The organism is Streptomyces sp. NPDC085481 (assembly GCF_044541845.1).
Classification (GTDB): Bacteria; Actinomycetota; Actinomycetes; order Streptomycetales; family Streptomycetaceae; genus Streptomyces.
Map to the genome: position 1 here is coordinate 171,184 of NZ_JBITTJ010000006.1, position 113,888 is coordinate 285,071.

Genomic DNA, 113,888 nt, shown 5'->3' on the forward strand with positions numbered 1-113,888 from the left:
GAGCCGGGCCTGGGCCGCGTAACTCACCCAGCTCGGCACCGGCACGACCACGTCGCCGCCGATCGCGAGCAGCAGCGCGAACAGCAGCGGCTTGCTGCCGGGACCGGCCACCACGCGCCCGGGGTCGACGCCGATCCCGCGCCGCGCCCAGTACCCGGCGGCGGCCTCCCGCAGGGCCGGGCTGCCGGGCACGGGACCGTACGCGTTCTCGCCGGCGGCGGCCTCGAGGCGCTCCCGCAGGGCGGGCAGCACGGGCAGGCCGATCTCCCCGCTGGCCATCGACAGGACCCGCTCCCCGGCCGCTCGCCGACGGGCCAGGGCCTCGTCGGCGGCGAGGGTGGCCGACATGGTGACCGGTGCGGATGGGGGCATCTCGGGCTCCAGACTTGGGGAGTGGGAGGGTCAGGCGGTCGGCTGCGTTCCGTAGCGCTGTCGCAGCTCCACCTTCCGGACCTTGCCGGTCAGCGTCTTCGGCAGGGTCAGGAGCGGCTCCACGCGGTCCGGCAGGAAGCGCGGGTCCTGGCCGGCCGCCGTGAGGTGGGCGCGGACCTCGTCGAGGCTCGGGCCCCGGGTGCCGTCCGGGACGGCGACGACCGCGCAGATGACCGTTCCGGACGGGGCCGGCAGGCCCACGAGCGCGGCCTCGACCGCCTTCGGGTGGCTGCCGATCACCGCCTCGAGCTCCGTCATCGGTGCCACGACCCCGTCGCGGACGATGGCGTCGCGCGCCCGCCCGATGATCCGGATGCCGCCCCGGCCGTCGTCCCGTGCGAGGTCGCCGGTGTCGAACCAGCCGTCCGCGCCGAACTCCGCCGCGAACGCCTCCTCGCGCCGGTAGTAGCCGAGTGCGAGCGACGCACCGCGCACCCGCAACCGGCCCACGCCGCCGCCGAACTCCCCGCCCTCGCCGCCTGACCCGAGGCCGGACTCGGCGCCGGATTCCGGCTCCCCGCCGTCGATGCGGGTCTCCATGGCGTCGATGGCCCGGCCGTTGCTGTGCGCCGCCCAGTCCTCGGGGTCCGAGGGCCTGGTCATGGTCACCGGGCCGTTCTCCGACATGCCCCACAGCGAGTACGTACGGGCCCCGAGGGCCGCGTGCACCTCGTCCGCCAGCTGGGCCAGCACCGGCGCCGAGCCGATCACGACGTGCCGCAGCGTGCTCGTGTCCCGCTTCTCCTCGCGCTGCGAGGCGACGACGTCCGCGAGGGTGGCCGGCGGCCCGTACAGGAGCGTGGCGCGATAGCGCTCGACCAGGTCGAGCAGCGCCTCGTTCCTCCGTACGTCCTGGAAGGCGACGGTGCCGCCGAGCATGACGCCCGCGAGGACGCCCTGCGCGAAGCCGGAGTAGTGGACGAGCGGCGTCGAGACGGCGGCGACCCAGTCGTCGCCGAGCCCGAAGGCCTCGACGTAGCCGCGTACGGCCGAGTGGACCGTGTTCTGGCTGTGCAGCACGCCCTTCGACTCGCCCGTCGTGCCCGAGGTGAACAGCACCACGAACGGATCGTCGGCGGTGAGCGCCGTCCCCTCCGGCAGGCCGCCCCGCTCCTCCCACTCGACGCCGACGAAGCGCTCGTGGAAGGAGAGCGCGCCCTCGGGCGCCGGTCCGTCCACGACCACCACGTGGTCGAGGGTGGGGAGTTCGCCCTTGAGGCGGGTCACGATCTCCGCCAGGGGCGTGCCCGACCACTCCGGGAGGGTGACGCACACCCGGGCACCGGTGAGGCCGAGCCGGTGGCGCAGCTCCTCTTCCGGGCAGATCGGCGAGATCGGACAGATCACCGCGCCGACCCGCATGCAGGCGAACATCAGCGGCACCATCTCCCAGCGGTTGGGGAGCTGTACGGCGACGAAGTCGCCCCGCCGGACGCCGAGTTCAAGCAGCGCTCCCGCGAACCGGTCGGTGAGCCGGGCCAGTTCGGCGTAGTCGAGCGTGTCGGTACGCGACTCGGCGATGCGACGGCCCGCGATGGCGAGCTTGTGCGGGCGCTCGCGCGCCTGCCGGTACAGGTCGTCGAGGAAGGTCTCGTCCCGCCACCAGCCCTGTCGCCGGTACTCGGCACCGGCAGCGGCCCTCGTCGTCGTGCCGCTCATCCGAGGAGGTCCTTGCGGCGCGAGGCCAGCAGCTCCGGCAGCGGGTCGCCGGCGCGTGCGTCCGCGATCTCGAGCAGGTCGCGGGTGTTCTGCCGTACCCGGCCGCCGACCCAGTCGAAGACCCAGTCCTTGCGCGCGTCCGCCGCCAGCTCGAACGGGACGACCCGGGTGACCGCCAGGGCGGCCGAGGCCGCGCCGCCGATGTTGGCGATCACGCCCGGCACCAGCGTGCCGCCCTGCGCCGCCACCTTCTCCTTCGCCGCGGCGGTGGAGGCGAGGTTGGCGCCCTCGACGACCAGGCCCGCCTTCAGCCGGTGGGCGTTCTCCGCGGTGAGCGCGTACTTCTGCGCGGCCAGGATCAGCAGGTCCGCCTCCACGTCCAGCCAGGCGTCCGGCTCACCGGACAGGGTGACGCCCTGGGGCAGACGCGAGCGGTCGATCCGGCCGAACTCGTCGGTGACCGCGATGAGTTCGGCCACCGGGAGCCGGTCGGCGCTGATGGTGCCCTGGACGTCGGCGACGCCGACCACGATGTGACCGCGCTCCTCAAGGAAGCGCGCCACGGCCCGGCCCACCGCGCCGAAGCCCTGCACCACCACGCGGGCGGCCTCCTTGCGGCCGCGCGCCTCCAGGGCGGTGAGCGCGGCCACGCCGACGCCGTGCCCGGTGCAGTCGATCAGCGGCTCGTAGTACGTGCGCCAGTCGATCGGCATGTCGGGGGCGCCGAGCCGGAAGCGCGGGTCGTAGCCGGCCTCGTCGAAGAAGACCGCCCGGTCGGCGGGGGTGACGCCCATGTCGATGCCGAGGTGGATGCCGCCGTGCAGCAGCGGCTTCACGGTGCGGCCGAAGGTGCGGAAGGTCCGCTCGCGGTCGGCGCCCTCGGAGTTGCCGGCGTCGGCGACGATGCCGGCCTTGGCACCACCGATGCGCAGGCCCGCGAGGGTGAACTTGTCGGTCATGTCGCGGGCGAGACCGGCCACCTCCTCCTCGGTGACGCCGGTCGTCATCCGCGTACCGCCCATCGCGAGGCCGTCGACGAGCGTGTCGACGACCACCCAGCCCTTGATCTCGCCGCGGCTGCCGTTCAGGTGCACGGTGAACGCGGGCTTCTGCGGGTTCTCCACAACGCTCATTGCCAAGTCCTTCTGCAGGTGGGTGGGTCGGTCAGTTCTGGTAGAGCTGGGCGAAGCCGCGCAGGATCTCCAGGCCGTCGGCGCGGAACTCCAGGTGCGCCTGAGAGCCGAGGATCCGGCCGTCGTCGGAGCGCAGGAACTCCACGGGCGCGTGCGCGGAGCGGCCGATGGAGCGGAAGCCCGCCGGGGCCTCCTGGAGGTAGAGGGTGTGCCGGTGGAAGACGGTCACCGTCGGCTTCACGTAGGTGAACAGCGGCTCCTCCGTGTCCACCTGCACCTCGTAGCCGCCGACCCGCTGCGGCCCGTCGGCGAGCCGCCCGCCCGCCGCGACGGCGAGGATCTGCATGCCCCCGCAGATCCCGAAGACGGGCACGTCGGAGGTTCTGACCAGGTCGATCAGCGGCTGGTAGTACGCGGTGTCGTAGGCGCGTACCTTCGTGCCGCTCAGCACGATCGCCTGGTAGCGACCGCCGAGCCGGGCGGGCACGGAGGCCGCGTCCACGGTCTCGGTGAGCGAGCCGAGTTGCTCGAAGCGGGCGCGGAGCTGCTTGAGGGAGAGCGTGCCGTTGTTGACGACGAGCACGCGGGGCTGCACACGGGATTGCGGCACGGATCGGGCCACGGTTTGCGCCACGGTCGGGCTCCTCAGTTTCGGGTGATGACGGTGCCGGTGCGGCCGGCGAGCAGGTCGCTGACGGAGGCGGCGCCGAGGACGACCCGGCTCACGCCGGCGTCCAGGGCCTCGCCGGCGGCCCGCAGCTTCTTGCGCATGCCACCGGTGGCGCCCTTGTCGCGGAAGGCGGCCGCGGCCTCGGCGCCGATCCGCCGCACGGGCTCGCCGTCGACCAGGAGGTGGGCGACGTCGGTGACCAGGACCAGGTCGGTCGCGCCGGTGGCCCCGGCGAGGGCGGCGGCGGCCCGGTCGGCGTCGGTGTTGACCTCCTGGCCCGCCGCGTTCCTGGCCAGCGGGGTCACCAGGTAGGCGTGGCCGGCCGTGAGGTTCTTCAGCGGGGCCGGGTCCACCCCGGTGATGGGACCGACCAGGTTCTCCAGCTCGACCAGCTGCTTCTCCCGCCACCACCAGCGCTCGCCCTCGCCCGCGCTGACCAGGCCGTCACTGCCGAGCAGACGCTCCGCGGTGATGCCGCGCTCCGAGAGCCGGCCGAAGACCTCCTCGGCGAGTGTGCTGCTGACGGTCTTGATGTCCTCGATGACCTCGGGCGTGGTCCAGCGGCTCTGGTTGCCGTAGCGGTCGCGCAGGACGGCCGACGGCTCGCTGTAGCGGGGCCTGAGCCGCTTGAGCGGCTTGGACCAGCCGTGCACGAGGACCAGCGGGTGGTCCTTGCCGTACGCGGCCAGGTCGTCCCACCACGCGCCGGAGAGGTCGTCGAGGGTGCTGCCACCGAGCTTCACGACGGTCGGGGTACCCGAGGCGCTCATGCCGGCATCACCGGCTGCATCGTCAGACCCGACTCCTCGGGCAGCCCGAACCGCAGGTTCGCCGCCTGTACGGCCTGTCCCGCGGCGCCCTTGACGAGGTTGTCGAGGGCGGCCAGCACAACGATCCTGCCGTCCTCCTCGTCGTGGAGAACGGTCACGTCGCAGAAGTTGGAGCCGAGCACGGCCTGCGGGTCCGGCACCGGGATCAGCGTCTCGGTGTTGCGGCGCACCCGCACGAAACGGTGCTCCTTGTAGAAGCGGAGGTACGCCCGCTGCAGCTCGCGCTGGTCGACGGCCGCGTCCGTGAAGACGTAACTGCTGGTCAGCAGCCCGCGAACGGTCGAGACGCCGTACGCGGACATGCTCAGCGTGCCGATCGACCCCGGCTTGCTGCGGGACAGGAAGTCCCGTACCTCGCCGGCGTGCCGGTGCCCGGTCGGGGCGTACGGGGCGATGGCGCCGCTGCGGAAGGGGTGCAGGTCCGCCGTGCGCAGCTGCAGGCCGCCGCCGCTGGAGCCGCTCTTGCCGTCGACCACCACGGTCTTCAGGTCCAGGCCGAGGCCCAGGGTGAGAGGCGCGAGGCCGAGCGTCATGGCGGTCGCGTAGCAGCCGGGCAGTGAGATCAGGGGGGCGTCCTTGAGCTGGTCGCCGATCAGTTCCGGCACGCCGTAGACGAAGCGGTCGGCGAGCTCGGTGCGCCGCTTGACCTTCGGGTACCAGCGGTCGTGCAGCTCGGGCGTGCGGATGCGGAAGGCGCCGCTGAGGTCGACGACCGCCGGGACCCGGTCCGCTAGCAGGGCCGCGAGCTCGGCCGAGACCGGTGCCGGGGTGGCGAGGAAGACCACGTCCACCCGCTCGGCGAGGTCGTCGACGGTGTCCTCGGTGACGGGCTGCACGGTGAGACCGCCCAGGTCGAGCCTGAGCCCCGGGTGGAGTTCGGCCGGCCGGCGGCCGACGTTCGAGGAGCCGCCGAGGAAGGCCGGCTCCATGTGGGGGTGCTGGGTGATCAGTCGGATCAGTTCGCCGCCGGCGAGTCCCGAGGCGCCGACGACTCCCGCGCGGATGGTGCGCGTCATGCGAGCAACTCCTGGAGGTAGCGGCCGACGGCGGCCGGGATGTCCGCGCCGGTCGCGGAGGCCACCGCCCGGAAACCGGGTGCGTGGTTGACCTCGTTGACGACGTAGCCGTCGGGGGTGCGGAACAGGTCGACTCCGTAGATGCCGGGGCCGAGTTCGCCCACCACGCCGTCCACGATCTTCAGGACGTCGGGATCGTGGGCCACGGCGCGGCTGCTGTTGCCGAGCGCGGCGTTGTTGCGCCAGTCGGCGCCTGCGCTCTCGAACTCGGCGGCGCCGACGATCTCGTGGCCGACGACGAGGCAGCGCACGGAGGTGCCGCCGCCGATGTACGGCTCCACGAGGCAGGCCTGCTCGAAGGCGTGGCCGAGGTCCTCTACGTAGTCGTACACCGAGTGGGCGAGGTCGGCGTCCCGGATGAGCGTGACGCGCTTGCCCATGCCGCCGAACACCGGCTTGAGGACCAGCGGCGGCGCCAGCTCCTCGACGGCGCGGTCGAAGTCCTTGCGGGACAGCGCGAGGCGGAACTCGGGGACGGGCACGCCCGCCCTGCGCAGTTCGGCCCTGAGGACGGCCTTGTTCTCGCAGACGTGGATGGCACGGGCGGAGTTGAGCACCCGCGCCCCGGCGGCCTCGGCGAGGGTGGCGACGAGGCCGCCGCGGGTGTAGCTGCGGCTGCGGACGAGGAGGGCGTCGTAGCCCGCGAGGGCGGGGGCGTCCTCGGCTCCGAGGGTCAGGGACTCGTCGTTGACCCACTCGACGGTCAGGCCGAAGTCGGGTCCCGACCGGATCAGCTCGCGTTCCTCCCAGCTGATCCGGTCGGCGACGATCGCGATGCGAGAGGTCATCTCACTGGCCCCAGTCGCGCAGCTGCACCTCGACCATCTCCAGGGTGAGGGTGCCGTCCTGCACGGCCTCGACGCGCAGGGTGAGCATGCACTCGGGGCACGAGAGCGTCTCGCCCTCGCCGATCGGGGGCACGGTCAGATCGGTCTCGCACTCGGGGCAGACACCGGTGAGGGTGGCGGTGGGCATGGCGAACTCCCTTGCAGGCGTTGGGTGGGGTTGTGGGGGATGGTGATGAGGGACGGGATGGTGATGAGGGATGAGGACGGAGGGCGGGGACGGGGTCAGGCGGCCTGGAAGTCGATGGCTGCCTTGCGGATCGCGTCCCGGTCGAGCAGCGGCGCGCCGCCGTGCTCCTGGCGCTCGGTGAGCCACGGGGTGAAGGCGTCGATGTCGACCTCGACCCCCGAGCCGTCGAGCGCCCACTTCACGAGGGCCGTGCCGAGGCGGGTGCGGACCCGAAGCTCACGGGCGTTGCCCACGAGTTCGGCGGGCAGCGTCTCGTACGCCTCCGGGTGGGTGAGCTGCCCGGGGAGCTCGTAGGCGAAGGCGTGGGGGGTGGTCGGCCCCGACTGGAACGCCTCGCCGAGACCGGCGCCCTTGAGGGCGATCCGGGACAGCTCGGTGAGATGGGTCAGGTCGAAGCGCGTGTCGCCGTGGATGACGCGCAGCGAGGTGAGCAGCTCGGCCAGCGGGGCGTTGCCGCCGCGCTCGCCGATGCCGCCGACGGTCGCCGAGATCCACTGGGCGCCCGCTCGCACGGCGGCGAGGGAGTTGGCGACGGCCATCCCCAGCATGTTGTGCGAGTGGATCTCGATCTCGGATCCGTCGATGGCGGTGATGCCGCCGATCACGTCCTCCATCTGCCAGGGCGAGAGGTACGCGACGGTCTCGGCGAGCCGGAACCGGTCCGCCCCCGCCTCGAAGCCCGCCGTGACGTACGGGACGAGCCGCTCCTTCGGCGTGCGGGCACCGTCCTCGCCGCTGAAGGTGACGTGGAAGCCGCGCTCCTTGGCCTGCGTGATCGCCGAACGGGCCAGCGTGTGCAGGAACTTGGCGCTGGACGAGCCGAGCTTCAGCTCGGCGTGCTGCTCCGAGGTCGGGATCGAGTACATGATGTGGCGGACGCCGAGCCGCTCGGCCTCGTCGAGGGCCCGCGCGACCTGCCGGCGGTCCCGCACCACGACGAGCGTCATGCTGCGCTCGGGGCCGACGGCCTCGTGCGTGGCGAACACCAGGTCGGCGTCCTTGGAGTCGGGGCCGGACACCATGCCGACCTCGACCAGCTCCACGCCGGTGCGCACCAGCAGGTCCGCGATGGCGGCGGCGTCCTTGGGGCCGAACTCGACGCCCGCCATGTGCGCCGAATCCCGCAGGGTCGCATCGGATATGCGGGGCAGGCCGGGAAGTGTCTCCGGGATTTCTCCTGCAGCCATTGCCTCTCTCCTTCTTGCCTTCGTGAGGACGTTCTTGGGGACTGGCGGGCTGTGATCACCACACTCTGCGGAACGGGGGCGGGAAACAAGGGGAATCGGGTCAGGGCTCTGTGGGGGAATGTCAAGCAGTGTCAGGAACGACAGCGCGTGCAAGGCGGGCGTGAGCGGCATGTCTTTTCGTCCCTGATCCCTCTGCCGTACCTGCCGCGAGCGGCCTACTGTGCGGCCATGGACCTTTTCTCGCTGCCCCGGCTCGGCGTCGTCGTCCCGCCCGAGAACCCGACGGCGGAACCGGAGTTCAACCGGTTGCTCGGCGCCGGAATGCACGTCTACACCTCGCGTTTTCCGACCACCCCCGGAGTGGGGCTGAAGGAGATGCTGGACACCTACAACCGGGTGCTGCCCGACACCCTCGACGGCTTCGGTGCCATGCGTCTGGACGCCGCCGTGGTCGCCTGCAGCGCCTCGCACTACCTGCTCGGACCGGACGGGGACCTCGCCCTGTGCGAGGAGCTCTCGGAGCGGGGCGGCTTTCCCGTGCGGTCCTCCACGCAGGCGATCCTGGCCGCGTGCGAGGCGCTGGGGGTGCGCCGGCTGACCCTCGTCTCCCCGTACCAGCCCTGGCTCACCGAGGTCTCCCGGGCCTTCTGGGAACGCGCCGGACTCGCCGTCGACGACGTGATCCTCGTTCCGGCGGGGCGTACCACCGACGGGGCCGAGCACTTCGACCCGTACGAGGTGACCACCGACCGGATACGCGAGCGGATCGGCGCCCACCTGCGGGAACGGCCGCAGGCCGGCCCGGATTCGGCCCTGCTGTTCACGGGTACGGGCATGGGCACGCTGGCCGCCCTGACCGAGCTCGCCCGGGAGGGCACCGTCGGGTGCCCGCTGCTCTCCTCGAACCTGGCCTCGGCGTGGTGGGCCCGGCGGGCGGCGGCCGGGGCTTCGGCGGGAGACGCGCACCCACTGGTGCGGCGCCTGGACGTACGGGCGCGGCCGGCGGCTTGACGCAAGGCCGACCGCGGCGGAGCGACGTACGGCGCTGTCCCGGCGGCTCACGTACGCGCCGTGCGGCGGGGGCCCCGAGCCCCCGCCCTCGGGCTCAGCCCGCGGACGCTTCCGGCACCCGCACGGAGTGCCCCATGCGATAGCCGACCCCGCGCACCGTGATGATCCAGCGGCTGCAGCCGAGTTTCGCGCGCAGGGTGCTGACATGCGTGTCGATGGTGCGGCTTCCGGCCGCCCAGTCGCTGCCCCACACCTTCGCCATCAATTCCTTCCGCGACACCACGGTCTCGGATTGCGACGCGAGAAGATAGAGCAGCTCGAATTCCTTGGACGTCACGTCCACGAGACGGCCCCGCAACCGCACTTCCCGAGCCCGGGGATCGATGTGCAGGTGATCGAGGGAAATGGCCTCGGGCGTAGCGGAATGGGGACGGCGGACCCGTCGGAGAACCGCCTCGACACGCGCCCCGATCTCCCGGAATCCCCAGGTGCGGGCGACACAGTCGTCCGCGCCCGCTTTCAGGGCGAGAACCCGCTCCAATTCGTCGTCACGGCGGGTGTAGGCGATCAGCGCCACATCGCTTTCGGCCCGCAGGTTCCGGCACACCTCGATGCCGTCGACATCGGGGAGTTCGAGGGACAGCAGCACGAGGTCGGCCTCGCGGTAGGTGCGCAGGGCGCGCGCCCCGCTGTCCACGCTCCGGGCGGCGTAGCCCTGGCGGCGCAGATCGCGGACCAGCGACTCAGCGGAGGAGGCTTCCCGCTCCACCACGAGTACGTTTCTCATCTCCCCAGCCTCTCCGGGCCTCTTCTCCTCGGCTTCACGTCAGCTCACCGCGCCGGCCAGCGCCGGGGCCGGGACGGTGCCGCGCCGGCGCAGGTACTGATAGGCGTACGCGACGGAGGCCATGGTCATGTGGTGGTGCCAGCCGGGATAGGAACGGCCCTCGAAGTCGAGCACGCCGAACCGATCCTGCAGGGCCGTGACGGTCGACCGGACCGTGCCGCGGCTGCGCATCAGGGCCAGGTCCACGCGCCGGTCGGCGAGATTGGTGATCCAGTACCGGGCGGGCTGCAGGCCGTCGGGGTCGAGGAGCTCCAGGAGCCGGTAGCCGCGCGCCGCGCCGTCGGCGCCGACGGCGCGCAAGGGCAGCCGTACCGTGCCGGAGTAGGCGTAGAGGGACAGCGCCCGGCCGCCGGTCCGGGAGCCCCGGAAGCGCCCGTCCGGAGACTGCCGTGCCATGACATAGGGCTGACGGGCGCCGCGTTCGTCCATCAGGGCGCCGGCCGTGGTCACGGCCGGGGTGCGGTGGCCGGTCAGGACGACCTGGCCCGGGTCCACCTCGCAGAGGATCTCGGCGCGGTGCCGGGCGAGCCCGGCCAGGACGCCGGTCGATGCCTCGCACCGGGTCAGGTCGAGCACCCAGGGAAGGCGCGGCAACCGGGGCTGGGCGGCGACCTCGGCCGCGAACGCGAGAACATGGGCGCCGGCCGGCTGCACCGTCTCCTCCTCCGGTATCCGGGCCCGCTGGCGACGGGCCACGTCCCAGCCCCACGAGCCGTCGAGCACGAGACTCCAGTCCACCGGGAAGCAGTGCGCGTCCGTGACGAGGAAGAGCCCCACCGCACGCTGGCAGTTGACGGTCCGTCCGGTCGTCGTGTCCAGCCGCCGGTGCACGCCCACCGAGTGCTCGCCGCGCTTGGGGATGATGAGGTCGGTGGCGGTCCAGGCGTACGGCGCGGCGGTCGCCGCGACCCGCTGGGCCAGCCTGCGGCGCACCGGCTCCCAGTCCCACGGGCTCGTGTTGATGAACTGGTGCAGGCTGTGCGCCGCCGCGGGCGGCAACCGCTCGGTCAGCGCCATGCTCCGGGGCGTCTTCCGGCCGGAGACGTGGAGCAGGCCCCGTAAGTACGCCCTGGCCCAACGGCGTTGCTCTGCGCGGTGCAGCGGCCTGAAGATCTCCTCAAGGAACGTCTGCATGCGCGCGTTCTCGTCCGCCGCGGTTGCGCGTGGCCTGCTTGACGTGCTTGACGACATGTGACGCTACGCCCCCCTCGTACTTCCCTCGCTCGCACCGGAGTCGGTGCCTTCTGCGCTCCGTACGAAGCTCAAAAATACCGGCTCGAAGGAAAATTTCACGGGCTGGTCGCCGACTTTGCCTACTCGCCCTCTGACCTGCGGAAACAGCCTTCGGGAGCGAGCGTCGACGGCCCGTGTCCGGCGTCGCGACGAGGCGTGCCGGGAACCGGCTCGGCGGGCCTCGCCGGGCGTCCGGGCGCTGGTCACAGGGGCGGCGCGCGGCGTGCGCCGGCGCGGGCGGCGCGCGCCCCCCGACGCACGTGTCAACAGCTCGTGAACATCCGTCGGGGGGCGTCAGGAACGCGACAGGTAAAGGGGGGTCTTGACTGCTGCGGAAAAGCGAGGGTCGGGACCGTGAAAGGAATCTGGGTCGGGACTGCGGGAGGAATCCGGGGTCGGGGCTTCGGGTGGGATCGTGCTCGGGACTGCGGGTGGCATCGTGGTCGGGGCTTCGGGTGGGATCGTGGTCGGGACTGCGGGTGGAATGGGTCGGCAAGGCCGCCGAAGGCCCGGGGGATGGTCTGCCTTCGGCGGCCGCTCTAGGGGGTACGAGGCCGGTGTGCCTGGTGTGGTGCGGCGGGCCCCTACCCGGCGTCCGGGCGCTTGGCCGGGAAACCGTGGGCGCGCGCGACCACGACGACCACCAGCACCGGCAGCAGGAGCAGCAGCACCGTCCACGGGAAGGACTCGCTGCCGATCGAGTCGAGCAGGATGCCGCCGATGATGCCGCCGGCGGCCATGGCGACGTTCCACAGCGTCACGAGCATCGCCTGTGCGGAGTCGGCCTGTTCGCCGCCCGCGTCGGCGACCGCCGTCTGCAGCAGGGTCGGCACGCCGCCCCAGCCCAGACCCCACAGTGCCGCCGCGACGTACACCAGGGCCGTGCTGTCGGAGAGCACCGCGAGCAGCGCCGCCGCCACGGCGACGAGCAGGGTGCTGGCCACCGTCAGCGAGCGCAGCCGGTGGTGGATCTGCGCGCCCACGATCCAGATGCTGGCCAGCGAGGCGGCACCGAAGACCAGCAGGATCACATCGGTCCTGCCGCCGAGGCCGAGGTCGTCGAGGTACGTGGCGATGTACGCGTACAGAATGGTGTGCGCGAGCACGAACACCAGCGTCACGAACAGCACCGGGGTCACGCCCGGCACCTTCAGCGCCCGCAGCATCCTGGGCTTCTCGCCGGCCTCCTGGCCCGGGTAGTCCGGCACGATCGCGGCGATCCAGAGCAGCAGCAGGACGGTGAGGCCGGTCATCGCGAAGAACGCGACGCGCCAGCCGAGTTCGGTGCCGAGGAAAGTGCCGGCGGGCACGCCGAGCGAGAGCGCGACCGGGATGCCGGCCATGGCGATGGCGATCGCCTTGCCCTGGAGCGGGACCGGCGACATGCGGCGCGCGTAACCGGCGAGCAGCGCCCAGGCGAGACCTGCGGCCACACCGGCGACGAAGCGGGCGACCATCGTCAGGCCGTAGACGGACGAGACGGCCGTGACCGTGTTGGCGACGGCGAAGCCCGCCATGGCGGTGAGCAGCAGCCGCTTGCGCCGCCAGCGGGCGGTGGCGGCGGTCAGCGGGATGGCGGTCAGGGCGGTGCCGATCGCGTAGATGGTGACCGTCTGGCCGGTCGCCGACTCGCTGACGTGCAGGTCCTTGCTCATCGCGGGCAGCAGGCCGGCGGGCAGGGTCTCGGTGAGGCTGGTGATGAAGACGGCGGTGGCCAGGGCGAGCAGCGCGAAGAGCGGAAGCTTCTGCGGTTCGCCGCCGCCCTTGTCGGCCGCTGGTGCGGATGGCGACGCGGGAGCGGCGGCGGTGTCGGGTGAGGTGCTCATCTGGAGTGCTCCGGATGTTCTGGGGGACGGGATGGGAGTCAGGGGCTGGGGACTTGGGGGACTTGATGGACCTGTTGGCCTTGATGGACTTGATGGACTACGGGTCGGTCGCGCATCGCCCTAGGAAGGGCCGAGGCCGCCGTCGACGGGGAGCCGGGCCCCCGTCGTGAACGTCGCGTCCGTGGCCAGGAAGAGCGCGGCGCGGGCCACCTCCTCGGCCGAGCCGAGCCGGCCGAGCGGCGGCAGCGTGGTGGCGGCGTCGGGTGCCGCCTCGATACAGCCCGGGGCCACCGCGTTGACCCGGATGCCCCGCGGCGCCAGCTCCGCGGCGAGCGCGCGTACGGCGGCCGAGGTCGGGGCGGGGGCGGTGAGCACCACCGCGCCGCCGTCCCTGAGGCGGGGCAGCAGCGGGCGGGCGGTGGCGACGGCGTCGGCGAAGAGGAGGTCGGCGCCGTCGCCCTCGAGGCCTTCGGCGGTGGCGACGACGCGGGCGGCGGAGCCCAGCTCGGACCGCGCGTGGGCGCGTTCCCCGGCGGTACGGGCGGTCAGCAGGACCTGCGCGCCGCCCTCCACGAGCCGCTTGGCGATCGCCAGGCCGATCTCGGTGTCCTGGCCGACGACGACGGCCCTCCTGCCCGCGTACCTGGTCATGCCCGCCACTCCCTTCCGCCGCATGGCGAGTCGTTTCTGCCTGCCGACTCTGGGCGAGACCGCTTCGGGGACGCTTCGGAAGCGCTGATGGTGCGCTGAGGGTGCGGCCGCCGGCGACCGAGGGTGCTGCCGGTGGCGCTGTGACGAGCGGTGATCCGGTGCGCGCCGGGGTACGGTGGCCGACATGCGCTTTGGGGTACTGGGACCGCTCGTGGTGTGGGACGACGAGGGCGCGGCGGTCACGGTCCCCGAGGTCAAGGTGCGGGCCCTGCTCGCGGATCTGCTCGCCCACGACGGCGGTCCGGTCTCCACCGACCGCCTCATCCAGGACCTGTGGGGCGACGAACCGCCCGGCAAGCCCGCGGGCGCCCTCCAGGCCAAGGTCTCCCAGCTGCGCAGGGTGCTCGGCCGTGAGGCCGTGGTCCACCAGGCCCCCGGCTACCGGCTCCGGCTCGACGGCGCCGCGCCCGAAGTGGACGCCGACCGCTTCCGCGCCCTGGTGACCGAGGCCCGTACCGTCCGCGATCCGCGCACCCGGGCCGAGCTCCTCACCGACGCGCTCGCGCTGTGGCGGGGGCCCGCGTACGCCGACTTCGCCGACGAGGGCTTCGTACGGGAAGCGGCCCAGCGCCTCGCCGAACAGCGCCTGTCCGTCCAGGAGGAGCAGGCCGAGGCCCGTCTCCTCGCGGGCGATCACCTGCTGCTCGCCGGCGAACTCGCCGCCCTCGTCGACCGGCATCCGCTCCGCGAGCGCCTCCGCGCCGTCCAGATGCGTGCCCTCTACCTCGCCGGCCGGCAGAGCGACGCCCTCGCCACGTACGAGGACCTCCGCTCGCGCCTCGCCGAAGACCTCGGCGTCGACCCGGGGCCGGCCCTGACCGCCCTCCACCAGGCGGTCCTGCGCCAGGACCCGCGGCTGGGGGCGGCGGGGACGGGGCCTGCGCCGCGAGAGGAGATACCGGTCCAGGCCGAGGCCGAGGCCCAGGCCCAGGCCCAGGTCCAGGCCCAGGTCCAGGCCGAGGCCCAGGCCCGCGTCCCTCAGGACCGGACTCAGGCCGAGCACCGGGCCACTGCGGCCCCACCCACCTCTCCCGCCTACCCGCACCTCCCCGTCCCCCTGACGCACCTCATCGGCCGGGAGGAAGCCGTCACCGAGGTGACCAGGCTCCTCCAGGACTCCCGCCTCGTGACGCTCACCGGCCCCGGCGGGGTCGGCAAGACGCGCCTCGCCGTGGCGACGGCGACGGCGGCCGGGCCCGAACTGCCGGACGGGGTCTGGCTCGTGGAGTTCGCGGGGGTGCGTGGCGGGACCGCCGCCGATCTCGCCCAGGCCGTCGCCACCGCGCTCGGTATCCGGGACGACTCTCCGACCGGGCTGCCCGGTACCGGATCCGGCGCGGGCGCCGCGACCCCCGCGTACCGGCTGGCCGCGGCCCTGCGCGACCGCCGCACCCTGCTCGTCCTGGACAACTGCGAGCACGTGGTGGACGCGGCGGCGGAGCTGGCCGAGCTCCTGTTGCGCACGTCGCCCGGGCTGCGGGTGCTCGCCACCAGCCAGGAGCCGCTCGGACTGGCCGGCGAGGCGGTGTTCCTGGTGGAACCGCTGCCCACGGACGACGCCGTACGGCTGTTCAGCGAGCGCGCGGCCGCCTGCGACCCGGCGTTCCCGCGCGACCCGGCCGGAGTGGACCCGGCCGATCTCGCCGCCATCGCCGAGATCTGCCGCCGCCTGGACGGCATCCCGCTCGCCCTGGAGCTCGCCGCCACCCGCGTACGCACCCTGGGCGTACGGGAGTTGGCCGGGCGGCTCGGCGACCGCTTCCGGGTCCTCAACTCCCGTCAGCGCGGGGCGCCCGCCCGGCAGCAGACCCTGCGGGCGGTCATCGACTGGAGCTGGGAGCTGCTGAGCGCGCCCGAGCGGATCGTGCTGCGCCGCCTCGCCGTGCACAGCGACGGCTGTGACCTGGAGGCGGCGGAGGCGACCTGCGCGGGTGACGGCGTCACCCGGGACGAGGTGCTCGACCTGGTGACCCGGCTGGTGGATCGTTCCCTCGTGGTCGTCGTGGACGGGCCCGCCGGGCGGCGCTACCGGCTCCTGGAATCCGTCGCCGCGTACGCGACCGAGCGGCTGCACGAGATGGCGGACCTGGCCGGCGTACGCGACCGCCACCTCCACCACTACCTCGCCCTCGCCGAACGGGCCGAGCCCCACCTGCGCGGCACCGGCCAGCGCTCCTGGCTCACCCGCCTCGATGCCGAGGCGGGCAACCTGCGCGCCGCCCTCGACGAGGCGGTACGGCGAGCGGCGAACGGACCCGCCGGCCAGGCCGTACGCCTCGCCACCGCGCTCGCGTGGTGGTGGCTGCTGCGCGGTCGCCTCACCGAGGCGCGCCGCAGTCTGGCCGCAGTGCTGGCCGCCACCCCCCACCCCGCTCCCGAACTCGACCTGCTCCACGCCGCGTTCGCCTTGCTCACCGGTGACCACGAGGCGGCGGCGACGCCGGCGTCCGAAGCGATCGCCGACCCCGTCCGCCGTGCCCGTGCCCTGTGGCTCTGCGCCTACGGCCTGTTCAGCGCGGGCGACGTCGCCGGGAGCGAGGAGCTGAACACGCGCGCCCTCGCGCTCTTCACCGAGGCCGGCGAGCAGTGGGGCACCGCCGCCGCGCTCGGCATGCGCGCCACGCTCGCCATGGTCGGCGGCGACCTCGCCGGCCTCGGTCGGGACGGCCTGCGCAGCGCCACGCTCTTCCGTGAACTGGGTGACCGCTGGGGAGAGTTGCAGACGGTCTCGCCACTCGCCGCACTCGCCGAGATCAAGGGCGATTACGCCGACGCGGCCCGCCGTCAGCGCGAAGGACTGGCCATGGCAAGGGAGTTGGGTCTGGAGGCGGAGGTGTCGGCCCGGCTCTCCGGTCTCGGCCGGCTCGAACTCCTCGCCCACAACTGGGAGCGCGGCCGCGAACTGCACGAGCAGGCCCGCCGTATCGCCGCCGAACAGGGCTACAAATACGGGGAGATCCACTCCGAGATGGGCCTCGCACTCGGGGCACGCCGCTCCGGCGACCTGGACGCGGCGGCGGCGCACCTGGCGCATCTGCGGGACGGCTACGCCGACGTGTCCTCGGAGGCGGGCGACCATCTGCTCCTCGCGGAGCTCGGCTTCCTCGCCGAACTCCACGGCGACGCCGATGCCTGCGCCGCCCACCACCTGCGGGGCTGGGACGTCGCCCGCTCGCTCGACGAGCCCCGCGCCCTCGCCCTCTCCCTGGAGGGGCTCGCGGGCGCCGCTCTCCTCCGGCGTGACGGCCGGGAGCCCGACGCCGCCCACGCCGCTCTGCTGCTCGGCGCGGCGGACGCGGCCCGCCGTGCTGTGGGCGCCCCGCTGCCGCCCGCCGAGCGCGGTGACGTGGACCGCATCGCGGCCGCCGCCCGGGCGGCCCTGGGGGAGGACGCGTACGGGAAGGGGTTCGAGGAGGGCGTACGGCTCACCGCGCACGAGGCGGTGCGCCAGGTGCGCGAGGCCCTCGGCTGGTGAGGTGACGACGCCCGGGCCTGCGACCCGCCGCGCGTCAGCGGCGCGGGGCGGACGGACAGAGTTCGATGTCCTCCTCGGCGCACGGGATGATCGTGCGGACCACCGCGATCGTGCGTTCCGCGAGGTCCGCACGGTTGTTGAGGACCCAGGAGATGTGCTGTGCCCCGAAGAAGGCGGAGACGAGGACCGTGGCCAGCGTGGTGGCGGAGGACAGCGCCTGTCTCGCCGTCCGGTCGTCGCCGTCCGCCTCGACCGGGGCGACGTCCTTGGCGAGCCACGAGGTGATGAGGTGGGTGTAGCCCTCGTACGGCAGCGGGATCTGCGCGCCGATCAGCTGCCGCTCCAGCTGTAGCCGGGCCCCGGCCTGCAGGGCGGTCTCGTCGCGGAAGGCCACGGCCGTGCGGATGAGCAGCTCGGCGACGGCGCTGACCGGCGGGAGGCACAGCTCCTCGACGGCGTGGGCGATCTCGCCGATGCGCCGGTTGAAGAGCTCGGTGACCGCGACGGCGAGGGCGTCCTTGTTCTCGTAGTGGAAGTAGACGGCGCCTTTGGTCAGCCCGGCGGCCTGGGCCACGTCCAGGATCGTGACCGCGGGGTACCCCTTGGCGGCGAACGCCTCGGCCGCGGAGGCCAGGACCCGCTCGCGCGTGCGGATCGCCCGCTCCTGCTTCAGCTCCTTGGTGGTGGCGGGGGCCGAAACACCGAAGAGGTCACCCGAGTTGGCCATGAGCGTCCCATTTCCGCTTGTCGGAAGGGGCGATCGATGCGGTGACTGCGACATGGCCGACGATCCCCCACTTCATTCCGCCGGGACGGAATCGTACCGGGACGGTGGCCGAAAACCGAAGGGCTGGGCGCGATCAGGTGGTTGCATCCCGGACCAACCTCGCCCATATGAGGGCAAGCACTGGTCGGGGCGGGTCGGCAGGGGCGCAGCTGGTCGCCGTGCCCCCGCCTGCCGTCGTGTCACCTCGTGGGACCCGGCCTCGCCGGCGTCAGGCCGCGGCGTCGCCGGCCTCGAGCAGCTCCCAGACCTGACAGACCTGGCGGGTGCTGTCGGCCGGTGAGCCCGTCGGTGACGTGTAGAACATGCCGAACATGAGCGACAGGAACATCGAGCCGATCACCTCCGGACGGTGGGTCGAGGCCAGCTCCTCCCTGTCCTGCGCGTCCGCGACGAGCCGGGTCAGCGCGGCCTGCAGGTCCGTCACGGCCTGCGGAGCCGTACCGCTCGCGCAGGCCTTCTCGTACGCCAGCCGCAGCCCGGCCCGGAAGCGCAGGTCCGAGTGCATCCGCTGGACGAAGCCGACGGTGACGCGGTGCAGGATCGCCAGCGGCGGATCGGCGTCGCCGATCTTCCGCAGCAGCTCGCGCCACCCGGCGTCGAACGCGGAGGTGAAGACGGCGGCGAGGGCGTCCTTCGACGGGAAGTGCCCGTAGAGGGCGCCCTTGGTCATCCCCACCTGGCCGGCGATCCGTTGCAGGTTGGCCCCCACGTAGCCGTGCCGTGCGAACTCGTCGGCCGACGCGTCGAGGAACCGCTCATGGGTCCTCGTCGCTCTCTCCTGTTTCGGCACGGTTTCCCTCCGGCGTCACTTGGTCACCGAGAATAACAATCTCTGGAGAATCTTTTCTCTTGGAAGCTCCCTCTTACCGGGCTTTCGCCAGGATGGCAACTGCAGGTTCCAGTCGAGAAGGTGACGGAATATCACGTACCGACGGTTCGCCGCCTTCAGAACGGCGCGAAACACACCAGAGATGACACGACACCTCTGCGGGTGATCTTGTGTGAGGTGCCCGGGTGGAGCGCGCCGAGTCGGCTCGTGTCGCTGTTGGGCCGAACGGGTGAGGAACGGGAGGATGGGTGCATGAGTAGGTACGAGAGGTACGACGTCACCGACGAGCAGTGGGAGGGCCTGGCTCAGGTCGTGCCCCTGCGCGGGCGTGACGAATGGCCGTCCAGGGTCGACCACCGCGCATTCCCCGATCAGTACGAGACCGTCGAACAGCGCCGCATGGTCGTGCTGCGGGTCCAGGTCTTCGCGGACGCCCGCGAGGTCGCCGAGTACCTCATCGCCCAGATCCCGGTGCTCCTCGACCTGACGAGCGCGGATACCGAGGTCGCCAAGCGCATCCTCGACTTCAGCAGCGGCGTCGTCTTCGGCCTGGGCAGCGGCATGCACCGCGTCGACCGCAACGTCTTCCTGCTGGCCCCGGCCGGTACGGAGGTCGAGGGCGCCGAGGACGAGGCGCCGGAAGGGGCGGACGGGGCCGCGGTCCCCCGTTCGTAGGAAGGTCATTCAGGCGTAACGGTTCGTCATGCGGGCCGCTGCGTACGGTCCGGTCATGACCCTCACCGGCGGCACCGCGCCCGACCGCACGTCAGAAGTCCCTGCCCAGGGGCGTGCCCGCAGTCGTACCTCCGTACCGCCCCCCGCTCTTCCCTTACCGGAAGGGAGCGGCCGGGCGCCGGCGCCTGCGGCGGCCGGGCCCGCCGGGAAGCCCGCTCCGGCCCGGCCCGCCGGGAAGCCCGCTCCGGCCCGGCCCGCCGTCACCGAACTGCGGCTCTCCGCCTTCGCGGTCCATCGTGCCGCCGTCCTTCCGCTCGGGCCCGTGACGCTGCTCAGGGGCCCGAGCGGCAGCGGCAAGTCCAGCGCCCTGCGCGCATACGAGGCGCTGGCGCTGCTCGGCGCGGGCGCCGGGCTCGCCGAAGCGCTGCCCGACGCGGCCGACCTCGTGCCCGAGCGGGCCCGGCCCGACGCGCAGGGGCGGCGCGGGTTCCGGATCGGCTGCACGGTCGACGGGCCTGCCGGACCCGTCCGGCTCGACGTGGCCGTCCAGGCCGAGCCCCACCTGCGGATCGTCGGCGAACGGCTCACCTGCGGCGGCCGCACCCTGCTCGCCACCGCCCTGCGCGACCCGGGCCGCAGCACGGTGCAGGCCGAATGGCACACGGCCGGCAGCACCCCCGTCACCCGCGCGCCCTTCCCCGACGACCTGCTCGGCACGGCCCTCCTGCCCCTGCGCGTCGCCGGCAAGACCAAGGGGCAGCTGGAGGTCCTCGCCGCCGCCGAGCAGGTGGTCGTCGGCCTGCGCACGGTCTTCGCGTGCGACCCCCAGCCGCGGCGGATGCGCGCCCCGGTCCCGATCGGCGAGGGCCGGCTGCGCCGCGACTGCCGCAACCTCGCCGAGGTGCTGCACCGCACCGCCACCGAGTGCCCGCGCCGGCACGCGCGCCTCGCCGCGATCGCGGGCGCGGGCTGCGCGGGTCCGGTGACGGCCCTCGGCCTGCGGGAATCGGTGGCCGGCATGGTGCAGGCCGTCCTCGAACGGGGCCCGCGGCACGCGACACCCCTGGGACGGCTCGGCGACGGGGAGCTGCGCTACCTCGCCCTCGCGCTCGTCCTGCTCACCGGACCGGGCGTGCTCGCCGTGGACCCGGTCGCCGAGGTGCCCGAGGCCATGCGGACGCTCACCGTCCTCGCCGACGGCCTCGACCGGGGCCTCGACGGGCGGCAGCTGCGCGAGCTGCTCGCCCTGGCCGCCGCGATCTGTGCCGACGGGCACCTGCGGCTGGTCGGGACGGTGGGGCGGGGCGGGACGGTGGGGCACGACGGGCCGCCGGGGCAGGGCGGGCTCGACGAGCCGGGGTTCCGGGAGCCGGCCGGGGTGACGGTGGTAGACCTGGAGCCGTGACGGAACCTGATCTGGCCGGCCTGCAGCGCCGCCTCGCCGACTTCGCGGCCGCCCGGCAGTGGCAGCCGTACCACACGCCCAAGAACCTGGCGGCGGCGCTGAGCGTCGAGGCGGCCGAACTCCTGGAGATCTTCCAGTGGTTGACGCCGGAAGAGGCGGGCCGCGTGATGGACGACCCGGACACGGCGCACCGGGTCACCGACGAGGTCGCCGACGTCCTCGCCTATCTGCTCCAGTTCTGCGGGGTGCTCGGGATCGATCCGCTCACCGCGCTCGCGGCGAAGATCGACCGCAACGAGATCCGCTTTCCGGTACACGCACGCAAGGCCGAAAACGACCGTGATCGTCACTCTTCGGAGTGATCGGGTTTTCCCCGCCGAGCTTCCTGTCCACAGATTTCCGAATTCCCCTGGTGTTTGGGCTCAGTCGGCTTCACGCTGGGTAATGGAATGAGTGGGCAGTAAGTCATAAGAACGGGGGCGGCGTTGATGGAAGCGGAGCGACTCGTCGCGACCGGTCGGCACGCGCTGGCCGAGAGCCGCACGGCGCTGGACATCGTGGCGGAGGCCTGGCAGGCCCAGGCCCTCGCCCAGGCGATAGGAAGTCATCTCGCACTCCATGGACCACTGGAGCTGCGGAGCGAGGCACGGGGACTGAGCGAGATCGGCGGCGGGCGCGGGACGATCGACCACCCCGCGCTGCGCGGCGGCGGACCCAGGGCCGCGCAGCTCACCGAAGTGGGGGACGCGCGGGCGGCGTTGACCGCGCTCGGCGCGCTCCTCGGCGAGGTGGGCATCGCCCTGGTCGGGGTGGCCTGCGCCACGGACGAGGAGGGGCTGTACTGGCAGTGCATCGAGGCCATCGACGCCGCCGACGAGGCCGGCGACAGGGTGAGCGGGATGCTGCGCCGCCTGGCGGTCCGGGAGCGCGACCGCCCGCCCGACGCGGCCCGGGGCCGCGCGGGCCCCAGACCGGCGTGAGGCGGTGCCGCCGTCCCGGGCGCGCTCCGTCAGGCCGGGGTGCCGCCGCGGTGGTCCGGGGGCGTGGGGATGCCGGGGGTGTCGCGGCTGTCGGGGATGCTCGTCTGGCGGTCCGCGGAGGACTGGAGGTCGGCGTCGAGCTGCGACAGGTCGGCGGTCAGCGCCGCCATCAGCTCCTCCATCTGCTGCAGCAGACCCTTCGGGGCGCCGCCGCCCTGCTGCTCGGGCACGGACTGCGCGGACTGCTGCACCGGCGACACCGACGGTCGGGGCTGCTCGGGCACGGCCCGTTCCGGCGCGGCTTCCTGGGACATGGCGGCCTCCTCGGCCCGGGCCCCTCCGGCGAGGGAAGGGCCAACAAGAGAGAGCGACGCACCGGCAGCGGCCGCCGGCACGCGGGCCGGGCGGTCCGGCTCCGCCCGAGCCAACGACGGGTCCCGGGCCCCGGTCACTGGCCCGGTGGGACGGCGCCCGTCCAGGGGGCGGATATTCACCCGACCGGGCCGGTGGTGATCCTTCGCTGACGAAGAGGTTGACGCACGCTGCTGACCGGCAGGCCCTGGGGCCTGGCCGGCCCAAGGTGCAGGATGGAGGTATGGATCTTCGAATCTTCACGGAGCCCCAGCAAGGGGCCGACTACGACACCCTGCTCACGGTCGCCAGAGCCACCGAGGACCTGGGATTCGACGCCTTCTTCCGCTCCGACCACTATCTGCGCATGGGCTCGGCGGACGGGCTGCCCGGACCGACGGACGCGTGGATCACGCTGGCCGGGCTCGCCCGGGAGACCCGGCGGATCCGGCTCGGCACGCTGATGACCGCCGGCACCTTCCGGCTCCCCGGTGTGCTGGCCATCCAGGTGGCCCAGGTCGACCGGATGTCGGGCGGCCGGGTCGAACTCGGCCTGGGGGCCGGCTGGTTCGAGGAGGAGCACCGGGCGTACGGCATCCCCTTCCCGAAGGAGAGGTTCGGCCGCCTGGAGGAGCAGCTGGAGATCGTCACCGGGCTGTGGGGCACCGAGGTTGGCAAGACCTTCTCGTACGAGGGGGAGTACTACCGGCTCGACGAGTCGCCCGCTCTGCCCAAGCCGGCCCAGGCGCGGATCCCGGTGCTCGTCGGCGGGCACGGGGCGAGCCGTACACCGAGGCTCGCGGCCCGGTTCGCGGACGAGTTCAACATCCCGTTCGCCTCGCTGGAGGACACCGAGCGGCAGTTCGGCCGGGTGCGGGCGGCGGCGGAGGCGGCCGGACGACCGGCGGACGCGCTGGTGTACTCCAACGCGCTGGTCGTCTGCGTCGGCAAGGGCGACGCCGAGGTCGCCCGCCGGGCCGCCGCCATCGGCCGGGACGTGGCCGAGCTCAAGGCCGACGGCCTGGCCGGTTCGCCCGCCGAGGTGGTGGACAAGATCGGCAGGTACGGTGCACTCGGCTCCACCCGGATCTACCTCCAGGTCCTCGACCTGGACGATCTGGACCACCTGGAGCTGATCTCCGCACAGGTCCAGAGGCAGTTGGGGTGACGCCATGAAACCCGTCCGCTCGCTTGCCGCCGCCCTCGCCGAGCGGGTCCTGGTGCTCGACGGCGGGCTGTCCAACCAGCTGGAGGCGCAGGGCTGCGACCTGTCCGACGCGCTCTGGTCCGCGCGGCTGCTCGCCGACGGGCCCCAGCAGATCGAGGCGGCGCACGCGGCCTATGCACGGGCCGGCGCCCAGGTCCTGATCACCTCCAGCTACCAGGCCACCTTCGAGGGCTTCGCCCGGCGCGGCACCGGCCGGGCGGAGGCGGCGCGGCTCCTCGCGCGCAGCGTGGAACTGGCCCGGGCCGCGGGCGGACGCACGGAGCGGGAGATCTGGGTGGCCGCCTCCGTCGGCCCGTACGGAGCGATGCTCGCGGACGGCAGCGAGTACCGGGGCCGGTACGGGCTGACGGTGGGCGAGCTGGCGCGCTTCCACCGGCCGCGCGTCGAGGCCCTCGCCGAGGCCGGGCCCGATGTGCTCGCCCTGGAGACGGTGCCGGACGCCGACGAGGCGGAGGCGCTGCTGCGGGCGGTCGACGGGTGCGGGGTGCCGGTCTGGCTGTCGTACACGGTCGAGGGCCGGCGCACCCGGGCCGGTCAGCCCCTGGCGGAGGCCTTCGCCCTCGCCGCCGGGCTCGACCAGGTCGTCGCGGTCGGGGTGAACTGCTGCGACCCCGAGGACGCCGGGCCCGCCGTGGAGATCGCCGCCGCGGTCACCGGCAAGCCGGTCGTCGTCTACCCCAACAGCGGGGAGCGATGGGACGCGCGGGCTCGCGGCTGGCTCGGAGGCGCCACCTTCGACCCGTCCCGCACCGCCCGCTGGCGCGCGGACGGCGCCCGCCTGATCGGCGGCTGCTGCCGGGTCGGCCCGGACCGGATCGCCGCGCTCGCGGCGACCCTGGAGGAATAGCGAGGACACCCCCCTTCGGGCCGGGAAAATGCCTGGTCGGGGAGGGAGCACGCGACCATACTCGGACGGGTGTTCCTGACAATCAGTACGACCGGTACCCATGAGCGTCCCGCGACCGATCTCGGCTTCCTGCTGCACAAGCATCCCGAGAAGGCGCAGACGTTCTCGACCTCCCACGGCACCGCGCACGTCCTCTACCCCGAGGCGAGCGCGGAGCGGTGCACGGCCGCGCTGCTGCTCGAAGTGGACCCCGTGGCGCTCGTCCGGCGCGGCAAGGGCAAGGGCCGGGGCGGCGCCCCGGACTCCGCCCTCGCCCAGTACGTGAACGACCGGCCCTACGCCGCCTCGTCCCTGCTGGCCGTCGCGCTCGCCAAGGTCTTCAAGAGCGCGCTGCACGGCAGCTGCGCCGCCCTGCCCGAGCGGGCCGCCGCGCCCCTGCCGCTGCGCATCGAGATCCCCGCGCTGCCCGCGCGCGGCGGCGGTGCCGAACTGGTCTCGCGGCTGTTCGGACCGCTGGGCTGGGCATCCGTCGAGGCGGAGCCGGTCGTGCTGGACCCCGAGTTCCCCGAGTGGGGCGACTCGCGCTACGTGCGGCTCGTCCTGGAGGGCGAGCTGCGGCTCGCCGACGCGCTCAACCAGCTCTACGTCCTGCTGCCGGTGCTCGACGACGCCAAGCACTACTGGGTCGCGCCGGACGAGGTCGACAAGCTGCTGCGCGCCGGCGACGGCTGGCTCGCCGACCACCCCGAGCAGAAGCTGATCACCAGCCGCTATCTCTCCCGCCGCTGGGGCCTGACCCGGGAGGCGACCGAGCGCCTTGAGCTGGTGCGGCTCGCCGAGGCGGACGACCTGGACGTCGAGGACGTCGACAACGCGGTCGACGAGACCACCGACACCGAGGAGCGGCCCGTGCCGCTCGCCGAGCAGCGCCGCGACGCCATCCTCGGCGCGCTGCGCGCCGCCGACGCGTCCCGGGTGCTCGATCTCGGCTGCGGCCAGGGCCAGTTGGTGCAGGCCCTGCTCAAGGACGTCCGGTTCACCGACATCGTCGGGGTGGACGTGTCGGCGCGTGCGCTGTCCGTGGCCGCCCGCCGGCTCCGCCTGGAGCGGATGGGCGAGCGGCAGGCCGGCCGGGTGACCCTGCTCCAGGGCTCCCTCACGTACACCGACAAGCGGCTCGCCGGCTATGACGCGGCCGTCCTGAGCGAGGTAGTCGAGCACCTCGACCTGCCCCGGCTGCCCGCGCTCGAGTACGCGGTGTTCGGCTCGGCCCGGCCCCGTACGGTCGTGGTGACCACGCCGAACGTCGAGTACAACGTGCGCTGGGAGTCGCTGCCGGCCGGGCACGTCCGGCACGGCGACCACCGCTTCGAGTGGACCCGCGAGGAGTTCCGGCAGTGGGCGGAGGCCGTCGCCGGGCGGTACGGGTACGGGGTCGCCCACGCCCCCGTCGGCCCGGACGACCCCGAGGTCGGCCCGCCGACCCAGATGGCCGTCTTCACCCGTACCGACGAGACCCCGAAGGAGGACGCGGCATGACCGACACCACCGACACCACCGGCGCCACCGGCGCCACCGACACCAACGACACCACCGGCGCCACCAGCACCACCGGCGCCACCGGGACGGGCCTCCGCAGGCTGCCCGTCACCGATCTCTCCCTCGTGGTCCTGATCGGTGCGACCGGCTCCGGCAAGTCGACCTTCGCCCGGCGCCACTTCAAGCCGACCGAGATCGTCTCCTCCGACTTCTGCCGCGGCCTCGTCGCCGACGACGAGAACGACCAGAGCGCGAGCAAGGACGCCTTCGACGTCCTGCACTACATCGCGGGCAAGCGGCTCGCCGCCGGCCGGCTGACCGTCGTCGACGCCACCAACGTGCAGCGCGAGGCCCGGCGCCAGCTCGTCCAGCTCGCCCGCGAGCACGACGTGCTGCCCATCGCGATCGTCCTCGACCTGCCCGAGGAGGTGTGCGCCGCGCGCAACGCGGCCCGCGCCGACCGGGCCCACCTGCCCCGCCACGTCATCCAGCGGCACCGCCGCGAACTGCGCCGCTCGCTGCGCGGACTCGAGCGCGAGGGCTTCCGCAAGGTGCACGTGCTGCGCACGGCGGAGGAGGTCGAGGCCGCCGAGGTCGTCCTGGAGAAGCGGTACAACGACCTGCGTCACCTCACCGGTCCCTTCGACGTCATCGGCGACATCCACGGCTGCAACTCCGAGCTGGAGACCCTGCTCGCCAAGCTCGGCTACCAGGACGGCGCCCACCCCGACGGCCGGACCGCCGTCTTCGTCGGCGACCTCGTCGACCGCGGCCCCGACAGCCCCGGCGTGCTGCGCCGCGTCATGAGCATGGTGGCCACCGGGAACGCGCTCTGCGTGCCCGGAAACCACGAGAACAAGCTGGGCCGCTGGCTGCACGGCAGGAAGGTGCAGCAGACCCACGGCCTCGCCGAGACGATCGAGCAGCTGGAGCGCGAGCCGGAGGAGTTCCGCGCCCAGGTGTCCGCGTTCATCGACGGGCTCGTCAGCCACTACGTCCTCGACGGGGGCAAGCTGGTGGTCTGCCACGCCGGTCTGCCGGAGAAGTACCACGGCCGCACCTCGGGCCGGGTCCGCTCGCACGCGCTGTACGGCGACACCACCGGTGAGACCGACGAGTTCGGGCTGCCGGTGCGCTACCCCTGGGCCGAGGACTACCGGGGCCGGGCGACCGTCGTGTACGGACACACACCCGTGCCGACCACGTCCTGGATCAACAACACCATCTGCCTCGACACCGGCGCCGTCTTCGGCGGGCGGATGACCGCGCTGCGCTGGCCGGAGCGCGAGCTCGTCGACGTACCCGCCGAGCGCGTCTGGTACGAGCCGGCCCGCCCCCTCGCGCCCGAGGCGCCGGGTGGTCACCAGGGCCGGCCGCTCGACCTGGCCGACGTGCACGGTCGCCGGGTCGTCGAGACCCGGCAGATGGGCAACGTCGCCGTCCACGAGGACAACGCGGCCGCCGCGCTCGAGGTCATGAGCCGGTTCGCCATCGACCCGCGGCTGCTCGCCTACCTGCCTCCGACGATGGCGCCGACGGCGACGTCGAAGCTGGGTACCCGCGGCGGAGCCGCTGACGAGCACTACCTGGAGCACCCGGCCGAGGCGTTCGCGCAGTACGAGGCCGATGGCGTGGGCAAGGTCGTGTGCGAGGAGAAGCACATGGGCTCGCGGGCCGTCGCCCTCGTCTGCCGGAACGCGGAGGTGGCGGCCGAGCGCTTCGGCGTGGCCGCGCGCGACGGGGTGACCGGCGCGCTGCACACCCGTACCGGCCGCCCGTTCTTCGCCGACCGGGACACCACCGAGCAGGTCCTCGCGCGGCTGCGGGCGGCGATCGACGCCGCCGGTCTGTGGGACGAGCTCGACACGGACTGGCTGCTCCTGGACGGCGAGCTGATGCCCTGGTCGCTGAAGTCGGCCGGGCTGCTCCGCTCCCAGTACGCGGCGGTCGGTGCCGCCTCCCGGGCGGTGTTCCCCGGCGCGGTGGGGGCGCTCGAACAGGCGGTCGCGCGCGGCGTGACCGGTGTCGACGAGCTCCTCGGCCGGCAGCGGGAACGGGCGGCGGACGCGGCGGCCTTCACCGAGGCGTACCGGCGCTACTGCTGGCCGACCGAGGGCCTCGAGGGTGTGCGGTTCGCGCCGTTCCAGGTGCTCGCGGCGCGCGGGCGCTCGCTGGCAGGCGTCCCGCACGACGAGCAGCTGGCCTGGCTCGACCGGCTGGTCGAGCACGACCCGACGGGTCTGCTCCAGGTCACCCGGCGGCTCGTGGTCGACCCGGCCGACGAGGCGTCCGTTCAGGCCGGGACCGACTGGTGGCTGGAGCTGACCGCCGCGGGCGGCGAGGGCATGGTCGTCAAGCCGCTCGCGGCCCTCGTCCGCGGTGCCGACGGGCGCCTCGCGCAGCCCGGCATCAAGGTACGCGGCCGGGAGTACCTGCGGATCGTCTACGGCCCCGAGTACACCCGCCCGGACAACCTGGAGCGGCTGCGCAACCGCTCCCTCGGCCACAAGCGGTCGCTCGCGCTGCGCGAGTACGCGCTCGGCCTGGAGGCCCTGGACCGGCTTGCGGACGGGGAGCCGCTGTGGCGGGTCCACGAGGCCGTCTTCGCGGTCCTCGCCCTGGAGTCGGAGCCGGTCGACCCGAGGCTGTGACCTCGGGTGATCCCCGGCCCTGACCGGGGACGGCCGCGCTCCATGGACCCGCCGGGTTTCCCTCCGGTGCGCGGCCGGTCACAGGCAGGACACAGGGGGCGCAAGGGTGCTGGAAACAGCGCTCCCTTGCGCCCCTTGTGATCGTTCCCCTCGCGTTGACGCGATTCTCGGCCACCCTCTAGCGTTCTTCACCCCACGACGTGACGCAGCGTCAACAGTGTGACTCTGGTTGCGATATGAGGTGGGAACAAGCACGCGAATGCGCAGAACGTGCGGGGGTGTGAGCGACCGTTGAGTCTTTTCGGCCAGGACCGCTCGTTCCTCCACGCCCTCCCCGCGGCCGACCGCCGCGACCTGCTCGCCGAGGGCGCCCCGCGCATGTACGAACCGGGCGAGATCATGATCCGGGAGCGCGACACCTCCGCGTACGTCCTCGCCCTCCTCACCGGCTGGTCGGTGGTCTCCGTCGGCACGGAGCGCGGCGCCCGGCTCATCCTCGCGCTGCGCGGCGAGGGCGAGGTGGTCGGCGACCTCGCCGCCGTCGACCGCCGCCCGCGCAGCGCCACCGTCACCGCGCTCGGCCGGGTCGAGGCCGTCGCGATATCCGGCGACCGCTTCCGGCGCTTCCTCGCCGCCCGGCCGCACGCCACCGCCCTGATCATGCGGCAACTCGCCACCCGGCTGCGCAGCGCCGACGTCGAACGCCGCTCGCTCGCCTCGGAGACCGTCCTCCAGCGGCTCGCCGCCCGCCTCGTCGAGCTCGCCGAACGCGCGGGCCGGCGCGCCGAGTCCGGCACCTTCCTGGAACTCCCGCTGCCCCAGCACGACCTCGCCGCCGCCATCGGCGCCACCCGGGAGGCCGTCGCCAAGGCCCTGCGGCTGCTGCGCGAACAGGGCGTCGTCCGCACCGCCCACCGCACGGTCGTCGTCATCGACATGCCCGTGCTCGTCCTCCTCGCGCAGGGGCGCGCACGCCCCGGCGCGGAACCGGCGGAGAAACCTCCGCCGGGTGTGTAAACGGCTACATCGCCCACGCGCGCCCGGCGCGAGGCTTGACACGTCACCACCACGCCGGCATCTCGCCACGGCGCGCATCACCACCACGGAACCACGTCAGAGGAGTCCGAGTGAGCAGTACGGGAGCGAGCGCGGGAGCCATCCACCGGCTCGTCGTCTTCGGGGACGTCGTCGGCTCCGGACGCCTCGGCATGGACGAGAAACGGCTCACGCGGGCCGCCCTGTACGAGGCGTTCGGCGAGGCGTACGCCTCCGTCGGCATCGAGCCCGGCACCGTCCACCAGGAGGACCGCGGCGACGGCATCCTCGCCGCACTGCGCCCGGACGTCCCGCCGGTGTTCATGGTCGGCCGCTGGATCGACACCCTGTACGAGAGCCTGCGCGAGCACAACGTGGGCCGCCGGAGGCGGCTGCGGCTGCGGGTCGGCATGAACGCCGGCCTCGTCCTCGACGACGGGCACGGCCTGGTCGGCCGGGCCGTGGACCTCGCCTGCCGGCTCTGCGACAGCGAGCGGGCCAAGCAGATCATGGCCGACGCGCAGGACGTCGACCTGCTGATCGTGGTCTCCGACTGGCTCTACCGGAACGTGGTCGTCGAGGGCGGGCGCTATGTCGAGCCCGACCACTACCGGCGGGCGCAGGTGGTCTCCAAGGAGACCGCCGAGGATGCCTGGTTCCACGTGCCCCGGCGCCAGGAGCCGCCGATGGCCGGACCGGGGGAGCGCAGTGGTGACCCAGGGACCGGCGGTGGGCCGTCGCGGGGGGACGGCTCACCGCCTCGGAACGGCGGGGGCAACCGCACGTACACGGCCGGCCGTGACATCAACCACTTCGAAGGCGCCACGATCCACGGCGGGTTCACCGGCGTCCGCAACGAGGGCAAGGGGGACCCGGCGTGAGCGACGACGACCTCGACCACGGCGGTGCGGGCGGGGACTCGGCGAGCGAGTCCCCGGCCACCGACGACAAGGGCGCCGACAAGGCCTCGGACAAGGGTTCCGACAAGGGCTCCGACAAGGGCTCCGACAAGGCGGGCACCGACGGACCCTCCGCCGACCAGCCCCAGGCCAACCCCTTCGACAGCGCCGGCCGCGGCCCCCTCGGCGGCGCCGGCCGCACCGGCGGCGCGAGCACCGCGCGTGCCGCGGTGCGCACCCTCGCCCAGGGCACCGGCGACCGCCACACCACGGTCGGTGGCGACGCCACCATCCACGAGGGCGACCTCTACAACTTCTGGCTGAACACCGCGGCCCACTTCGTCCAGGGCCCGGTGCCGCGCGAGACCCTGGAACACCTCGACGACGTGTACTGCGAGACCGCCGGCTACCAGCGCATGAAGGACCGGCTACGGGCCAACCGCGTGCTCGTCCTGTGCGGGGAGCCGGGCAGCGGGCGCAAGTCCACGGCGCTCGCGCTCCTGTCCGAGGTCGCCAAGGGCCAGTCGGAGGTCGCCAAGGGCCAGTCGGAGGCCGCCGAAGGGCAGGTCTTCCGGCTCGACCCACGCCACGGGGTCGACGAGATCCGCCCGGAGAACCTCCACCAGGGCGCGGGGCATGTCGTCGAACTCCTCGCCGACGACGACCGCCCCGAGCGCGAGGCGCGCCCCGCGCGCGGCGAGGGCGCCGACCCGGCCCCGCGGCCGCCCGCCGCACGCCTCTCCGAGCTGCATCTCGACCGCTTCGCCGACCTGTTGGGCCGGGTCGACGGCTACGGCGTGCTGATCGTCGAGAGCGGCGACCTCGCCGACCGGCTGCTGCGCGGCCGGTACGGGATGTACTGCCCGCCCCCGCCCGCCGACGAGGTCCTCCACCGCCACCTGCGCCTGCTGCTGCGCGGCGAGCCCGAGGAGGCGACGGCCGCCGCCAGGGAGCTGGCCGGCCGGGAGGACGTGGTCGCCGCCCTCGGCCTCGAGGAGCTCCGGCCGCGCGAGGCCGCCCGGCTCGCCGACCACCTGGCCCGCCGCCAGCGGGGAGAACTGACGGACGATCAACTCCTGGAGGACTGCGCCGCCTTCGTACGGGCGCAGGCGCGCGAGTGGTTCGCGGGCGCCGACCGGCCGGGCACCCTTCCCGAGGCGCTGCCGGTGCTCAGCGCCACCGCCTTCCGGATCGCCGTGGCCGTCTTCAACGGCTCCGCCTACAGCATCGCCGCCGAGGCCGCCGAGCTCCTCACCTGGGAGCTCGCCGTCACCCTCGACCCCGAACGCCCCGCGGGACGGCGCCTGTTCGGCACCCATGCCGAACACCGGCCGGCGCTCGCCCGCTCCGTCCTGGAGGACACCGAGCTCGACCTCGGCCCGGCGAAGGTCCCCGCGCGCGCCATCCGCTTCCAGGGCGGCGCGCTCGCCACCGCCGTCCTCTCCGAGGTCTGGCACGGCTACCACAACGTCCGCGGCCCGGTGGCCCGCTGGCTGCGCGCGCTGTGCGACGACCCGCGCCCCGAGGTGTGGGTCCGTGCCTCCATCGCCGCCGGAGTGCTGTGCTCCTGGGACTGGATCCACGGTTACGGCGAGCTCGTCGCCCCGCTCGCCGTGATGGACGAGCCGGTCGCCCGGATGGCCGCCGCGACCGCGCTCGCCGAGGCCGCCCGCGACCCGGGGGTCCGGCCCGCGGTCGCCGCCACCGTCAAGGACTGGGCGACCGCCGACGACCCCCGGCTCCTGGACACCGCGCTGCTCACCCATGGCTACGTGCTGGCCGCCGGCGGCATCCGCGGCTCGCTCGACGCCCTGGCCCGGGTGATCAGGGACCACGACGCCGACGACGTCGAGATGCTCGTGTCCGCCACGTTCAGCGTCGCCCGGCTGCTCGCCTCAGGCGACCCGGACCCCGTACTCCGGCGGCTCGAACGCTGGCTCGCCGACGGCCGCCTGAACCTGTCCAACGTCGTGCACATCACCATGATCACCACACTGACCACCCGCACGACCCACCTGTGGGGCCTGCGGGACGTCCCCGAACTCGACGAGCACGCGAGCCGGCCCCTCCTCGTGGCGCTGCTCGCCACGAGGCCGGACCTCACGCCCGCGCTCGGCGCCCTGCTGCGCCGCACCCTGAACACCGCGCGCGCCGGCGAGGCCGCGCTCGACGGCCTCGGCGGCCTGCTGCGGCGCGCCGCGAAGGACCGCACGGCACTGGAGCTCGTCTGCGGCCTGCTGCCCCTCCTCGCGGTGGAGCGCCGCGACCGCGACCGGCTCCGCGGACTGCTGAACGAGCTGGTACGGGACCGGGACCGGCCCCTGGACAAGAGCGCGGCGCGTCGCATGTGGGACGCCGTCGCGGAAGGAGCGAAGCGATGAGCGGGCCGAACCAGGGCGGACAGAACCCGGGCGGACAGAACGGCGGACAGAACGGCGGACAGAACGGCGGCCAGAACGGCGGCCAGAACCAGGGCGGTCAGAGGCAGGGCGCTCAGAACCAGGGCGTCCAGAAGCAGGGCGGCCAGAACAAATGGGGCCAGAACCAGGGCGGCCAGGGCCGCGCGGGCGCCAAGGGCGGCGGGAAGGGCGCGGCCAAGAGCCCGCTCGGGCCGCTGATCCGCGAGTGCCCGCCCCCGTACCGCCGCACCAGCGGCCTCATCGCGGCCGTCCTGCTCTACCGCAACGGCGGCCACCGGATCATGTGGCCCGACCGGAACGAGGACGTCAACAAGCCGCTGCTGGGCTCTCCGTACACCGTCTTCGAGGTCCAGCTCGGCCAGAACGTCACCGAGTTCGACCTGAAGCTGCCCGCCGCCGGCGACGGTGCCTCCTTCAACGCCCGGGTCCGCGTCAAGTGGACCGTCGAGGACCCGTACCGCGTCTACAAGGAACAGGCCTGGAACGTCGCGGAGCTGCTCCACGACGACCTGCTCGACGGACTGCGCGCGCTCTCCCGGCGCTTCCGGCTCACCGAGGCCCAGCGCGCCGACGAGGCCGTACGGGAGGAGCTGAGCACCGGCCGGCTCTCGCTCGGCCGGGACATCGGCCTGCGCACCCAGGTGTACGTGTTCTTCGACCTGGACGAGCAGATCCGGCAGGAGGTCGCCCGGGCCGACACGGTCGCCGTGACCAGCCGGGCCGACGCGCGGGTCGCCGAGGCCGAGCTGCGCGCGGAGGAGTGGGAGCGGCGCAAGATCGCGGCCCGCGCCACCGACCTCGAGGCGCTGTTCCGGCGCGGCGACCTGGCCCAGATCGCCCACCACATGGCCAAGAACCCCGACCACGAGTGGGAGATCCGCACCCAGCTCCAGCGCGAGAAGCGCGAGGGCCAGGCCGACCTCCTCGCCGTGTTCAACCGCCTCCTCGACTCCGGGGTGCTCGAACGCCACGAGGTCGACGAACAGGCGTACCAGATCCTCCAGCACCTGCGCAGCAGCACCGGCACCATCCTCGGCGGCGTCGCCGACCGGGTCCTCGACACCACGCGCCCGGCCGGCCGGCCCGCCCTCGAGCGAGCCGCGGGCCCGGAGCCGACCGCGCCCAACTGGGACGAGGACGAGGGTGACGGCGTCAACCGGGACGCCGAGTCGGACGCGCCCCTCGACCCGCGCGTCTACGAACCGACCAGTGTCCAGGCCTCCTTCGAGCGCGACCACACGGAGCGGAGGTACCGCGACGAGGACGGGAACCAGGCCTGGGACCCGCGCGGGGACGAGGCCGACCAGGACGCCCGATACGACCGCCGCGGCGAGCACAAGCTCCGCGACGGGTACGACGGTCCCCGCCAGTCCCCCCCGAGCGCCGACTTCGACGACTGGGACGACGAGTGACCGCGCCGTCCACCGACCCCGGAACCGGCACAGCCCGCGACCTCGGCACCGCCCCCGGCACCGGCACCGGAAGCGCCGTGACCCCGGGGCCGGCGCCCGCCCCCGGCGGCGCGGAGATGCGCGGGATGGCCGAGCAGCTCCTGACCACCGTCCGCGAGGACATCGGCAGGGCCGACACCAAGGCGGCCATCCTGCTGTCCGGCGCCCTCGCCTTCCTCGCGGTCGTGTTCTCCCGCGACCGCGGCCCGCTGCCGGCCGGCGCCGGCCTGGCCCTGCTGGTCGCTGCCGGGCTGCTGTGGACCGCCGGCGTCCTGATGCTGGTCTCCGTCGTCCTGCCGCGCACCCGCTTCGGCGCCGAACGCACCCTCCTGCGCGAGCTCACCGCCGGCACCACCGCCGACGCGCTGCGGGCCCGCCTGGAGCGCTCCGGCTCGGACGCCACCGGCTGGCTCCTCGAACAGGCGAGCGTCCACGGGGTCGTCCTCGCCGCCAAGTACCGATGGCTACGGCTCGGTGTCGCGTCCCTCGTGCTCGGTGCCCTCCTGGCCCTCCTCAGCGAACTGTGGTGAGTTGACCATGCAGTGGAAACACCCGAGGGGCGTCCTGCTCCTCGCCGGAGCGCTGCTCGCCCTGTCCGGACCGTTCGGCGGCCCCGCCGCCGCGGTCCCGGCGGAGCCCCCGACGGCCGCCGCCCCGGCGGCGGACGACGGGCCCGCCCCGATCGACTTCGCCGTCGTCGTCGACCAGTCGAAGAGCCTCGCCGACAAGGACCTGGCCAGGGAGACCGAGGCCGCCGCCCTGATCGCCCAGGGCGAGATATCCCCGCGGTCCCGGGTCACCGTGATCGGTTTCGGCAGCTCGGAGAAGCCCGGCCAGTCCCCCGTGAGCGACGTGTGCGCGCTCACCGTCGTCGACGCGGCCGGCCGCCAGAAGTTGAGCGACTGCGTCCAGCAGCTCGACCGGCGCGACAGCGCCAGGACGGGCCCCGGCACCGACTTCCCCGCCGCGATCCGCCAGGCCGTCGCCCGCCTCACCGAGGACACCGCCACCGGCGACCCGAAGGCCCCGAAGACCCCCAAGGTGGTCTTCCTCCTCACCGACGGCAAGCTCGACGTCGGCGACAGCCCCGAGTACGGCACCGACCCCGCCAGCCGGCAGGCCAACGGCGCCAAGCGGCTCGACGAGGAGCTGGCCAGGGCCCGCGCCGCCGGCGTGCAGATCTGGCCGCTCGGCTTCGGCAGCCGGATCGACGAGGCGGCGCTCAAGGCGATGGCCGAGGGCGGCTACCGCAGCGCCTGCTCCGACGTACCGAACTCCCAGCCGAGGATGCGGGTCGTCGGCTCCTCCGCCCAGATCGACAAGGTGCTCCAGGAGACCTTCGCGGCCGCCCGCTGCGCCCGGGTCGAGGAGGGGACCGCCGGCAAGCCGCCCGCCGACCTGTACGTCACCATCCCGCCCATCGCCACCGACGGCTCCCTGACCGTCTCCAAGCACGACCCGAAGGTCAGGGTCACCTACTTCGACCCCGACGACCGCCCGGTCCCGACCCACGGCGACTTCGACGGCTCCAGCTTCGAGGTCAGCGGGCAGGACGGGCCGGTCGAGGCGCTGCGCGTCAAGAACCCGCTGCCGGGCCGCTGGCGCGTCCACGTGGAGGCCCCCGAGGGCCACCGCGACCGCGAGGTCGCCGTCCGCGCCATCTGGCAGGGCCGGCTGCGCTCCTCGGTCCTCCTCGACCCCGCCTCGCCGCGCCGCGGCCAGGCGACCGTGGTCGAGGTGCAGATGCAGACCCGGCGCGGTGTCCTCATCCGCGACCCCAAGCAGCTCCAGGGCGTCACGGTCTCCGCCGAGGTGAGCGGCGAGGGCTTCGCCCCCGTCACCGTCCGCCTCGCCGACGACGGGCAGGCCCCGGACCGTACGGCGGGGGACGTCCGGTTCACCGGCACGCTCACCCTGCCCGAAACCGCCACCGGGAAGCTCGAGGTCGTCACGCGGATGTCCGCGCCGGGCATCACCTCCGACGAGGTGCCGCTGCACGCCTTCCGCAGCCCGGACTCGCCGACCATCACGGCGGGACTCTCCGTCGAACAGACCACCGTGCACCCCGGCGACACCGTGCACGGCGTCCTCGACGTCACCAACGACGACGACGTCGCGCACACCCTGCGGCTCGCCCTCGTCGACGGGTCCGAAGGGGCCGACGGATCCGGGGAGCCCGGCCGGGCCACGCCCGGCGGCGCCGGGCTGACGATCTCCCCGGCCAAGGTCGAGGCCCCGCCGAACCGCCGTACCCGGGTGGAGTTCACCATCACCGTCGGCGCCGGCGCCCCGCTCGGCGAACTCGGCGGTCAGGTCGCCGTCGTGGACACCGCCGGCGGCGATCTGAAGCTCGACACCTCGCGCCTCGGCGTGACCGTCGAGGCGCCGCCCACCTGGTGGGAGCGCTGGTGGCCGTACGTCACCACCGCGGCCGCCCTGCTCGTCCTGGCGACCGCCTTCGTCGCCGTACGGCTCGCGGCGCGGCGCCGCCGCCGGGACCTGTCCGGGATGCGGCTCGAACTCCGCAGGGACGGAACGGTCCTCGACACCCTCACCATCCGCGCCGGGCAGAGCGGGGGCGGCGAATACCTCTTCACCGTCGAGGAGCCGCGCGGCTCGGCACCCACCCTGCGCCGGGCCCGCTCCGGCGACGCGGCCGTCGCCCACCGGCTGCGCAGGACCGGATCGGGCGAGCTGCTGCTGCGCGTGAACCGGGAACGGGAGGCTCCCGTACGGCCCGGGGAGCCCGTCGGCGTCGAGGACTGCGAACTCGTCGTCCAGGGCGGCCCAGCGACGGATCGTGTGGGGCGCGCCCGTGCCACCGGCACCACCCGCACGCGCACCCGTCACCGCACCGGCACCGGCACCGCGAGCGCGGCGGACCCCGGCGCCGACATCACGGCCGGCGATTCCGCCCTGCGACGCCGCTTCAGGGCGCGGCGGGCCGACACCGGCATGACCGGGCAGCCCCAGCCGCCCCGCGACACCGATACCGGAACGTCCACGGGCGGCAACTGGGACGTCGACACCGACTTCTGACCCACCGACCCCGCGACACACCCCCACCGACCCACCCAGCGCCCTCCCCACCGACCGAACCAACGGGTCCTTGGGGTTCTTCAGGGAGACGACATGAAGATCTACCAGCCGATGCTCTTCGTCGGCCTCGGCGGCACCGGCGGCCGCATCGGCAGCGAGCTGGAGCGCAGCCTGCGCCGCGAGCTGTGCGGGCCCGACGGGACCGAACTCGTCGACGGCGGACGGCGGTTGCCCTTCCAGCTGCCCGACTGCCTGCAGTTCGTGTACGCCGACTTCAGCGAGGCGGAGCTGCTGAACCAGCCCCAGTTCCGCGCCAAGGGAGCCGAGGGCGCCGCCTTCGCCCGTACCTCGCGGATGGTCCGCGACCTGCTGCCCACCGACTACGACTCCTCCCCGGAGGTCACCCGCATGCTGCGGGTCGCCCTGCACGAGGAGACCCGGCTCTGGCTGCCGCCGCAGGCCCGTCAGCCGCGCGTGGCACCCCTGCACAACGGTGCGGGACAGCTCCCCACCGTTGGCAGGGCCGCCCTCTTCGCGACCATGCGCTCCGGTCTCGAACCCGTGCTGCGCCAGCTGCGCGCCGCCATCGGCGCGATCGGCAACTCGGCCGGCGACCTCCAGCGGGTCGGCGGCGGGCGGATCCGCGGCTGCGACGTCTTCGTCGCCTTCTCCGTCGCCGGCGGCACCGGCGCCGGCATCTTCTACGACTTCATCCACCTCATCGGGCACGAGTTCCGCAAGTCCAAGGTGCCCGGCGTCAAGATCTACCCGCTGGTCGTCATGCCCTCCGCCTTCCCGCCCGAGGCGGGCGGCGGACGCGAGGCCGAACTCAACTCCGCCCGCGCCCTCGTGGACCTCTCCCGGCTCGTCGACGACCAGAACGTCCCCGACGCCCTCGACGAGGTCGGAGACGTCGAGCAGACCGGCCGGATCAGCGTCCACTACCCCGGCGACGGGGTGGTCGCGCTGCGCCCCTCCACCGTGCAGACCGCGTTCCTCTTCTCCAAGCCGGCCGTCATCGGCACCGAGGACCTGCGCCGCTCCATCACCGCCATGGTGATGTCGCTCATCGGCACCGAGCTCAGCGAGGACAGCGGCGCCGCGGGCCGGGCCGAGGACGACTACCAGTCCTTCGCCGCCAGCTTCATCAACAAGAGCGTCGAACGCTCCACCCCGGCCCGCACCGGCATCGGCTACCGCGGCATGTCCACCAGCCTCGCCGCCTCCCTCACCGTGCCCGTCGACGACCTCGCCGAGATCGTCGCCGCCCGGCTGCTGGCCCAGGCCGTCCGCGGCCTCGGCGAGAAGGCCCGCCGCGGCAGCCGGGAGGACAAGCAGCTCGTCCAGGAGATGTTCACCCGCTCCGGCGTCGGACGGCTGTGGATCCGCGAGGCCCCCGACGTGCCCGCGCCCGAGCACCTCCCCAAGGGCAGCCGGGCCATCACCCAGGCGCTGCGCGACCGGCTCGGCGACATGACGGACGCGCTGCGCCGCCTCGAGGCGGATCTCGGCCGTGAGGTGCCCCGGCTCACCGAGGACTTCAAGCCCGGCACCGCCGTACGCGAACTCCTCGGCACCATCAGCCCGTTCCGCATCGAGTCGATCCTCAACGGGCTGCCGGGACACGAGGAACGGGTCGCCGCGGCCGGCTTCACCGGCATGCTCGACAACCGGCGCAACGACCCCGAGCGGCCCCCGGACATCGCGGCCTCGGCCCCGGCCATCCCGCACATCAAGCGCAGCGCGGGCGGTCTCGTACCGGCCCGCTGGGGCGACCCCGACGTCCAGGAGGCGCTCGCCCGGCAGGAGGCCTGGTACCAGTGGCGGGCCCGTACCCTGTGGCACCGGGCCTGGCAGGCCGGCGAGTCGCAGTGGCGGCCCCCGCTGCACCGGATCGTCAACGAGCTCGGCGAACTCGCCAAGGTGCTGCGCGCTCACGAGCAGGACGAGGGCAAGGCCTTCGCCGACCGGCGCCGCGAGCTCTACCGCGACGACCGCACCGGCATCTCCTACCTGCTGCCCCCGCAGAACAGCCTGCGCGCCTTCTACGACGACGTCCTCGACCGGCTCGTACAGAGCGAGGGCCTGCCGGAGAACACCGACGCCGCCGGGCTCCTCGAACGGCTCGTCCGCCCCGAGGACTGGCGCAGTGCCCTCGACGCCGTACGCCGCTCGCCCGGCGCCGCCGTCAAGGAGATCAAGCAGGTCGTCGAGCGGCGGGTCAAGAAGCTGTTCGGCGAGGCCAACGACGACCGCTTCGCCCGCCCCCTGCTGCCCTCCATGGAGCTGCTGCTGCGCGCCGCGGCCGGCGACGAGTCCGCCGAGTCCAAGGTCGACACCCGCTGGCTCGAACAGTTCCGCTCCGCACTCGCCGGACTGCTCCCGGTCGGCTTCACCCCGGACGGCGGCGGCCCGCTGAAGATCCTCATCGTGCACCCGGCGAGCGAGTCCGACGGCCGGGCGGGCGACTACCTGCGGCAGGAGCTCAACCTGCCGCCGCGCGCCACCCAGGAGTACCGGGCCGTCGACACCGACTCCATCACCGTCGTCCTGTTCCGCAGCGGCATGAACCTCACCGACATCTCCGAGGTCCGCAACGTGCTCACCCTGTGGTCCGAGGCCCGCGACTCGGCCGGCCAGGACGACTTCCTGCACTGGCGGCAGCGGCTCGGCTACCAGGACGACTGGCTGGTCTCCACCGAGGAGGACCGGCAGCGCATCCTGCACCGGCTGCTGTGCGCGATGTGGAACGGCCACATCCACACCGGGGGTTCGGCCGAATCGCCCGACGTGGTCCGCATCCGGCTCCAGGAGGGCGAGTCCGCGACGATGTCGCTGCGCCTGGAGGGCTTCGACGGCGCGCTGTCCAGCTGGGCCGGGCTGCTGCGCGCGTACGAACGGTGGGCGCTGCTCGACGAGGGGCAGATCATCGAGGAGTTCTGCGAGCGGCTGATGCGCGCCCAGCCGAAGGGGCTGGCCAACACCCCGGTCGGGCCCTCGCCGCTCTTCGTCCACTTCGTCGAGAAGGTCGCCCCGCGGCAGCTGGTGCTCCTCGACGAGCTGGCGGCGGAGTACGGCGGCGAGGACGCCGAGTGGCTGGCGCCGCTGCGACACTTCTGGGAGGTGACCTACCCGGGCGCCCTCGACATGCGCTTCTCAGGGTCCGGCCGGCCCACCCGGCCCAATCTGCGGGCCCTGTTCGAGCGCCACGCGCCGGGCCGCGGCCAGACGGGCGGCGGGCTTCCGGAGGACCCGGCCCTCCCCAGGGACCCCCGGCACCCGACGCCGGAGCCCCCGGCCCGACCCGCGCCCCCCGCCCCGTCGAGCCGCCCCGAGCCCGAGGACGGCGGCTACCCCTGGGAGTGGGACGGTGAGGAGGAGTGAACCACCGCACCATCCTGGACGACCCGGCCCCGGTCCCGGGGCACGCCGTACGCCTCGACCTGCGGGCCGGCGCCTACGCGCCCAAACACGCCGACGCCGACGCCGAGGCGGCCGTCCACCGCGCTCTCACCGCGCCGCAGCCCGTCGGCGAGCGCCGCTTCCTCGTCGTCGACGACGCGGACCGGCTCGTCGCCCACCAGCTGCTCTACGAGCGGCTCTCCTCCTTCGGCCCGGCCCAGATCGTCTGCCTGGCCGTCGGCGCGCCGGGGGAGCGGACCCTGCGCCGCTCCCTCACCCTGCGACCCCCCGCCGCGGGCGTGTTGTGGCTGCTCGACGACTTCCGCGGCCCCGACGCGTCCGCCCTGCGCCCGCTCGTGGACGTGCTCGCCACCCCCGAGGTGTTCGACGCGGTGCTGCGGGGCCTCGGCCGCGTCGTCCACGGCGTCGCCGTCCCTTCCGTACGCGTCCTGGAGCACGACCTGACCGACGAGGCCCGCGCCAGGGCGTGGCGGCAGGCCTTGGAGGCACTGACCGGACCCGACGTCCCCACGCCCGCCACCCTCGGCACCGTGCCCGGCGAACTCGCCCTGCTCCTCGACGAGTCGGTGCCGCGCTCGATCGCCGGACACGAGTGGCTGCCCGACCGCGGACGGGCCGGCACCCAGCTCAACGCCTGCGAGGACGACCTCGCCGAGGCCGTCGCCGGCCACGCCCGGCTACGCGGCGCGGCCGGGCTGCTCACCGGCGCGGGCCGGGACATCGACCTGCCCGGCGACATCGAGCAGCTCGCCGCCGACCTCGGCCGGTTCCGGAACACCGTCGCCGACGCCTTCGCCCTCGCCGGCGGCACCCGGCCGACCGTCGAGGAGCGCGGGATGCTGCGCGACCGGGGGATCCAACTCCCCGAGATGCCTCGGGAGATCACCCGCAGCGGCATCGTCCCCGCGCTGCGCGACCACACCCACGACCTGCTCGGCCGCCGGCTGCCGCTGCGCTCGGTCGCCGCCCGGCTCGCCGCCCTCGCGGCGCGTACCGCCCCGGCCGGCAGCGCGGCCCGGCTCGCCCGGCTCGACGCCGTCTGCGGCCCCGCGCAGCTCGACCGGCTGGCCGGCCGGCACCCGTTCCTCGCGGGCGGCTCCCGGCCCGTCGCGGCGCTGGTGACCGGGCTCCTGTCCCTCCTCGGCGGGCTCTGGCCGGGAGCCGGCTGGTTCCTGGGCCCCGCCGTCGGCCTGACGGCCGCCTTCCTGGCCCATCTGATGCTGCGCCGCCGCCCCAACCGCTCGCCCGACGGACGCCTGGACGGCGGCGGGAGCACGGGCACGGCGCCCCGGCTCTTCGGCGGGCTCGTCGGCGGACTCGCCGGGGCGGCCGTCGGCAGGTTCCTCGGTCTGCCGGTGTGGGCGGGCGCGGTGGCGCTCGCCCTGGCCGTGGCGGCCGTCGTGCTGCTCGCGCTGCGCGACTGGACGAAGGCCGTGGACGACTGGTGGGACCGCGCGGACCCCGAGGCCGCGGCCCGCATCCTCCACGAGATCAGGACCCTGATCGTCACCACCGCCGTGCACGACTGGCTCTTCGCCGACGTACGCCACCACTGCTCCGACGGGGCCGGGGCGGTCGCCCGGCTGCTGCGCGGCCTCGCCACGACGGCGGAGGCGTACGGCGGACAGGACGCCCAGGGCCCCTTCGGCGCCGACGACTTCCGCGAGCCGTACCGGGAGGCGGCGGGCCCGCACTCCGCGGAGCAGGCCGGCTGGGACTTCGACGACTGGTCCGACGGCGACGAGGACGACGCCTGGTCCGGCGGCGGCTTCTCCCACCAGCAGGAACGTCCGCGCCGCACGCCCAAGCCGCCGTCGGCGCCGTCCTTCGCCGCACCCGCACCGGCACCCGCCCCCGTCCCCATCCCCGCCCCCGCGCCCGAGTGGCTGGAGCGGCGGTACGGAGACGGCGGCCCGGCCCTCGTGGACACCCTCGTCGGCGACCTCGTCGAGGGTGTCACGGCCATCCTGGACACCACCTGGGCCGGGATCGAACGCGATCCGGGCAACGCCGGCCGGCTCCCGCTCGACGAGCCGCTGACCGAGCTCCTCGACGAGACCCGCACCCGCCTGGAGCGGGACGCCGCCGCCTCCCCGCCGCCCGGCCGGGACCGCGGCGAGCGACCCGACGCCGCCCGGCTCACCGGTGTGGCCCCGGACGCGGTGGCCCGGCTGATCGCCGCCGACGACGACCCCGGCCTGACGGTCCCGCTGTGCGGCCCCGAGCACCTGCGGCTGCTCTCCCACGAGCCGGGCGCCGTGCGCCGGGTGCGCTTCGTGCCCGAGACGATGCGCCGCGGGGCGACCGGCGACGACATCTGGCGGGGCGCCGTCGAGGACGTGGTGTGGACGGACGCCGGCCGGCACGCGGGCGTCGTGCGTCTCGTACCACTGCGTGCGGACGTGGTGCGCACCGTCAGGGAAGAGGAGGGCGGAGCGCCATGACCCAGGCCGAGTCCGCACCGGGCCGCCAGGAGCCCGAGGAGCCCCAGGAGGAGCTGGAGTTCCTCACCCCCGAGCAGCAGTCCTACCGCCTCCCCGCCCGCTACGGCGCGGAGCGGCGGCCGCCCGGACGGCCGCATCTGATCATGCGTCACGCCACGCTGGGCGACGGCTGGCCCGTCGTCCAGTTCCGGCTGCCGCGTTCCGCGCAGGGCGACCCCCATGCGTACACCCGGCTCGAACGGGAGGTCGCGACGGCCATAGCGGTCGAACGGAGCTACGGGACCGAGAAGTTCGCCAGGCTGTTCACCCGGATCGCGGGGTTCGACCTCGACTGTGCGGAGCCGTTCGTGCTCTACCGCCGGTCGCCCGGCGTCCCGCTCGCCGACTGCCTGACCCGTCTCGGCGCCGACGACCAGCAGCGGATCATCAACCAACTCGCCCTCGCCGTACGGCTGCTAGGCGAGGCAGGACTCGTCCACCGGGCCCTGGCGCCCGAGACCGTGCGCTGGGACGGCAGCCACGTCCGGCTCTGCGAACCGTACGCGGCGCTGCGCGCGGGCGAACCCCGCGAGCCCTTCGGCACCGCCCCCTGGGCCTCGCCCGAACAGCGCGCCGGCCGCGGCACCGCCGACACCCGCGACGACCTGTGGTCGCTCGCCAGGATCGCGTACTACCTGCTCTCCGGCCACCCGGGCCCGCCCGGCCGCGCCGACCGGGCCGACGGGCCGCCCGACGACCTCGGCGACTACCGGCGGCTCAGCGCCCTCGCCCAGGGCGGCCTGTTCGCCGCACAAGCCGCCGCCCGGCCGTCCCCGGCCGACCTGCTGCGGCTGCTGCGGCTGCCCGATCCGCTCGCCCACGCCGTCGACACGGCGGATCCGCTCGCCCGGGGGCGGGAGCGGTACGAGGCCGAGCTCGCCCGCAAGAAGGACGCCCGGCAGTCCGAGCAGGGTCCCGGTCCTTGGGACGACGACCCGCCCGAACAGGACACGTCGCCGCGGCGCGATCGCCGGCGCGCGTGGTGGCGCGGCCCCGAGCCCCAGCCGCCCGTCCTCCAGCCCCTCGAACCGCCCTCCCCGCCCGTGCGGATGTGCCCGCACTGCCTGCTGCCCGTCCACTACGACGAGAACCTGCTCGTCACCATCGACGCCAAGGGCAACCGCATCCCGCTCGACCTCAGAAGCGAACACCGCCCCGCCCACCTCGCGGACAAGCTCCGCTCGGCCTACCACCTGTGCCCGCACGCCGACGGCGACGAGGCACACGAACTGCCCGTCCCCTACCTCACCAACGGCGAGCCGCTCTCCATCGCCTTCGTCGGCAGCTCCGCCGTCGGCAAGACCCACCTGATGGCCGCGATGCTCGGCGAGGTCGAACTCGGCGGCCTGGAGCCGTACGGCCTGAAGGCCCTGCCCCTCAACCCGGAGGCGCACCGCGCCTATCTGCGCGAGCGGGTGCAGAGCCTCCAGCAGGGACGGCAGCTGGGCCGCACCGGCCAGCAGACCTTCGCCCACTTCGCCGACGGACTCCTCGTCTCGGCGCCGGGCCGTACCCCGCGCCCCGTGGTCTTCTTCGACCTCGCGGGCGAGGACCTCTCCCAGGACAGCGAGGTGGCCCGCTTCCTGGTGGGCGTCGACGCCTTCGTGTTCGTCGTCGACCCGCTGCGGGCGCTGCGCATGCCGGCCCTCGACCCGGTGCGCGAGCGGTACGGGCTGCCGCGCCGCGACCTCGGCGACGAGGCCTTCGCCACCGTCCTCAACCGGCTGCCGAGGAAGAACGGGCTCGTCACCGCCCCCTCCGCCATCGCCCTCAACAAGAGCGACCTGCTGCGCTTCGAACCGGCCGTGGACCGCTGGCTGGGGCGGGCGCTGCCCGAGCGGTACGACGGTGCCGTGACGCACGCCGAGAGCCGGGACGCCTACGCGTTCCTGTCCCACCACGCCAGCCAGGCCTGGCTGCGGCCCTTCGACGACTCCGCCCACTGCACCCTGCACTTCGTCGCCGCCACCGGCGGTCAGGCGCGGGGCGACCGGTTCCCGCACGGGGCCCGGCCGCGGCGGGTCCTGGCACCACTGCTGTCCGTCTTCGCCGCGTGCGGGCTGCTTCGAGGGAGAGACTGATGGCGCGCAACCACGACGAGGTCGACCAGATCGTCTTCCGCTGGGACAGCGAGAACGTCTCGGGCACCACCGGGTTCGGCCCCGTCGCCTGGTCGGGCGGCCCGGAGGACGCGGAGGCGCTGTTCCGCGGCGCCGGAACGGTGCTGCGGGCGACCGGGGACGAGACCAGGCCCGCGCTGATCCGGCTCCAGCGCCCCCGCGGGGGAGAGGCGGTGCTGATCCGCCGCCTCCCCTTCACCGACCCGGGCGGCGGCGCCTCCGCGATCTGCCACGCCCTCGTCGGCTCCCCGGACCTGCTGGAGGCCGCCACCTGCCTGGGCCTGCACGCCTGGACCTGGCAAGGCGCGGACCTGCCGCTCGCCCAGGTGCGGGGCAAGCTGCCGAGGGTGGGGGAGGACGTCCTGCTCCCGGCCGCGGGCGCCGGACAGGCCGTACTCGACGAGCGGCTCCCCGATGTCGCCGACGAACTCGTGGGCGCCGTCGCGGAGTTGCTGCGCGGTCCCGACGACCGGTTCACCCTCCTGGACGAGCCGGGCGACACGGCGCTGCCCGTTCTCTGGGGCCTGTACAGCATGCTGGGCTCCGTCTACCGCCGCTGGAGCTTCGCCACCCACGACACGGCCGAACTCCCGGTCCTGCGCTTCGTGTTCATCAGCCGCTGGGCGGGCGCCGCCTCGCGCAACACCGACCGCCGCCGCGCCGACCCGCGCGAACGCGTCGGCGACACGGCCGAGTCGGTGGCGAACCGGCTCGTCCACCACCACCTGCGGGGCCTGGAGGAGGGCGACAACCGGGAGTTCGCGGTGAGTGCGGCCCTCCGCCGCTCCCTGACCCGCCCCCAAGTCCCCCTCCTGAGCACGGCCCAGACGGCACTGACCCACTTGGACCGCGCGTTCCCGGCGAAGCCGTCGCGTCGGCCCGCCGCCGTCCCGCCGGAGCCCGCGGCTCCACCCGCGTCGCGTGCGGAGGCCGCCGATCAGGACCGGGAGACGTCCGACGGCCGCCGGCCCGGCGTGCTCGGGACGAGCGGCCGGCGGCCCGCCGACCCGCCGGAACCGGCAGGGGAGTCCGGCGGCTCGGCCTTCAGCTGGCAGTGGGGGCCGTCGGGCGGCGCGAGTCCTTCGGAGGCGTACGCGGAGAGCTCGGCGGCGCAACGGGCCGCGGAGGCGTACGCGGAGACCTCGGAGGCGTACCCGGAGACACCATCGGAGACGCGACGGGCCGCGGACAGCGGGCCGGAGGGCACGGCCGGCCCGCACGGTCCGGACCGCGCGGGCGGAGACGCCCGTACGGACGGGCCGCCGCCCCCGCGCCGCCCGGAAGCGGTCCCCACTGCCGGCGCCGCGCCGCAGCAGCCGCCCCACCGTTCCGGCGACCGCGCGGCCTCCCCCTGGGCCGGCCCCGTCCATGTCGGCCGGCGGGTGCGGCTCCGGCGGCGGCCGGGGGGCAGGACCCCGGGTCTCTCGGCCCGCCTCGCCGAGGTACGGACCGTCGGGGAGGCCCGGGACGCGGCTCGCGAGGGGGTGGACGCGGAGTTGCTGGTCGTGCTGCGGAACCGGGCGCTGCCCCGGCAGGTCGTCACCGTGCTCGTCCAGGAGATCGCGCAGCGGTTCCCCGGCTGGGGCCGGCGGCTGCGGCAGGACCTGCGGGACCTCGTGCTCGCCGAGGAGTACTTCGTGACCCGTGCCCACCCGGGCGACCAGGCCGGCCCCGCCGAGCGGGCCGCGGACGCCGTGGCCCTGCACCGCTGGGCCGTGCGGCCGGTCCTCGGCACCGGAAAGGGCGGCCGGAGCGCCGAGACGGCGGTCGCCGAGCTCGCCCACCTGCTCGCCCGCTTCCGTACCAGTCCACAGCCGGCCGCCCGCGCCGCGTACATGCGGTTCGTGAAGGACAAGCGGGTGGGACTGCCCGACGACGTCATGCGCAGCCTGCTCGTCGGCAGCTACCCGCCCGGGCGGGACCGCCCTCCGGATCCGCCCGGCCCCGGGTCGGTCGCCCCCGCCCCGGCGCCCGGCGGCTCCGGATCCAAGGACGGCCGCGTCATCTTCTCCGTCCTCGTCGCCGTCCTCGTCGCCGTCATCGTCGTCCTGGTCACCGTCATCGTCGCGGCGCTCCCGTGACGCCGACCGCGCCTCTGACGCCGAGTGCCACGCGCGAGCCGCCCCGCTCCGCCAGGATGGGTTCATGGGATTCCATGTCGATTCCGAGACCGGGCGGCTGCGCCGCGTCATACTGCACCGCCCCGATCTGGAGCTGAAGCGGCTCACCCCGACCAACAAGGACGCCCTCCTCTTCGACGACGTGCTCTGGGTGCGCCGCGCCCGCCAGGAACACGACGGCTTCGCGGACGTGCTGCGCGACCGCGGTGTCGAGGTGCATCTCTTCGGGGACCTCCTGTGCGAGGCCCTGGAGCTCCCGGCGGCCCGCAAGCTGGTGCTCGACCGGGTCTTCGACGAGAAGGAGTACGGCCCGCTCGCCGCCGACCACCTGAGGGCCGCCTTCGACTCGCTCGACGCGGCCGGCCTGGTGGAGGCGCTGGTCGGCGGGATGACGAAGCGGGAGTTCCTGGCCGCGCACCGCGAACCGACCTCCGTCCGCTTCCACGCGCTCGACCTGGACGACTTCGTCCTCGGCCCGCTGCCGAACCACATCTTCACCCGTGACACCTCCGCCTGGATCTACGACGGGGTGTCCATCAACGCGATGCGCTGGCCGGCCCGGCAGCGCGAGACCGTCCACTTCGAGGCGATCTACAAACACCATCCGCTCTTCACCGGACCCGAGGCGGGGAGCTTCCACCACTGGTCGGAGGGCCAGTCCGACTACCCCTCGACGATCGAGGGCGGCGACGTCCTGGTCATCGGCAACGGCGCCGTGCTCATCGGCATGAGCGAGCGCACCACCCCGCAGGCGGTGGAGATGCTGGCCCGCGGCATGTTCGCGGCCGGCTCAGCGCGGATGATCATCGCGCTCGACATGCCGAAGCGCCGCGCGTTCATGCACCTGGACACCGTGATGACGATGGTGGACCAGGACACGTTCACCCAGTACGCGGGGCTCGGCATGCTCCGCTCGTACACGATCGAGCCGGGCGACGAGGGCCAGTCCCTGCGCGTGACCGACCATCCGCCGGAGCAGATGCACAGCGCCATCGCCGCTGCGCTCGGCCTCCAGGACATCCGGGTGCTCACGGCGACCCAGGACGTCCACGCCGCGGAGCGGGAGCAGTGGGACGACGGGTGCAACGTGCTCGCCGTGGAGCCGGGTGTGGTCGTGGCCTACGAGCGCAACGTCACCACCAACACCCATCTGCGCAAGCAGGGCATCGAGGTGATCGAGATCCCGGGCAGCGAGCTGGGCCGGGGGAGGGGCGGCCCGCGCTGTATGAGCTGCCCGGTGGAGCGGGACGCGGTGTAGGGGAACCGGGGAAGGCGCGAACGGAGGAAGGCGCGAACGGAGGAAGGCGCGAACCGGGGAACGGAGAACGGGGGAACGCGAACGGGGGAACGCGACCGGCGGGGCAGAGGGATCGGGACCCTGGACCCAGGGGGGGCTGTATAAGAATTCTGAATTATGTATAGACTTCCAGGGTTCTCGTCCCGCGACGTCCCGATCCGTCGCCCGACCGTCACCAGGAGCGCCCCATGGCCACCGACCTCACCGGCCGCCACTTCCTCAAGGAGCTGGACTTCACCGCCGAGGAGTTCCGCGGCCTGATCGCGCTGGCCGCCGAGCTCAAGGCTGCCAAGAAGGCCGGTACCGAGGTCCAGCGGCTGCGGGGCCGGAACGTCGCCCTGATCTTCGAGAAGACCTCCACCCGCACCCGTTGTGCCTTCGAGGTCGCCGCCGCCGACCAGGGCGCCTCCACCACCTACCTCGACCCCTCCGGCTCCCAGATGGGCCACAAGGAGTCGGTCAAGGACACCGCTCGCGTGCTCGGCCGGATGTTCGACGGCATCGAGTACCGGGGGGACAGCCAGGCCGCCGTCGAGGAGCTGGCCGCCTTCGCCGGGGTGCCCGTCTTCAACGGGCTCACCGACGACTGGCACCCCACCCAGATGCTCGCCGACGTGCTCACCATGACCGAGCACAGCGACAAGCCGCTGACCGGGCTGGTCTTCGCCTACCTCGGCGACGCCCGCTTCAACATGGGCAACTCCTACCTCGTCACCGGCGCCCTGCTCGGCATGGACGTGCGGATCGTGGCCCCGAAGGCGTACTGGCCGGCCGAGGGGATCGTCGCCGAGGCGCACCGGCTCGCCGAGGCGAGCGGGGCGCGGATCACCCTCACCGAGGACGTGGCCGAGGGCGTGCGCGGCGCCGACTTCGTCGCCACGGACGTGTGGGTCTCGATGGGCGAGCCCAAGGAGGTCTGGGACGAGCGGATCGCCGCCCTCTCCCCGTACTCCGTGACCATGGACGTCCTGCGCGCCACCGGCAACGCGGACGTGAAGTTCCTGCATTGCCTGCCGGCCTTCCACGACCTCGGCACCGCCGTCGGCCGGGACATCCACGCCCGGCACGGGCTGACCGAGCTCGAGGTCTCCGACGAGGTCTTCGAGTCGGAGCACTCCGTCGTCTTCGACGAGGCCGAGAACCGGATGCACACCATCAAGGCGGTCCTGGTCGCGACCCTGTCATGACCCGGGCGCCGGGCGGCGCTGCCCCGGCAGGGCGGGGAGCGTGAACCAGACCGCCTTGCCGTGCTCGGTGGGGCGGTGACCGCAGTCGCTGCTCAGGGTGCGGATCAGTAGCAGGCCGCGGCCGTGCTCCTGCCAGGGGTCGACGGGGGTCCCCGGCTCGGGACAGAGCAGCTCGTCGGGGGCCGCGGGGCGGCCGTCGTGGACCTCGATCTGGCAGCCGCCGGCCGCCGGGAGCACCTCGACGACCAGCTCGATCGGGCCCTCGCCCGCCGCGTGCTCGACGGCGTTGGCGACGAGCTCGGCGGTGAGCAGCTCGGCCGTGTCGGTGTCGGCGGCGCCCGCGGCCGTGCCCTCGAGGTCGGCGAGGGCCTTCCGGACGAGCGCGCGGGCGAGCGGCACGGCGGCCGTGGTGTGCGGCAGCGCGACGCGCCAGGATGCGGGGGCGGGGGCGTCGAACACGGCGGGAGCTCCGTTCGGGCTCGGACGGGGGGCGGTTTCCGGGTGCGGTTCCGTAGGGCGCGGTTCCGGTTTCAACCTTACGGACTCAAAAATCTGGATACAGAGGCGGTCGGTCACCTCTGGGGGGACCTGGGTCCGAGGCGGGGCGGGACCTTGGGGTATCGCGTACTCGTGACGGTGGTCACATATGAGTGATACCCTCTTTGTGTTGCTGCCGTACCCGTACGTGCACACAACAGGGAGGTCATCCCGAATGAGCCCGTTCACCGGCTCCGCGACCCGCACCGAACGCTGGCGGCACCTCCGCCTCACCGTCGACGACGGCGTCGCCACGATCACCCTCGCCCGCCCCGAGAAGCTGAACGCGCTCACCTTCGGCGCCTACGCCGACCTGCGCGACCTGCTCACCGAGCTCTCCCGGGAACGGGCCGTCCGCGCCCTCGTCCTCGGCGGTGAGGGCCGCGGCTTCTGCTCGGGCGGCGACGTCGACGAGATCATCGGCGCCACGCTCGCCATGGACACCGCCCAGCTCCTCGACTTCAACCGGATGACCGGCCAGACCGTCCGGGCCCTGCGCGAATGCCCCTTCCCGGTGATCGCCGCCGTCCACGGCGTCGCCGCCGGCGCCGGCGCCGTCCTCGCGCTCGCCGCGGACTTCCGGGTCGCCGACCCCACCGCCCGCTTCGCCTTCCTCTTCACCCGGGTCGGGCTCTCCGGCGGCGACATGGGCGCCGCCTATCTGCTGCCCCGCGTCGTCGGCCTCGGGCACGCGACCCGCCTGCTCATGCTCGGCGACCCGGTCGGCGCCGCCGAGGCCGAGCGCATCGGCCTGATCAGCGAGCTGACCGAGGAGGGCGCCGCCGACACCCGCGCCGCCGCCCTCGCCCGCCGGCTCGCCGAGGGCCCCGCCCTCGCACACGCCCAGACCAAAGCCCTGCTCACCGCCGAGCTCGACATGCCGCTGGCCGCCTCCGTCGAGATGGACGCCGCCACCCAGGCCCTGCTCATGCACGGCGAGGACTACGCCGAATTCCACGCCGCCTTCACCGAGAAACGCCCCGCGAAATGGCGGGGGCGGTGACCGTGCCGGGCCCGGCACCCCGTACGGCCGCGGCACCCCGCCACCCGGCACCGCTCCGCATCGCCGTCATCGGCGGCGGACCCGGCGGGCTCTACGCCGCCGCGCTGCTCAAACGGGCCGACCCGGACCGCGAGGTCACCGTCTGGGAGCGGAACGCCCCCACCGACACCTTCGGCTTCGGCGTCGTCCTGTCCGACGAGACCCTCGGCGGCATCGAGGACGCCGACCCCGCCGTCCACGCCGACCTGCGCCGGGAACTCGTCCACTGGGACGACGTCCACATCGTCCACCGCGGCCACCTCCTCACCTCCACCGGCCACGGCTTCGCCGCCCTCGGCCGCCGCCGGCTCCTGGAGATCCTGCACGGACGCTGCGCCGCGCTCGGCGTACGGCTCCGCTTCCGCACCGAGGCCCCGCCCGCCGCCGAGCTCGCCGCGAGCCACGACCTCGTCGTCGCCGCCGACGGCGTGCACAGCCCCACCCGAGAGGCCCACGCCGACGTCTTCCGGCCCACCCTCACCACCCACCGCTGCCGCTACATCTGGCTCGCCGCCGACTTCGCCCTCGACGCCTTCCGCTTCGAGATCGCCGAGACCGAGTACGGCGTGATGCAACTGCACGCCTACCCCTACGCCCACCCGTCACCCGACCACCACCCCTCAACGAGGCCCTCCGGGCCGCGGAATCCCCTCTTGTCACCCGACCACCACCCCTCAACGAGGCCCTCCGGGCAGCCGGAGAGTCCCTCCGGCTCCTCCACCGTCATCGTCGAGATGCGCGAAGAGGTCTGGCGGGCCGCCGGATTCGACGAGCTCGACGAGGCCGAGTCCGTCGCCCGCTGCGGCAAGATCTTCGCCGAGGCCCTGCACGGCCGCGCCCTGCGCGCCAACAACTCCGCCTGGACCGCCTTCCGTACGGTCGTCAACGCGCGCTGGTCGCACGGCAACACCGTGCTCATCGGCGACGCCGCCCACACCGCGCACTTCTCCATCGGCTCGGGCACCAAACTCGCCGTCGAGGACGCCGTCGCCCTCGCCGCCTGCGTCGACGCGCACCCCACCCTCGCCGAGGCACTGGCCGCCTACGAGGCCGAGCGCCGCCCGGCCGTCGAGTCCACCCAGCGCGCCGCCGCCGCGAGCCTGCGCTGGTTCGAGGAGCTCGCCGGACAGCTCGACCGGCCGCCCCGCCAGTTCGCCTTCAACCTGCTCACCCGCAGCCGCCGGGTCACCCACGACAACCTGCGGCTGCGCGACCCCAGCTTCACCGCATCCGTGGAGCGGGAGTTCGGCTGCCCGCCCGGCACCCCGCCCATGTTCACGCCCTTCCGGCTCGGCGGCCTCACCCTGCGCAACCGGGTCGTCGTCTCCCCCATGGACCAGTACGTCGCCGAGGACGGCGTTCCCGGCGACTTCCACCTCGTCCACCTGGGCGCCCGCGCCCTCGGCGGCGCCGGCCTCGTCATGACCGAGATGGTCTGCGTCAGCGAACAGGGCCGGATCACCCCCGGCTGCACCGGCCTGTGGACCGAAGGACAGGCCGAGGCCTGGGCTCGGATCACCGGCTTCGTCCACACCAGTGCCCCCGGCACCGCGATCGGCGTCCAGCTCGGCCACTCCGGCCGCAAGGGCTCCACCCGCCGCATGTGGGAGGGCATGGACGAGCCCCTGCCGGCCGGCAACTGGCCCCTCGTCGCCGCCTCCCCGCTCCCGTACCGCCCCGGCGTCAACCAGACCCCGCACGCCCTCGACCGGGCCGGACTCACCGCCGTACGCGAGGAGTTCACCGCCGCCGCCCGCCGCGCCGCCCGGGCCGGCTTCGACCTGCTCGAACTCCACTGCGCCCACGGCTACCTGCTCTCCGGCTTCCTCTCCCCGCTCACCAACCACCGCACCGACGCCTACGGCGGCGACCTGGCGGGCAGGCTGCGCTACCCCCTCGAAGTCTTCGACGCGATACGGGAGGTCTGGCCGGCCGACCGCCCCATGACCGTCCGCATCTCCGCCACCGACTGGGCCGACGGCGGCACCACCGCCGACGACGCCGTCGAGATCGCCCGCGCCTTCGCCGCCCACGGCGCCGACGCGCTCGACGTCTCCACCGGCCAGGTCGTGCCCGACGAGCGCCCCGAGTTCGGCCGCTCCTACCAGACCCCGTACGCCGACCGGATCCGCACCGCGCTCGGCGTCCCCGTCATCGCGGTGGGCGCGATCTCCTCCTGGGACGACGTGAACTCCCTGCTCCTCGCCGGCCGAGCCGACCTCTGCGCCCTGGCCCGCCCGCACCTCTACGACCCCCACTGGACCCTCCACGCCGCGGCCGAGCAGGGCTACGAGGGCCCGGGCGCGCCCTGGCCCGCGCCGTACCGGGCGGGGAGCCGGCGCCCGCCGACGGGCCGCCGCGACGGATAGCACCGCGCGCCGCGCCGACCGTAGGGGCACCGGGCGATAGCTTCGGGCGATGTGACCGAACCCCTCTACTACGTGGACCGCTCGGACATCCTCGAAGGCAGGCTTGCGGAGGTCCGGGCCGGGATGCGCGACCTGGCCGAGTTCGTCGAGGCGCGCGAGCCGCGACTGATCGCCTACAACTTCTACATCGACGAGTCCGACTCCACGATGACCACGCTGGCTGTTCACCCCGACACGGCGTCGATGGAGCTCCACATGGAACTCGGCGGACCCAGATTCCGCGCGTTCGGCCCGCTCATCCGCATGAGGTCGATCGACCTGTACGGCCGGCCGAGCCCGGCGGTCGTGGCCCAGCTCCGCGCGAAGGCCGGCATGCTCGGCGGAGGAGCCGTCACCCTGCACGCCCTGCAGGCGGGCTTCAGCCGTCTCGGGCCGCCCGGCGGGGCTCCCTAGGGGGTGCCGGTCGCCTGGTGCACGAACTGCGCGCCCAGCGCGTGCAGCCGCTCGTGCAGTGCCGCGAACACCTCCGCCGAGCGCGTGCCCGGCCAGTTCTCCGGGAGGAGCGCCAGGGGGAGGACCGGGTCCGCGTACGGCAGCCGGCGCCAGGAGTCCAGGGCCAGGAGATAGGCGCGGTACGCCTCCTCCGGGGTCCCGGGGGTGGCGGACCAGGCGCGCAGGACCGGCTCGTGGGCGTCCAGGAACTCCTCGTGGAGCTTCGCGATCGACGGCAGGTCCCACCAGCGGGCCACCGCCTCCGCGGTCGGCGCGTAGCCCAGGTGGTCGCCGCGGAACAGGTCCACGTACGCCGACAGGTCCAGGCGCTCCAGGGTGTGCCGGGTCTCCTCGTGCAGGCGGGCGGGCGCGATCCAGACCCCCGGGGCGGCCGTGCCGAAGCCGAGCCGGGCGAGCCGCGAGCGGAGCAGGTGCCGCTTGTGGCGCTCGGCCTCGGGTACGGAGAACACGGCGAGCACCCAGCCGTCCGAGAGCCGGGCTTCCTCGCGGGCGTAGATCCGCCGGTCGCCGTCGTCCAGGAGCAGCCGCGCCTCGTCCGACAGGGCGTACCCCGCGGCGCCGTCCGCCGTCCGCCGGGGCAGCAGCAGCCCTCGGCGCTTCAGCCGGGACACCGACGACCGCACCGACGGCGCGTCCACGCCGAGCACGGCGAGGAGCCGGATCAGCTCCGCCACCGGCATCGGCGCGCCGTCCGGCGACCGTCCGTACGCGCCGTACAGGGAGACGATCAGGGAACGAGGGGTGTGCTGCTCGGCCACGGTGATCACTCTATGGGGCGGGGTCACGCGCCGTCGTCCCGGAGCCTGAAGCGCTGCAGCTTCCCCGTGGCCGTACGGGGCAGGGCGTCCAGGAAGACGATCTCGCGCGGCGACTTGAACGGGGCGAGCCGGGCCCGTACGAAGGCGCGCAGGGCCGCCGCCGTCGTGGCGTCGCGCGGCACCCCGTCCCGTACCACCGTGTACGCCACCACGATCTGGCCGCGCAGCGGGTGCGGCCGGCCCACCACGGCCGCCTCGACCACGTCGGGGTGGGCGATCAGCGCCTCCTCGACCTGCGGGCCCGCGATGTTGTACCCGGCCGAGATGATCATGTCGTCGGCGCGGGCGACGTAACGGAAGTAGCCGTCCGGCTCGCGGACGTACGTGTCGCCCGTGACGTTCCAGCCCTCGTGCACGTACTCCGCCTGGCGCCGGTCCGCGAGATAGCGGCAGCCGACCGGGCCGCGCACCGCGAGCAGCCCCTCCTCTCCGTCCGGCAGCTCGCGCCCGTTGCGGCCGATGACCCGCGCCTCCCAGCCGGGCACGGGCCGGCCGGTCGTGCCGGGGCGTATGTCGCCGTCGGCGGCGGATATGAAGATGTGCAGCAGCTCGGTCGCGCCGATCCCGTTGATCAGTTTCAGGCCGGTCCGGGCGTGCCAGGCCTCCCAGGTCTCCGCCGGCAGGTTCTCGCCCGCGGAGACGCAGCGCCGCAGCGAGCCGAGGTCGTGCGCGCCGAGCTCGTCCAGCATCACCCGGTAGGCCGTCGGCGCCGTGAACAGGACCGACACCCGGTGCTCGTCGATCGCGGCGAGGAGCTGTTTGGGGCCCGCCTGTTCGAGCAGCACCGCGCACGCCCCGGCCCGCAGGGGGAAGACGACGAGCCCGCCGAGGCCGAAGGTGAAGCCGAGCGGCGGGGAGCCGGCGAAGACGTCGTCCGGCTCCGGCCGCAGGACGTGCGCGGAGAAGGTGTCGGCGACGGCGAGGACGTCCCGGTGGAAGTGCATGCACCCCTTGGGCCGTCCGGTGGTGCCGGAGGTGAAGGCGATCAGCGCCACGTCGTCGGCGGCGGTCGGCACGGCCTCGTACCGCGCGGGCTTGCCGATGGCGAGGGTGAGCAGGTCGTCGGGGCCGTCGCCGCCGTACGGGGTGACGCGCAGCCCCGGCACCTCCGCCTTGGCCAGCTCGTCGACCGCCCGCACGTCGCACAGGGCGTGGCTGCAGCGGGCCATCTCGCAGATCACCGCGAGCTCGGGGGCCCGCTGCTGGGCGAGCACGGTGACGGCCACCGCGCCCGCCTTCATCACGGCGAGCCAGCAGGCCGCTAGCCACGGGGTGGTGGGGCCGCGCAGCAGCACCCGGTTGCCGGGGCGCACGCCGAGGTCGGAGCTGAGCACGTGGGCGATCCGGTCGACCCGCTCGCGCAGCTGTCCGTACGTCCACCGGCCGCCCTCGCCGTCGAGGAACACCGGCCGCTCGGCGCCGAATCGTTCCACCGTACGGTCGAGCAGCTCGGCCCCGCAGTTGAGCCGGTCGGGGTAGGCCAGCTCGGGCAGCTCGAAGAGGAGGCGCGGCCATTCGCCTGCGGGCGGCAGATGGTCGCGGGCGAAGGTGTCCAGATGGGCCGAGGGCAACAGCTCCATGCGTCCGTCCCCCTGTCGGGTGGGGTCGTCGATTCGGGGTCGACCGTCGCCCAACGAGCGTATCGTGATGGTGACGACAGTCAACGGTTCGCGATACATGCCGTACGGGCCGTGCAAGCGACGGGCCGTGCAAGCGTGCAAGCGCCGAACCCGTGCAAGCGTCGAACCGTGCAAGCGACGAACCGTACAAGCCGTACGAGCCGCCGTCGGCGCGCGAGCGCGCCAGAGAGGGCCCACATGCCGGCATTCTCGCTCGATCCGGAACAGACCACCTGGTGTGCGCGGCTGCGGACGCTCGCGGCCGAGCGGCTGCGGCCGCTCGCCGACAAGGGCGAGCCCGGCCGCGTCAACCGGCCCCTCGTCGCCGCGCTGGGCGAGCTCGGCCTGCTCGCCCGCCTCTTCGACTCCGGCGCCCTCGAGCTGTGCCTGATGCGCGAGTCCCTCGCCCACGCGTGCACCGAGGCCGAGACCGCCCTCGCCCTCCAGGGCCTCGGCGCCCACCCCGTGGCCGCCTTCGGTACCCCTGAGCAGCGCGGACGCTGGCTCCCCGAGGTCGTCGCGGGCCGCGCGGTCGCGGCCTTCGCCCTCTCCGAACCGGGCGCGGGCTCGGACGCCGCCGCCCTGGCCCTGGAGGCCGTCCCGGACCCGGAGACGGGCGGCTGGCGACTGCACGGCGAGAAACGCTGGATCTCGAACGCGCCGGAGGCGGACTTCGCGACGGTGTTCGCCCGGACGGGTGACCGGGCCGACGGGACCCGTGACCGGGCCGACGGGACGGGTGACCGGGCCGACGGTCCGGCGGCGGACGCGGGCACCCGCTCCGGCTCCCGCGGCGTCACCGCCTTCCTCGTGCCCGTCGACCGGCCCGGGCTGTCCGGACAGGCCCTGGACATGCTCGCCCCGCACGCCATCGGCAGCCTGGTCTTCGACGGCGTGCGGGTCGGGCCCGAGGACGTGCTCGGGGAGCCGGGGCGCGGATTCCGGGTGGCGATGCACACGCTCAACCTCTTCCGGCCGAGCGTCGGCGCCTTCGCCGTCGGGATGGCCCAGGCCGCCCTCGACGCGACCCTCGCCCACACCGCCGCCCGCCCCGCCTTCGGCGGCGTCCTCGCCGATCTGCAGGCCGTCGCCCACCAGGTCGCCGAGATGGCCACCCGTACCGAAGCCGCCCGGCTCCTCGTGTACGCGGCGGCCGAGGCGTACGACCGCGGCGACCCGGACGTGCCACGGCGCGCCGCCATGGCGAAGCTGCTCGCCACCGAGACCGCGCAGTACGTCGTCGACGCCGCCGTCCAGTTGCACGGCGCCCGAGCCCTGCAACGCGGCCATCTGCTCGAACACCTCTACCGGGAGGTCCGCGCACCCCGCATCTACGAGGGAGCGACCGAAGTGCAGCGCACGATCATCGCGAAGGAGCTGTACCGCCAACCCCCCACGGCCCCCACGGCAGGAGCCCCGTCATGAGCCTGCACCGCCACAACCCCGCCGAACTCTCCCCGCCCATCGGCTTCAGCCACGCCGTCACCGCAACCGGCACCCGCCTGGTCTTCCTCGCCGGGCAGACCAGCCTGGACCGCGACGGCAAGGTGACGGGGGATAGCCTGCCCGAGCAGTTCGAGACCGCCGTCGCCAACCTGCTCACCGCCCTCCGGCACGCCGGCGGCTCGCCCGCCGACCTCGCGCGGGTCACCATCTACGCCACCGACGTCGCCGACTACCGCCGCCACGCGGCCGAACTGGGCCACATCTGGCACCGGTTGGCCGGTCGGGACTATCCGGCGATGGCCGTCATCGGCGTCGTACGGCTGTGGGACGAACAGGCCCTGGTGGAGGTGGACGGCTTCGCCGTACTGGACTGACGGGCACCCCGAAGATCGATTGGTCACCCGTGGGGGGCTGGCTTAGGGTCGAAAGGTGGACTGACCGGCCCACCCTCCCTCAGGTGAGGGCGCGATGCGCCATGAGCACCCCCCAGCCGAAGACCCCGCAGCAGACCGTGGCCCGGAAGCACGACGGCGACGGCAAGGGCATCGCCCTGTTCGTCATCGCCTCGTGTCAGCTGATGGTCGTTCTCGACATCACGATCGTGAACATCGCGCTGCCCCACATCCAGAGCGCGCTCGACTTCTCGACCACGAGCCTGTCCTGGGTGGTCAACGCGTACACGCTGACCTTCGGCGGCCTGCTGCTCCTCGGCGGCCGCGCCGGTGACATCCTCGGCCGGCGCCGGGTCTTCATGTTCGGCGTCCTGCTCTTCGGACTGGCCTCGCTGTTCTGCGGGCTCGCCCAGAGCGAGTGGCAACTCCTCGGCGCCCGTGCCCTCCAGGGCGTCGGCGGCGCCATCGCCTCGCCGACCTCGCTGTCCCTGATCACCACGACCTTCGACGAAGGCCCGGAACGCAACCGGGCGTTCGGCGTCTTCGCGGGCGTCTCGGCCGGCGGCGGCGCGATCGGCCTGGTGGCGGGCGGCATGCTCGTCGAATGGCTCGACTGGCGCTGGATCTTCTTCGTCAACGTGCCGATCGCGATCCTCATCGCGTTCCTCACCCCCCGTCACGTCAAGGAGTCCGAGCGCCACCCAGGCCACTTCGACTTCACCGGTGCGCTGGTGTCGACGCTCGGCATGGTGGCGCTGGTGTACGGGTTCATCCGCGCCGCCCAGGAGGGCTGGCGCGATCCGTACACGATCGGCTCGTTCGTGGCGGCGATCGTGCTCCTGGGCGTGTTCATCCTGGTCGAGCGCCGCTCGGTACAGCCGATCACCCCGCTGCACATGTTCGCCGACCGCAACAGATCGGGCACGTACGCCATCATGCTGTGCCTGGCGGCGGCGATCTTCGGGATGTTCTTCTTCCTGACCCTGTTCGTGCAGCAGGTCCTGGGATTCAGCCCCCTTCAGGCGGGCCTCGCGTTCCTGCCGGTCAGCGGCATCATCGCGGTCGGCGCCGGCTTCACCTCCAACCTCCTTCCGCGGTTCGGGCCGAAACCCTTCATGGTGACGGGCTCCCTCCTCGCCGCGGCGGGCCTCTCCTGGCTGACCCTGACCGATGTGCAATCCACCTATCTGGGCAGCATCCTCGGGCCGATCCTCGTCTTCGGCCTCGGCATGGGCCTCATGTTCGTCTCGCTGACCATCATGGCGCTGTCGAACGTCGAACAGCGGGAGTCCGGCGCCGCGTCCGGCCTGCTCAACGCCACGCAGCAGGTGGGCGGCTCGCTGGGCCTGTCGATCCTGGTCACCGTCTTCGGCACCTACAGCCGCAACGAGGCGAAGGTGCAGGTGCCGGCCTTCCTCTCCCAGGCGGGCCCCCTGGAGAAGGCCGAGTTCGCCAGAACGGGCCAGCTCCCGGCACCGTACGCCGACCAGGTCCTCACCTCCGGCGTCTCTGCGGGCTTCGTCACGGCGGCCATCTTCGCCGTCATCGGCGCCTTCGTCGCCATCTTCGTCATCAAGGTCCGCCCCTCGGACATCGAACGCCTCAAGGGCGGCGCGATGATCCCGGGCGCGAGCTGACCTGCGCGCTCGCGTGAGAGACCCCGCCACCCTGGGTGAAGGGCGACGGGGTCTCGATCCGTGACTCGCGGGTCCGGCTTCCTGGATGTCCCGGAAGACTCCTTCTCGTGGGGGAGGAACTTCGAGCAGTGCTCAGGGGCGGCGTAGTTCATAGACCGGGTAGGAGAGGACGGAGCCGTTCTCGGCGCGCACGTCGGAGGTTCCGGTGCTGGTGAACCCGGCTTTGGCCAGGACGCGTCCGGAGGCGGGGTTGTCGGGGTGGTGCTGCGCGCTGAGGGATTCGAGGCCGGCGGTGGTGAATGCGAAGGTGACGAGCTCCTGGACGGCGCGGGTGGCGTAGCCGCGGCCCCAGGTGTCCTCACGGAGGATGTAGCTGACGGTGGCCATGGTCGGCGAGCGCCGACGCAGGGCGGCCAGGCCGATCATCTCGCCGTCGATGAGGATGCCCCAGCTCCATTGCGCCCGCAGGGTTCCGGCGGCTCGCGCGAGCGCGGTGCGGACCTTCTCCTGGGCCTCGTCGCGGGTGAGGGCCTGGCCGGTGGTGTACCGGACGGAGGCCCCGCTGTAGACGCGGGTGAGGGCTTCGGCGTCGTCGAGGGTCAGGGCGCGCAGCGTCACCATGCGGCGATCAGCTCCTTCGCGGTGGGCCGGTCCTGCGGCGCCGGGGCCAGGCACGCGCGGATCGCGTCCTCGAACTCGCCGAACGGCCACGGCCGGGCGCGATCGAGCTGGATCGTTACGGCCTTCGCGATGGCGCGGAGCTTGTTCTCGCGCGGGGTGTCGTCCGCGTAGGCGACCGGCCGCTGACCGGTCCAGCACCAGAACAGGGACGCGCCGAGCCCCCAGACGTCGGCCGCGGGCTCCGCCTGGATATGGGTGTCCGGGGTGGTGGAGAGGATGGCGTCGGCGATCTCGGGGGCGGTGGTGTGCGTGAGTGCGCCCCGGTACGGGAGACGCGGGCCGTCGTCGGGGCCGCAGGCGAGGGCGTAGTCGATGACCTCGGCGCGGCCGTCGTTCGTGATCAGGGTGTTGGTGGGCTGGACGTCGGCGTGGGCCCATCCGGCGGCGTGCATCCGGGCCAGGTGCTCGGCCCAGGTGCGGGCGATGCCGAGGAGCCAGGGGCGGACCGACTGCCGGTCTCCCTCGGGGCCGCGCGCGAGGGCGAACGCCCGCCACACGGGGACGCCGTCGACCCACCGCACCGCGAGCCACCGGCCGCCCTCCCACGACCCCGCGTCGATTCGGTAGCCGGAGCTGAGCGCGCCCGCGTCGGTGAGGCGGAGAAGGTGGTCGTCCTCCTGGGCCATCTCGGCGGCCTTGTCACGGGCGGTGTCGTCGTCGGGGTTGTTCGCCTTCACCGCGACGGCGCCCTTGGGACCGTGGATTTTCCAGGCCCGCGAGCCGCGCCGGTCGCTCAGGAGCCGGGTTTCGAAGGGCTCGCCGACGTGGTGCTTGAGCCGGTCGACGGCCGCACCGGGGGGGAGGAAGCGCTTCGCCCATGTGCGGATCTCCTGCCACTCGTTGGGGAGGTGTTCGAACACGTCGCGGCCGTCGTCGCCGGCCACGGCGAGCGCTGCGGCCAGGTCAGGGGTCGCGTGGAGGAACTGCGGGTCGCGCCTGCGGACGGCCGCTCGCACAGGGAGGAACGAGACCGGCGCGATCGGGAGGCGTCGGCCGGTCTGCGTGCTCTCCTCCTCGCCCGCGTAGAACTTCCCGAACATGATCCCGACGGGCCCGTAAAGGTTCTTGAGCACCCAGTGCGGCCACGCCATCAGGTCGCGGTGCCGAGCACCGGGGACGTCGCCCAAGACGACGATGTTCTCGCACCGGAAGGACCCGCCGGGCCGGTGGATCAGCGGGCGCAGCCACTCGGCGGCCTGAGCCCCGGCGTAGAACAGCTCGGTTTCCACGGCGTCGGCATCTCCGTCTGCGCGATACACGGTCCAGGTCGTCAGCCCGCGCTCCAGAGACGGAGCCAGATAGGGACAGTGGGCCGTCATCTGCCGCGCATACCCGGAGACGTCGACAGACCGCGGGCTGGTGGTGCCGGCCTCGACGAGGCGGAGCGCCCCAGCGGTGGGCCGGGACGCTCCGTCAGTGCGTGCGAGGGTCACCGGCTGCCCGGCGCGGCGTCGTCCCCGTCGCCGGTGGTCGGGCCGCAGTCCCATTCGGCCACGACGGTGCCGGTCTCGCGGTAGCGGGCGAGCGCGGTCTCGTCGAGGACGCCGTAGGCGTCGGTGAACCAGATCTCGGGGAGCGGGCCGTACGCCTCCTCGTACGAGGCCACCCAGCCGATCAGGCCGGAGCCCTTCATCTCGCGGTGGCCGAGGATGCTCCCGGCGTGCTCGGTGCTGAACGCCGCGTACTCGGGGGTGCCGAGCAGCTCGTGCCACTCGGCATCCACGGCGCGGGAGAACATCTCGGCGGGGCCCTTGCCATCGGTGAACTGCTTCCCGGCGACAGCCAGGAAGCGGCCGAGCTCGCGGCGCTCGATGGTGGTGGTGCTCATGGTGGTGCTCCTCTCGACGGTCTTTCGAGTGGTGCCTGGTGGTGCATCCGCTCCGTCCCTGATCGGCGGGCGGAAATCTGTGAACTATCCGCCGGGCGTGCCGGCGACGGCCAGCGCGACAACGGCGGTGGTGGCGACGGTGATGTACGCAAGGACGCCGAGGTGCTGGCGACAGCCCCAGCGGCGTAACCGGGTCACGGCACGGCCTGGACGTTGCCGGCCGCGGTGGTCCACTCGACTCCGTTGGCCGGGCGGATGTGAGCTACGCGCACCACGCGACCGTCGCTGTGCAGCTCGTGCGTGACGGCGGTCAGCTCCCCCTCGCCGCGGCTCGCGATGTCGCGGACCTGGTGGTGCAGGAGCGGGTGGTCCTCGTAGCCGTCGGGGCCGACGGGGTACATCAGACGTCCTCCGTGTCGGCCCGGTCGTCCTCGCCCCTCGCGAGGAACTTCTCGAAGCCGGTAGCGGCGCGGGCCGTGAGCTGCGGGCTCGGGACGCCGTACTCCGGCGGCTCAGCGGGCTCCTGGGGGAGGGGCGTGGTCATCGCGCACTCCTGCGAGTGAAGTCGGCGCAATGGGCCGCGGTGTGCGACGGGCGGGACGCTGCCGCGGCCCACTGCTTCGGGGGAGCCGCCCGGAGGGTCCTTCGACCTCCGGGGGCGTGCAATCAGTGAACCGGCGATCACGCTGTGCGGGTACCGTGTCCCCATCAGGAACCCGTTCAAGCCGTTCAAGATCGTTTGAGGGGGCAGGAATTGACGGGGAGCCGGACACCGAATACGGCCTTAGCAGCCGTCATCGCCGACGCCGGGATCACGTACTTATCGCTGGCCCGTGAGATCCGCGCCGTCGCGGCGGAGGCCGGGGAAACCCTGAGCACCGCGCCGTCGGCAATCGCCTACTGGGTCGCTGGCGGAACGCCGAACGGTCAGACTCACGCATATATCGCCGAGGCTCTGTCACGAAAGATCAAGCGGAAGGTGACGCTCCCCGAGATCGGTCTAGGCTGCGCAGGCATCGGAGAGGCCATGGGCGCCGACCCGCTAGCCACCGCCACCGACCTCGGGAGAGCCGTGATGCTCCGTCGCAGGGGATTCCTCCATGCAGCCTTCGCTACGGCCGCGGTCGGCCTCCCACTCGCCTACGACCACGAAGCCGTCGCCGCCACCCTCAAAGCGGCCAGCACCGGATCCCGCATCGGAGCCGAAGAGGTCTCCGTCGTCCGCCAGCTCACGGAAACCTTCCGGAGCGCGGACGAACGACTGGGCGGCGGGCACGGCCTGACGACGGTCACCGCGTACCTCACCGACACCGTGGTCCCCATGCTGGAGGGGAGGTTCCCCTCCGATGCGGTGCGGGGGCAGGCGTTCGGGGCGGCTGCCCAGTTGGCGACCCTTGTCGGCTGGAAGCACCACGATCTCGGCCGCGAAGGCGCAGCCCAGCAGTATTACTTGCTCGGCTACCAACTCGCCTGCGAGGCCGATCCATACGGACACGCCGCGTGGATGATGCGGGCCATGACCCACCAGGCGCTCGACCTCGGCCACCCTGATTCCTGCGTCCAGCTCGCGGAGGAGGCGCTGCGGCGCGCGTCGGGGAAGGTGGACCGTCAGACCGAGGCCCTGCTGCTGGTCACCTGCGCCAGGGCGTATGGGACGAGCGACGAGAGCGGGAAGGCGGCGCGGGCGCTGCTGGCTGCGGAGGACGCGTTGTCGGACACGAAGGAGCCGGTGCCTTCGTACGCCGCCGCTTCCGGCCCGGTTGCGGCCACGGTCGCCTCGCACATGGGTAAGACGCTGACCGCGATGAAGGACTGTTCGGCAGCCGAACGGCATTACCGCACAGCGCTGGCCGGCCGGACTCCGGGCACGTACCAGCGCGTTCACGGGCTCACCATGGTGAACCTCGGAAAGTCGGTGGCCGCTCAGCACCGCCACGAGGAAGCCGTGGGGCTGTGGAGCCGGTCGCTGGACTTCATGGACGGCGTGGTCTCCGACCGCAACAGGCAGGAGATCAGGTCCATTCGCGCGGCAGCGGCTGGCTACCGTAAGCGCAGCATCCCTGGAGCGGCGAGCTTGAGTGAGCGCGCTGCGGAGCTGCTGCGGGCCCAGGCATGACGGGCCGAAGCACGGGTGAGCCCACGGTCGGCGTCGTGGTGATCACCATGGGAGACCGGGAACCAGAACTCCACGCGCTCCTTGAGTCGGTGGCAGCCCAGGAAGGCGACCCCGCGACAGTCGTGGTTCTGGGGCAGGGCGTGAAACTCGCCGACCTCCCGGGCGGAGCCGCGGCCGTTGACCTTCCAGGGAACCTCGGAATTCCGGGAGGCAGGAACGCCGGCGTGCAGTGGCTCCGCGAGCATGGCGGTGTCGACATCGTGGTGGTCTTGGACGACGACGGACTTCTTCCGAGAGCCGACACCCTGCGGCTCGTCCGGGGCGCCTTTGCCGAGAACCCCCGCCTCGGCGTGATCAGTTTCCGGATCGTCGACGAAGAGGGCCGGACCCAGCGCAGGCACGTGCCCCGTCTGGGCGGCGCCGATCCTGAGAGTTCCGGCGAGGTCACGACCTACCTCGGCGGCGCTCACGCGATCCGGATGAGCGTGATCAACCAGGTCGGCGACTTCCCGGCTTCGTTCTTCTACGCCCATGAGGAGACGGATTTCGCCTGGCGCGCTCTCGATGCGGGATGGGAGATCCACTACCGGGCGGACTTGCTGTTGCGCCACCCGCGCACTGAAGCGTCCCGTCACGCGGTCTACTACCACAACACCGGCCGCAACCGCGTCTGGCTGGCCAAGCGCCACCTGCCCGCCGTCCTCGTGCCTGTGTACCTCGCGACATGGGCGGCCTACACGTTGGTGCAGCGCCCCCCGCTGGCTGGGCTCAAAGAGTGGTGGGCTGGGTTCTTCGAAGGCGTGCGCGTGCCGTGTCCGCCGCGGCGTCCGATCCAGTGGCGGACTGTGTGGAGGATGACCCGGTTGGGCAGGCCGCCGGTGATCTGAGACGACGAAGCCCCCGCTGGTCCGGATCACTGCGGGGCGGGGGCTTCGTGCTGGATCAGCGGCGCCAGCGTTCCTGACCGGGGCCCTTGCAGGTGTAGGCGACGCCCTTTTTGCTGACGCCCGTTGACCCGGGCGTGGAGCAGAAGGCACCGGGGGTGACGGTTGCGACACTGCTGTCTCCGCCCGACCGGGAAGAACCTCCGGAAGACGAGGAACTGGAGCCGTCGGACTCGTCGTCACCCGTGCTGGGCGGCGTCGGGTCGGGGTGCAGTTCGGTGAACTCGGTCTTCGGGCACGCGGTCCCGGGCGCCGTTACCTTGAGGTAGGCCGTCGTCGTCTGCGGATACTCGATCTCCTTGCCGGCCTCCGGGTCCTGGAAGCAGACGGTCCAGTCGTCGACGCTGGCGGGGAGGGTGACGTCGGTGTAGGCGCTGTCCGCCTCGATCGCCTTGAGAGCGAGCGGCTTGAGCGTTGTGGACGCCTTCTCGAAGGTCTGGCCGACGACCTTCGGCATCTTCGGGTACGGGATCGGCTCGCCGTCCGTCGCGGGGCACGGCCACTCGTTGCGCACCACGCCGAAGTCGAGCGTGGGCATCGAGCCGACCTTCTTGGCCGCAGAGTTCTGGAAGCACACCTTCCAGTTGTCATCGTCCCATTGCCCGGCGTCCTTGTCCGAGGCGTCGTGGGAGATCGCGTTGTACCCGGCCTCGTAGGCGGCAGCCTTGGCCTGCTTGAGGTTCTGACCCACATAGCTGGGCGGTCCGCTGGGGGACGGGCTCGCGGACGGGGTGGGCGTGGCCGTCGTCTCGGCCGTTGCCGTGGCGGTCGCTGTGGCCTGCGGCTTGGCGTCGTCCTTCGGGTCCTTCGGCGGATCGCCGAGGAACGGCGTCAGGAACCACAGGCTCGCAAGGACGGTCGCGATGATCTTCTTCGTCTGGCTCCAGCGGCTGAGCCATGCGAGCGCGATCCCGCCGGGCGGGAAGATGATCAGGGCTGTGATGATGAGCGCAGGGTGCTGCCACCAGCGCCGGACCGGCGCAGGAGGATACGGATACGGCGGATGACCGTAGGGCGGGGGCTGCTGCGGGTATCCGTAGCCAGGCGGCGGTTGCGTCATCGAGTTTCTCCAGGAGCGGTGAACGGAGCGCCGCTCAAGCTACACAAGATGTTCACAGTCGAAGTGGTCGTTGCACGGATCGAGACAAGACGACGCGGGCGCACTCATGTGAGGTTCCGACGGGCGCCGGCCGCCGTATCCAGGGACGACTGGAGACCACGGTCAACGCCTGGTCAGTCCTCGGCATGGACGACCACGGACAGGTAGGCGCGGGTACCGGCACCGTCGCGCATCGGCCGGAAACTGGCCGGGTCGCAGTGCCCTGCGGACTGCATGGCGGCGACCAGGCGGCGTACTGCGGTGTCGTCGCCCGTCAGCCTCACGTCCACCGGGGAGGATCCCTGCCGGACGGCGGGTGCGGGCCTGGGAGCGCTCGGGCCGGACCCGAGCGCGCGGCGGGTCACCACTCGCCCTTCGGGACCAGGCGCCCGCGACGCGGCCGGCGTACAGCTCGGCGCGCTCGGCGTCGGTGATGTGCTCGCACGCGTGACGGTCGACCGAGCCTCTAATGAACTCGGGCCGGGAGGAGTGGATGCCGCACGCCGGGGCACTCAGGCCGTCGTGCAGCTCGGGACACTGATAGTGGATCGGGTCGGTCATGCGGCGGTCTCCTTCGATTCGGCGTGCCCCACGGAGAAGAGCGGAGTGGCGGCGTTGTGCAGGGAGGCGGACAGGACTTCCAGGTCGCTTCTGGCGTAGTCGAGGTAGGCCACGACCGCGCGGACGGCTTCGCCGGGTTGCGAGCCGGCGTCCATCCGGACCTGCCCCTGGTCCTGGCGGCGGCGGAGCTGGGCGGCGAGCTCTTCGAGAGCCTGCGGGAGGCATGTCCACCATGGCCACGAGGCCCTGGATCGTGCTGGAGATCTGCGGGGCGGTAAGCGTGCCGTCGAGGCTCGCGTGGTTGATCTTGCGTACGGCCTCGGCGGCGGCGATGGCGGCCTTGGCGGGGTCGGGGCTGGGCATGTCGGCCTTCCTTGTGGGCTGTGATTCCGGTTAGCGGCGCAGGCACCGGGCGCACCGTGAGCTCGAAGGGCCGGGGTCCCCGCGCCCAGCACGCGGTCATGGCGCCGAGGGTGGAGATGAGGAGCACCGTGCCGTCGAGCAGCCGCGACGCGGCGGCCACTCCCGCGATGGGGAGTGTCACTACGGTGCAGCGCACCGCGTAATGGGCGCGTTCACGGGTGTACTCCGTGGAAAGCGTTCCGAGCCCCGGCAAGGGCGAAAGACGCAAGGTGGAGGTCGCTCCACTGCTCAGAGGGGGCAAATCGCTCCAAAACGCGAGAGGCCCCCTCATGCTCCGTGAAGAGTGAGGGGGCCTCAGATTCTCCTGACTCACCGTCAGGGAATCGGTCGCCCATTGCACACCTGTTGCACAAGGTGCTGGAAACTTCTGGAAGACGTCGGAGGTTTGCGAGAAGTGTTTCCGCAGGTCAGGGGTCGGTTCCGCGAGGCATTGCCGCAGGTGGCCTTTGTCCCGTTATGCCTAATCCCTCAGATGTCCCGGAAGATCTCGATCTGGGCGCCCACCGAGTTCAGGCGCTCCGCCAGGTCCTCGTAGCCGCGGTTGATGACGTAGACGTTGCGGAGGACCGAGGTGCCCTCGGCGGCCATCATGGCGAGGAGGACGACGACGGCCGGGCGGAGGGCCGGGGGGCACATCATCTCGGCGGCGCGCCAGCGGGTGGGGCCCTCGACCAGGACGCGGTGGGGGTCGAGGAGTTGGAGGCGGCCGCCGAGGCGGTTGAGGTCGGTGAGGTAGATGGCGCGGTTGTCGTAGACCCAGTCGTGGATGAGGGTCTTGCCCTGGGCCGTGGCCGCGATGGCCGCGAAGAAGGGGACGTTGTCGATGTTCAGGCCCGGGAACGGCATCGGGTGGATCTTGTCGATCGGCGCCTCCAGCTTGGAGGGGCGGACCGTCAGGTCGACCAGGCGGGTGCGGCCGTTGTCCGCCGGGTACTCGGCGGAGCGGTCGTGGTCGAGGCCCATCTCCTCCAGGACCGCGAGCTCGATCTCCATGAACTCGATCGGGACCCGGCGGATGGTGAGTTCGGACTCGGTGACCACGGCCGCGGCCAGCAGGCTCATCGCCTCGACCGGGTCCTCGGAGGGGGAGTAGTCGACGTCCACGTCGATCTGCGGCACGCCGTGCACGGTCAGCGTGGTGGTGCCGATGCCCTCCACCCGTACGCCGAGCGCCTCCAGGAAGAAGCACAGGTCCTGGACCATGTAGTTGGAGGAGGCGTTGCGGATGACGGTCACGCCGTCGTGGCGGGCGGCCGCCAGGAGGGCGTTCTCGGTCACCGTGTCGCCGCGCTCGGTCAGGACGATCGGGCGGTCGGGGGAGACCGACGGCTCGACCTGCGCGTGGTACAGGCCCTCGGTGGCGGTGATGTCGAGGCCGAAGCGGCGCAGCGCGATCATGTGCGGTTCGATCGTGCGCGTACCGAGGTCGCAGCCGCCGGCGTACGGCAGCCTGAAGCGGTCCATGCGGTGCAGCAGCGGGCCGAGGAACATGATGATGGAGCGGGTGCGGATCGCCGCCTCCGCGTCGATGGACTCCATGTCCAGCTCGGCGGGCGGCACGATCTCCAGGTCGACGCCCTCGTTGATCCAGCGGGTGCGTACGCCGATGGAGTTGAGGACCTCCAGGAGGCGGAACACCTCTTCGATGCGCGCCACCCGGCGCAGCACCGTACGGCCCTTGTTGAGGAGCGTCGCGCAGAGCAGCGCGACACACGCGTTCTTGCTCGTCTTGACGTCGATGGAGCCGGAGAGCCGGCGGCGGCCGACGACCCGCAGGTGCATGGGGCCGGCGTAACCGAGAGAGACGATCTCGCTGTCGAGGGCTTCGCCGATACGGGCGATCATCTCAAGGCTGATGTTCTGGTTGCCGCGCTCGATCCGGTTGACGGCGCTCTGGCTGGTTCCGAGTGCTTCCGCAAGCTGGGTCTGGGTCCATCCGCGGTGCTGGCGGGCGTCACGGATGAGCTTGCCGATGCGTACGAGGTAGTCGTCTGCCATGGCGTCACGTTATCTCAGATATGAGATGACACTCGCGGTGGGGTAGGCCATCAGGGTGACAGGCTGTGGGCAACGGGGTGACGCGGTTCGTACAGCGGCAGTTCGGTCCCGCTCGGCAGCCGCACGGCGCCGAGCAGACCCCAGCCCTGGTCGCTGATGGGGCGTGAGATCTCCGCTCCGCGGTTCTCCAGCTGCTTCAGCGTCTCCGCGATGTCGTCGCACATCAGATACACCTCGTGCTTCGGCTCGCCGTCCGTCGGATGCACGGCGATCTCGGCCGGTGGCAGCTTGAAGATGAGCCATCCGCGCCCCGCGTCCACGTGCTCGAAGCCGAAGACGTCCTTGAGGAACGTGCGGTCCGCGTCCGCGTCCCGGGTGTAGAGAATCACATGCGCGCCGCTGAACATGTCTCGATCGTCCTATGTTGGCCCGGTTTCTGCCATCACGCCGCGTCCGTACGGGTGGTCGGCGGCGTGCGAGGCTTCGCCAGCGCAGGAGGCTTCAGCGGCGCAGGAGGCTTCGCCGGCGCAGGAGGCTTCAGCGGCGCAGGAGGCTTCAGCGACTCGCGAGGCTTCAGTGGGCGCACGAGGCTTCGGCGGCTCACGCGTCCTTCAGTCTCACGCGCTGGATCTGGCAGGCCAGTGTGCGGCGTGCCGACGCCGGGCCGGCTCCGGCCTCGCCCTTCGTCGCGAGTACGTCGAGGCCGCGGGCGATCCTGTCGTACACCTGCTGGTGGCCGGCCGTCAGGTCCGTTCGGTGTGCTCGCAGGTCCTCCTCGACCAGGCGTCGCAGTGCGTCCACGTTCTGCGGCGTGAAGCGCTTCCTGCCCCGGGTCAGGGCGTGGACGTGGCGGGAGCAGTGGGCCGCCTCGCCGACCGTCTCCGCGATCTCCTCCGCGAGGCCCCACAGGCGGCCTTCGAGCCAGGGCGCGTCGTGCTGGTCGAGCGAGAGGTCCGCCGGGTCCGCCGCCTCGCCCGCCCGCGCCTTGGCCACCTGTTTGGACACGGCCGGCTGGCTCATCCCGGCGAGCCTCGCCAGCCGGTCCTGGGTCCAGCCGAGGCCGGCGAACAGCTGGATCATCTCGGCGCGCAGAGTCCGCATCTCCTCGCCCGCGCGGATGACCTCGTTCATGCCGGCGAACATCCGGGCGACCTGCTCCTCGGTCATGGTCTCGTCGGTCACGTGCTCCTCGGCTGCCATTACGCCGTTATACACCGGACCCCCGCTGATCCCATAACCTGGTTGTAGAACCTGGTTATGGCATGCCAGGGTGTCCCCATGGACTTCCACACCGCGCCCGACGGGACCCGGCTCGCCTACCGACTGAACGGCTCCGGCGCCCCGCTCCTCTGCGTCCCCGGCGGCCCCGCCGACTCGGCGTACCTCGGAGACCTCGGCGGCCTCTCCGCCCACCGCACCCTCGTCCTCCCGGACCTCCGCGGCACCGGGCGGTCCGCCGTCCCCGAAGACCCCGCCTCCTACCGCTGCGACCGTCTCGTCGACGACATCGAGGCCCTGCGCGTCCACCTCGGGCTCGACGCCGTCGACCTGCTCGGCCACTCCGCCGGCGCGAACATCGCCGCCCAGTACGCCGCCCGTCACCCGCACCGCGTCGCCCGGCTCGTCCTCGTCGCGCCCGGCACCCGGGCCGTCGGCATCGACATCAGCGGCGAGACCCGGCGTGCCCTCGCGCTGTTGCGCGAGGACGAGCCGTGGTTTCCGGAGGCGTTCGCCGCCCTGGAGGCCATCGCCGCGGGCACCGGCGCCGACTGGGAGGCCGTCGCCCCCTTCGTGTACGGCCGCTGGGACGCCGCCGCCCGCCGCCATCACGACGCCGGCCGCCCCGGGAATCCCGAGGCCGTCGCCCGCTTCGGGGCCGAGGGTGCCTTCGATCCGCCCGCGACCCGCGCGGCGCTCGGCGCCTTCGCCTCCCCGGTCCTGCTGCTCGCGGGGGAGTTCGATCTGAACAGTCCGCCCAGCGCGGTCGCGGAGTTCGCCGGACTCTTCCCCGGGGCCACCCTCGTCGTCCAGCGCGGGGCCGGCCACTATCCCTGGCTCGACGACCCGGCCCGCTTCACGGCGACCGTCGCGGCGGCCGTCACCGCAACGTGACGACGACCATCACGGCATGACGGCGGTCACGTGCCTGCCGGGCATGACCGACCGCCGGTGATGTACTAGAGTTATCTCGACATCGAGATATCTGCCGAGGCGCACCGCTGCCGCCACCCCGGTAAGGATTACCTAACTTAGCCTTACCTTAGCGGATCGACGACGAGTACGTGGCGGCAGGATGTGGTGGAACGCGCACACTTATGAAGGAGACTGTCGTGTCGGCGAACAGCTTCGACGCCCGCGCCACGCTGCGCGTGGGTGACGAGTCCTACGAGATCTTCCGCCTGGACAAGGTGGAGGGCTCTGCCCGGCTCCCCTACAGCCTTAAGGTCCTGCTGGAGAACCTCCTCCGCACCGAGGACGGCGCGAACATCACCGCCGACCACATCCGGGCCCTCGGCAGCTGGGACTCGCAGGCCCAGCCGAGCCAGGAGATCCAGTTCACGCCGGCGCGCGTGATCATGCAGGACTTCACCGGCGTGCCCTGTGTCGTCGACCTCGCCACCATGCGTGAGGCCGTCGCAGCGCTCGGCGGCGACCCGGCGAAGATCAACCCGCTGTCCCCGGCCGAGATGGTCATCGACCACTCCGTCATCGCCGACAAGTTCGGCACCAACGACGCGTTCGCGCAGAACGTCGAGCTGGAGTACGGCCGCAACCGCGAGCGTTACCAGTTCCTGCGCTGGGGCCAGACCGCCTTCGACGACTTCAAGGTCGTCCCGCCGGGCACCGGCATCGTCCACCAGGTGAACATCGAGCACCTGGCCCGTACGGTCATGGTCCGCAACGGCCAGGCGTACCCCGACACCCTCGTCGGCACCGACTCGCACACCACCATGGTCAACGGCCTCGGCGTCCTCGGCTGGGGCGTCGGCGGCATCGAGGCCGAGGCCGCGATGCTCGGCCAGCCGGTCTCCATGCTGATCCCGCGCGTGGTCGGCTTCAAGCTGACCGGCGAGCTGCCCACCGGCACCACCGCGACCGACCTGGTGCTCACGATCACCGAGATGCTGCGCAAGCACGGCGTCGTCGGCAAGTTCGTCGAGTTCTACGGTGAGGGCGTCGCCGCGACCTCCCTCGCCAACCGCGCCACCATCGGCAACATGTCGCCGGAGTTCGGCTCCACCGCCGCGATCTTCCCGATCGACGGCGAGACCCTGAACTACCTCAAGCTCACCGGCCGCTCCGAGCAGCAGGTCGCGCTCGTCGAGGCGTACGCCAAGGAGCAGGGCCTCTGGCTCGACCCGGCCGCCGAGCCCGACTTCTCCGAGAAGCTGGAGCTCGACCTCTCCACGGTCGTCCCGTCGATCGCCGGCCCGAAGCGTCCGCAGGACCGCATCGTCCTCGCCAACGCCGCCGCGCAGTTCGCCCAGGACGTCCGCAACTACGTCGACGACGTGGACGAGGCGGGCAAGGAGTCCTTCCCGGCCTCCGACGCCCCGGCGAACCACCCGAACGGCGCCCCGTCGAAGCCGGTCCAGGTGACCGCCCCCGACGGCTCGACCTACGAGATCGACCACGGCGCCGTCACCGTCGCCGCGATCACCTCCTGCACCAACACCTCGAACCCGTACGTCATGGTCGCCGCCGCGCTCGTCGCGAAGAAGGCCGTGGAGAAGGGCCTGACCCGCAAGCCGTGGGTCAAGACCACCCTCGCCCCGGGCTCGAAGGTCGTCACCGACTACTTCGACAAGGCGGGCCTGACCCCGTACCTCGACAAGGTCGGCTTCAACCTCGTCGGCTACGGCTGCACCACCTGCATCGGCAACTCCGGCCCGCTGCCGGAGGAGGTCTCCAAGGCCGTCAACGAGCACGACCTGGCCGTGACCTCGGTGCTCTCGGGCAACCGCAACTTCGAGGGCCGCATCAACCCCGACGTCAAGATGAACTACCTGGCCTCCCCGCCGCTGGTCGTCGCGTACGCCCTCGCGGGTTCCATGAAGGTGGACATCACCAAGGACGCCCTCGGCGTCGACCAGGACGGCAAGCCGGTCTACCTGGCGGACATCTGGCCGTCGGAGGCCGAGGTCAACGACGTCGTCGCCAACGCCATCGGCGAGGACATGTTCTCGAAGTCCTACCAGGACGTGTTCGCGGGCGACGCCCAGTGGCAGGCGCTGTCGATCCCGACCGGCAACACCTTCGAGTGGGACACCGAGTCCACCTACGTCCGCAAGCCCCCGTACTTCGAGGGCATGACGATGGAGACCACCCCGGTCACCGACATCACCGGCGCCCGCGTGCTGGCGAAGCTCGGCGACTCGGTCACCACCGACCACATCTCCCCGGCCGGTGCCATCAAGGCCGACACCCCGGCCGGCAAGTACCTCACCGAGCACGGTGTGGAGCGTCGTGACTTCAACTCCTACGGCTCGCGCCGAGGCAACCACGAGGTCATGATCCGCGGCACCTTCGCCAACATCCGCCTGCGCAACCAGATCGCGCCGGGCACCGAGGGCGGCTTCACGCGTGACTTCACGCAGGAGGGCGGCCCGGTCTCCTTCATCTACGACGCCTCGCAGAACTACCAGGCAGCCGGCACCCCGCTGGTCATCCTGGGCGGCAAGGAGTACGGCTCCGGCTCGTCCCGTGACTGGGCGGCCAAGGGCACCGCGCTCCTCGGCGTCAAGGCCGTCATCACCGAGTCGTACGAGCGCATCCACCGCTCGAACCTCATCGGCATGGGCGTCCTGCCGCTGCAGTTCCCGGCCGGTCAGTCGGCCGACTCCCTCGGTCTGACCGGCGAGGAGACCTTCTCCATCACCGGCATCACCGAGCTGAACGAGGGCACGACCCCGAGCACGGTCAAGGTCACCACCGACACCGGTGTCGAGTTCGACGCGGTCGTCCGCATCGACACCCCCGGCGAGGCGGACTACTACCGCAACGGCGGCATCATGCAGTACGTGCTGCGCAACCTGATCCGCGGCTGATCGACGCCCGATCGGACCGGAACACCGGACCGGCCGTCACCCCCTCGGGGTGGCGGCCGGTCCGCGTTCGCGCGGGCTCCTATCCTGCGCGCCATGGACCTCGACGACGACCCCGACTCCGATCTGGACCGGCTCGACCGCGACGCGCTCCTCGCCGAGGTGAAGCGGCTGCGCGCGGGCATCCGCGCCCACCGGGACAGCTCGGGCCACGACCTGTGCTGGCACCACCCCCAGCTCTGGGGCCTGCTGCCCGAACCCGTCGCCCCCGAGGTCGCCGTGCCGCCCTGGCCCCGGTTCCTGCGCGGCTGCGTGCGCTACCGCGAGTCCCTGGAACGCGAACTCCCGGCCGCGCCCGTGCACGACCGGGAGTACGGGGAGGGCTGAACCCGGGCGCTGCTTAGCCGAGCAGCTCGATCTCGGCCAGGACACCTCCGGTGACCGACGGCACCAGGCGGTACTTCGCGTACGAGCCCGGCTTCGGCACCGAGAAGACCCTGGTCTGGCGGTCCCAGGCGAAGGACTCACCGGTCCGCCGGTCCAGGTCCTTCCAGGTGGTCCCGTCCGCCGAGCCCTGGAGCACCCAGCCGGCCGGCGCCCTGTCGCGTACGGACGAGGTCAGCGTGTACTGGACGGCGCGGACCGGCTTCGCCACCGGCAGGTCCACGGCCACGGTCAGGGCACCCGCCGTCTCCGACGTGTCGTCGAACAGCGCACCCGGGCCGGTGACCAGGTCCGCCCGCGGCGCCGGCACCTCGCCGTCCTTCGTGATCGAGACCGGGGCCGCCGAGGATCCGGTGCCCCACGCCGACGGCTCCGGGCCCATGTCGAACGTCAGCCGGCCGCCCCTGGCCAGCAGGTCGTGCGGCAGCGCGGTGGAGTTCCACCGCTTCCCGTTCACCTTCACGCCCTGGACGTAGATGTTGCGGGCGCTGTTGCGCGGCGCCTCGACGACCAGCGTGCGGCCGTTGTCCATCCGTACGGTCGCCTTCGTGAAGAGCGGCGATCCGATCGCGTACTCCCCGCTGCCCATGACCAGGGGATAGAAGCCGAGCGACGAGAACAGGAACCAGGCCGACTGCTCGCCGTTGTCCTCGTCGCCGTGGTAGCCCTGGCCGATCTCGCTGCCCGTGTACAGGCGGGAGAGGACCTCGCGGACCTTCTCCGCGGTCTTCCACGGCTGCCCGGCCGCGTCGTACATGTACGGCACGTGGTGGGCGACCTGGTTGGAGTGGCCGTACATGCCCATCCGCACGTCCCGCGCCTCGGTCATCTCGTGGATGACGCTGCCGTACGAGCCGGCGAAGTCGGGGCTCGCCGTCTCCGGCGTCGCGAAGTACGCGTCCAGCTTCTGCCCGAGGCCCGCGCGCCCGCCGTACAGGTTGGCCAGGCCGCGGGAGTCCTGCGGGGCGGTGAAGGCGTAGCCCCAGCCGTTGGTCTCCGTGTATTCGTAGCCCCAGATCCGCGGGTCGTACGAGGCCGAGGGCACCCGCCAGGCGCCGGTGGCGTCGCGGCCCTGGAAGAAGCCCGCCTTCGCGTCGAAGAGGGAGACGTAGTTGCGGGCCCGGTTGAGGAAGTAGGCCGACTCGTCCTTGTACCGCTTGTCGCCGGTCTTCTCGTAGAGCGCCTGGCCCATCCTCGCGATGCCGTAGTCGTTGAGGTAGCCCTCCAGGGACCAGGACAGGCCCTCGTGGGTCCCGGTCGACGCGTAGCCCGTGAAGGGCGAGGTCTCCATGCCCTTGCGGCCCACGCCGCGGCTCGGCGCGACGACCGTGGCGTTCTTCAGCGCCGCCTCGTACGCCGCCTCCGCGTCGAAGTCGACGCCCTTGACGTACGCGTCGGCGAAGGCCACGTCCGAGGAGGTGCCGGTCATCAGGTCGGCGTAGCCGGGGGAGGACCAGCGGGATATCCAGCCGCCGTCCTTGTACTGCTGCACGAAGCCGTCGACCAGCTCGCCCGCCTTGTTCGGGGTGAGGAAGGAGTAGGCCGGCCAGGTCGTGCGATAGGTGTCCCAGAAGCCGTTGTTGACGTACGCCTTGCCCTCGACGATCTTCGCGCCGGTACGGGTCGGGGTGTCGGGCCCGGCCGGCGGGGAGAACGGGCTGGCGTAGCGGTAGCCCGGACCCACCTTCTCGAAGCCGGAGTTGGGGTAGAGGTAGAGCCGGTAGAGGCTGGAGTAGAGGGTGACGAGCTGGTCGTGGTCGGCGCCCTCCACGGTGACCCGGCCGAGCACCTGGTCCCAGGCGTCCTGGGCCCGCTCCCGGACGGTGTCGAAGCCGGTGCCCTCCGGGATCTCGTCGGCGAGGTTCGCCTTCGCCTGCTCGACGGAGATCAGCGAGGTGGCGAGCCGCAGCGTCACCGTGCGGTCGGCGCCCGCGTCGAAGCGGAAGTGGCCTTTCACACCGGCTTCGGCGGGCTCGCCCGGCCCGCCCTGCCCGGCGGGCTTCCCGGACGCGGTGACCGGCGCGTCGAAGACGCCGTACACGAACATCCGGCCCGCGCCGGTGGACAGGCCGCTCTTCACGTCCGAGTATCCGGTGAAGGAGCCGGTCTCCGGGTCGAGGGTGAGCCCGCCCTGGTCGGTGACGTTGTCGAAGACGACGCTCGCGTCGTCGCCGGGGTAGGTGAAGCGCATCGCGGCCGCATGGTCGGCCGGGGCGATCTCCGCCTTCAGGCCGTTCTCGAAGGTGACGCCGTAGTAGTGCGGCTTCGCCGTCTCGTTCTCGTGGCGGAACGCGAGCGCGCGGGCCGTCCGGTCGGCCGGCGGGGTGCCGGCGGCGGCCGAGGGCATCACCTGGAAGGTCTGCCGGTCGCCCATCCACGGGCTGGGCTCATGGCTCGCGGCCAGCGCCTGCAGGGTGGGCAGGTTGTCGGCGTTGTTGCCCCGCGCGTACTCGTAGATCCAGCTCTGGGACGCGGAGTTGGTCACCGGCGTCCAGAAGTTGAAGCCGTGGGGGACGGCGGTGGCGGGGAAGGTGTTGCCGCGCGAGAAGGAGCCGGAGGAGTTGGTGCCGCGGGTCGTGGAGGCGTAGTCGGAGGGCCGGTCGAGCGGCTGCTCCGGGGCCTTCGGGGCCAGGGAGAGGTCGTCGATCCAGCCCTGGAACTTCGCCGGGCCCTTGGGGGAGTCGTACGCCACCAGGATCCGGTCCACGGTCTTCCCGTCGGCGACCTCGCCGATCCGGGCGGTGACCTGGTTCCACTGGTTGACGTAGAGGCGCTTGGCGGCGCCCTGGCCCTGCGGGGTGAGGCGGCCGCCGTGGGAGTCGGTGGCGCCGAGCTCGCTGAGGTAGCTGCCGTCGGTGAAGGCCAGGTCCACGGAGACGTTCGTGGCCGGATAGTTCAGGTCGGTCTCGGACATCGACGGGAAGATCCGGTACGACAGTTCGGTGTCCCGGACGATCGGGGTGTCGACGTCGAGGACCTTGTTGTACGAGTAGGCCCGGCCCTCGCCCTTGTGGGTGCCTGCGTAGCGCAGTGCCCGCTTTCCGGTGAAGCCCGCGCCGGCCTTGGAGGTGGGGGAGCCGCTGGGGCCGCGGTCGACCTGGCTGCGCATCTCCTCGGGGACGGGGGCGGAGGTGTCCCCGTTCGAGAACTGAACGTCGGAGAGCTGGGTCAGGCCCGCGCCCGCGTTCTTGCTGATCTCCAGGCGGTAGTGGGCGTAGGCCGTCGAGGCCCCCGCGATGTCGTACGACCTCGTCTCGAAGCGCCTGGCGAAGCTTTCGCCGGAGCGGGTGTCGAGGACCGTCCACTCCCTGCCGTCGGCCGAGCCCTTGAGGGTCCAGTCGCGGGGGTCGCGCTCGGCGGCGTCGTTCGCCGAGGTCATGGCGTACGTCGCGAGTCTGACCGGCGAGTCGAGGTCGAACTCGATCCAGGCGGTGGGCTCGAAGACCAGCCACTTGGTGCCGGGCTGCAGGTCGACCAGGTTCTCCTTGACCTCGCCGGCGCTCGCGTGCTCGCCGCTGGCGCGCAGGGCCACCACCTTGTCGGTGACGTTGCCCGGTATGCCGGTGACGAAGCCGCCGTCGACCCCGCTTGTCCGCTTCTTTCCGTCCGGGCCGACTTCGACGGTGTTCCGCCAGGTCGGCTGGGATTCGTCCGCTTCGAAGGAGGTGGTGAACTCCCGTACCGAAGCGTCCGGTTGGCCCGGAAGCGCCTGTGCCACCGAGGGGGTGAGGCTCAGTACCAATGCGGCCGAGGCCGCCAGGGAGACCGCTCTGAGTCGGGGGTGCCCGGCCTGTGCCCGGGTGCGAATTACGGTCTGCATGCCGTGTCGCCACTCCTGCCGCTGGTTCTAGACAACGTTGTCAACGTGACCGCGCAAGGTCCCATGGGAAGCCAAGTGGCGGGCGGTGTCAAGGGTGTTGACGGCAATCCGAGGGAGGAAACGGGGCAGAAGCGCCGCGGATATCCCGCAGGTCTCAACTCGGAGAAGACTGCCGGAGAAAGCTGGTTTCGATCTTGCTCCGGTGGCGGGAAGTGGACTATACCTGTCGGCGTCCCGCCCGTCGTACCAATGCCAACGACGGCCCGACGCCTGCACGACCCAGCTGCAATTGACCGCGGTGGCGGGGCCCTTCGCCTGTGGCGAGCTCTGTACGGGCGACCGGTACACCGCCTGAGTCCTGAATGAAGGCGAGGACTTGAGCATGGGATCCACCTCCGCCCAGCACCATGAGGGCCTCGGCCGTCGCGATCTGATCAAGCGTTCCGCCGCGCTCGGTCTGATCTCGGTGCCGACCATGAGTTTCCTGTCCGCGTGCGCCTCCAGCGGTGGCGACGACACGGGCGCCGACAAGCCCAAGGGTGAGAAGACGAAGGACAATCCGTTCGGCGTCGCCAAGGGCGGCAAGATCGACGTCGTCGTCTTCAAGGGCGGATACGGCGACGACTACGCCAAGGCGTGGGAGGCCAGCTTCAACAAGAAGTGGGGCGTCACGGCCACCCACACCGGCACGCAGGAGATCACCGGAAAGCTCCAGCCGCGCTTCAACGCCGGCAACCCGCCGGACATCGTCGACGACTCCGGCGCCCAGAAGATCAAGATCGACGTCCTGCACAAGAACGGCCAGCTGCTCGACCTCGCCGAGGTCCTCGACGCGCCGTCGGTCGACGACCCGGCCAAGAAGGTCCGCGACACCCTCATCCCGGGCACCATCGACGCGGGCGTCCTGGAGGGCAAGACGGTCGCCCTCAACTACATCTACACGGTGTGGGGCCTGTGGTACTCCGGCAAGCTCTTCAAGGAGAAGGGCTGGACCGAGCCGAAGACCTGGGACGAGTTCCTCGCCATCTGCAAGGACGCCACGGCCCAGGGCATCGGCGGCCTCGCCCACCAGGGCAAGTACCCGTACTACATCAACGTCGCCATCATGGACCTGATCGCCAAGAAGGGCGGTCTCGAGGCCATGAAGGCGATCGACAACCTCGACCCCAAGGCCTTCGTCGGCTCCGACGCGGCCAAGGAGGCGGTCGAGGCCATCTACGAGGTGGTCGAGAAGGGCTACCTCATGCCCGGCACCAACGGCCTCACCCACACCGAGTCCCAGACCCGGTGGAACCAGTACAAGGCCGTGTTCATCACCTCCGGCTCCTGGCTGGAGAACGAGCAGCTGAAGCAGACCCCGGCCGACTTCGACATGAAGTTCATGCCGATGCCGCTGCTGCCCGGCAGCAAGATGCCGTACGAGGCGATCCGCGCGGGCTCCGGCGAGCCCTTCATCATCCCGGCCAAGGCCAAGAACCCGGCCGAGGCGAAGGAGTTCATGCGGATGATGCTCTCCAAGGAGTGGTCGACCCTCTTCGCCAAGGAGGCCAACTCGCTCACCATCCTCGCCGACGGCGTGGACCCGAGCGTCAAGCTCCGCCCCGGTACGCAGTCGACGGTCGAGGTCTCCAAGAAGGCCGGTTCCCACACGTTCCGCTACCTGTACACCGAGTGGTACAGCGAGATGGACACCGAGATCCAGAACGCCTCCAACGAGCTGATGGCCAAGCGCATCCAGCCCGCCGAATGGCTCAAGCGGGCCCAGGCCGCCGTCGACAAGGCCGCCAAGGACCCGGCGGCCAAGAACAACCACCGCGACTGATCCACCGGCCCTCAGCTCGACGCCGGGAACACCGCCGGGACATCAGGGACAGGAACGCCATGCGCAAAGGGCAGTACCAGTTCGTCACGGGATTCCTCTTCATACCCGTGGCCCTCTATCTGGTCTTCGTCATCTGGCCGTACATCCAGACGATCGGCTATTCGCTGACCGACTGGAAGGGCCAGTCGCAGACCTTCTCCTTCGTCGGCCTCGACAACTACGTCGCGCTGTTCGACGACGACGTCTTCCTCGGAGCGGTCTGGCACAACATCCTGTTCCTGGTGTTCATCCCGGTGATCACCATCCTGCTCGCCCTCTTCCTCGCCTTCATGGTGAACGCGGGCGGGCGCAGCAAGGCCGGCGGCGTCGCGGGTGTCGCCGGCTCGAAGTTCTACAAGGTCGTCTACTTCTTCCCGCAGGTGCTCTCGCTGGCGATCCTCGCGGTGCTCTTCGGCGCCGTGTACCGCAGCGACACCGGCGGCATGCTCAACGGCCTCCTGCTGAAGGCCGGTCTCATCGAGGCCGACCAGCCCGTCGAATGGCTCAACGAGCCCAACTTCGTCCTCTGGGCCCTCATGGCGGTCGTCGTCTGGCACGGCGTCGGCTTCTACCTGGTGCTGTTCTCCGCCGCCATGCAGTCCATCCCGAGGGACATCTACGAGGCGGCGCTGATCGACGGAGCCGGCCGGGCCCAGTCCTTCTTCCGGATCACCCTGCCGCTCCTCTGGGACTCCGTGCAGACCGCCTGGGTCTACCTCGGCATCGTCGCCATGGACATGTTCGTCCTCGTCTCCACCATGACCCAGGGCGAGTACGGCGGCGGTCCCGACCACGCCAGCGAGACCATGTCGACGGTCATGATGCGCAACTTCCTCTACTTCGGTAAGAGCGGCTACGCCTGCGCCATGGGCGTGATCATGCTGCTCCTCACCCTGATCGTGTCCGTGGTCACGCTGCGCGCCACCCGCCGCGAGCGCCTCGAGTTCTGAGCGGGAGAACCCACGATGACTGCACCCATCCAGAAGTCCGACGCGAGCCCGGCCGCCGGCGCGGGCTCCGTGCCCCGGCAGCGCGCGGCGGGCAAGGGCTCCGCCCCGGCGCCCGGCCCGGCCCGCGAGGGCACGGTCCTGAACGTCTTCTCGCACGGCTTCCTCGCCGTGTGGGCCCTGCTGATCGTGCTGCCCCTGCTGTGGCTGGTGCTCAGCTCCTTCAAGACCGACTCCCAGATCGCCGGGTCGGCCTTCGGCTGGCCGGCGAACTGGTCCCTCGACGTGTTCTCCCGGGCCTGGGACAAGGGCATCGGCGACTACTTCGTCAACACCGTGATCGTCCTGGTCTTCTCGGTGCCGCTGACCATGCTCTTCGGCTCCATGGCCGCGTACGTCCTGGCGCGCTACCGCTTCCGGGGCAACCGGGCCGTCTACTACTTCTTCGTCGCCGGCGCGATGTTCCCGGTCTTCCTCGCGCTCGTCCCGCTCTTCTTCATGGTGAAGATGCTGGGGATGCTCAACACGTACCAGGGCCTGGTCCTGGTGTACGTGGCGTACTCGATGCCGTTCACCGTCTTCTTCATGCACTCCTTCTTCAGGACGCTGCCGACGGCCGTCTTCGAGGCCGCGATCCTGGACGGCGCCTCGCACACCCGGGCCTTCTTCCAGGTGATGCTGCCGATGGCCAAGCCGGGCCTGCTCAGCGTGGGCATCTTCAACACGCTGGGGCAGTGGAACCAGTTCGTGCTGCCCACCGTGCTCATGCAGCCGCAGAGCGGTGACGATCCGGAGCGGTACGTGCTGACGCAGGGCCTCATCCAGCTCCAGCAGCAGCAGGGGTACGAGACGGACCTGCCGGTGCTCTTCGCGGGGGTGACCATCGCCATGATCCCGATGCTGGTGGTCTACCTGTCCTTCCAGCGGCAGGTCCAGGCGGGTCTCACTTCGGCCACGCTCAAGTAACGAGACAGGCGCTCGACGGTCCGGCCCCGGAGATCTTTCTCTCCGGGGCCGGACCTTTTCCCTCCGGATTCGACTACCGTCGAGGACTTGACGGCGACAAGCCCCACGAAGGAGCTTGGAGTTCATAACTTGTACACGTCATAGGGTGGAGAGAGTCAATGGAGACTCCGGGGTCGCAGTCGTCGCTGCACCGGGCCAATCTGGAGCGGGTCGTCCGGGCCGTGCGCATGGCCGGATCGCTCACCCAGGCGGAGATCGCCCGGGCGACGGGCCTGTCCGCCGCCACGGTCTCCAACATCGTGCGGGAGCTGAAGGACGGCGGGACCGTCGACGTCACCCCGACCTCCGCCGGGGGCCGCCGGGCCCGCAGCGTCTCGCTCAGCGGCGACGCGGGAATCGTGATCGGCGTCGACTTCGGCCATACGCACCTGCGGGTCGCGGTGGGCAACCTGGCCCACCAGGTGCTCGCCGAGGAGGCCGAGCCGCTGGACGTGGACGCCTCGGCCGCGGAGGGCTTCGACCGGGCCGAGCAGCTGGTCACCCGGCTCATCGAGGCCACCGGGATCGGCCGGGACAAGGTCGTCGGCGTGGGCCTCGGCGTACCGGGCCCGATCGACGTCTCCTCGGGCACCCTGGGCTCGACCTCGATCCTGCCGGGCTGGAGCGGGATCAACCCCGCCGACGAGCTCTCCGCCCGTCTGGGCGTCCCCGTGCACGTCGACAACGACGCCAACCTCGGCGCCCTCGGCGAGCTCGTCTGGGGCAGCGGACGGGGCGTGAAGGACCTCGCGTACATCAAGGTGGCCAGCGGCGTGGGCGCCGGCCTGGTGATCGACGGACGGGTCTACCGGGGCCCCGGCGGCACCGCCGGCGAGATCGGCCACATCACGCTCGACGAGTCGGGCCCCGTGTGCCGCTGCGGCAACCGGGGCTGCCTGGAGACCTTCACCGCCGCGCGGTACGTCCTGCCGCTGCTGCAGTCCAGCCACGGCCCCGATCTGACCATGGAGCGGGTGGTCCAGCTGGCCCGCGAGGGCGACCCGGGCTGCCGCCGGGTGATCGCCGACGTCGGGCGGTACATCGGCAGCGGCATCGCCAACCTCTGCAATCTCCTGAACCCCAGCAGGGTGGTTCTCGGCGGCGATCTGGCGGAGGCCGGGGAGCTGGTCCTCGCGCCCATCAGGGACTCCGTGTCGCGCTACGCGATCCCCAGCGCCGCCCGGCAGCTCTCACTGGCCCCCGGGGCCCTGGGCGGCCGTGCGGAGGTGCTCGGCGCGCTCGCGCTGGTCCTCAGCGAGATGGGCGATTCGACGCTCCTGGAGAGCGCTATGAGCGTTTTGCCCGGCTCCTCGGCGACCAAGGCGCCTGCCTTCACTTAGATAACGGATGGCACCGTTGTCATCTCGTTAAGGATTTACTCCTTGACGTCGGGGTTGCGGCCGAGTTGACTTCCAGCCACCTCGGCCGCAACGTCGCGGCCTCGTCAGGGAGGCAACCCCACATGAACGCATTGACGCGTCGCGTCGTGATAGGCACGGCCGCGGTTTCCATGGCCCTCTCCGTCGCCGCCTGTGGCAAGGCGGGCGACAACGGCTCGGGTGACGCGAGCGGCGGCGACAGCAAGACCATCGGTCTGCTGCTGCCCGAGAACAAGACCACGCGCTACGAGACCTTCGACCGCCCGATCATCGAGGCGAAGATCAAGGCCCTGTGCTCGGACTGCGAGGTCAAGTACAACAACGCCGCGCAGGACACCGAGACGCAGAAGAAGCAGTTCGACGCGCTCGTCACGCAGGGCGTGAAGGTCATCATCCTGGACTCGGTCGACTACAAGGCCACCAAGTCCTGGATCCAGCAGGCCGAGAAGAAGGGCGTCAAGGTGGTCGCGTACGACCGCCTGGCCGAGGGCCCCATCTCCGCCTACGTGTCCTACGACAACGAGAAGATCGGCAGCCTCCAGGGCCAGGCCCTCGTCGAGGCGCTCGGTGACAAGGCGCGCGAAGCCAACGTTGTCATGATCAACGGCTCGCCGACCGACCCCAACGCCCCGCTGTTCAAGAAGGGTGCCCACGGCGTCCTGGACAGCAAGGTGAAGAAGGTCGTCTACGAGCAGGACATCCCGGACTGGTCCCCGGACGAGGCCAACAAGAAGATGGGTGCCGCCATCGACTCCCTGGGGAAGACGGGCTTCCAGGCCGTCTACTCCGCCAACGACGGCATGGCCGGCGGCATCATCACCGCCCTCAACAAGCAGGGCGTCAAGGTCCCGGTCGGCGGCCAGGACGCCGAACTCGCCGGTCTGCAGCGCATCCTGAAGGGCGACCAGGCCTTCACGATCTACAAGCAGATCAAGCCCGAGGCCGAGACCACCGCCGAGATCGCGGTCAAGCTCCTCAAGGGCGAGAAGATCGACGACCTCGTCCCGGTCAAGGTCACCAGCCTCACCGGCGAGTTCAAGGACATCCCGGCCAAGCTCTACGACGCGCAGATCGTGACCAAGGCGAACATCGCCTCCACGATCATCGCCGACAACGTCTACAAGGCGGCCGACATCTGCACCGCCGAGTACAAGGCAGCCTGCGAGGCGGCGGGCGTCAAGTAGCCCGCCCCGCTCCCCACGGAACCGGTCCGGCGCATCCCGCCCCTTTCAACGCCCCGCAAGCGGGGGCGGGGCGCCGGACTCCCTCCCTGTGGCCCGCAGTACCTCGCAGTACCTTCTCGCACCACATCCCCGCCGGTCAGGCGGCGAAGGAGATGATTCACGTGTCCGCTACGCCCGTGCTGGCGTTGCGCGGGGTCTCCAAGCGGTTCGGCGCCGTCCAGGTGCTCACCGATGTCGATCTGGAGATCCATGCCGGAGAGGTCGTCGCCCTGGTGGGCGACAACGGAGCCGGCAAGTCGACCCTCGTCAAGACGATCTCGGGTGTCCACCCGATCGACGAGGGCACCATCGAGTGGGACGGCCGCCCCGTCCAGATCACCAAGCCCCACGACTCCCAGAACCTCGGCGTCGCGACCGTCTACCAGGACCTGGCGCTCTGCGACAACCTCGACGTCGTCGCCAACCTCTTCCTCGGCAGCGAGCTCAGCTCCGCCAAGGTGCTCGACGAGATCGCCATGGAGAAGCGCGCCCGGGAGCTCCTGGACACCCTGTCCATCCGCATCCCGTCGGTCCGCATACCCGTCGCCGCCCTCTCCGGCGGCCAGCGTCAGGTCGTGGCCATCGCCCGCGCCCTGATCGGCGACCCGAAGATCGTCATCCTGGACGAGCCCACCGCCGCCCTCGGCGTCGAGCAGACCGCACAGGTACTCGACCTGGTCGAGCGGCTGCGCGAGCGCGGTCACGGCGTCATCCTCATCAGCCACAACATGGCCGACGTCCGCGCCGTCGCCGACAAGGTCGCCGTGCTCCGCCTCGGCCGCAACAACGGTGTCTTCGACGTCGAGGACACCACCCACGAGACGATCATCGCCGCCATCACCGGTGCCACGGACAACGCGGTGACCCGTCGGCAGGCTCGCAAGGCCGACACCGCCGAGAAGGGGGACGCCAAGTGAGCGACCTCGCCAAGACCCCCGAGACCGACACCGCCGACACCGCCGCGGCTCCCGAGGCCTCCGTCGAGGGCTCCGCGGCCCCCGTCCCGGCCGTCGACCCCCGCCTGCTCGTCCGCGAGGAGGGCATCAAGGGCTACTGGACCGAGTTCACCCGCAAGATCCGCGGCGGCGAGCTCGGCTCCCTCCCGGTCATCCTGGGCCTGATCGTCATCGCGGTCGTCTTCCAGCTCCAGAACAGCAACTTCCTGTCCGCGAGCTCGGTCGCCAACGTCGCGGTGTACGCCTCCGGCCTCGGCATCATGGCCGTCGGCATCGTCTTCGTCCTCGTCCTCGGCGAGATCGACCTGTCGATGGGCTCCGTCGCCGGCGTCGGCGCCGCCGTCTGGGCCGGCCTCCAGGTCAGCAACGGCATGAACGAGTGGCTGTCCATCGTCCTCGCGGTGCTCGCCGGCACCGTCATCGGTGCGCTGCACGGCTTCTTCTTCGCCAAGATCGGCGTCCCCGCCTTCGTGGTCACCCTGGCCGGCTTCCTCGGCTGGATGGGCTTCCAGGAGTGGCTGATGGGCGGCGAGGGCTCCATCAACACGCCGTCCGGCAGCGTGGTGGAGAACCTCACCAACTACTTCTTCGCCGACAAGATCGCCGCCTACGGCCTCGCCCTGGTCGCCGTCGCCGCGTACCTGTTCTCGCTGCTGCGCGACAGCAGCCGCCGCAAGGCCGCCCAGCTGCCGGCCCGCCCGGTCAGCGAGATCGTGCTGCGCACCGTCGTCGTCGCGGTCCTCGTCCTGCTCGTCGCGTACGTGATGAACGAGCCCGCCGGCGCCCGTGGCCTGCCGCTCGCCCTGGTGCTCTTCCTGGCCGTCCTGGTGCTCGCCGACTTCGTCGCCCGCCGTACCCTGTTCGGCCGCAAGGTCTTCGCGGTCGGCGGCAACGCCGAGGCGGCCCGCCGCGCCGGCATCAACGTCGACCGGGTCCGCATCGCCGTCTTCGCGACCTCCGGCACCCTCGCCGCCTTCGGCGGCCTGTTCATCGCGAGCCTCTCCGGCGGCGCGACCAAGAGCCTCGGCGGCGGCAACACGCTGATGCTGGTCATCGCCGCGGCCGTGATCGGCGGCACGAGCCTCTTCGGCGGCCGCGGCAAGGTCTGGTCCGCGCTCCTGGGCATGATCGTGATCCAGTCGATCCAGCAGGGTCTGAACATGATCGGCATGTCCAACGCGATCCAGAACATGATCACCGGCGCGGTGCTGCTCGCCGCCGTCGTGATCGACTCGGTCTCCCGCCGTACGCAGAAGACCGCCGGCCGCGCGTAACGCTCACCACAGTCCGCCCGGCGCCGAGAACCGGCGCCGGGCGCTGCTGCGTCCGGACCAGTGACCTCCCCAGGGGTCATCGGCGTGTCGGCCGGGGGAGTGACGCTGAACCCACGGCCCGATGCCCACGATCCAAGACGGAACATTAGACTCGACAAATCGGCAAGCTCGACCAGCTCAAACGCAAGGAGGCACGGGTGGCTCTGCTGACCCGTATCAGGGGACCGCGAGATCTGGACCGGCTCTCCTCGGAACAGCTGGACCAGCTGGCCGAAGAGATCAGGTCGTTCCTCGTGGACGCCGTCTCCAAGACCGGCGGGCACCTCGGCCCCAACCTCGGCGTGGTCGAGCTGACCATCGCCCTGCACCGCGTCTTCGACTCGCCCAAGGACAAGGTCCTGTGGGACACCGGCCACCAGAGCTACGTGCACAAGCTGCTCACCGGCCGGCAGGACTTCTCCAAGCTCAAGATGAAGGGCGGCCTGTCCGGCTACCCCTCGCAGGCCGAGTCCGAGCACGACGTCATCGAGAACTCGCACGCCTCGACCGTCCTCGGCTGGGCCGACGGCCTGGCCAAGGCCAACGAGGTCCTGCGCAAGGACGACCACGTCGTCGCCGTCATCGGCGACGGCGCCCTCACCGGCGGCATGGCCTGGGAGGCGCTGAACAACATCGCCGCCGCCAAGGACCGCCCGCTCGTCATCGTCGTCAACGACAACGAGCGCTCCTACGCCCCCACCATCGGCGGCCTCGCCAACCACCTGGCGACCCTGCGCACCACCGACGGCTACGAGCGCTTCCTGGCCCGTGGCAAGGACATCCTGGAGCGCACCCCCGTCGTCGGGAAGCCGCTGTACGAGACCCTGCACGGCGCCAAGAAGGGCCTGAAGGACTTCATCGCCCCCCAGGGCATGTTCGAGGACCTCGGCCTGAAGTACGTGGGCCCCATCGACGGCCACGACATCGAGGCCCTGGAGTCCGCCCTCACCCGCGCCAAGCGCTTCGGCGGCCCGGTCATCGTGCACTGCCTCACCGAGAAGGGCCGCGGCTACCAGCCCGCCCTCCAGGACGAGGCCGACCGCTTCCACGCCGTCGGCAAGATCCACCCCGACACCGGTCTGCCGATCGCGTCCTCCGGCGCCGACTGGACGGGCGTCTTCGCCCAGGAGATGGTCGAGCTCGGCAAGGAGCGCGAGGACATCGTCGCGATCACCGCGGCCATGCTCCAGCCCGTCGGCCTCGACAAGTTCGCCAAGGCCTTCCCCGAGCGAGTGTTCGACGTCGGCATCGCCGAGCAGCACGCCGCGGTCTCCGCGGCCGGCCTCGCCACCGGCGGCCTGCACCCGGTCTTCGCGGTCTACGCGACCTTCCTCAACCGCGCCTTCGACCAGGTCCTGATGGACGTGGCCCTGCACAAGTGCGGCGTCACCTTCGTCCTGGACCGGGCCGGCGTCACCGGCACCGACGGCGCCTCCCACAACGGCATGTGGGACATGTCGATCCTCCAGGTGGTGCCCGGCCTGCGGCTCGCCGCACCGCGCGACGCCGACCAGGTCCGCGCCCAGCTGCGCGAGGCCGTCGAGGTCACCGACGCGCCCACCGTGGTCCGCTTCTCCAAGGGCGCCGTCGGCCCCGCCGTACCGGCCCTGCGCCGCGTCGGAGGCATGGACGTGCTGCGTGAGCCGGGCTCCGACAAGCCCGACGTGCTGCTGGTCTCCGTGGGCGCCCTGGCGCCCATGTGCCTGGAGATCGCCGGCCTGCTCGACCGGCAGGGCATCTCCACCACCGTCGTCGACCCGCGCTGGGTCAAGCCGGTCGACGAGGCCCTCGCCCCGCTCGCCGAGCAGCACCGCGTGGTCGTCACCGTCGAGGACAACAGCCGGGTCGGCGGCGTCGGCTCGGCCGTCGCCCAGGCGCTGCGCGATGCCGGAGTGGACGTGCCGCTGCGTGACTTCGGCATCCCGCCGCGCTTCCTCGACCACGCCTCCCGCGGCGAGGTCATGGCCGAGATCGGGCTGACCGCGCCGGACATCGCGCGCCAGGTCACCGGTCTGGTCTCGCGTCTGGACGGCAGGTTCGAGAGCAGCACCCAGGCCGTGGAGCCCGCCCGCGACTGATCGCGGCGGACCCGAGTCGGTAACACCGCGTCACCTTTGGGCCGGTCGGACCACCCTTACGGGTGCCGACCGGCCCTTTCGCGTGCATTCTGGGCTGAAGGCGGGCAGCCCCTTTGCCAGGAGGTGCGACGGTGAGTACGGACCAACAACCACGCGCGAATTCCGGAATGTTCCGGACCAAGACGGTCGAGCAGTCGATCCGCGACACGGAGGAGCCGGAGCACGCGCTCAAGAAATCCCTCTCCGCGTGGGATCTGACGGTCTTCGGCGTCGGCGTCATCATCGGCACCGGCATCTTCGTCCTCACCGGCAAGGTCGCCAAGGAGAACGCGGGCCCGGCCACCGCGCTCGCCTTCGTGGCCGCCGGCATCGTCTGCGCCCTCGCGGCCCTGTGCTACGCGGAGTTCGCCTCGACCGTGCCGGTCGCGGGATCGGCGTACACCTTCGCGTACGCCTCCATCGGCGAGCTGCCGGCCTGGATCATCGGCTGGGACCTCGTCCTGGAGTTCGCGCTCGGCACCGCCGTCGTCGCCGTCGGCTGGTCGGGCTACGTCCGCTCCCTCATGGACAACATCGGCTGGCATCTACCGGCTGCGCTCGAAGGCCCGGACGTCGCCGGCGGCACCTTCGACATCCTCGCGTTCATCCTGGTCCTGGTGTTGACCGCGATCCTCGTCCTCGGGATGAAGCTGTCCGCCCGGATCACCGCCATCGTCGTCGCCATCAAGGTGACCGTGGTGATGATCGTGATCGTCGCGGGCCTGTTCTTCATCGTCGGCGACAACTACAAGCCGTTCATCCCGCCGGCCGTGTCCCCACCGGGTGGCGGTTCCAACTGGGACTCCCCGATGGTCCAGCTGATCTTCGGCTACGAGCCCACCAACTTCGGCGTCATGGGCATCTTCACGGCCGCCTCCGTCGTGTTCTTCGCCTTCATCGGCTTCGACGTCGTCGCGACCGCGGCCGAGGAGACCAAGCTCCCGCAGCGCGACATGCCCCGCGGCATCCTCGGCTCGCTGCTCATCTGCACCGTGCTCTACGTGGCGGTGGCCCTCGTCGTCACCGGAATGCAGCACTACACCGAACTGTCCGTCAGCGCCCCGCTGGCCGACGCCTTCAAGGCCGTGGGACACCCGTTCTACGCGGGCGTCATCAGCTTCGGCGCCGCCGTCGGCCTCACCACGGTCTGCCTGATCCTGCTGCTCGGCCAGACCCGGGTCTTCTTCGCGATGAGCCGCGACGGACTGCTGCCCCGCTTCTTCTCGGTGACGCACCCGAGGTTCAAGACCCCCTACCGGCCGACCATCCTGCTCGGTGTGATCATCGCGATCGTGTCCGGCTTCACCAGCATCAACGAGCTCGCCACCCTGGTGAACATCGGCACCCTCTTCGCCTTCGTCATGGTCGCCGCCGGCGTGATCGTCCTGCGCCGCTCCCGCCCCGACCTGCACCGCGCCTTCCGCACCCCCTGGGTGCCGGTGCTGCCGATCCTCTCCATCGCCGCCTCGCTCTGGCTGATGCTCAACCTGCCGGGCGAGACCTGGTTCCGCTTCGCGGTCTGGATGGTCATCGGCATCGTCGTCTACTTCCTGTACGGAAGGAAGAACAGCCGCCTCGGCAAGATGGGTCAGGACGCCACCTACTAGACCGCGTCGTCACGGCAGCGCCCGCGGGCCCACACAGCTCGCGCCCGCCTCCGCCACCCGCCGGCGCAGCTTATGGTCGGCCGTGACCACCAGGCACGGCCGGCCGGCCGCGTTCCGGGCCAGCTCCACGATCAGGTCGTCCCCGCTGCCGGGGGCCTCCTCGACCCGTACCCCGGGCACCGGCGCCACGCCCCGGGCCCGGCCCTCCACGACGAGCACGATCTCGTACGGCCCGCCCTCGGGCCCGCCCCGCTCGGCCAGCCGGTCCCGCAGCCGCTCGGCGGCCGCACGCCGGTCCTTCCACCACCCGTCCGGCACCGACCCGACCACGTTGGCACCGTCCACGATCAGAAGATCCATGCCCCCAGCATGACGGCCCCGGCACCACCAGGGTGCCGGGGCCGTTCACACGTACGGGTCGTTCGCGAAGCGTTACGCGGGGACGCTCGCCACGCCCTGCGCGAGGAACCGCTTGCCGTTGACGCGCTCGGAGACGCCCTCACGGTCCAGGTACGGCGTGATGCCGCCCAGGTGGAAGGGCCAGCCCGCGCCCGTGATCAGGCAGAGGTCGATGTCCTGCGCCTCGGCGACGACACCCTCCTCCAGCATCAGGCCGATCTCCTGCGCCACCGCGTCCAGGACGCGCATGCGGGCCTGCTCCTCGGTCAGGACGACGTCGCCCTGCTTCAGGAGCGCGGCGACCTCGGGGTCGAGCTCCGGCTTGAAGCCGTTCTCGGCGTTGTAGACGTAGAAGCCGCGCTTGCCGGCCTCGACGACGGCCTTCAGGTTGGGGGAGACCGTGAAGCGCTCCGGGAAGGCGCGGTTCAGGGTCTCGGAGACGTGCAGACCGATCGCCGGGCCGACGAGCTCCAGGAGGACCAGCGGCGACATCGGCAGACCCAGCGGCTCGACCGCCTTCTCCGCCGTGGCCACCGGGGTGCCCTCGTCGATGATGTTCTGGATCTCGCCCATGAAGCGGGTGAGGATGCGGTTCACGACGAACGCCGGGGCGTCCTTGGTGAGGACCGCGGTCTTCTTCAGCTTCTTCGCGACACCGAAGGCGGTGGCCAGCGAGGCGTCGTCCGTCTGCTCGCCGCGGACGATCTCCAGGAGCGGGAGGATCGCGACCGGGTTGAAGAAGTGGAAGCCGACCACGCGCTCGGGGTGCTTCAGCTTCGAGGCCATCTCGGAGACCGACAGCGAGGAGGTGTTGGTGGCGAGGATCGCGTGCGCCGGGGCGACCGCCTCGACCTCCGCGAACACCTTCTGCTTGACCGACATCTCCTCGAACACGGCCTCGATGACGAAGTCCGCGTCCGCGAAGCCCGCGGCCTTGTCCAGGACACCGGAGACCAGGCCCTTGAGGCGGTTGGCCTTGTCCTGGTTGATACGGCCCTTGCCGAGCAGCTTCTCGATCTCGCCGTGGACGTAGCCCACGCCCTTGTCGACGCGCTCCTGGTCGATGTCGGTCAGGACGACCGGCACCTCGAGGCGGCGCAGGAACAGCAGGGCGAGCTGGGAGGCCATCAGACCGGCGCCGACGACACCGACCTTGGTGACCGGGCGGGCGAGCGACTTGTCCGGCGCACCGGCCGGCCGCTTGCCGCGCTTCTGCACCAGGTTGAAGGCGTAGATGCCGGAGCGGAGCTCGCCGCCCATGATCAGGTCCGCGAGGGCCTGGTCCTCGGCGTCGAAGCCCTTCTGCAGGTCGCCGTCCTTGGCGGCCTCGATGATGTCGAGGGCGCGGTAGGCGGCGGGGGCGGCGCCGTGCACCTTGGAGTCGGCGACGAGACGGCCCTTGGCGACGGCCTGGTCCCAGGCCTCGCCGCGGTCGATCTCCGGGCGCTCGACGGTGACGGAGCCGTTGAGGACGGACGCCGTCCAGATCAGCGACTGCTCGAGGAAGTCCGCGCCCTCGAAGATCGCGTCGGCGATGCCGAGCTCGAAGACCTGCTTGCCCTTGAGCTGGCGGTTCTGGTTCAGCGAGTTCTCGATGATGACCGAGACGGCCTTCTCCGCGCCGATCAGGTTCGGCAGGATCGCGCAGCCGCCCCAGCCGGGCACCAGGCCGAGGAAGACCTCGGGCAGCGAGAAGGCGGGCAGGGCCTTGGAGACGGTGCGGTAGGTGCAGTGCAGACCGACCTCGACACCGCCGCCCATCGCCGCGCCGTTGTAGTAGGCGAAGGTGGGCACGGCCAGGCCGGACAGACGCTTGAAGACGTCGTGGCCGCCCTTGCCGATGGCGAGCGCGTCGGAGTGCTGCTTCAGCAGCTCGACGCCCTTGAGGTCCGCGCCGACGGCGAAGATGAACGGCTTGCCGGTGATGCCGGCGCCGACGATCTCACCGTTCGCGGCCTCGGCCTCGACCTGGTCGATCGCCGTGTTGAGGTTGGCGAGCGACTGCGGGCCGAAGGTGGTCGGCTTGGTGTGGTCGAAGCCGTTGTCCAGCGTGATCAGCGCGAACCGGCCCGCACCCGCGGGGAGTTCGAAGTGCCGTACGTGGGCCGAGGTGACGACCTCGTCGGGGAAGAGCTCGGCGGCGCCCTTCAGAAGCTCTGCGGTGGTGCTCACTTGCTGCCTCCGGCGTCCTTGTGGTTCGGGTTCTCCCAGATGACCGTGGCGCCCATGCCGAAGCCGACGCACATGGTGGTGAGGCCGTAGCGGACCTCCGGCTGCTCCTCGAACTGGCGGGCCAGCTGCGTCATCAGACGGACGCCGGAGGAGGCGAGCGGGTGGCCGTACGCGATGGCGCCGCCGTACTGGTTGACGCGTGCGTCGTCGTCGGCGATGCCGTAGTGCTCCAGGAACGCGAGGACCTGGACGGCGAAGGCCTCGTTGATCTCGAAGAGACCGATGTCCGAGATGGACAGACCGGCCTTGGCCAGCGCCTTCTCGGTGGCCGGGATCGGGCCGTAGCCCATGACCTCGGGCTCGACGCCGGCGAAGGCGTACGAGACGAGGCGCATCTTGACCGGGAGGTTGTTCTCGCGGGCGAAGTCCTCGGAGGCGATGATCGAGGCGGTGGCGCCGTCGTTCAGGCCGGCCGCGTTGCCCGCGGTGACGTTGCCGTGGACGCGGAACGGCGTCTTCAGGTTCGCCAGCGACTCCAGCGTGGTGCCCGGGCGCATCGGCTCGTCGGCGGTGACCAGGCCCCAGCCGGTCTCCCCGCCCTCGGGGGAGGTGCGGCGGACCGAGATCGGCACCAGGTCCTGCTGGATCTTGCCGTCGGCGTACGCCTTGGCGGCCTTCTCCTGCGAACGCACGGCGTACTCGTCGGCGCGCTGCTTGGTGATGGACGGGTAGCGGTCGTGCAGGTTCTCGGCGGTCATGCCCATGAACAGGGCGGACTCGTCGACGAGCTTCTCCGACACGAAGCGCGGGTTCGGGTCGACGCCCTCGCCCATGGGGTGGCGGCCCATGTGCTCGACACCACCGGCGATGACGGCGTCGTACGCGCCGAAGGCGATCGAACCGGCGGTCGCGGTCACGGCGGTGAGCGCGCCGGCGCACATGCGGTCGATGGAGTAGCCGGGCACGGACTGCGGCAGACCGGCGAGGATGCCGGCGGTACGGCCGAGGGTCAGGCCCTGGTCGCCGATCTGCGTGGTCGCGGCGATGGCGACCTCGTCGATCTGGGCGGGGTCGAGGCCGGGGTTGCGGCGCAGCAGCTCCCGGATGGCCTTGACGACGAGGTCGTCGGCGCGGGTCTCGTGGTAGATGCCCTTCGGGCCCGCCTTGCCGAACGGGGTACGGACGCCGTCGACGAAGACGACGTCCCTGACGGTACGAGGCACGATGGCTCTCCTCCAGGGTGCGGGGTGGCACTGCTGCGCGGGCGCGCTGCCCGGCACGCGGCTAAGCGCGCGCTTGCTCCCCCCATGCTACTTGCGAGTAACCAGACTGCCCAGTCCCCCCGCCCCAAGCGGCGAAGGTCACACCGGCCGACGGGGCCTCGGCGGGGGTCAGCGGCCCGGCAGCGGCCCGCGCCCGTCCATCGCCGCGGCCATCGGGGCTGAGCTGCGCAGCACGTCGCGGAAGAAGGACGCCCGCCGCACGCCCAGGCCGCGCAGGGCGGGCCCGTGGTCGTACGCGACGACCAGCGCGGCTCCGGCCAGCAGGGCGCGCCAGCCGGTGGTGGCGGCGTACCGGCCCGGTGCGGGCAGCGCGGCGAGGCTCTCGCGCAGCCGGCGGCAGTGGAAGGGGACGTGCCGTTCCTCGTCGGCGAGGATCCGGCCGGCGACCTCGGCGGTCAGCCGGTCGCCCGCGCCGTCGCGCAGGGCGCGGTAGTACCGCAGGGCCACCACCTCGGCCACCATCAGGACGAGGAGTTCGAGGCGCAGCCCGAGAAGCCGGCGCAGGCGTACGAAGGCGGCGTCGCTCCAGTGGCCGCAGAGCGTCTCGGCGCCGGCCGCCGACAGGAGCAGGGCCAGCATCCGGGCGTGGTTCTGCTCCTCGGCGACGAAGAGCGCGACCGCCTCCGCGTAGGCCGGGTCGCCCGCGGCGGCGGCCTTCGCCCGGAGCTCGACCCCGTCGCCGTCCTCGCCGACCTGGAAGCGCTGGATGCTCCGTACGAGCGCGGCCGGGAGCTCGGCCCCCTGCGCCCAGACGGGATCTCCGAGGGCGGCGCGGCGCTCCCGCTCGGCGGTGAAGTCGTCGACCCAGTCCGCGTACCCGTTCGCGCTCTGGCTTTCGATTCCGTTTCCGTCCACGTTTTTGATCACGTTCAGGAAGCTATGACTTCTTGAACGTGATCAAAAGCTCTGTGACGGGGCGGTGACGGAACCGCGACACGGGTACGACGGAGCCCCTGGCAGCTGCCAGGGGCTCCGCTCGGCGTGGGCGCGGGGGCTCAGGCCTCCGCCGCCAGCGCCTCCACGAGCAGCGGGGTCACGAGCTCCACCTGCCAGGGGCGGGCGCCGTAGCCGGTGAGGGCGGTGGCGACCGTCTCCGGGGTGGCCGGGGCCGGCGGCTCCCAGCAGACCCGGCGGACCGTGTCCGGCGTGATCAGGTTCTCCTGAGGCAGGTTCAGCTCCTCCGCGAGCGCCGACACCGCGGCGCGGGCCGCGGAGAGCCGGGCCGCGGCCGCCGGGTCCTTGTCCGCCCAGGCGCGCGGCGGCGGCGGGCCCGCCAGCGGCTGGCCCGGCTGCGGCAGCTCCGCCTCCGGCAGGGCCTTCGCCCGGTCCACGGCGGCCTGCCACTGCTCCAGCTGGCGCTTGCCGATCCGCTGGCCGAAGCCGGGCAGCGCCGACAGCGCGCCCGCGTTCGGCGGCAGCGCCAGGGCCGCCTCCACGATCGCCGCGTCGCTCAGCACCTTGCCGGGTGAGACGTCACGCCGCTGGGCCACCCGGTCACGGGCCGTCCACAGCTCCCGTACGACCGCCATCTGACGGCGCCGGCGCACCTTGTGCATCCCGGACGTGCGGCGCCAGGGGTCCTTGCGCGGCGGTGCGGGCGGGGCGGAGGCGATGGCGTCGAACTCCTGGAGCGCCCAGCCCAGCTTCCCCTGCCGGTCCAGCTCCTTCTCCAGGGCGTCGCGCAGGTCCACGAGCAGCTCGACGTCCAGGGCCGCGTACCGCAGCCACGGCTCGGGCAGCGGACGGGTGGACCAGTCGACGGCCGAGTGGCCCTTCTCCAGGGCGTAGCCCAGGACCGACTCGACCATCGCGCCGAGGCCGACCCGCGGGAACCCGGCCAGCCGTCCGGCGAGCTCGGTGTCGAAGAGCCGCGTCGGCACCATGCCTATGTCCCGCAGGCACGGCAGGTCCTGGGTCGCGGCGTGCAGGATCCACTCGGTGCCGGCGAGCGCCTCGCCGAGGCCGGACAGATCGGGGCAGCCCACCGGGTCGATCAGCGCGGTGCCCGCGCCATCGCGGCGGAGCTGGACGAGATAGGCGCGCTGCCCGTAGCGGTAGCCGGAGGCCCGCTCGGCGTCGACGGCGACGGGTCCGCGGCCCGCGGCGAAGGCGGCGATGACCTCGGCGAGCGCGTCCTCGCTCGCCACGACGGGCGGAATGCCCTCGCGCGGTTCGAGCAGCGGGATCGGCAGCCCATGCGCAGGGACGTCGTCGTCCGAGGGGGCGCCCCCGGTGGTTCGCAGTGCGGTGTCGCTTGCGGTGTCTTGGGCGTCGGTCACCTGTCAAGGGTATCCGTCAATCGGCACATGACTGTCGACGAAACCGGCGGATCCCCGGGAAGGCGGGATGCGCCGGAACGTTCCGTCGACAGTCACGTGCCGATTGTCGAAGCCTCAGAGCTCCGGGCCGCTCAGTGGATGATCCCGGTACGCAGGGCGACGGCGACCATGCCGGCCCGGTCACCGGTGCCCAGCTTGCGGGCGATGCGGGCGAGGTGGCTCTTCACGGTGAGCGCCGACAGGCCCATGGAGACGCCGATCGCCTTGTTGGACTGGCCCTCGGCGACCAGCCGCAGCACCTCGACCTCACGGCCGGAGAGCTCGCGGTAGCCGCCCGGGTGGCTCGGGGCACCCGGGGGGCGGCGGTGGCCGAGGCGGGCGGCCGCGGAGCCGATCGGGGCGGCGCCGGGGCGGGTGGGGTGGCCGATGTTCGTGCGGGTGCCGGTGACGACGTAACCCTTGACGCCGCCGGCCAGCGCGTTGCGGACGGCGCCGATGTCGTCGGCGGCGGACAGGGCGAGGCCGTTGGGCCAGCCCGCGGCGCGGGTCTCGGACAGCAGGGTGAGCCCGCTGCCGTCGGGGAGATGGACGTCGGCCACGCAGATGTCACGTGGGTTGCCGACGCGGGGACGGGCCTCCGCGATGGACGACGCCTCGATGACGTCGCGCACCCCGAGCGCCCACAGGTGGCGGGTGACGGTGGAGCGGACGCGCGGGTCGGCCACGACGACCATGGCCGTCGGCTTGTTCGGGCGGTAGGCGACCAGGCTTGCGGGCTGCTCGAGGAGAACGGACACCAGGCCTCCTGGGGGGAAGGTGCGGGACGGAGCCGGCTCGGGGAAGAAGCCGGGGGCGAACCCGTGCTTTGAAGGGGTCATTGACTCCTTCGGCAGCTGGGTCGCCCGCCTTTAGGGAAAGATCACGATTTGGTGAGTAATAATTCGGGCAATTCGGACGCGTGATCGATCATCGTACGAGCCGCGCGGCCCGCAGCGCCAAACCTGTCCGGAAATCGACCTCACCGGCCGCTGCGGCGGCTTACGGCTGCTGCGGCCCCCGCCGCTGCGGGAGCGAGACGACCCCCGCGCCCGACGTGGTCCCCGCGCCGGGATCGGTGGGCGAGGGCGGCAGACCGGCGATCTGGCACAACAGGTCGCACCAGGCCGCCAGGTGCGTCCCCGTGTCCGGCACCCCGGCCGGACCCTCCCGGGGCGTCCACGAGGCCCGGATCTCGATCTGGGTGGCGGGCCGCCGCTCCGCGAGCCCCCCGAAGTAGTGCGAGCCCGCCATGGTGACGGTGCCGCTCGCCTCCCCGTACGCCAGGTCGCGCGCCTCGAGGGCTCCGGTCAGCCAGGACCAGCAGACCTCCGGCAGCAGGGGGTCCGCGGCCATCTCCGGCTCCAGCTCCGCCCGTACCAGCGTCACGAGCCGGAAGTCGCCCTTCCAGGCCTCGTGCCCGGCGGGGTCGTGCAGCAGCACCAGACGCCCGTCCGCCAGGTCCTCCTCGCCCTCCACGACGGCAGCCTCCAGGGCGTACGCGTACGGGGCGAGCCGCTGCGGCGGCCGCGTCGGATCGACCTCGATCTCCGGCCGCAGCTTGACCGTGCGCAGCCCCTCGACCGCCCGCCGGAACGCGGGAGGCGCCGGGTTCGTCTCCGTGGGGTCCACCCTGTCGCCCGCCGTCTTCTCCGTCCCTCGATTGCCGTCGGAATGATCGGAAGAATGTCCCTGAGCCGCAGCCATGCGGGGAAGAGTAGGCGGAACGGGGCCCTTGCGCAGGGAGGGACACCCGGGCCGGGTGAGCGGCTTCTCGCCACATGCGAAGATTCTGGTCGTGAGCGCCAACGACCGCCCGACGGGCCAGCAGACGAAGCACCAGCCGCAGACGTACGACTCCGCGTTCCTGAAGGCGTGCCGGCGCGAGGCCGTGCCGCACACGCCGGTTTGGTTCATGCGGCAGGCCGGCAGGTCCCTGCCCGAGTACCTGAAGGTCCGCGAGGGCATCCCCATGCTCGAGTCGTGCATGCGGCCCGAGCTGGTCACCGAGATCACCCTGCAGCCCGTGCGCCGCCACAAGGTCGACGCGGCGATCTACTTCAGCGACATCGTGGTCCCGCTGAAGGCCATCGGCATCGACCTCGACATCAAGCCCGGTGTCGGTCCCGTCGTCGCCGACCCGATCCGCACCCGCGCCGACCTGGCCCGGCTGCGCGACCTGACCCCCGAGGACGTCTCGTACGTCACGGAGGCCATCGGGATGCTCACCGGCGAGCTGGGCGCCACCCCGCTGATCGGTTTCGCGGGTGCGCCGTTCACCCTCGCGAGCTACCTCGTCGAGGGCGGTCCGTCCCGCAACCACGAGCACACCAAGGCGCTCATGTACGGCGACCCGCAGCTGTGGGCCGACCTCCTCGACCGCCTCGCCGACATCACCTCGGCCTTCCTCAAGGTCCAGATCGAGGCCGGTGCCTCCGCGGTGCAGCTCTTCGACTCCTGGGTGGGCGCCCTGGCCCCGGCCGACTACCGCCGCTCGGTGATGCCGTCCTCCGTGAAGGTCTTCGACGCGGTCGCCTCGTACGGCGTGCCCCGCATCCACTTCGGCGTCGGCACGGGCGAGCTGCTCGGCCTCATGGGTGAGGCGGGCGCGGACGTGGTGGGCGTCGACTGGCGCGTCCCGCTCGACGAGGCCGCCCGCCGGGTCGGCCCCGGCAAGGCGCTCCAGGGCAACCTCGACCCGGCCGTGCTGTTCTCCTCGCGGGAGGCCGTGGAGGCCAAGACGGACGAGGTCCTGGCCGCCGCGGCAGGCCTGGAGGGTCATGTCTTCAACCTCGGCCACGGGGTGCTGCCGACCACCGACCCGGACACGCTGACCCGCCTGGTCGACTACGTGCACACGCGGACGGCCCGCTGACCCGCGGCACCGTCCCGCCCGGGCGCCGCGCGCGGATCGCGGCACCCGGCGGGCGTGCGGGTCTAGCCTTCGCAGCCGGTGGGCTGGTTGCCGGAGGCGACCCGGCAGAAGTCGACGCCGGGCCCGCCGTTGACGGTGCCGCCGTTGGGGCCGGTGCGGATGAAGTCGCTCCCGTTGTCGCCGGCGACGATGCCGCCCGGCGCGACGTTGGAGTCGACCTGGATGTAGTCGCTGCCGTCGCCGCCGCTCACGAGGCCGCTGACGGGACCGCCGATCACGATGTAGTCACCGCCGCCGAGGCCGTTGACCGAGTCGAGCGCGCCGGGGCCGCCGCAGCGGATGACGTCGGGACCGGGAGTCCCGGTGACGGCGGTGCCGCTGACGGCGACTCCGTTGACCATGCAGAACACGGTCGCGTGGGCGGGCGTCGCCGTCAGGGCGACCGGGGCTATGACGAGTGTGGCGGCGCACAGCGCGCGCAAGGTGTGTCGGATCATGCGATCAGTGACGCATGGTGTTCGAACGCTCGCAAACCGTCACCAGGCGCCGTCCTCCGCTCGGGTCAGCCCGCCGCCCGAACGGCCGCCATCGCCTTGCGCGCGGCGACCAGGACCGGGTCCCACACCGGCGAGAACGGCGGCGCGTAGCCCAGGTCGAGCGCCGTCATCTGCTCCACCGTCATCCCCGCCGTGAGCGCCACCGCCGCGATGTCCACCCGCTTGCCCGCGCCCTCACGGCCCACGATCTGCACCCCGAGCAGCCGCCCGGTACGACGCTCCGCCAGCATCTTCACCGTCATGAGCGCCGCCCCCGGGTAGTAGCCCGCCCGGCTCGTCGACTCCACCGTCACCGCCACGTACTGCAGCCCCACCGCCCGGGCGTCCTTCTCCCGCAGACCCGTCCTGGCGATCTCCAGGTCGCAGACCTTCGACACCGCCGTACCGACCACGCCGGGGAAGGTCGCGTAGCCGCCGCCCACGTTGGAACCGATCACCTGGCCGTGCTTGTTGGCGTGGGTGCCGAGCGGCACATGGCGCTCCCGCCCCGACACCAGGTCGAGGACCTCCACGCAGTCACCGCCCGCCCAGATGTTCGCGTGCCCGCGCACCCGCATCGACAGGTCCGTGAGCAGACCGTCGTACGTGCCCAGCGGCAGCCCCGCCGACCGCGCCAGCGAGGTCTCCGGCACCACCCCCATGCCGAGCACCACCACGTCCGCCGGGTACTCGCCCTCGTCCGTCGCCGCCGCGCGGACCCGGCCGTCCTCGCCGGTGAGGATCTTCGTCACCGGCGAGGAGCCGACCGTCGTGATCCCCAGGCCGTCCATCGCCCGGTGCACCAGGCGCCCCATGTCCGGGTCGAGCGTCGCCATCGGCTGCTCGCCCCGGTTCAGGACCGTCACCTCGAAACCCCGGCCGAGCAGCGCCTCCGCCATCTCGACGCCGATGTACCCGGCGCCCACGACCACCGCCCGCCGGCCTCGCGCGTGGGTCAGCGAGTCGAGCAGCGCCTGCCCGTCGTCCAGGGTCTGCACCCCGTGCACGCCCGGAGCGTCGATCCCCGGCAGCGGCGGGCGCAGCGGCCGGGCGCCGGTCGCGATCACCAGCTTGTCGAAGCCGGTCCACTCCTCCGCGCCCGACTCCAGGTCCCGGGTGAGCACCCGCTGCCGGTCCACGTCGAGGGCGGTCACCTCGGTCCGCATCCGCAGGTCGATGTCCCGCGCCCGGTGCTCCTCGGGGCTCCGGGCGATCAGCTCGTCGCGGACGGCCACGTCGCCGCCGACCCAGTACGGGATGCCGCAGGCCGAGTACGAACTGAAGTGCCCCCGCTCGAAGGCGACGATCTCCAACTCCCCGGGCCCCTTGAGCCTGCGCGCCTGCGACGCGGCCGACATGCCCGCCGCGTCGCCGCCGATGACCACCAGTCGTTCGCTCATACGAACACGCTACGACGGGCGGTCGTTCAGGGGGTCGCCTTCACGTCGCCCGCCGCCTCTGCCTGCTGGACGGCTCCGGCCGGGGCGGCCTCACCGCCCTCCGGCCTCGTACCCGCCCCCCGCCGCGGCCGGATCACCCACCGCCACACCGCGTACAGCAGGGCCACCACCGCCAGCCACGGCGCGACCGCGGCGAGCACGACGAGCGCCCAGGCCAGCGCCCCCACCAGCGCGTCCCAGCCGCCGCCGAGCGCGTCGAGGAAACCGGGCCGGCCCTCGCCGGCCGCGGCCTGCCCCGTCTCCTGCTCCGTCAGCTCCAAGGTGATCGTCGCCAGCGTCGTGCGGTCCTTCAGCGCCGCCTGCTGGGCGAGCAGCGACTCCAGGTCCGCCTGACGGCGGCTCAGCTCCCCTTCGAGGGTGACCACGTCGCTCAGCCGCTCCGCCCGGTCCATCAGCGCCCGCACCCGCGCCACGCTCGCCCGCTGGGTGGCGATCCGGCTCTCCACGTCCACCACCTGCGCGGTGACGTCCTTGGCGTCCGCCTTGCGGGACAACAGCTTCCCCGTGCCCGCCAGTTCGGCGAGGACGGAGTTGTACCGCTCCTGCGGGACGCGCAGCACCAGACGCGAGGTGACGTGCGTGTCGTCCATGCGCTCGGTCGACTCGTTCTCGACGTGGCCGCCCGCGTTCGCCGTCACGCGGCGGGCCGTGGCCTGCGCACGGCCCGCGTCCGCGACCTCGACGACCAGCTCGGCGGCACGGATGACGTGCTGCTGCTGTGCCGGGGCCCGCGGCGGTGTGTCCGGCTGCCGGCCGGAGGCGGTCGCCCCGCTCTCCGTGCCCTTCGCGTCGGCCGCGGCCTCCGGGCCGCCGTAGCCGGGCTTCGCCGCGCTCGTGGCGGCCTTGCCGTCGCCGGCCTGGGTGCCGCCGCCCGCTCCCGCGCAGCCGGTCAGCACCAGCGTGGCGGTCAGCAGCGCCCCCGCCGCGGTCGTTCGCACTCTCCGCATCCGGTCCCCCCAAGGTGGTGGTGTCGTCACGCCCCTTGGACGCCGGCGTGGGGGAGCGGGTTTCGGTCCGGCGGTAGCGAAGCGGTCACGGTCCGGCCTCGGATCGGGGGCGCGTGGGCGATTTGAGAGAGTGGTCCCATGAACGCGAACGCGCAGCCCACGGGCGGACCGGACGTCGTCGTCGTCGGAGGCGGCATCGCCGGCCTGGCCGCCGCCCACCGCCTCGTCACGGCGGGCGCCCGGGTCACCCTTCTTGAAGGCGGCGACCGGCTCGGCGGCAAGCTCCTCACCGGCGAGATCGCCGGGGCCCCCGTCGACCTCGGCGCCGAGTCGCTGCTCGCCCGCCGCCCCGAGGCCGTCGCGCTCGCCGAGGAGGTCGGCCTCGCCGACCGGCTGCAGCCCCCCGCCACCACCACCGCCTCCGTCTGGTCCCGCGGCGAGCTGCTGCCCATGCCCAAGGGCCACGTCATGGGCGTCCCGGCCGACGCCGGCGCCGTCGAGGGGCTGCTCTCCGCGGAGGGCGTCCGCCGGGTCGGCCGCGACCTGGAACTCCCGCCGACCGAGATCGGCGAGGACATCGCCATCGGCGCGTACGTCGCCGAGCGCATGGGACACGAGGTCGTCGACCGGCTCGTCGAACCCCTCCTCGGCGGGGTCTACGCGGGCGACGCGTACCGCATCTCCATGAAGGCCGCCGTCCCCAAGCTCCTCGACGCCGCCCGCACCCACCCGACCCTCGCGCAGGCCGTCCGCGCCGTCCAGCGGGCCGGCGCCGCCACCCCGAGCGACGCCGCGGGCGCCGCCACCGGCCTCGGCGGCACCGCCTTCGCCGGCATCAGCGGCGGCATCGGCACCCTGCCCGGCGCGGTCGCCGACGCGATCCGCGCCGCGGGCGGCGGGGTCCTCACCCGCACGCCGGTCACGGAGCTGCGCCGCACCGGCCCGCAGGGCTGGCGGATCGTCACCCCCGACCGGGTCCTGACGGCCGACGCCGTCGTCCTCGCCACCCCCGCCGGGCCGGCCGCCGCCCTCCTCGCCGGCACCGCGCCCGCTGCGGCTGCTGAGCTCGGCGCGGTCGAGTACGCCTCGATGGCCCTGGTCACCCTCGCCTTCCGGCGCGCCGACGTGCCGGGCCTGCCCGGCTCCGGCTTCCTCGTCCCGCCCGTCGACGGCCACACCATCAAGGCCTCCACCTTCTCCAGCCGGAAGTGGCGCTGGGTCGCCGACGCCGCGCCCGACCTCTTCGTGCTCCGCACCTCCGTCGGCCGGCACGGCGAGGAGGCGCAGGTGCACCGCGAGGACGCCGACCTCGTCGACGTCTCCCTCAAGGACCTCGCCGCCGCCACCGGCCTTTCCGCCCGCCCCGTCGCCTCCACCGTGACCCGCTGGATCGGGGGACTGCCGCAGTACCCGGTCGGTCACCTCGCCCGGGTGGACCGCGTCCGCGCCGCCGTCGCCGCCCTGCCCGGGCTGCGCCTCGCGGGCGCCGCGTACGAGGGCGTCGGCATCCCCGCGTGCATCGCCTCGGGCCGGCGCGCCGCCGACGAGATCATCGCCACGTCGAAAACAGCCGACCCTGGTGCCGGGCACTGTCCGTGACGGGCGAGAATAGGCGTATGAGTGCGCCCGAAAAGATCCCGAACGCCGGTAAGAAGGCGAAGGACCTCAACGAGGTCATCCGCTACACCCTGTGGTCTGTCTTCAAGCTGCGCGACGTTCTCCCCGAGGACCGCGGCGGCTACGCCGACGAGGTCCAGGAGCTGTTCGATCAGCTCGCCGCCAAGGACATCACGATCCGCGGCACGTACGACCTGTCCGGTCTGCGCGCCGACGCCGACGTCATGATCTGGTGGCACGCCGAGACGAGCGACGAGCTCCAGGAGGCGTACAACCTCTTCCGCCGCACCAAGCTGGGCCGCGCCCTGGAGCCGGTCTGGTCGAACATGGCGCTGCACCGCCCGGCCGAGTTCAACAAGTCGCACATCCCGGCCTTCCTGGCCGACGAGACCCCGCGCGACTACGTCTCGGTCTACCCCTTCGTGCGCTCCTACGACTGGTACCTGCTGCCGGACGAGGACCGCCGCCGGATGCTCGCGGACCACGGCAAGATGGCCCGCGGCTACCCGGACGTGCGCGCCAACACGGTCGCCTCCTTCTCGCTCGGCGACTACGAGTGGCTCCTAGCCTTCGAGGCCGACGAGCTGCACCGGATCGTCGACCTGATGCGCCACCTGCGCGCCTCCGAGGCGCGGATGCACGTCCGCGAAGAGGTGCCGTTCTACACCGGCCGCCGCAAGAGCGTCGCGGACCTGGTGGCCGGCCTGGCCTGACGGCCCGGCCCACCGAACCCGGTCACCGCCCGGCGCCCAGCCGGGCGGTGACCCCTTGACCCGGAAGATCAGACGGCCTGCGGAACTCCGCCTGCCGCTCCAGCGACACCGGGTCCGGCTCCGGGTGCGGCGCGCACGAAGCGCGCCGCACCGGCGTCCCTCCCGAGCCGCCGGCACTCCCGCCCGGCACGGCTCCGGTGAGCAGATAGCGCTCCATGTAGCGGTTCACGCAGGCGTTCGCCCCGCCGCCGATGCCGTGCGTCCCGGCGTCCCGCTCGGTCACCAGGGCCGCACCCCACAGCCTGCGCTGCAGCTCCCGCGCCCCTTCGTACGGCGCCGCCGCGTCCCGCTCGGCCGCCAGGATCAGCACCGGCGGCAGCACCCCCGGACCCGTTCGCACCTCCAGCGGCTTCTGGCGCGGAGCCCGCCAGTACGCGCAGGGCAGGTTCGCCCACACGTTGTCCCAGGTCTCGAACGGGGCGAGACGCGCGAGCCGGGTGTTGTCCCTGTCCCACAGCGCGAAGTCCTCCGGCCAGGGCGCGTCGTTGCACTCCACCGCCGTGTACACCGCGGTCGCGTTCCCCGGATCCGCCGCCGGCTCCGCACCGGCGTCCTGCTCGACCGGCTCGGCCGGGGCGGCGGGCCCGGCCTGGGCGATCAGCGGCTTCGGGTCGCCCGCGAGGTACGCGGCGAGGGCGCCGGCCCGCGCCGCCCAGAACCGGTCGTCGTACAGCGCCTGGAGCATCGCCCCGTGCAGCTGCCCCGGGCCGACCTTCCCGCCCGCGGGAGCCGCCGCCAGCTCGGCGCGCACCTTCTCGTAGTGCGCGCCCACCTCGCCGGCCGTCGCGCCGAGGCCGTACACCTTGTCGTGCTTCGCCGCCCAGGTACGGAAGTCGGCCCAGCGGCGCTCGAAGGCGAGCGACTGGTCGAGGTTGTTGACGTACCAGATCTGCCGCGGAGCCGGGTTCACGGGCGCGTCGAAGACCATCCGGCGCACCCGGTGCGGGAAGAGCGTCGCGTACAGCGCGCCGAAGTAGGTGCCATAGGACGCGCCCATGTACGTCAGCCGGGGCTCGCCGAGCGCCGCCCGCAGCACCTCCAGGTCGCGGGCGTTGTTGAGCGAGTGGTAGTGCCGCAGCGCCGCCCCGGTGCGGCGGGCGCAGCCCTGGGCGTACGTGGTGGCGCGGGCGATCCGCTCCTGTTTGAAGACCTCCGATGGCAGCGTCGGCGCGAGCGTCGGGCCCTTCGTCCGGTCGGCCGGGTCCTGGCAGGAGACCGGCGCGGAGCGGCGCACCCCGCGCGGGGCGTAGCCGACGAGGTCGTACGCGGTGGCGATCCGCTTCCACTCGGGGAGCCCGGCCGCGAGCGGGAAGTACGTCGAGGAGGCGCCGGGCCCGCCCGGGTTGTAGACCAGCGCGCCCTGCCGCGAGGCGGCCGGCCCGGTGGCCCTGGCCCGGCTGACGGTGAGCGGGATGCGCGTGCCGCCCGGGTGCGCGTAGTCGAGGGGGACGCGCACGGTGCCGCATTCGACGGTGGGCGGCAGCTTCTCGGCGGCCGGGCACGGTCCGAAGCGGATGCCCTCGGCGGCCGCGGTCCGCGTGGCGGCCAGGACGCCCTGGCTCTCGGCGGGCGGCGTGTCCAGCCGCGGTGCCAGGGTGGCGGCGGGCGTGAGGATGGCGGCCGGGGTGAGGACGGCGGACAGCACGAGCGCGACGGAATTCATCGGCGCCTTCCCTTCGTAGCCGCGGGCGCGGGGCGACAAGGGGGATGCTCGGCGGGCGCGTCTCCCAAGTAAAGGAGCTACGGCAGGTGTCGCCTGTCATGTACCCGGAAGGCCGCACGCAGCTCCGGTTCCAGGACGTCCGTCCCGCGTTTCGCCAGTGCGGTCAGCGGGTCGGCCAGGGAGAGCCCCGCGAGCAGCCGCCGGCCGGCCGGCGAGGCCCAGCACGCGTAACCGGGCGCGTCGGCCCGGGCGATCAGGACACAGAGCCCGGCCGCGACCAGCGGCAGCGAGAACCAGGCGACCACCGGCACCCGCTCGCCCGCCGGCACGAGCAGCACCGCACCCGCCCCCAGCGCGAGGGTGAGCAGGAAGGCCGCCCGCACCGCCCGGGCCCCCGCGGTCATCGAACGCCGCTGCTCCTCCGGCAGGGCGAGCCCGCGCGCCACCAGGCCCGCCGCCAGCGCCCGTACGCTCGCGTGGTCGGCGACCAGCGGCCGTACCGCCGGGATCCGCGACTGCCCGCCGGGCCCGATCGCCCCGAGCACCGCCCGCTCCAGCTCGTCCCGCCCGCCGGACCCGTCGACGACGGTCGCCCACCCGGTGTGCGCGAGCAGCAGCAGCCGTGCACGGTGCATGGGCACCAGGGTGAGATCGGTGACCCGCAGCGGCCCGCCCGCCAGGTAGGCCGCCTCGGACACGGTGAGCCCGGCGGGTTCGGCGGTGACCCCGCCAGGGCCGGTGTCGGCGGCGACGGAAGCCCGGCACACGCGGGCGCAGCTGACACCCGCGAGAACGCAGGCGACGAGCAGCAGCGGGACCCAGATCATGCCCCGGTTGTACGGGACGACCGGCGGGCCCGCCACCGGAATTCGCCCGTCAGCTGCTGGAGCCGCAGCTGGAGCCGCTGCTGGAGGAACAGGAGCTGGACGACGACGAGCAGGAGCTCGACGACGAGGAGCACGAGCTGGACGACGAGGAGCACGAGCTCCCGCCCCCGGAACAGGAGCTCCCGCCGGAACACGAGCTGCCGCTCCCGCACCCGCCCCCCTCGCCCCCGGCCGCCGCCGCGCACCACACCACGGGCACGACGGCGGCGTCGTACGACGAGGAGGACGAGCCGGAAGAGGAAGAGCGGCGGTGCGGTGCCGGAGCGGGCCGGTAGGTCCGGGCCGCCGTCGCCAGCTGCTCCCGCAGCACCGGGTCGGGCAACGCGCGCAGCCCGTGCAGCGCCACCAGCAGGCCGGGGTCGGCGAGCCCGGCGTGCGCCCGCCCGTAGGCCGTGACGGCGCTCCGGCCCGCCGAGGTGACCCGGCCCCCGGCCGCCGACCCGCACACCACCGACGTGACCAGCACGCCGACGATCACCGGGAGCACCTTGAGGATGAACGGCACGGCGGATTCCGGCCCTGCGAGCTCCACCACGGTCATGACCAGCGCGACGGGCACCATCGCCACGGTCGCGAAACCGAGGCCGAGGCTCCAGCGGATCGCGGACCGCCGTGCCGATGGCTCCATGATCAGTCCGCGGGCCGAGAGCCCGTCGCCGATCTCCTGCACCGCCGCGTGCCGCATCACGGCGAGCCGCAGCGGACCGAGGGCGCCGTGCGCGGCGGCCGAGAGCTCCTGCAGTACGGCCCGCTCGACGGGGTCGTGCGCGGTCGGCCGGAGGACCTGGACGATGCCGGGACCGCCGACCACGAGCCTGCCGTCCGCGTGCAGCGAGGCGAGGGCGGTGTCGACGACCCGGGCGGGACCGCCGTTCAGGAACGCGAGCTCGTGGCGGTCGTGGACCGGCCCACCGGGCCCGCGCCTGGCCCGGTTCAGCTTGACGACCAGCAGGGCGACGGCGGCCGCTCCGACGAGGTAGAAGACGACGGCGGCGGTGTTCACGCGGCTCGCCCCCGTCCCAGGGCCGTACGGACCCGGTGCACCAGGCGGGTGCCCGCCCCCGGCGGCCGGAGGCCCGCCCGGTCCCGCCACCAGTCGGTGAGCTGCCGCCGCGCCCGCGGGTCCTCGGGGCGCCCGGCGACCAGCAGCCCCTCGACGAAGTCGAGGGCGTCGTGCCGGTAGCCGTCCGTCATGGGGCGGCTCCTGGCGTACGCGAGGAACGCCGGCCGGTAGCCGTCGCCCAGGATCCGCGGCAGCTCGGGCGCCACCTTCGCGATGACGTCCGCCCGCTTCGCCGCGAGCGCCCGGGCCTGCACGCCGAGCCGCCGCACGTCGAACCCCTCGGGCGCGGGCGTCCCCGCGACGAGCGCAGAGAGCAGCGCGGCCTGCGCGAGACCGACCCGCTGCCGGGCGGCGTCCGCCGTACGCGAGCCGGCGGCCGAGGCCACGACCGAGGCGTCCCGGCGGGGCGGCGCCGGCGCGGGCACCCGCACCGGCATCGCGCCGCCCGAGACCCGTGCCCCCGCCCCGATGAGCAGCGGGCGCGGCCGGGCCGCCGCCAGGGTCGTACGGATCGCGGTGAGTTCGGCGGCCAGCTCCTCCTGCGGTGGGAAGCGGTCGTCCCGCTCGAGGAGGACGCCCGGCGGGGAGATCCGGGAGGCGAGGTCGGCCAGGATGTCGAGGACGGGCCCGGCCACCGGGTGGGCGTGGGTGTCGTGCCAGACCCCGTCCCGCTCCAGGCCGCCCGCCACATGGACGTACGCGATGGCCTCGACCGGCAGCTCGGACAGTGCCCGCGCCGGGTCCTCGCCGCGGTTGACGTGGTTGGTGTGGAGGTTCGCCACGTCGATCAGGAGCCGTACCCCCGTACGCTCCACCAGCTCCGAGAGGAACTGGCCCTCCGTCATCTCCTCGCCCGGCCAGGCCACCAGGGCCGCGATGTTCTCCAGGGCCAGCGGCACCGGCAGGGCGTCCTGCGCGATCCGGACGTTCTCGCACAGCACGTCGAGCGCGTCCCTGGTCCGCGGCACCGGCAGCAGGTGCCCCGCTTCGAGCAGCGGCGTCGCGGTCAGCGGGCCCCCGGCCCGTACGAACGCGATGTGCTCCGTCACCAGCGGCGCGCCCAGCAGCTCCGCCTTCTGCGCGAGCGCGGCGAGCCGCCCCGCGTCGGGCCGGTCGGCACCGCCGAGGCCCAGCGAGACACCGTGCGGCACCACGGTCGCCCCGCGCGCCCGCAGCCGCCGCAGGGAGTCGGGCAGGTGGTCGGCGCACAGGTTCTCCGCGACGACCTCCACCCAGTCGACGCCCGGCAGCGCCTCCACCGCGTCCGCGATCTCGGGGCGCCAGCCGATGCCGATACCGAGTTCTTTCATGTCCCCCTCCTTCGGTCCCTGACGTGATGGCCCGGAAGCAGCCGTTCGAATCCGGACGGGGAGACGTTCAGAGGTTGATTTGAGGTTCGCCGCGCGCGGGCCGGACTCCAGCCCGCGCCGAAGCCGCGTGCCTGCGGCCCCGTTCGCAGCGCGCGCTGAGGCCCTGTGCGTGAGGTCCGTTCGCAGCGCGTGCTGAGGCCCTGTGCGTGAGGCCTGTTCTCAGCGCGTGCTGAGGCCCGTCGCCGCGAACTCCGACACCACGGTGCACGAACCCGGTGCGATCTCCGTGAAGCCCGCGTCCCTGACCACCGGCAGCCCGCTCGACGTCAGCCGGGCCCAGCGCTCCGGGTCCGCCGTGCGCACCGCCAGCGGGAAGCCGGCCTCCCGCCAGGTCTTGCGGTCGGCGTCGGACAGCGCCCACCACAACAGCTGCGCCCCGTGCCCGGCCTGCGCCATCGTCTTGCCCGCGGACATGTCGAGCTCCGGGTTGAGCCACAGCACGGCCGCGCCCTCCGGCACGGGCCCCGGCGCCGCCGGGTCGTCCAGGTCGGTGCCCGACACCTGGAGCCGGGCCAGCTCCTTGGGCCAGCCGTCCAGCGGGACCGGCGGGAAGACCCGTACCTCCGCACCGCCGGAGCCGGTCACCGTGATGCCCTCCAGCGCTCCCGCCCGGCGCCACTCCGCGCCGCGCGCCCGGCGCACGACCTTGCGGATCCGGGCGTCCTGCCAGTCCGTCATGGCCTGCGCCCACTCGCCCTCGCCGAGGGACCGGTCGTCGGTCAGGATCGCCAGGACCGCGCGGGCCGCAGTCTCCAGGGCGTCGGTACGCGCCGGGGGGTCGTCCCGCTCGATGCGGACGACCAGGGGGAGGACGAACTGCGGCTTCTCGTCACGGGGATCGGTGTCGTTGCTGCTCACCCGGCAAGTCTGCCATCGCACCCCGCACGGTCCGTACACGTGTTTCTTGTAGGAATGAGTGCTTCCGGGACAGGATGCCCACCATGAAGAGTGATCTTTTCACCAGTGAGCACCTCGCCGAGGCGGCGCAGTTCCCCGGGATGACCCTCCAGAACGCCAAGTCGGTCAAGTACACCGTGAACGGGGAGATGCACGCCCTCCAGGGCTCGATGATCGCCTTCCGGGGGAACCTCCAGTTCGAGCACAAGAGCCAGGGCCTCGGCGGCCTGCTCAAGCGCGCCCTCACCGGCGAGGGCCTGCCGCTGATGGCCGTACGCGGCCAGGGCGAGGCCTGGTTCGCGCACGAGGCGCAGAACTGCTTCATCGTCGAGATCGAGCAGGGCGACGCGCTGACCGTCAACGGCCGCAACGTGCTCTGCTTCGACTCCACGCTCGCCTACGAGATCAAGACGGTGAAGGGCGCCGGCATGACCGGCGGCGGCCTGTTCAACAGCGTCTTCAGGGGCTACGGGAAGATCGCCCTGATCTGCGAGGGCAACCCGATCGTCATCCCGGTCACCCCGGAGGCCCCGGTCAACGTCGACACCGACGCGGTCGTCGGCTGGAGCGAGCAGCTGCGCACCTCCCTGCACCGCTCCCAGTCCATCGGCTCGATGGTGCGCGGCGGCTCGGGCGAGGCGGTCCAGCTGAAGCTGGAGGGCCAGGGTTTCGTCATCGTCCGCCCGAGCGAACTCACCCCGCAGAAGAAGTCGGCCAACTGAACCTCGAAGGCGTCGGCCGCCGCTACGGCCTGCGCGGACCCTGGGTGCTGCGCGAGGTGCGGCTCGCCCTGCCCGCCGGCACCCTGGTCCGCATCACCGGTGCCAACGGCACCGGCAAGTCGACCCTGTTGCGCCTCGTCGCGGGCATCGACGCCCCCGGCGAGGGCCGCATCACCGGCCGCCCGCCGCGCACCGCGTACGTCCCCGAGCGCTTCCCCGGCGCCCTGCCGCTGACCGCGAACGGCTATCTGGTCCACCTCGGCCGCATCCAGGGCCTCGGGGGCCGGGCGGCGAGGACACGGGCGGGGGAGTGGCTGGAACGCTTCGGCGCGCAGGCGTACGGGGACACCCCGCTCGCCGAACTCTCCAAGGGCACCAGCCAGAAGGTCGCCGTCGCCCAGGCACTGCTCGCCGAACCCGGCCTTCTCGTCCTCGACGAGGCGTGGACGGGACTCGACACCGCGGCCCGCGCGGAACTCGACCGGGCGGTGCGCGAACGGGTCGCGGCGGGCGGCCGGGTCGTCTTCGTCGACCACGACCCGCGACGGCTGGCGGGCGAGCCGGACGCGGAGTACCGGGTGGCGGCGTCCCGGGTCCACCGGACGGGGACCGAGCCGGCTCCCCGGGTCCACCGGACGGGGACAGAGCCCGCTCCCCGGGCCCACCCGACCGGGTCCGAGCCGGCTCCCCGGGTCCGCGTCACGGCCACGGGCGGCCACGCACTCCCACCCGCCCTGCCGGGCTCGCCCACCTACACGACGGGGACCACCCTGACGGCCACGATCGACGCCGCCCACTCCGACACCCTGCTGCGGGCGCTGCTCGACGCGGGCTGGCACGTCGACCACCTGAGCACCGAAGGCGTACGGACATGACGGCGCTGCTCCGCTACCAGACCGCCCTGCTCCTGCGCTCCCAGCGCTGGCTCGCGCCCTTCCTCCTGTACGCGGCCTTCGTCGGCGTCGGGATCAACGCGGGCGAGCCGGTGCTCGGCGCCCTCGGCTACGCGGTCGCGGGCCTGGTACCGGTGACGGCCTGGGCCGTCCGCATCTGCCTCGGCCAGGAGCCCCCGGCCGCCCGCACGGTGATCGCCGCGACGGCCGGCCGCGCCCGCGCGCACATGGCGGCGATCCTGACCGGCACCGGCGCCACGCTCCTCGTCGGCGTCGTCGCAGTCCTCGCCGTCACCGTGGTGAGCGACCACCGCACGGCCGCCCCGCTCCCGGCGGCGACGGCGGGCGTCCTGGCGGCGACGGTGTGCGTCCTGACCGGCGCGAC

The 113,888-nt window shown here is 72.6% G+C and carries 94 protein-coding genes (2 of these 94 only partly in view); 48 read left to right on the plus strand and 46 right to left on the minus strand.

Annotation, left to right across the window (positions count from 1 at the left end; translation table 11 throughout):
• The 9 genes from ACIGEZ_RS15565 to ACIGEZ_RS15605 all read right to left on the minus strand — a co-directional run.
• On the minus strand, positions 1-372 hold the 5' portion of the coding sequence (locus tag ACIGEZ_RS15565; protein WP_399830979.1) for a pyridoxal phosphate-dependent aminotransferase. 897 nt of this gene lie to the left of the window's left edge; the window shows 372 of its 1,269 coding nt (coding positions 1-372); it begins with the start codon at positions 370-372; its stop codon lies off the left edge, out of view.
• 30 nt (positions 373-402) lie between these two features.
• Entirely contained in the window at positions 403-2,091 is a 1,689-nt protein-coding gene (locus ACIGEZ_RS15570; protein WP_399830981.1) for an AMP-binding protein, read from the minus strand.
• A complete protein-coding gene (locus ACIGEZ_RS15575) occupies positions 2,088-3,224 on the minus strand; it encodes a Glu/Leu/Phe/Val dehydrogenase dimerization domain-containing protein (RefSeq protein WP_399830984.1) in 1,137 nt (378 codons plus the stop codon). Before ACIGEZ_RS15575 ends, ACIGEZ_RS15570 begins: the two co-directional genes overlap by 4 nt.
• Before the next feature lie 31 nt (positions 3,225-3,255).
• Complete coding sequence (locus tag ACIGEZ_RS15580; protein ID WP_399830987.1) at positions 3,256-3,858, minus strand: type 1 glutamine amidotransferase; 603 nt, start codon at positions 3,856-3,858, stop codon at positions 3,256-3,258.
• A gap of 11 nt (positions 3,859-3,869) precedes the next feature.
• The gene (locus tag ACIGEZ_RS15585) at positions 3,870-4,664 is read right to left on the minus strand and encodes an acetylglutamate kinase (RefSeq protein WP_399830990.1); all 795 of its coding nucleotides are present in this window, start codon (positions 4,662-4,664) and stop codon (positions 3,870-3,872) included.
• Positions 4,661-5,740 (minus strand): N-acetyl-gamma-glutamyl-phosphate reductase, encoded by a 1,080-nt coding sequence (gene argC, locus ACIGEZ_RS15590; RefSeq protein WP_399830993.1) that lies wholly within the window; start codon positions 5,738-5,740, stop codon positions 4,661-4,663. Before argC ends, ACIGEZ_RS15585 begins: the two co-directional genes overlap by 4 nt.
• Complete coding sequence (locus ACIGEZ_RS15595; RefSeq protein WP_399830996.1) at positions 5,737-6,588, minus strand: RimK family alpha-L-glutamate ligase; 852 nt, start codon at positions 6,586-6,588, stop codon at positions 5,737-5,739. The genes argC and ACIGEZ_RS15595 overlap by 4 nt, the downstream gene beginning before the upstream one ends.
• Position 6,589: 1 nt before the next feature.
• Positions 6,590-6,775 (minus strand): lysine biosynthesis protein LysW, encoded by a 186-nt coding sequence (locus ACIGEZ_RS15600; RefSeq protein ID WP_046912295.1) that lies wholly within the window; start codon positions 6,773-6,775, stop codon positions 6,590-6,592.
• Between the two features lie 95 nt (positions 6,776-6,870).
• Positions 6,871-8,022 (minus strand): isopropylmalate synthase, encoded by a 1,152-nt coding sequence (locus tag ACIGEZ_RS15605; RefSeq protein WP_399831001.1) that lies wholly within the window; start codon positions 8,020-8,022, stop codon positions 6,871-6,873.
• A gap of 228 nt (positions 8,023-8,250) precedes the next feature.
• Between ACIGEZ_RS15605 and ACIGEZ_RS15610 the strand changes: the two genes are divergently transcribed.
• Complete coding sequence (locus tag ACIGEZ_RS15610) at positions 8,251-9,033, plus strand: arylmalonate decarboxylase (RefSeq protein WP_399831004.1); 783 nt, start codon at positions 8,251-8,253, stop codon at positions 9,031-9,033.
• A 94-nt stretch (positions 9,034-9,127) separates the two neighbouring features.
• On the opposite strand, the gene ACIGEZ_RS15615 is transcribed toward ACIGEZ_RS15610, so the two are convergent.
• The 4 genes from ACIGEZ_RS15615 to ACIGEZ_RS15630 form a co-directional block, all read right to left on the minus strand.
• Positions 9,128-9,820 carry a response regulator transcription factor gene (locus tag ACIGEZ_RS15615; RefSeq protein WP_399831008.1) on the minus strand — a complete coding sequence of 231 codons (693 nt, stop codon included), beginning with the start codon at positions 9,818-9,820 and terminating at the stop codon, positions 9,128-9,130.
• A 39-nt stretch (positions 9,821-9,859) separates the two neighbouring features.
• Positions 9,860-11,014 (minus strand): IS701 family transposase, encoded by a 1,155-nt coding sequence (locus ACIGEZ_RS15620; protein WP_399831012.1) that lies wholly within the window; start codon positions 11,012-11,014, stop codon positions 9,860-9,862.
• Between the two features lie 683 nt (positions 11,015-11,697).
• Positions 11,698-12,939, minus strand: a complete 1,242-nt coding sequence (locus ACIGEZ_RS15625) for an MFS transporter (protein ID WP_399831015.1) — start codon at positions 12,937-12,939, stop codon at positions 11,698-11,700.
• Positions 12,940-13,059: 120 nt separating this feature from the next.
• Complete coding sequence (locus ACIGEZ_RS15630) at positions 13,060-13,590, minus strand: SDR family oxidoreductase (RefSeq protein WP_399831018.1); 531 nt, start codon at positions 13,588-13,590, stop codon at positions 13,060-13,062.
• A gap of 184 nt (positions 13,591-13,774) precedes the next feature.
• Between ACIGEZ_RS15630 and ACIGEZ_RS15635 the strand changes: the two genes are divergently transcribed.
• Positions 13,775-17,125 (plus strand): AfsR/SARP family transcriptional regulator, encoded by a 3,351-nt coding sequence (locus ACIGEZ_RS15635; RefSeq protein ID WP_399831021.1) that lies wholly within the window; start codon positions 13,775-13,777, stop codon positions 17,123-17,125.
• A 34-nt stretch (positions 17,126-17,159) separates the two neighbouring features.
• Here the strand turns inward: ACIGEZ_RS15635 and ACIGEZ_RS15640 are convergent, their stop codons facing one another.
• Both ACIGEZ_RS15640 and ACIGEZ_RS15645 read right to left on the minus strand, forming a co-directional pair.
• On the minus strand, positions 17,160-17,852 hold the full coding sequence (locus ACIGEZ_RS15640) for a TetR family transcriptional regulator (RefSeq protein ID WP_399831024.1): 693 nt from the start codon (positions 17,850-17,852) through the stop codon (positions 17,160-17,162).
• Between the two features lie 268 nt (positions 17,853-18,120).
• A complete protein-coding gene (locus tag ACIGEZ_RS15645; RefSeq protein ID WP_399831027.1) occupies positions 18,121-18,702 on the minus strand; it encodes a TetR family transcriptional regulator in 582 nt (193 codons plus the stop codon).
• A gap of 291 nt (positions 18,703-18,993) precedes the next feature.
• Between ACIGEZ_RS15645 and ACIGEZ_RS15650 the strand changes: the two genes are divergently transcribed.
• The 4 genes from ACIGEZ_RS15650 to ACIGEZ_RS15665 all read left to right on the plus strand — a co-directional run bounded on the left by ACIGEZ_RS15650 (position 18,994) and on the right by ACIGEZ_RS15665 (position 21,801).
• Positions 18,994-19,416 (plus strand): cell division protein SepF, encoded by a 423-nt coding sequence (locus ACIGEZ_RS15650; RefSeq protein ID WP_399831030.1) that lies wholly within the window; start codon positions 18,994-18,996, stop codon positions 19,414-19,416.
• A gap of 55 nt (positions 19,417-19,471) precedes the next feature.
• Positions 19,472-20,821, plus strand: coding sequence for an ATP-binding protein (locus tag ACIGEZ_RS15655; protein ID WP_399831034.1), 1,350 nt, complete (start codon positions 19,472-19,474; stop codon positions 20,819-20,821).
• The gene (locus tag ACIGEZ_RS15660) at positions 20,818-21,183 is read left to right on the plus strand and encodes a nucleotide pyrophosphohydrolase (protein ID WP_399831037.1); all 366 of its coding nucleotides are present in this window, start codon (positions 20,818-20,820) and stop codon (positions 21,181-21,183) included. The genes ACIGEZ_RS15655 and ACIGEZ_RS15660 overlap by 4 nt, the downstream gene beginning before the upstream one ends.
• A 126-nt stretch (positions 21,184-21,309) precedes the next feature.
• Complete coding sequence (locus tag ACIGEZ_RS15665) at positions 21,310-21,801, plus strand: DUF6099 family protein (RefSeq protein WP_399831040.1); 492 nt, start codon at positions 21,310-21,312, stop codon at positions 21,799-21,801.
• A gap of 29 nt (positions 21,802-21,830) precedes the next feature.
• Here the strand turns inward: ACIGEZ_RS15665 and ACIGEZ_RS15670 are convergent, their stop codons facing one another.
• Positions 21,831-22,115, minus strand: a complete 285-nt coding sequence (locus tag ACIGEZ_RS15670; protein ID WP_399831043.1) for a hypothetical protein — start codon at positions 22,113-22,115, stop codon at positions 21,831-21,833.
• A 281-nt stretch (positions 22,116-22,396) separates the two neighbouring features.
• Between ACIGEZ_RS15670 and ACIGEZ_RS15675 the strand changes: the two genes are divergently transcribed.
• From ACIGEZ_RS15675 to argF, 16 genes are all read left to right on the plus strand, one after another.
• Entirely contained in the window at positions 22,397-23,320 is a 924-nt protein-coding gene (locus tag ACIGEZ_RS15675) for an LLM class F420-dependent oxidoreductase (RefSeq protein WP_399831046.1), read from the plus strand.
• A 4-nt stretch (positions 23,321-23,324) separates the two neighbouring features.
• A complete protein-coding gene (mmuM, locus tag ACIGEZ_RS15680; RefSeq protein ID WP_399831049.1) occupies positions 23,325-24,227 on the plus strand; it encodes a homocysteine S-methyltransferase in 903 nt (300 codons plus the stop codon).
• 69 nt (positions 24,228-24,296) lie between these two features.
• A complete protein-coding gene (locus ACIGEZ_RS15685; protein WP_399831052.1) occupies positions 24,297-25,766 on the plus strand; it encodes a 3' terminal RNA ribose 2'-O-methyltransferase Hen1 in 1,470 nt (489 codons plus the stop codon).
• Positions 25,763-28,417, plus strand: coding sequence for a polynucleotide kinase-phosphatase (locus ACIGEZ_RS15690; RefSeq protein ID WP_399831055.1), 2,655 nt, complete (start codon positions 25,763-25,765; stop codon positions 28,415-28,417). The genes ACIGEZ_RS15685 and ACIGEZ_RS15690 overlap by 4 nt, the downstream gene beginning before the upstream one ends.
• Before the next feature lie 291 nt (positions 28,418-28,708).
• Complete coding sequence (locus tag ACIGEZ_RS15695) at positions 28,709-29,434, plus strand: Crp/Fnr family transcriptional regulator (RefSeq protein WP_399831058.1); 726 nt, start codon at positions 28,709-28,711, stop codon at positions 29,432-29,434.
• Positions 29,435-29,544: 110 nt separating this feature from the next.
• Entirely contained in the window at positions 29,545-30,333 is a 789-nt protein-coding gene (locus tag ACIGEZ_RS15700; RefSeq protein ID WP_399831060.1) for a hypothetical protein, read from the plus strand.
• Complete coding sequence (locus ACIGEZ_RS15705) at positions 30,330-32,732, plus strand: hypothetical protein (protein ID WP_399831061.1); 2,403 nt, start codon at positions 30,330-30,332, stop codon at positions 32,730-32,732. The genes ACIGEZ_RS15700 and ACIGEZ_RS15705 overlap by 4 nt, the downstream gene beginning before the upstream one ends.
• Positions 32,729-34,183: a hypothetical protein gene (locus ACIGEZ_RS15710; RefSeq protein ID WP_399831063.1), complete on the plus strand. Its 1,455-nt coding sequence runs from the start codon at positions 32,729-32,731 to the stop codon at positions 34,181-34,183. The genes ACIGEZ_RS15705 and ACIGEZ_RS15710 overlap by 4 nt, the downstream gene beginning before the upstream one ends.
• Entirely contained in the window at positions 34,180-34,752 is a 573-nt protein-coding gene (locus ACIGEZ_RS15715) for a Pycsar system effector family protein (RefSeq protein ID WP_399831065.1), read from the plus strand. The genes ACIGEZ_RS15710 and ACIGEZ_RS15715 overlap by 4 nt, the downstream gene beginning before the upstream one ends.
• Before the next feature lie 7 nt (positions 34,753-34,759).
• Positions 34,760-37,261: a VWA domain-containing protein gene (locus ACIGEZ_RS15720; protein ID WP_399831068.1), complete on the plus strand. Its 2,502-nt coding sequence runs from the start codon at positions 34,760-34,762 to the stop codon at positions 37,259-37,261.
• Between the two features lie 93 nt (positions 37,262-37,354).
• Complete coding sequence (locus tag ACIGEZ_RS15725) at positions 37,355-40,645, plus strand: tubulin-like doman-containing protein (protein ID WP_399831070.1); 3,291 nt, start codon at positions 37,355-37,357, stop codon at positions 40,643-40,645.
• Positions 40,642-43,128, plus strand: a complete 2,487-nt coding sequence (locus ACIGEZ_RS15730) for a hypothetical protein (RefSeq protein WP_399831072.1) — start codon at positions 40,642-40,644, stop codon at positions 43,126-43,128. The genes ACIGEZ_RS15725 and ACIGEZ_RS15730 overlap by 4 nt, the downstream gene beginning before the upstream one ends.
• On the plus strand, positions 43,125-45,248 hold the full coding sequence (locus tag ACIGEZ_RS15735) for a hypothetical protein (RefSeq protein ID WP_399831074.1): 2,124 nt from the start codon (positions 43,125-43,127) through the stop codon (positions 45,246-45,248). The genes ACIGEZ_RS15730 and ACIGEZ_RS15735 overlap by 4 nt, the downstream gene beginning before the upstream one ends.
• On the plus strand, positions 45,248-47,368 hold the full coding sequence (locus ACIGEZ_RS15740; RefSeq protein WP_399831078.1) for a hypothetical protein: 2,121 nt from the start codon (positions 45,248-45,250) through the stop codon (positions 47,366-47,368). Before ACIGEZ_RS15735 ends, ACIGEZ_RS15740 begins: the two co-directional genes overlap by 1 nt.
• 64 nt (positions 47,369-47,432) lie before the next feature.
• Positions 47,433-48,665 (plus strand): arginine deiminase, encoded by a 1,233-nt coding sequence (locus ACIGEZ_RS15745; RefSeq protein WP_399831081.1) that lies wholly within the window; start codon positions 47,433-47,435, stop codon positions 48,663-48,665.
• A gap of 227 nt (positions 48,666-48,892) precedes the next feature.
• On the plus strand, positions 48,893-49,891 hold the full coding sequence (argF, locus tag ACIGEZ_RS15750; RefSeq protein WP_399831083.1) for an ornithine carbamoyltransferase: 999 nt from the start codon (positions 48,893-48,895) through the stop codon (positions 49,889-49,891).
• On the opposite strand, the gene ACIGEZ_RS15755 is transcribed toward argF, so the two are convergent.
• Complete coding sequence (locus ACIGEZ_RS15755; RefSeq protein ID WP_399831085.1) at positions 49,886-50,350, minus strand: ATP-binding protein; 465 nt, start codon at positions 50,348-50,350, stop codon at positions 49,886-49,888. The two genes, argF and ACIGEZ_RS15755, sit on opposite strands and share 6 nt — an antisense overlap.
• Positions 50,351-50,603: 253 nt before the next feature.
• Between ACIGEZ_RS15755 and ACIGEZ_RS15760 the strand changes: the two genes are divergently transcribed.
• From ACIGEZ_RS15760 to ACIGEZ_RS15770, 3 genes are read left to right on the plus strand one after another with little or no spacing between them, the layout of a single operon-like run.
• Positions 50,604-51,431: an enoyl-CoA hydratase family protein gene (locus ACIGEZ_RS15760; RefSeq protein WP_399831088.1), complete on the plus strand. Its 828-nt coding sequence runs from the start codon at positions 50,604-50,606 to the stop codon at positions 51,429-51,431.
• Positions 51,416-53,839: an FAD-dependent monooxygenase gene (locus ACIGEZ_RS15765; RefSeq protein ID WP_399831091.1), complete on the plus strand. Its 2,424-nt coding sequence runs from the start codon at positions 51,416-51,418 to the stop codon at positions 53,837-53,839. Before ACIGEZ_RS15760 ends, ACIGEZ_RS15765 begins: the two co-directional genes overlap by 16 nt.
• A gap of 51 nt (positions 53,840-53,890) precedes the next feature.
• A complete protein-coding gene (locus tag ACIGEZ_RS15770; protein WP_399831093.1) occupies positions 53,891-54,292 on the plus strand; it encodes a hypothetical protein in 402 nt (133 codons plus the stop codon).
• On the opposite strand, the gene ACIGEZ_RS15775 is transcribed toward ACIGEZ_RS15770, so the two are convergent.
• Positions 54,289-55,110 carry a PaaX family transcriptional regulator C-terminal domain-containing protein gene (locus ACIGEZ_RS15775; RefSeq protein WP_399831096.1) on the minus strand — a complete coding sequence of 274 codons (822 nt, stop codon included), beginning with the start codon at positions 55,108-55,110 and terminating at the stop codon, positions 54,289-54,291. The two genes, ACIGEZ_RS15770 and ACIGEZ_RS15775, sit on opposite strands and share 4 nt — an antisense overlap.
• A 23-nt stretch (positions 55,111-55,133) precedes the next feature.
• Positions 55,134-56,750: an AMP-binding protein gene (locus ACIGEZ_RS15780; protein ID WP_399831099.1), complete on the minus strand. Its 1,617-nt coding sequence runs from the start codon at positions 56,748-56,750 to the stop codon at positions 55,134-55,136.
• 237 nt (positions 56,751-56,987) lie between these two features.
• Here ACIGEZ_RS15780 and ACIGEZ_RS15785 point away from each other — a divergent pair, with 237 nt between their 5' ends.
• From ACIGEZ_RS15785 to ACIGEZ_RS15795, 3 genes are all read left to right on the plus strand, one after another.
• Positions 56,988-58,214 carry an acyl-CoA dehydrogenase family protein gene (locus tag ACIGEZ_RS15785; RefSeq protein ID WP_399831102.1) on the plus strand — a complete coding sequence of 409 codons (1,227 nt, stop codon included), beginning with the start codon at positions 56,988-56,990 and terminating at the stop codon, positions 58,212-58,214.
• The gene (locus tag ACIGEZ_RS15790; protein WP_399831104.1) at positions 58,211-58,609 is read left to right on the plus strand and encodes a RidA family protein; all 399 of its coding nucleotides are present in this window, start codon (positions 58,211-58,213) and stop codon (positions 58,607-58,609) included. The genes ACIGEZ_RS15785 and ACIGEZ_RS15790 overlap by 4 nt, the downstream gene beginning before the upstream one ends.
• Before the next feature lie 101 nt (positions 58,610-58,710).
• Positions 58,711-60,264 (plus strand): MFS transporter, encoded by a 1,554-nt coding sequence (locus tag ACIGEZ_RS15795; protein ID WP_399831106.1) that lies wholly within the window; start codon positions 58,711-58,713, stop codon positions 60,262-60,264.
• A gap of 132 nt (positions 60,265-60,396) precedes the next feature.
• Here ACIGEZ_RS15795 and ACIGEZ_RS15800 read toward each other — a convergent pair whose 3' ends face one another.
• From ACIGEZ_RS15800 to ACIGEZ_RS15820, 5 genes are all read right to left on the minus strand, one after another.
• The gene (locus tag ACIGEZ_RS15800) at positions 60,397-60,885 is read right to left on the minus strand and encodes a GNAT family N-acetyltransferase (RefSeq protein ID WP_399831108.1); all 489 of its coding nucleotides are present in this window, start codon (positions 60,883-60,885) and stop codon (positions 60,397-60,399) included.
• Positions 60,879-62,432, minus strand: a complete 1,554-nt coding sequence (locus ACIGEZ_RS15805; protein WP_399831110.1) for a DUF6875 domain-containing protein — start codon at positions 62,430-62,432, stop codon at positions 60,879-60,881. Before ACIGEZ_RS15805 ends, ACIGEZ_RS15800 begins: the two co-directional genes overlap by 7 nt.
• Entirely contained in the window at positions 62,375-62,773 is a 399-nt protein-coding gene (locus ACIGEZ_RS15810) for a hypothetical protein (RefSeq protein ID WP_399831112.1), read from the minus strand. Before ACIGEZ_RS15810 ends, ACIGEZ_RS15805 begins: the two co-directional genes overlap by 58 nt.
• 194 nt (positions 62,774-62,967) lie before the next feature.
• Positions 62,968-63,174 carry a hypothetical protein gene (locus ACIGEZ_RS15815; protein WP_399831115.1) on the minus strand — a complete coding sequence of 69 codons (207 nt, stop codon included), beginning with the start codon at positions 63,172-63,174 and terminating at the stop codon, positions 62,968-62,970.
• Positions 63,174-63,317, minus strand: a complete 144-nt coding sequence (locus ACIGEZ_RS15820; RefSeq protein ID WP_399831117.1) for a hypothetical protein — start codon at positions 63,315-63,317, stop codon at positions 63,174-63,176. The genes ACIGEZ_RS15815 and ACIGEZ_RS15820 overlap by 1 nt, the downstream gene beginning before the upstream one ends.
• Positions 63,318-63,527: 210 nt before the next feature.
• Between ACIGEZ_RS15820 and ACIGEZ_RS15825 the strand changes: the two genes are divergently transcribed.
• The gene (locus ACIGEZ_RS15825) at positions 63,528-64,889 is read left to right on the plus strand and encodes a tetratricopeptide repeat protein (protein ID WP_399831120.1); all 1,362 of its coding nucleotides are present in this window, start codon (positions 63,528-63,530) and stop codon (positions 64,887-64,889) included.
• A complete protein-coding gene (locus tag ACIGEZ_RS15830; RefSeq protein WP_399831123.1) occupies positions 64,886-65,776 on the plus strand; it encodes a glycosyltransferase family 2 protein in 891 nt (296 codons plus the stop codon). The genes ACIGEZ_RS15825 and ACIGEZ_RS15830 overlap by 4 nt, the downstream gene beginning before the upstream one ends.
• 55 nt (positions 65,777-65,831) lie before the next feature.
• On the opposite strand, the gene ACIGEZ_RS15835 is transcribed toward ACIGEZ_RS15830, so the two are convergent.
• From ACIGEZ_RS15835 to ACIGEZ_RS15860, 6 genes are all read right to left on the minus strand, one after another.
• Entirely contained in the window at positions 65,832-66,893 is a 1,062-nt protein-coding gene (locus ACIGEZ_RS15835) for a hypothetical protein (protein ID WP_399831125.1), read from the minus strand.
• A 173-nt stretch (positions 66,894-67,066) separates the two neighbouring features.
• Positions 67,067-67,222, minus strand: a complete 156-nt coding sequence (locus tag ACIGEZ_RS15840) for a hypothetical protein (RefSeq protein WP_399831127.1) — start codon at positions 67,220-67,222, stop codon at positions 67,067-67,069.
• Positions 67,223-67,489: 267 nt separating this feature from the next.
• Positions 67,490-67,648, minus strand: a complete 159-nt coding sequence (locus tag ACIGEZ_RS15845) for a hypothetical protein (RefSeq protein ID WP_399831130.1) — start codon at positions 67,646-67,648, stop codon at positions 67,490-67,492.
• A 736-nt stretch (positions 67,649-68,384) separates the two neighbouring features.
• Positions 68,385-69,914 carry a helix-turn-helix domain-containing protein gene (locus ACIGEZ_RS15850; RefSeq protein ID WP_399831132.1) on the minus strand — a complete coding sequence of 510 codons (1,530 nt, stop codon included), beginning with the start codon at positions 69,912-69,914 and terminating at the stop codon, positions 68,385-68,387.
• 50 nt (positions 69,915-69,964) lie between these two features.
• The gene (locus ACIGEZ_RS15855; RefSeq protein ID WP_399831135.1) at positions 69,965-70,321 is read right to left on the minus strand and encodes a VOC family protein; all 357 of its coding nucleotides are present in this window, start codon (positions 70,319-70,321) and stop codon (positions 69,965-69,967) included.
• A 193-nt stretch (positions 70,322-70,514) separates the two neighbouring features.
• A complete protein-coding gene (locus tag ACIGEZ_RS15860) occupies positions 70,515-71,114 on the minus strand; it encodes a sigma-70 family RNA polymerase sigma factor (RefSeq protein WP_399831137.1) in 600 nt (199 codons plus the stop codon).
• Between the two features lie 78 nt (positions 71,115-71,192).
• Here ACIGEZ_RS15860 and ACIGEZ_RS15865 point away from each other — a divergent pair, with 78 nt between their 5' ends.
• From ACIGEZ_RS15865 to ACIGEZ_RS15875, 3 genes are all read left to right on the plus strand, one after another.
• Positions 71,193-72,026, plus strand: a complete 834-nt coding sequence (locus ACIGEZ_RS15865; RefSeq protein ID WP_399831139.1) for an alpha/beta fold hydrolase — start codon at positions 71,193-71,195, stop codon at positions 72,024-72,026.
• A gap of 218 nt (positions 72,027-72,244) precedes the next feature.
• A complete protein-coding gene (gene acnA, locus ACIGEZ_RS15870) occupies positions 72,245-74,962 on the plus strand; it encodes an aconitate hydratase AcnA (protein WP_399831142.1) in 2,718 nt (905 codons plus the stop codon).
• 93 nt (positions 74,963-75,055) lie between these two features.
• Positions 75,056-75,346 (plus strand): hypothetical protein, encoded by a 291-nt coding sequence (locus ACIGEZ_RS15875; RefSeq protein ID WP_399831145.1) that lies wholly within the window; start codon positions 75,056-75,058, stop codon positions 75,344-75,346.
• A gap of 13 nt (positions 75,347-75,359) precedes the next feature.
• Here the strand turns inward: ACIGEZ_RS15875 and ACIGEZ_RS15880 are convergent, their stop codons facing one another.
• A complete protein-coding gene (locus ACIGEZ_RS15880; protein ID WP_399831148.1) occupies positions 75,360-79,223 on the minus strand; it encodes a GH92 family glycosyl hydrolase in 3,864 nt (1,287 codons plus the stop codon).
• Positions 79,224-79,605: 382 nt separating this feature from the next.
• Here ACIGEZ_RS15880 and ngcE point away from each other — a divergent pair, with 382 nt between their 5' ends.
• From ngcE to ACIGEZ_RS15925, 9 genes are all read left to right on the plus strand, one after another.
• Positions 79,606-81,045, plus strand: a complete 1,440-nt coding sequence (gene ngcE, locus ACIGEZ_RS15885) for an N-acetylglucosamine/diacetylchitobiose ABC transporter substrate-binding protein (RefSeq protein WP_399831152.1) — start codon at positions 79,606-79,608, stop codon at positions 81,043-81,045.
• Positions 81,046-81,104: 59 nt separating this feature from the next.
• A complete protein-coding gene (locus tag ACIGEZ_RS15890) occupies positions 81,105-82,034 on the plus strand; it encodes a carbohydrate ABC transporter permease (protein WP_399831155.1) in 930 nt (309 codons plus the stop codon).
• A gap of 15 nt (positions 82,035-82,049) precedes the next feature.
• The gene (locus ACIGEZ_RS15895) at positions 82,050-82,997 is read left to right on the plus strand and encodes a carbohydrate ABC transporter permease (protein WP_399831158.1); all 948 of its coding nucleotides are present in this window, start codon (positions 82,050-82,052) and stop codon (positions 82,995-82,997) included.
• A gap of 158 nt (positions 82,998-83,155) precedes the next feature.
• A complete protein-coding gene (locus tag ACIGEZ_RS15900) occupies positions 83,156-84,376 on the plus strand; it encodes an ROK family protein (RefSeq protein ID WP_399831161.1) in 1,221 nt (406 codons plus the stop codon).
• 122 nt (positions 84,377-84,498) lie between these two features.
• The gene (locus ACIGEZ_RS15905; RefSeq protein ID WP_399831164.1) at positions 84,499-85,599 is read left to right on the plus strand and encodes a sugar ABC transporter substrate-binding protein; all 1,101 of its coding nucleotides are present in this window, start codon (positions 84,499-84,501) and stop codon (positions 85,597-85,599) included.
• Between the two features lie 152 nt (positions 85,600-85,751).
• Positions 85,752-86,555 (plus strand): ATP-binding cassette domain-containing protein, encoded by an 804-nt coding sequence (locus ACIGEZ_RS15910; RefSeq protein ID WP_399831167.1) that lies wholly within the window; start codon positions 85,752-85,754, stop codon positions 86,553-86,555.
• Positions 86,552-87,868, plus strand: a complete 1,317-nt coding sequence (locus ACIGEZ_RS15915; RefSeq protein WP_399831169.1) for a sugar ABC transporter permease — start codon at positions 86,552-86,554, stop codon at positions 87,866-87,868. The genes ACIGEZ_RS15910 and ACIGEZ_RS15915 overlap by 4 nt, the downstream gene beginning before the upstream one ends.
• 197 nt (positions 87,869-88,065) lie before the next feature.
• Entirely contained in the window at positions 88,066-89,985 is a 1,920-nt protein-coding gene (gene dxs / locus ACIGEZ_RS15920; protein WP_399831172.1) for a 1-deoxy-D-xylulose-5-phosphate synthase, read from the plus strand.
• Between the two features lie 167 nt (positions 89,986-90,152).
• Positions 90,153-91,631 carry an amino acid permease gene (locus tag ACIGEZ_RS15925; protein WP_399831174.1) on the plus strand — a complete coding sequence of 493 codons (1,479 nt, stop codon included), beginning with the start codon at positions 90,153-90,155 and terminating at the stop codon, positions 91,629-91,631.
• A gap of 9 nt (positions 91,632-91,640) precedes the next feature.
• Here the strand turns inward: ACIGEZ_RS15925 and ACIGEZ_RS15930 are convergent, their stop codons facing one another.
• The 7 genes from ACIGEZ_RS15930 to ACIGEZ_RS15960 all read right to left on the minus strand — a co-directional run bounded on the left by ACIGEZ_RS15930 (position 91,641) and on the right by ACIGEZ_RS15960 (position 99,507).
• Positions 91,641-91,991 carry an NTP pyrophosphohydrolase gene (locus tag ACIGEZ_RS15930; protein ID WP_399831176.1) on the minus strand — a complete coding sequence of 117 codons (351 nt, stop codon included), beginning with the start codon at positions 91,989-91,991 and terminating at the stop codon, positions 91,641-91,643.
• A gap of 72 nt (positions 91,992-92,063) precedes the next feature.
• A complete protein-coding gene (locus tag ACIGEZ_RS15935; RefSeq protein ID WP_399831179.1) occupies positions 92,064-94,202 on the minus strand; it encodes a 3-hydroxyacyl-CoA dehydrogenase NAD-binding domain-containing protein in 2,139 nt (712 codons plus the stop codon).
• Positions 94,199-95,425 carry a thiolase family protein gene (locus ACIGEZ_RS15940; protein WP_399831182.1) on the minus strand — a complete coding sequence of 409 codons (1,227 nt, stop codon included), beginning with the start codon at positions 95,423-95,425 and terminating at the stop codon, positions 94,199-94,201. Before ACIGEZ_RS15940 ends, ACIGEZ_RS15935 begins: the two co-directional genes overlap by 4 nt.
• A gap of 168 nt (positions 95,426-95,593) precedes the next feature.
• A complete protein-coding gene (locus ACIGEZ_RS15945) occupies positions 95,594-96,352 on the minus strand; it encodes a ferritin-like domain-containing protein (RefSeq protein WP_399831185.1) in 759 nt (252 codons plus the stop codon).
• A 128-nt stretch (positions 96,353-96,480) separates the two neighbouring features.
• Complete coding sequence (locus ACIGEZ_RS15950) at positions 96,481-97,764, minus strand: HRDC domain-containing protein (protein WP_399831188.1); 1,284 nt, start codon at positions 97,762-97,764, stop codon at positions 96,481-96,483.
• Positions 97,765-97,895: 131 nt separating this feature from the next.
• Entirely contained in the window at positions 97,896-98,561 is a 666-nt protein-coding gene (locus ACIGEZ_RS15955; RefSeq protein WP_017242457.1) for a response regulator transcription factor, read from the minus strand.
• Between the two features lie 241 nt (positions 98,562-98,802).
• Positions 98,803-99,507, minus strand: coding sequence for a DUF3000 domain-containing protein (locus ACIGEZ_RS15960; protein WP_399831191.1), 705 nt, complete (start codon positions 99,505-99,507; stop codon positions 98,803-98,805).
• Between the two features lie 91 nt (positions 99,508-99,598).
• Here ACIGEZ_RS15960 and hemE point away from each other — a divergent pair, with 91 nt between their 5' ends.
• Positions 99,599-100,675 carry a uroporphyrinogen decarboxylase gene (hemE, locus tag ACIGEZ_RS15965; RefSeq protein ID WP_399831194.1) on the plus strand — a complete coding sequence of 359 codons (1,077 nt, stop codon included), beginning with the start codon at positions 99,599-99,601 and terminating at the stop codon, positions 100,673-100,675.
• Positions 100,676-100,737: 62 nt separating this feature from the next.
• Here hemE and ACIGEZ_RS15970 read toward each other — a convergent pair whose 3' ends face one another.
• From ACIGEZ_RS15970 to ACIGEZ_RS15980, 3 genes are all read right to left on the minus strand, one after another.
• Positions 100,738-101,172 (minus strand): hypothetical protein, encoded by a 435-nt coding sequence (locus ACIGEZ_RS15970; protein WP_399831197.1) that lies wholly within the window; start codon positions 101,170-101,172, stop codon positions 100,738-100,740.
• Between the two features lie 65 nt (positions 101,173-101,237).
• Complete coding sequence (locus ACIGEZ_RS15975) at positions 101,238-102,611, minus strand: FAD-dependent oxidoreductase (RefSeq protein WP_399831199.1); 1,374 nt, start codon at positions 102,609-102,611, stop codon at positions 101,238-101,240.
• Positions 102,612-102,637: 26 nt separating this feature from the next.
• Complete coding sequence (locus ACIGEZ_RS15980; protein WP_399831202.1) at positions 102,638-103,618, minus strand: DUF4349 domain-containing protein; 981 nt, start codon at positions 103,616-103,618, stop codon at positions 102,638-102,640.
• A gap of 138 nt (positions 103,619-103,756) precedes the next feature.
• Here ACIGEZ_RS15980 and hemG point away from each other — a divergent pair, with 138 nt between their 5' ends.
• Positions 103,757-105,217, plus strand: coding sequence for a protoporphyrinogen oxidase (gene hemG, locus ACIGEZ_RS15985; protein ID WP_399831206.1), 1,461 nt, complete (start codon positions 103,757-103,759; stop codon positions 105,215-105,217).
• 17 nt (positions 105,218-105,234) lie between these two features.
• Positions 105,235-105,948, plus strand: coding sequence for a hydrogen peroxide-dependent heme synthase (gene hemQ / locus ACIGEZ_RS15990; RefSeq protein WP_399831209.1), 714 nt, complete (start codon positions 105,235-105,237; stop codon positions 105,946-105,948).
• Positions 105,949-105,970: 22 nt separating this feature from the next.
• Here hemQ and ACIGEZ_RS15995 read toward each other — a convergent pair whose 3' ends face one another.
• The 5 genes from ACIGEZ_RS15995 to ACIGEZ_RS16015 form a co-directional block, all read right to left on the minus strand.
• Positions 105,971-107,671 carry an alpha/beta hydrolase gene (locus ACIGEZ_RS15995; protein ID WP_399831212.1) on the minus strand — a complete coding sequence of 567 codons (1,701 nt, stop codon included), beginning with the start codon at positions 107,669-107,671 and terminating at the stop codon, positions 105,971-105,973.
• A gap of 77 nt (positions 107,672-107,748) precedes the next feature.
• Entirely contained in the window at positions 107,749-108,498 is a 750-nt protein-coding gene (locus tag ACIGEZ_RS16000; RefSeq protein WP_399831214.1) for a TIGR04222 domain-containing membrane protein, read from the minus strand.
• A gap of 49 nt (positions 108,499-108,547) precedes the next feature.
• A complete protein-coding gene (locus tag ACIGEZ_RS16005; RefSeq protein ID WP_399831217.1) occupies positions 108,548-109,561 on the minus strand; it encodes a TIGR04222 domain-containing membrane protein in 1,014 nt (337 codons plus the stop codon).
• Positions 109,558-110,931 (minus strand): DUF692 domain-containing protein, encoded by a 1,374-nt coding sequence (locus ACIGEZ_RS16010; protein ID WP_399831218.1) that lies wholly within the window; start codon positions 110,929-110,931, stop codon positions 109,558-109,560. Before ACIGEZ_RS16010 ends, ACIGEZ_RS16005 begins: the two co-directional genes overlap by 4 nt.
• A 219-nt stretch (positions 110,932-111,150) precedes the next feature.
• The gene (locus ACIGEZ_RS16015; RefSeq protein WP_399831220.1) at positions 111,151-111,849 is read right to left on the minus strand and encodes a peptidyl-tRNA hydrolase; all 699 of its coding nucleotides are present in this window, start codon (positions 111,847-111,849) and stop codon (positions 111,151-111,153) included.
• A gap of 83 nt (positions 111,850-111,932) precedes the next feature.
• Between ACIGEZ_RS16015 and ACIGEZ_RS16020 the strand changes: the two genes are divergently transcribed.
• The 3 genes in view from ACIGEZ_RS16020 to ACIGEZ_RS16030 are tightly spaced (each overlapping or abutting the next) and all read left to right on the plus strand, a layout consistent with a single transcriptional unit that may run on beyond the window.
• Entirely contained in the window at positions 111,933-112,610 is a 678-nt protein-coding gene (locus tag ACIGEZ_RS16020) for an AIM24 family protein (RefSeq protein WP_399831223.1), read from the plus strand.
• The gene (locus tag ACIGEZ_RS16025) at positions 112,607-113,485 is read left to right on the plus strand and encodes an ATP-binding cassette domain-containing protein (RefSeq protein ID WP_399831475.1); all 879 of its coding nucleotides are present in this window, start codon (positions 112,607-112,609) and stop codon (positions 113,483-113,485) included. Before ACIGEZ_RS16020 ends, ACIGEZ_RS16025 begins: the two co-directional genes overlap by 4 nt.
• Positions 113,482-113,888: the 5' portion of an ABC transporter gene (locus ACIGEZ_RS16030; protein WP_399831226.1), read on the plus strand. It continues 247 nt past the right edge of the window; only the first 407 of its 654 coding nucleotides appear in the window; its start codon is at positions 113,482-113,484; the stop codon falls past the right edge of the window. The genes ACIGEZ_RS16025 and ACIGEZ_RS16030 overlap by 4 nt, the downstream gene beginning before the upstream one ends.

What these genes read in the sequence shown, in the direction of transcription:
- ACIGEZ_RS15570 (WP_399830981.1), bottom strand. Translation starts at nt 2,091, where the DNA reads ATGAGCGGCACGACGACGAGGGCCGCTGCCGGTGCCGAGTACCGGCGA.
- ACIGEZ_RS15575 (WP_399830984.1), bottom strand. Translation starts at nt 3,224, where the DNA reads ATGAGCGTTGTGGAGAACCCGCAGAAGCCCGCGTTCACCGTGCACCTG.
- ACIGEZ_RS15585 (WP_399830990.1), bottom strand. Translation starts at nt 4,664, where the DNA reads ATGAGCGCCTCGGGTACCCCGACCGTCGTGAAGCTCGGTGGCAGCACC.
- argC (WP_399830993.1), bottom strand. Translation starts at nt 5,740, where the DNA reads ATGACGCGCACCATCCGCGCGGGAGTCGTCGGCGCCTCGGGACTCGCC.
- ACIGEZ_RS15595 (WP_399830996.1), bottom strand. Translation starts at nt 6,588, where the DNA reads ATGACCTCTCGCATCGCGATCGTCGCCGACCGGATCAGCTGGGAGGAA.
- ACIGEZ_RS15600 (WP_046912295.1), bottom strand. Translation starts at nt 6,775, where the DNA reads ATGCCCACCGCCACCCTCACCGGTGTCTGCCCCGAGTGCGAGACCGAT.
- ACIGEZ_RS15605 (WP_399831001.1), bottom strand. Translation starts at nt 8,022, where the DNA reads ATGGCTGCAGGAGAAATCCCGGAGACACTTCCCGGCCTGCCCCGCATA.
- ACIGEZ_RS15610 (WP_399831004.1), top strand. Translation starts at nt 8,251, where the DNA reads ATGGACCTTTTCTCGCTGCCCCGGCTCGGCGTCGTCGTCCCGCCCGAG.
- ACIGEZ_RS15615 (WP_399831008.1), bottom strand. Translation starts at nt 9,820, where the DNA reads ATGAGAAACGTACTCGTGGTGGAGCGGGAAGCCTCCTCCGCTGAGTCG.
- ACIGEZ_RS15620 (WP_399831012.1), bottom strand. Translation starts at nt 11,014, where the DNA reads ATGCAGACGTTCCTTGAGGAGATCTTCAGGCCGCTGCACCGCGCAGAG.
- ACIGEZ_RS15625 (WP_399831015.1), bottom strand. Translation starts at nt 12,939, where the DNA reads ATGAGCACCTCACCCGACACCGCCGCCGCTCCCGCGTCGCCATCCGCA.
- ACIGEZ_RS15630 (WP_399831018.1), bottom strand. Translation starts at nt 13,590, where the DNA reads ATGACCAGGTACGCGGGCAGGAGGGCCGTCGTCGTCGGCCAGGACACC.
- ACIGEZ_RS15635 (WP_399831021.1), top strand. Translation starts at nt 13,775, where the DNA reads ATGCGCTTTGGGGTACTGGGACCGCTCGTGGTGTGGGACGACGAGGGC.
- ACIGEZ_RS15640 (WP_399831024.1), bottom strand. Translation starts at nt 17,852, where the DNA reads ATGGCCAACTCGGGTGACCTCTTCGGTGTTTCGGCCCCCGCCACCACC.
- ACIGEZ_RS15650 (WP_399831030.1), top strand. Translation starts at nt 18,994, where the DNA reads ATGAGTAGGTACGAGAGGTACGACGTCACCGACGAGCAGTGGGAGGGC.
- ACIGEZ_RS15655 (WP_399831034.1), top strand. Translation starts at nt 19,472, where the DNA reads ATGACCCTCACCGGCGGCACCGCGCCCGACCGCACGTCAGAAGTCCCT.
- ACIGEZ_RS15665 (WP_399831040.1), top strand. Translation starts at nt 21,310, where the DNA reads ATGGAAGCGGAGCGACTCGTCGCGACCGGTCGGCACGCGCTGGCCGAG.
- ACIGEZ_RS15670 (WP_399831043.1), bottom strand. Translation starts at nt 22,115, where the DNA reads ATGTCCCAGGAAGCCGCGCCGGAACGGGCCGTGCCCGAGCAGCCCCGA.
- ACIGEZ_RS15675 (WP_399831046.1), top strand. Translation starts at nt 22,397, where the DNA reads ATGGATCTTCGAATCTTCACGGAGCCCCAGCAAGGGGCCGACTACGAC.
- mmuM (WP_399831049.1), top strand. Translation starts at nt 23,325, where the DNA reads ATGAAACCCGTCCGCTCGCTTGCCGCCGCCCTCGCCGAGCGGGTCCTG.
- ACIGEZ_RS15690 (WP_399831055.1), top strand. Translation starts at nt 25,763, where the DNA reads ATGACCGACACCACCGACACCACCGGCGCCACCGGCGCCACCGACACC.
- ACIGEZ_RS15710 (WP_399831063.1), top strand. Translation starts at nt 32,729, where the DNA reads ATGAGCGGGCCGAACCAGGGCGGACAGAACCCGGGCGGACAGAACGGC.
- ACIGEZ_RS15720 (WP_399831068.1), top strand. Translation starts at nt 34,760, where the DNA reads ATGCAGTGGAAACACCCGAGGGGCGTCCTGCTCCTCGCCGGAGCGCTG.
- ACIGEZ_RS15725 (WP_399831070.1), top strand. Translation starts at nt 37,355, where the DNA reads ATGAAGATCTACCAGCCGATGCTCTTCGTCGGCCTCGGCGGCACCGGC.
- ACIGEZ_RS15735 (WP_399831074.1), top strand. Translation starts at nt 43,125, where the DNA reads ATGACCCAGGCCGAGTCCGCACCGGGCCGCCAGGAGCCCGAGGAGCCC.
- ACIGEZ_RS15740 (WP_399831078.1), top strand. Translation starts at nt 45,248, where the DNA reads ATGGCGCGCAACCACGACGAGGTCGACCAGATCGTCTTCCGCTGGGAC.
- ACIGEZ_RS15745 (WP_399831081.1), top strand. Translation starts at nt 47,433, where the DNA reads ATGGGATTCCATGTCGATTCCGAGACCGGGCGGCTGCGCCGCGTCATA.
- argF (WP_399831083.1), top strand. Translation starts at nt 48,893, where the DNA reads ATGGCCACCGACCTCACCGGCCGCCACTTCCTCAAGGAGCTGGACTTC.
- ACIGEZ_RS15760 (WP_399831088.1), top strand. Translation starts at nt 50,604, where the DNA reads ATGAGCCCGTTCACCGGCTCCGCGACCCGCACCGAACGCTGGCGGCAC.
- ACIGEZ_RS15765 (WP_399831091.1), top strand. Translation starts at nt 51,416, where the DNA reads ATGGCGGGGGCGGTGACCGTGCCGGGCCCGGCACCCCGTACGGCCGCG.
- ACIGEZ_RS15780 (WP_399831099.1), bottom strand. Translation starts at nt 56,750, where the DNA reads ATGGAGCTGTTGCCCTCGGCCCATCTGGACACCTTCGCCCGCGACCAT.
- ACIGEZ_RS15785 (WP_399831102.1), top strand. Translation starts at nt 56,988, where the DNA reads ATGCCGGCATTCTCGCTCGATCCGGAACAGACCACCTGGTGTGCGCGG.
- ACIGEZ_RS15790 (WP_399831104.1), top strand. Translation starts at nt 58,211, where the DNA reads ATGAGCCTGCACCGCCACAACCCCGCCGAACTCTCCCCGCCCATCGGC.
- ACIGEZ_RS15795 (WP_399831106.1), top strand. Translation starts at nt 58,711, where the DNA reads ATGAGCACCCCCCAGCCGAAGACCCCGCAGCAGACCGTGGCCCGGAAG.
- ACIGEZ_RS15800 (WP_399831108.1), bottom strand. Translation starts at nt 60,885, where the DNA reads ATGGTGACGCTGCGCGCCCTGACCCTCGACGACGCCGAAGCCCTCACC.
- ACIGEZ_RS15805 (WP_399831110.1), bottom strand. Translation starts at nt 62,432, where the DNA reads ATGGGACTGCGGCCCGACCACCGGCGACGGGGACGACGCCGCGCCGGG.
- ACIGEZ_RS15810 (WP_399831112.1), bottom strand. Translation starts at nt 62,773, where the DNA reads ATGAGCACCACCACCATCGAGCGCCGCGAGCTCGGCCGCTTCCTGGCT.
- ACIGEZ_RS15815 (WP_399831115.1), bottom strand. Translation starts at nt 63,174, where the DNA reads ATGTACCCCGTCGGCCCCGACGGCTACGAGGACCACCCGCTCCTGCAC.
- ACIGEZ_RS15820 (WP_399831117.1), bottom strand. Translation starts at nt 63,317, where the DNA reads ATGACCACGCCCCTCCCCCAGGAGCCCGCTGAGCCGCCGGAGTACGGC.
- ACIGEZ_RS15830 (WP_399831123.1), top strand. Translation starts at nt 64,886, where the DNA reads ATGACGGGCCGAAGCACGGGTGAGCCCACGGTCGGCGTCGTGGTGATC.
- ACIGEZ_RS15835 (WP_399831125.1), bottom strand. Translation starts at nt 66,893, where the DNA reads ATGACGCAACCGCCGCCTGGCTACGGATACCCGCAGCAGCCCCCGCCC.
- ACIGEZ_RS15845 (WP_399831130.1), bottom strand. Translation starts at nt 67,648, where the DNA reads ATGGACGCCGGCTCGCAACCCGGCGAAGCCGTCCGCGCGGTCGTGGCC.
- ACIGEZ_RS15850 (WP_399831132.1), bottom strand. Translation starts at nt 69,914, where the DNA reads ATGGCAGACGACTACCTCGTACGCATCGGCAAGCTCATCCGTGACGCC.
- ACIGEZ_RS15855 (WP_399831135.1), bottom strand. Translation starts at nt 70,321, where the DNA reads ATGTTCAGCGGCGCGCATGTGATTCTCTACACCCGGGACGCGGACGCG.
- ACIGEZ_RS15860 (WP_399831137.1), bottom strand. Translation starts at nt 71,114, where the DNA reads ATGGCAGCCGAGGAGCACGTGACCGACGAGACCATGACCGAGGAGCAG.
- ACIGEZ_RS15865 (WP_399831139.1), top strand. Translation starts at nt 71,193, where the DNA reads ATGGACTTCCACACCGCGCCCGACGGGACCCGGCTCGCCTACCGACTG.
- ACIGEZ_RS15875 (WP_399831145.1), top strand. Translation starts at nt 75,056, where the DNA reads ATGGACCTCGACGACGACCCCGACTCCGATCTGGACCGGCTCGACCGC.
- ACIGEZ_RS15880 (WP_399831148.1), bottom strand. Translation starts at nt 79,223, where the DNA reads ATGCAGACCGTAATTCGCACCCGGGCACAGGCCGGGCACCCCCGACTC.
- ngcE (WP_399831152.1), top strand. Translation starts at nt 79,606, where the DNA reads ATGGGATCCACCTCCGCCCAGCACCATGAGGGCCTCGGCCGTCGCGAT.
- ACIGEZ_RS15890 (WP_399831155.1), top strand. Translation starts at nt 81,105, where the DNA reads ATGCGCAAAGGGCAGTACCAGTTCGTCACGGGATTCCTCTTCATACCC.
- ACIGEZ_RS15895 (WP_399831158.1), top strand. Translation starts at nt 82,050, where the DNA reads ATGACTGCACCCATCCAGAAGTCCGACGCGAGCCCGGCCGCCGGCGCG.
- ACIGEZ_RS15900 (WP_399831161.1), top strand. Translation starts at nt 83,156, where the DNA reads ATGGAGACTCCGGGGTCGCAGTCGTCGCTGCACCGGGCCAATCTGGAG.
- ACIGEZ_RS15905 (WP_399831164.1), top strand. Translation starts at nt 84,499, where the DNA reads ATGAACGCATTGACGCGTCGCGTCGTGATAGGCACGGCCGCGGTTTCC.
- ACIGEZ_RS15910 (WP_399831167.1), top strand. Translation starts at nt 85,752, where the DNA reads ATGATTCACGTGTCCGCTACGCCCGTGCTGGCGTTGCGCGGGGTCTCC.
- ACIGEZ_RS15925 (WP_399831174.1), top strand. Translation starts at nt 90,153, where the DNA reads ATGTTCCGGACCAAGACGGTCGAGCAGTCGATCCGCGACACGGAGGAG.
- ACIGEZ_RS15930 (WP_399831176.1), bottom strand. Translation starts at nt 91,991, where the DNA reads ATGGATCTTCTGATCGTGGACGGTGCCAACGTGGTCGGGTCGGTGCCG.
- ACIGEZ_RS15960 (WP_399831191.1), bottom strand. Translation starts at nt 99,507, where the DNA reads ATGGCTGCGGCTCAGGGACATTCTTCCGATCATTCCGACGGCAATCGA.
- ACIGEZ_RS15970 (WP_399831197.1), bottom strand. Translation starts at nt 101,172, where the DNA reads ATGATCCGACACACCTTGCGCGCGCTGTGCGCCGCCACACTCGTCATA.
- ACIGEZ_RS15975 (WP_399831199.1), bottom strand. Translation starts at nt 102,611, where the DNA reads ATGAGCGAACGACTGGTGGTCATCGGCGGCGACGCGGCGGGCATGTCG.
- ACIGEZ_RS15980 (WP_399831202.1), bottom strand. Translation starts at nt 103,618, where the DNA reads ATGCGGAGAGTGCGAACGACCGCGGCGGGGGCGCTGCTGACCGCCACG.
- hemG (WP_399831206.1), top strand. Translation starts at nt 103,757, where the DNA reads ATGAACGCGAACGCGCAGCCCACGGGCGGACCGGACGTCGTCGTCGTC.
- hemQ (WP_399831209.1), top strand. Translation starts at nt 105,235, where the DNA reads ATGAGTGCGCCCGAAAAGATCCCGAACGCCGGTAAGAAGGCGAAGGAC.
- ACIGEZ_RS15995 (WP_399831212.1), bottom strand. Translation starts at nt 107,671, where the DNA reads ATGAATTCCGTCGCGCTCGTGCTGTCCGCCGTCCTCACCCCGGCCGCC.
- ACIGEZ_RS16000 (WP_399831214.1), bottom strand. Translation starts at nt 108,498, where the DNA reads ATGATCTGGGTCCCGCTGCTGCTCGTCGCCTGCGTTCTCGCGGGTGTC.
- ACIGEZ_RS16010 (WP_399831218.1), bottom strand. Translation starts at nt 110,931, where the DNA reads ATGAAAGAACTCGGTATCGGCATCGGCTGGCGCCCCGAGATCGCGGAC.
- ACIGEZ_RS16020 (WP_399831223.1), top strand. Translation starts at nt 111,933, where the DNA reads ATGAAGAGTGATCTTTTCACCAGTGAGCACCTCGCCGAGGCGGCGCAG.